We start from the raw sequence: 112,017 nt of genomic DNA on the forward strand, positions 1-112,017 counted from the left end.
CCGAGAACGGCAGCAGCGCCAGCCCGGCGACCACGATCGACGCGCCGAGTCCCGGGCCGCCCCGCGGCGCCTGCGCGAGGACCGGTACCGCCGCGAGGAGCAGGTAGTTCGACAGCCCGACGAGCAGGGCCGCCGAGTGGGCCGTGGCGGCGGTGCGTCCCCGGGCCAGCCGGAGGTCGACCAGCGGAGCCGGCGTCCGGAGCTCCCAGCGCACCCAGCAGGCCAGCAGGAGAGCTGACCCGGCGGCCAGCCCCCACGGCACCGGCGACGTCCAGCCCATGCCCTCCGCCTCGCCGAGGGCGAGCAGCGCACCGGCCAGCCCGGCGCCGAGGAGCACGGCGCCGAGGACGTCGAGCGGCCGGGAGGACGTGGTGCGCGAGGCGGGCAGGACCACGGCCGAGGCCACGAGGGCGGCGGCGCTCACGGCGGCCCCGGCCCAGAAGGCGGCGTGCACGCCGCCGAGCTGCGCGACGAGCCCCGCGAGCGGGTAGCCGAGTCCCACACCGGCGACGACGGTGATCGACAGCGCGGCGATCGTGGCGCGCGACCGCTCGCCCGCGAGCGCCTCACGGGCCGTCGCGATCGCCAGCGGGGTCAGGCCGAGCCCGACCCCCTGCAGCCCCCGGCCGGCGACGAGCCACCCCAGGCCCAGGGGGAGGGCGGCCAGCAGCCCGCCGAGGGTGACCGCGGCCAGGACGGCGAGCACGACCGCGCGCCGGTGCGGGCCGTCGCCCAGCCGGCCGATCACCGGGGTGGCGACCGCGCCGACCAGGAGGGTGACCGTCAGCGCCCACTGGGCGCCCGGCAGCGTCGTCGCCATCTCGGTGGCGATGGCCGGGACGAGCGGTGCGCCGAGGCTGCTGATGACGGCGACGACCGTGCCGACGAACAGCAGCACCGGCACCAGGGCCCGGGACGGAGGAGCGGTGTGCACGGTCCCAGGCTCCCAGGTCGTTGCAGTGACCAAGCGGTCGCGGCTGTGTCGCCCGACGCCGACGCGCCGGGGAGGCAATACCCGGCGGCCGGTCGGCGTTACTGTTCAGTCGGGCCGGACCACCTCCGCCCGACCGGCGGCTCTCCCCGGACGAGTCGAGCCGCCGACCGGCCCCCTCGGATCCGGGGGCACCGACCCCGGCTGACCCGCCGGTCCGGCCCGGGACGACCGCGTCCCCGCCCGGCCGTCGTCGTCCGGCCGCACCACCGGGTGCGGCCCTGCCCCGGCAATCGTTGCCGGGCACCGCAGAGGAGTGTTCGAGTGGCTCGACCAGGCCGGCGCCCGACCGGCGCCCGCCGTACCGCCCCGCGCCAGCAGCGGCGCGTGCGGGACCGCGACCTCGTGTCGCTGCTGGCCCGCACCGTCCGCGAGGTCGAGGCGGCCGTCCGGCGGCGTCGCGTGACGCCCGCCGTCCGCACCGACGTGCAGGTCGTGGCGCTGCTGCTGCGCGAGGAGCGCGCCCGCGTGCAGGCCGACGGCGCCCTGAGCCCCACCCGCCGCGCCGAGCAGCTCAAGCGCCTGGACGGGATCGCGACGATCCTCGCGACGACCGCGGTCCGCGACGCCGCGCTCCTGGCGCTGCTCGACGACGACGCCGTCGTCTCCGACGCCGCCCGGTCGCGCCGGCGGGAGCTGTTGCGCGCCGTCGGCATCGAGCCGGCCCCGGACGAGGTCCCGGCGCCGGAGCCCGTGGACACCCCCGCCCCGCCCGAGCGCCGGGTCGTGCCGCGGTCGGTCGTGTCCCGGCAGCTGGCCAACCCGTTCCTCGCTCCCGACTTCTCCGCTCCGCGCCCGGCAGCCGTCCGCCCGCGCCGCCTCGCCGGCTGGGAGCTGCTCGGCCCCCTGCTGACCTCCTTCGAGCGGGCCGGCGCCGGGGCGCCGGCCTCGATGGACCTGCCCGAGCCGACCCTCCGGACCCTCCCCGGTGGCGCCGAGCTGATGCCGCACCAGGCCCGGCTGGTCGCCGCCGCCGCGGCCGGTCACCGGACGTTCCTGCTCGCCGACGAGCCGGGCCTCGGCAAGACGGCGCAGTCGCTGCTGGCCGCGGAGGCGGCCGACGCCTACCCGCTGCTCGTGGTGGTCCCCAACGTCGTCAAGACCAACTGGGCGCGCGAGGCCAGCCGCTGGACGCCGCACCGGCCGGCCACCGTCGTGCAGGGCGACGGCGACACGATCGACGGGTTCGCCGACGTCGTCGTCGTCAACTACGACGTGCTCGACCGCCACGCGGGCTGGCTCGGCGACTTCGGCTTCCGCGGGATGGTCGTCGACGAGGCGCACTTCATCAAGAACCGCACCTCGCAGCGCTCCCAGCACGTGCTCGGGCTGTCCGCGCGCATCCGCGAGCGCACCCCGCGGGCGCTGCTGATGGCGCTCACCGGCACCCCGCTGATCAACGACATCGACGACTTCCGGGCGATCTGGCAGTTCCTCGGCTGGATCGACGAGACCGGGCCGGTCGGCGAGCTGCTCGACGCGCTCGAGGACACCGGCCTGACGCCCGCCGACCCCGGCTTCTACGCCGCCGCCCGCCAGTGCGTCATCGACCGGGGCATCGTCCGCCGCCGCAAGGTCGACGTCGCCGCCGACATCCCCGCCCGGCTCGTCGCCGACCTCCCCGTCGAGCTCGACGGCGAGGCCGGCCGCTCGATCCGCGCGGCCGAGCGCGACCTCGCCCGCCGGCTGGTCGCCCGGTACGAGACCGCGCTGGCCGCCCGCACCCCCGACACCTTCGACGGCGGCATCGACGGCGGCATCGACCTCGACCTGGTGCGCCGGGTGGCCCGCTGGGAGCTCAAGGAGGCCAACGCCTCCACCACCGGCGAGAACGTCTTCGGCGTGATGCGGCGCATCGGCCGCGCGAAGGCCGGCCTCGCGGCCGACTACGCGGCGCAGCTGGCCCGCAGCGCCGGCAAGGTCGTGTTCTTCGCCAAGCACGTCGACGTGATGGACGCCGCCGAGGAGACGTTCACCCGCCTCGGCATCCGGTTCTCCTCGATCCGCGGCGACCAGACGCCGACGGTGCGCCAGCGCAACGTGGACGCGTTCGTCACCGACCCCGACGTCGCCGTCGCCGTCTGCTCGCTCACCTCGGCCGGGGTGGGGCTGAACCTGCAGGTCGCCTCCAACGTGGTGCTGGCGGAGCTGTCCTGGACCGACGCCGAGCAGACCCAGGCCATCGACCGCAGCCACCGCATCGGGCAGACCGAGCCGGTCACGGCGTGGCGGATCATCGCCGCGCAGACGATCGACAGCCGGGTCGCCGAGCTGGTCGACAGCAAGGCCGGCCTGGCGGCCCGGGCGCTGGACGGCGCGGACGACGAGGCCTCGCCGGCCGGTGACGTGCAGCTCGAGGCGCTCGTCGGCCTGCTCACCGACGCGCTGGCCGCGCGGTCCGGCGCCGCGCGCTGACCCCGGCCGGCCGCCCCGGCCGGCTGTGGTTGGCTCGGCGACCGGCGGCGACGACGGGAGGCCCCATGCCGGCTGAGCGGATCCTGGACACGGCGACCCGCGTCGCCGACCTGCTCGTCGAGGTGCAGACGCAGGTCAACGGCCAGATCGACGCCGCGCTGGGCGCCCTGCTGCCCGGCGTCCGCGAGCGGCTCGGCGTCCCGCCGGACGGCGACGTCGACCTGTCCGGGCTGGTCAACACCCGCATCACCGGGCTGAGCGTCGTCGTCACCCCGGCGGCGGTGGCGACGGTCCTCCCACTGAGCGCCGCCTCCGCCGCGACGACGGCCGACGGGCGCCGTGCGGTCGCCGACGTCGTCGCCGGCCGCGACGACCGCCTCGCCGTCATCGCCGGCCCCTGCTCCATCCACGACCCCGAGGCCGCGCTCGAGTACGCCGCCTTCCTCGCCCGGATGCGCGAGCGGCACGGCAGCGACCTCGAGCTGCTCATGCGGACCTACACCGAGAAGCCGCGCACCGAGGTCGACTGGAAGGGCTTCGCCTACGACCCGTTCCTCGACGGGTCGAGCCGGATCAGCGTCGGGCTGGTGGCCACCCGCGTCCTCATGGGCCGCATCACCGACCTCGGCGTCCCGGTGGCCGCCGAGCCGCTCAACGCGCTCACCCCGCAGTACGTCAACGGCCTGGTCACCTACAACGGCGTCGGCGCGCGCAACGTCACCGACCAGACCGCCCGCGAGCGGGTGTCGGGCTTCTCCTCCGTCGTCGGCTTCAAGAACTCCCCCGAGGGCAGCATCGACGCCGCCGTCTCGGCGGTGCTGACCGCACGGGCCCCGCACGAGTTCCTCGGCGTCGACGCGCACGGGGTGTCCGCGCAGCTGTCGACCACCGGCAACGACACCGCGCACGTGATCCTGCGCGGCGACCGGCACGGCCCCAACCACTCCGCCGCGCACGTCGCCGACACCAAGCGGCGGCTGGCGGAGCGCGGGCTGCCGGAGGTGGTCGTCGTCGACGCCTCGCACGGCAACAGCCAGAAGGACCACCGGCGCCAGCCGCTGGTGGTGGCCGACCTCGCCGGCCAGATCGCGGCCGGGGAGCGGGGCATCCGCGGCGTGATGATCGAGAGCAACCTCGTCGAGGGCCGGCAGGACCTCGACCAGCGGCACCCCGAGCGCCTCGCCTACGGCGTGAGCGTCACCGACGCCTGCGTCGACCTCCCGACGACGGAGGCGCTGCTCGCCGAGCTGGCCGACGCCGTCCGGGCCCGCCGCGCCGCGGCCTGACCGTCCCGCCGGCCCTGGGTGGGGTCGTCCCGGCGCGCAACGTCCTCACCGGCGACCACGAGGGCTTCGACGAGGTCCCGGAGCTCTTCGGCCGCCTCGCGGCGCTGACCGGGGGCACCTTCCGGTGGGAGCTCCACGACGTCGTGGCCGGCGACGAGCACGTGGTCGGGCTGCACACCGAGCGGGGTCAGCGGGCCGGGCGCTCCCTGCAGGCCCGCCTGGCGCTCGTCGCGCACGTCCGGGACGGACGCCTCGCGGAGGTGTGGGGGGGGGCACCTCGACGCCGAGGCCTTCGACTCCTTCTGGGCGCCCTGAGCCGGGCGGGTCACACCGCGACGGCGGTGCCGCAGACGCCGCAGACCTCCAGCCGCTCGCGCCGCCAGCGGAGGACCGGCACGAAGAACACGCTGAACTGCCGGAACTGCCGGACCCGCGCCCACACCGTGGTGTTCGAGCAGCGCGGGCAGGTCCGCAGCGACCCGGGGCCGAGGTGCTTCTGCCGGGTGCCGAACCCGAAGAGGAGGAACACCCCGCCAGGGTAGGCAGCGGCCGGCCGCCCCGGCGGGCCCGGTGATCACTCCCGTGGCAGGCTCGTGGGGTGGTCCGCGTCGGTCTGGTGCTCGGTGGGGGCGGCGTCGTCGGTCAGGCCTACCACGCCGGTGTCCTGGCGGTGCTGCAGCACGACTTCGGCCTCGACGCCCGCGGCGCCGACGTCGTCGTCGGGACGTCGGCCGGGTCGATCACCGGCACCCTGCTGCGGGCGGGGGTGTCCGCGGAGGACCTCGCCGCGTGGACGGTCAAGGCGCCGCTGTCCGGCGAGGACGAGGTGCTCAGGACGATGGCCGCCACCAGCGTCCCCGAGCTGGCGCCGTTCCGGCCGCTGGAGGTGCTGCGCCGGCCGCTGCGGCTGCCCGGTCCGCAGCTGATCGGGCGGGCCATCGCGCGGCCGCTGCGCTTCAACCCGCTCGCGGCCGCCATGACGCTGCTGGCGCCCGGCCGGCACGACGTCGTCGAGCAGCTGGCCGCCCTGCGCGAGGTCGAGGGGCCTGGGTGGCCCGAGCGCGACCTCTGGATCACCGCGGTGCGCCGCCGCGACGGCCGCCGGGTGGTCTTCGGCCGGCCCGGGGCGCCCGAGGTGCCGCTGCACCTGGCCGTCGCCGCCTCCTGTGCGGTGCCCGGCTACTTCGCCCCCGTGCGCATCGGCCGGCACGCCTACGTCGACGGCGGCGTGCACTCGGCCACCAACGCCGCGGTGATGCGCACCGCCGGCGTCGGGCTGGTCCTCGTCGTCGCGCCGATGAGCGGGTCCCCGGGCTGGCGGCCCGACGTCACCGCCGCCGTGCGCCGGTACGCGCAGCGGCAGCTCGTCCGGGAGGTGCGGGCCCTGCACGCCGCCGGGATCCGCACCGCCGTGTTCTCCCCGGGCCCGGCCGAGCAGGAGGCCATGGGCGCGGACATGATGTCGCGCCACCGCCTCGACGAGGTCATCCAGCAGTCGTTCCTCCAGGGCGGCGCGCACGCCGCGCGGCCCGAGCTGGCCGACCTCGTGCGCGAGGCCGCGGAGCGGACGGCGCGGTGAGCGCACCGCGCGAGGTCGCCGAGGCCTCCAGCCGCCACCGCCTCCGCGCGGTGTACCCGGCCGCCACCTCCTACGACGTGGAGCTCGAGACGCCCGGCTGACCCCCGCGGCCGGGTGGGAGCGGAGCGGTCCAACTAGGTTGGACGCCGGACGAGGTCCTCGGACAGGGGGTGCACGTGGCCAGGTCGGTGCTCGTGACCGGCGGGAACCGGGGGATCGGGCTGGCCATCGCCCGTTCCTTCGCCGAGCAGGGCGACGCGGTGGCCGTCACCCACCGCGGCAGCGGCGCCCCCGAGGGGCTGTTCGGCGTGCAGTGCGACGTCACCGACGCCGGGGCCGTCGACCGCGCCTTCACCGAGGTCGAGGAGCACCAGGGGCCGGTGGAGGTGCTGGTGAGCAACGCCGGCATCACCCGCGACGGGCTGCTCATGCGGATGAAGGAGGACGACTTCACCGACGTCCTCGACGCCAACCTCACCGCCGCCTACCGGGTCGCGAAGCGGGCGACGCCGAAGATGGTCCGCGCGCGGAAGGGCCGCATGGTGTTCGTCAGCTCCGTCGTCGGGCTGCTCGGCTCGGCGGGGCAGACCAACTACGCCGCGAGCAAGGCCGGGCTGGTGGGCCTGGCCCGCTCCATCGCCCGCGAGCTCGGCAGCCGCAACGTCACCGCCAACGTCGTCGCGCCCGGGTTCGTGCGCACCGACATGACCGCGGAGCTGCCGGAGAAGCGGCAGCAGGAGATCCTCGGGCAGGTGCCGCTGAACCGGTACGCCGAGGCAGACGAGATCGCCGCCGTCGTCCGCTTCCTGGCGAGCGACGCGGCCGGATACGTCACCGGGGCGGTCGTCCCGGTCGACGGCGGACTGGGGATGGGGCACTGATGAGCGGCATTCTCGAGGGCAAGCAGGTCCTCGTCACCGGCGTGCTGACCGAGGCGTCGATCGCCTTCGCCACCGCGCGGATCGCCCAGGAGCAGGGCGCCACCGTGGTCCTGTCCAACTTCGGGCGGGCGCTGTCGCTGTGCCAGCGGATCGCCAAGCGGCTGCCGCAGGAGGCCGCCGTCGTCGAGCTCGACGTGACCGACACCGAGCACCTGGGCTCGCTGGCCGACCGGCTGCGCGAGGCCGGCCTCGACCGCCTCGACGGCGTCGTGCACTCCATCGGCTTCGCGCCGCAGGAGGCGATGGGGGAGGGCTTCCCCGAGGTCGCCTGGGAGCACGCCGCGACGGCGTTCCAGGTGTCGTCGTGGTCCTACGCCTCGCTGGCCCAGGCCTGCCGGCCGCTGCTGGCCGACCCGTCCGCCCTCGTCGGGCTCACCTTCGACGCCTCCGTCGCCTGGCCGGTCTACGGCTGGATGGGCGCGGCCAAGGCGGCGCTGGAGTCCGTCAGCCGCTACCTGGCCCGCGAGCTCGGCCCCGAGGGCGTGCGGTCCAACATCGTCGCCGCCGGCCCGCTGCGCAGCATGGCCATGAAGTCCATCCCCGGCAGCGCCCAGTTCGAGGAGGCCTGGGAGGGCCGGGCTCCGCTGGGCTGGTCGGTCACCGACACCGAGCCCGCCGGCAAGGCCGTCGTCGCGCTGCTGTCGGACTGGTTCCCCGCCACCACCGGAGAGATCGTGCACGTCGACGGCGGCTTCCACGCCGTGGGCGTCTGACCGCATCCGATCCACCCCGTAGCACCGAAGGACGTCCGTGCCCCGCGCCACCGTCGACCTGCACCCCGGCCAGCGTCCCGACGAGGACCCCTCCCTGGCCACCCGCAACAACGGCGGCGTCCCGCCCGCGGCCACGCCCGCCCCGCCCGGCCGCCGCGAGGCGCTGCTGGTGCTCTCCTTCGGCGGCCCCCGCGGGCACGACGACGTCATGCCGTTCCTGGAGAACGTCACCCGCGGCCGCGGCGTCCCGCGCGAGCGGCTGCTCGACGTCGCCGAGCACTACCACCACTTCGGCGGCGTGAGCCCGATCAACGAGCAGAACGAGGCGCTGGTCGAGGCCGTCCGCGCCGACCTCGCCGCGCACGGCGTCGAGCTGCCGGTGTACTGGGGCAACCGCAACTGGGACCCCTACGTCGAGGACGTCTGGCAGCAGATGACCGACGACGGCGTCGAGCACGTGTACGTCCTCGCGACGTCGGCCTACGCCTCCTACTCCGGCTGCCGGCAGTACCACGAGGACGTCGCCCGGGCCCGCACCGCCGTGTCGTCTCCCACCCGCCCAGGCGGCCCGACGGCGGAGAAGCTGCCGCACTACTTCGACACCCCCGGCTTCGTGCGGGCCAACGCCGACGCCCTCGCCGCCGCCCTGGCGCAGCTGCCCGAGGAGCACCGCGGCACCGCCCGCCTGGTGGCCACGGCGCACTCGATCCCCGACGCGATGGCCGCCGTCGCCGGGCCCGACGGGCACGCCTACGAGACCGAGCTGACCGCCGCCGCGCGCACGGTCGTCGACGCCGTCGAGCCCGGCCGGGAGTTCGACCTGGTCTGGCAGAGCCGCAGCGGCCCGCCGTCGGTGCCGTGGCTGGAGCCCGACGTCAACGACCACCTGCGCGCGCTGCACGAGAACGGCGAGCGCGCGGTCGTGCTGTTCCCGGTCGGGTTCGTCAGCGACCACCTCGAGGTGATCTGGGACCTCGACAACGAGGCGAGGGAGACCGCCGAGGAGCTCGGGCTGGCGTTCGTGCGGGCGGGCACCGCCGGCACCCACCCGGCGTTCGTGGCGATGGTGCGCGAGCTGCTGGAGGAGCGCCGGGCCGGCGGACAGCCGCGGCTGGGGACCAACTGCCCGGCCGCCTGCTGCCACGTCGCGCGGCCGGCGGCCCGCTAGCCCGGGACGACGGCGGCCCGCCACACCGGCGCGACCCCGCGGGTGTAGCGGCGGCCGAACACCCGCGCCAGCACGGCGGTGACCGGCGCCGGCACCGTGGCGCGCAGCACCGCCCGGTCGCCGGGGCTCATGCCGTCGGTGAGCCAGGCGAAGAAGGAGCCGGCCGCGCGGGGGTCGCGGTGCCGCAGCCGGCCGGTGACGGCCCGCCACTCGGCGCTGCCCTCGTGCGCCCGCAGCAGCGGCTCGAGCGTCTCCTCCTCGTGGTCGAGGTGGCCGACCACGACCGCGCGGGTGTGCTCCACGCTGGTGCGGGCGGCCGCGGCGTCGGACTCCGAGCCGGTCCGGGCCAGCGTGCGCAGCGCGCCGGCGGTGCCGGCCAGCGCGGCCGACATCGCCGCGTGCTCCTCCTCCATCTCGGTCAGCAGGTCCGCGGCGACCCCGGTGCCGGCGAGGAAGGGCCAGACGTAGGCGTCCTCGCCCTCGTGGTGGTGGGTCAGCTCGCGGTGCACGTTGGCGAAGGCCCGCTCGAGGCCGGCCGCCCGGGCGCGGTCGCCGTCCTGCCACGGGTCGAGGGCCGCCGACAGGCGGGCGAGGTCCCGGCGCACGGCGTTGTGGATCAGCCCGTTCATCGTCGGCGCTGTCATGGCGGCCGACCGTAGCGGCGCCGCTGCCCGCACGGGAGCCCCTCGGGGCGCCGCCCGCGCCCGTTGACGGGTCGGGGCGGGGAGTGGACCCTCGGACCACCGGGGACCGGACGAGGACGGTGTGCCGTGGTCGCTGCTGGCTCGCTCGACGTCGACCCGGGCAACGCCGCGCAGCACAGCTCCTGGGAGGGCTCGCAGGGGCAGTTCTGGGCCGCCGAGGCCGACCGCTTCGACCGGTCGGTGGCCCGCTACGACGCGCCCTTCCTGGCCGCCGCCGCCGTCCGGCCGGCCGACCGCGTGCTCGACGTCGGCTGCGGCACCGGCGCCACGACCCGCGCGGCGGCCCGCCGGGCCGTCGCGGGCTCCGCGGTCGGGGTGGACCTGTCCTCGGCGATGCTCGCCGTCGCCCGCCGCCGGGCCGAGGAAGAGGGGCTGGACAACGTCGTCTTCGTCCACGCCGATGCCCAGGTCGCCGACCTGCCCGGCGGCAGCGACGTCGCCGTCAGCCGGGCGGGGGCGATGTTCTTCGCCGACCCGGTGGCCGCGCTGGCCAACGTGGGCCGCGCGCTGCTGCCCGGGGGCCGGCTGGTCCTGCTGGTGTGGCAGGCCGCGGCCGCCAACGAGTGGATCACCGAAATCACGACGGCCCTCGCCGCCGGCCGCCCGGTGCCCGCACCGCCGCCCGGCGCGCCCGGTCCGTTCTCGATGGCCGACCCCGCCCGCGTGGAGGAGGTCCTCGACGGCGCCGGCTACCGCTCGGTGTCGGTGGACGCGCTCCGCGAGCCGCTGTGGCTCGGCGCCGACGCCGACGACGCGTTCGGGTTCGTCACCGGCCTCGCCGGCTGGATGCTCGACGGGCTCGACGACGCCGCCCGCGACGCGGCGCTGGGCGACCTGCGGCGCCGGGTGGAGGCCCACCAGGGCGGCGACGGCGTCGAGTTCGGCTCGGCCGCCTGGCTGGTGACCGCCCGCCGCCCGTGACCCCTGCGGCGGCTTTGCGGGTGTTCCTCGCGCTCTGCGGGCGCTGCAGCACCGGCAGAGCGCGAGGAACACCCGCAACGGCGCACGTGAGGAGGGGGAGCGGGCTCAGCGGGGGACGGCGTTGTACGCGGCGACGGTCGCCTCGCGGACGGCGGCGGCCAGCGGGCGCAGCGCGTCGTCGCGGGCGGCGGCCTGGCCGCCGGTGACCGCGCCGCCGGGGGCGTCGGCCGTGGCCAGGTCGAGCACCCGCGCCAGCCGCCGGGCGCGGGCGAGCACCGACACCGCCAGCGGGTCGGTGTCCGGCGGCAGCTCCGGCGCCTGCGCTCCCGCCAGGCCGGTCAGCAGCGCCGGGACCTCGGGGTGCCAGCGGGCGAGGTCGAGGCGGGCCAGCGTGCGGGCCGCGTCGCCCACGGCGAGGTCCAGCGACCTCGAGAGCGCGCGCAGCGACCCCTCCGCCGCCGGGGGTGCGGGCGGGACGCCGTCGAGGTCGACCGCCGTCCAGGTCACGACCTCCGGCCCGGCGGCCTCGGGCACCAGCGCGACCCGGTCGCCCACCGCGGCCTGACCTGCCTCCAGCGCCAGCGCGCCCAGCCCGGGCGCCGGCGGCAGCCCCCGGACGTCGCCGGGCACCGGCAGCACCAGCCGGAGCCGGCGCTCCCCGAGCCCGCGCAGCGCGGTCAGCGCCCAGCCCAGCGGCACGGCGCCGGGCGCACCGGGCACGCCGGTCACCCGGTGCGCCCGGTCGTCGGCGAGCGCGTCGAGCGCGGCGTCGGTGGAGACGCGGCCGGTGAGCCAGGCGGTGGCCCACACCGCGAACCGGCCGGCGAGGAGGTCGTGCACCCCGCGAGGCTACGTCGGGCGGCCGGCCGGGCGCGCAGCCGGCGCGGGAGCGGCACTCGGCGGTGCCGCGGTCTGGGAGGATGCAGGCATGGCTGCGTGGGTGCTCTGGCTGGTGGCCGCGGGGCTGTTCACCGCCGGCGAGGTGGTCAGCCTCGACCTGGTCCTGCTGATGTTCGCCGGCGGGGCGCTCGGCGGCATGGTGGTCGCCCTCGCCGGGGGTGGCGTGCCCGTCCAGCTGATCGCCTTCCTCGCCGTCTCGGCGTTCCTCATCGCCGCCGTCCGGCCGGTGGCCAAGGCGCACCTGGAGAACCGGACGCCGCGGCACGTCGACGGCGTCCAGGCGCTGGTCGGACGCACCGCCAGGGTCACCCGCGAGGTGGGTCGCTCCGGTGGCCGCATCCAGGTCGGCGCCGACGAGTGGACCGCGCGGTCGGGGTTCGACGAGACCTTCGAGGTCGGCACGACCGTGCGCATCCTGCAGGTCGACGGCGCCACCGCGGTGGTGGGCGAGTCGTTCGGGGAGCACTGACCGGGACCACCGCGCGGACCGGTGACCCGCGGCGGCGGGTGGGGGATGATCCCGGTCAGGACCGACCCCTGGAGGCCGCCCGTGACCCCCGCCCTGATCGCGCTGATCGTCGTCGCCGTGCTGTTCGTGCTGGTGGCGGCGAGGAGCGTGACGATCGTCCCGCAGGCCCAGGCGAAGGTGGTGGAGCGGCTGGGACGTTACAGCCGCACGCTCTCGCCGGGCCTGTCGTTCCTGCTGCCCTTCGTCGACCGGGTGCGGGCCACCATCGACCTGCGGGAACAGGTCGTCTCCTTCCCGCCGCAGCCGGTGATCACCTCCGACAACCTGCAGGTGGGCATCGACACCGTCGTCTACTTCCAGGTCACCGACCCGCGGCTGGCCACCTACGGGATCGCGAACTACATCACCGGCATGGAGCAGCTGACCACCACGACGCTGCGCAACGTGGTGGGCGGGCTCAACCTCGAGGGCACCCTCACCGGCCGCGACGGCATCAACAGCCAGCTGCGCGAGGTCCTCGACGGCACCACCGGGCCCTGGGGGCTGCGGGTGGCGCGCGTGGAGATCAAGGCGATCGACCCGCCGCCGACCATCCGCGACTCGATGGAGAAGCAGATGCGCGCCGACCGCGACAAGCGCGCGGTCATCCTGCAGGCCGAGGGGCAGCGGCAGTCGGCGATCACCAGCGCCGAGGGACAGAAGGCCGCGGCGATCCTCTCGGCGGAGGGCCGCAAGCAGGCGGCGATCCTCGACGCCGAGGCCGAGCGGCAGAGCCGGATCCTGCGGGCCGAGGGCGAGCGGGCGGCGCTGTTCCTGCAGGCGCAGGGCCAGGCGAAGTCCATCGAGACGGTGTTCCGCGCCATCCACGAGGGCCGGCCCGACCAGGGGCTGCTGGCCTACCAGTACCTGCAGACGCTGCCGCAGATCGCCCAGGGCGACGCGAACAAGATGTGGATCGTCCCCAGCGAGTTCAGCAGGGCGCTGGAGGGCCTGTCCCGGCTCGGCGGAGGCGACGGCGACAGCCGCTCGTTCCTCGACGTGCCGCCGCCGGCCGACGGGGCGGCGGCCGGCGCCCCGATCGACACCAGCGGCTGGTTCGAGTCGCAGCTGCCGCCGGCCGCGGCGCAGCCGGAGGCGCGGATCGAGATGTCGAGCATCGCCGACGCCGGCCCCGCGGTGCCCTCCCCGCAGCTGCCGCCGACGACGGACATGGCGCGGGCCGCCGAGAACGGCGTCGCCCGGCAGGACGGCACACCCCCGGGCGCCTGAGCAGCCGACCCGGAGCCCGGTGACCTGGAGCCCGGTGACCCGGAGCCCGTGCACTTCCGCGGAAGTGCACGGGCTTCAGTCCTTGAGCAGGCCCTCGCGGAGCTTGGCCAGCGTCTGGGACAGCAGCCGGGAGACGTGCATCTGCGAGATGCCGATGTCGGCGGCGATCTGCGACTGGGTCATGTTGCCGAAGAACCGCAGGATGAGGATGCGCCGCTCGCGGGCCGGGATGGTGGCCAGCAGCGGCTGCAGCGACTCGCGGTACTCCACGCCCTCGAGCGCGGCGTCCTCCTCGCCGAGGGTGGCGGCCAGCGTGGGGGAGTCGTCCTCGCCGGAGAGCCGCTCGTCGAGGGAGCTGCTGCGGTAGGCGTTGGCCACCGCGAGGCCCTCGAGGACCTCCTCGCGCGGGATGCCCAGGTGCTCGGCCAGCTCCGACGGCGTCGGCGCGCGGCCGTTCTTCTGCGCCAGCTCGCCGACGGCGGAGTTCAGCGACAGGTGCAGCTCCTGCAGCCGGCGCGGCACCCGCACCGACCAGCCCTGGTCGCGGAAGTGCCGCTTGATCTCGCCGGTGATCGTGGGGACGGCGAAGGAGAGGAACTCGACGCCGCGGTTGGGGTCGAACCGGTCGATCGCCGCGATGAGGCCGAGGGTGCCGACCTGCAGCAGGTCGTCGAAGGGCTCGCCGCGGTTGCTGAACCGGCGGGCGAAGTGCCGGACCAGGGGCAGGTGCTCCTCGACCAGGATCTCGCGCAGCCGCTCGCGCCGCGGGTCGTCCTTCTCCAACGTCGCCAGCTCGGCGAACAGCGGCGCGGTGCGCTCGGCCCGGCGGCGGTTGTCCGAGACCGGGGCGCTGTCGGGCTCGCGGCCGGCGTCCGCGGTCCGGTCGCCGTCCACGTCCTCGGCGTCGGCGTCCTCGGCGTCGGCGGTGTCCTCTGCGTCCTCGGTGTCGGTGTCCGAGGCGGTGACGTCGGCGGTGTTCTCGTCGTCGTCGCGGGGGAGGACGGGCTCCTCCGCGGGGTCGGGCGTGGTCTCCGGCACGTCCTCCAGGGTGTCCTCCTCGACGGCCCGGCTGCTGGCGGCCGCCGACGTCACGGGGCGACCGAGAGGTCGCTGCCCGTGCCGCCGCCCGTGCGGCCGACGAGCTCGCCCGGTCGCTGCCCGGGCAGGTACTTGTCCATGCTGATCACGGCCACCGCCGCGTCACTGCCGTCGCCGCCGGGCACCGTCGCCTGGGTGGCGCGGCGGCCGTCGACGTTGTCGGCCAGGGTCTGCAGCACCGCCCAGCCGAAGCCGTCGCGGGGAACGTCGGTGCCCTCGGCGGTGGGCACCCACGCGTCGATGTGCAGCCCGGCGCGGGTGGTCTCGAACACCACCGTCAGCGGCGCGTCGCCCAGGGCGATGGCCGACAGGGTCGCGCACGCCTCGTCGACCGCCAGGCGCAGGTCCTCCACCGAGTCGAGGTCGTAGTCCATGCGGATCGCCAGGTCACCGGCCATCGCGCGCACCGCGGGGAGCTGGTTCGGCGTGGTGGGCACCCGCAGTTCCAGTCGTTCGGCGCGCCGCCCGTCCTGGGCGAGGGCACTGCTCGAGTCCGCCATCCGTCGTCCGCTCCTCATCCGTTCTGCTCGGTCCCCGCGCGGCCCGCGTCGGCGGGCTGCGCGGGCAGCCGGCTCCATCCTGCCCGCCGGGTCGTGCTGCGCTCCGCGCGGGGCGGGGGCTCCCGCGCGGCCGCGCGCCAGCGAGACGGGTTACCCCGCGGTCGAGCAGGGCAAACGCGGACCGGACGGGCCCGTCCGCGCGGTTGCCGGGCCGCAGGCGCTGTTGTGTGCTTGTGCCGGATGAACGCCAGCCAGGGCAGCCTGCCGCCGGGGCCCCGTCCCGTCGTGGACGAGGGCCCGGCCGCGTTGGTCGCCGCGCTGGAGGAGGCGCCCTCGGCGCTGTGGTTCGTCACCGGCCCGGAGCAGCGCACCGTGTGGGCCAACGCCCGCGCCCGCGCGCTGGGGGCCGCGCCGTACGACCTGCCGGTGGTCGGGGGCCGGCCGGTGGCCGACCTGGTCGCCAGCGTGCTGCGCACCGGACGCCCGCAGACCCTCACCGGCGTCCTCGACGAGGAGGGGCCGCCGGTCACGGTGGCGGTCCGCCCGCTGGCCGCCGGGCCCGACCCGGGCGCGGTGCTCGTGCTCGAGGGCGGCCTGGTGCCCGACGACGCCGAGGACCGCGTCGGCGGCCCGCCGCCCGCGCCGCCCGCGGACCCCGTCGGGGAGGCCCAGCTCTCGCTGCTGCCGCCGTCCCTGCCGCTGCTGCCCGACGTGCGCCTGTCGGGCAGCTACCACCCCGCCACGTCCGCGCGCGCCGCGGGCGGCGACTGGTACGACGCGGTGCCGCTCGGGCACGGCCGCCTGGCACTGGTCATCGGCGACGCCGTCGGCCACGGGGTGCCGGCCGCGGCGGCGATGAGCCGGCTGCGCGGCGCGATGCGCTCCAGCGCGCTGCGCGACCCCGCACCGGCCGCGGTGCTCGGCGCGCTCGACGACTTCGCCGCCCAGATGGACGACGTCCAGGGCGCGTCGGTGTTCTACGCCGTCCTCGACGTCGCCACCGGGGCGCTGGCCTTCGCCGCGGCCGGCCACCCGCCGCCGCTGCTGGTGCACGCCGACGGCCGCACCACCTACCTGCCGGTGGCCGCCCGCCCGCCGCTGGGCACGCTCCCGGGCGCGGCCACCCCGGTGTCCCGCGCGCAGCTCGAGCCCGGCGCCACGCTGGTCCTCTACTCCGACGGCGCGGTGGCGGCCGCGGGCCCGCCACCCTCGGAGGGGCTGGGGCGGCTCAGCGGGGTCGCCCGCGCCGCGCTCGCCGACCCGGCCGCGCTCGACGCCGAGGCGGTGGCCGGGCTCGCCTCCCGCATCGCCGCCGGGCTGCTCACCGCCGACGGCCGCCCCGACGACGTCGCCGTCCTGGTCGCGCACCGCCGCTCCCGGTCGGTGGAGCCGCTGCAGCTGGACCTGCTGGCCGTGCCCTCCGCGCTGCCCGCCGTCCGCCGGCGCCTGTCCGCGTGGCTGACGGCGCTGGGCATGGGCGAGCAGGACCGCGTCGGCGTGATGGTGGCCGTGGGCGAGGCCTGCGCCAACGCCGCCGAGCACGCCTACCGCGACACCGAGCCCGGCCCGATGCGGGTCACCGCCGCGGTCGACGTCGACGGCGTGCTCACCGTGACCGTGCACGACGAGGGCACCTGGCGCCCGCCCGACCGCGACCCCGGCGACCGCGGCCGCGGCCTGCTGATCATGCGGCAGCTCGTCGACGGCATGGTCGTGCGCGGCGAGCACGGCACCACGGTCACGCTGCGCACCCGGCTGCGGCAGAGCCCCGACGAGGAGCCCGAGCACCCGGTGGGCGGCACCGGCGCCAGCGTCGTCGTCGACCGGACCGGCGGCAGCCCGGTGGTGCACGCCGCCGGCGACGTCGACCTGGTCGGTGCCGAGCAGCTGCGCATCCGGCTGCTGGAGGCCAGCCACGGCGGCACCGTCCGCGTCGAGCTGGACCTGACCGCGGTCACCCTGTTCAGCAGCGCCGCGGTGCGGGTGGTGCTGGCCGTGGCGGCCATCGCCGAGTCCGAGGGGTGGCGGCTGGTCGTGCACGCGCCGGACGGCGGCGTCACCCGGCACATCCTCGAGGTCAGCGGCATGCAGCGGCTGGTCGAGCTGCGCTGATCCGCGGGCCGGTTTACCGGACCGTCCGGTTGCCCATCCACGGGGCGTGAGACTGCGGCGCAGCAACGTGCACGGCCCCGGCTGGACCCGGCGCCGCGCCGGGCGCGGCTTCGCCTACCGCGACGAGACCGGCGCGCTCATCCGCGACCCCGACCGGCTGGACCGGATCAGGTCCATCGCCATCCCGCCGGCGTGGAAGGACGTCTGGATCTGCCCCTGGCCCAACGGGCACATCCAGGCCACCGGCCTCGACGCCGCCGGCCGGCGGCAGTACCGCTACCACGACGCCTGGCGGGCCCGGCGCGACGCCGAGAAGCACGAGCGGGTCCTGGCGATCGCCTCCGAGCTGCCCGACGTGCGCGACCGCGTCGCCGCGGCACTGCGGACCCGCGGGCCCAACCGCGAGCGGGTGCTGGCCTGCGCGCTGCGGCTGCTGGACCTCGGCACCTTCCGCATCGGCAGCGAGGAGTACGCCGAGGAGAACGGCACCTACGGCCTGGCCACGCTGCGCCGGGAGCACGTCACGGTCCGCGGCGAGCGGACCTACTTCCGGTACACCGCCAAGGGCAGCATCGAGCGCGAGGTGGAGATCACCGACCGGCCGACGGCGACCGTCGTCCGGCAGCTGCTCGAGCGCCCCGACGACGCGGGGGAGGAGCTGCTGGCCTACCAGCTCGAGGACGGCGGCTGGCGCGACGTGACCAGCGACGAGATCAACGCCTACCTCAAGGAGGTCAGCGGCGCGGAGATCACCGCGAAGGACTTCCGGACGTGGAACGCCACGGTGATGATGGCCGCCGCGCTGGCCGAGCAGCCGCAGCCGAAGAACAGGACTGCGCGCAACAAGACGATCCGGGACGCCTACGTGCGGGTGTCCGAGCACCTGGGCAACACCCCGGCGGTGTGCAAGGCCAGCTACGTCGACCCGCGGGTGGTCGACCGGTACGAGCACGGCGAGACGATCGCCGACGCGCTGTCCGAGCTGGCGCGGGCCGACGACGACCGCGAGACCCAGAAGGTGCTCGAGCAGGCCGTCTGTCGTCTGCTGTCCGCTTAGCCGGCCCGCCGGCAGGGGCCCGCCGCGAGCTCGCGAGCGGTGGGGGGCAGGGGGGTCCTCCTCCTGTTGTCGGCCTGACCCGGGCCCCGGAGAACGACGAGGCCCCGCCGGAGCGGGGCCTCGTCGGGGACGGTGCGGGGGTCGGTCAGCGGGCGCTGCTGTCCACGATGGTGAACAGGTCGATCAGGCCGGTGACCTCCAGCGGGCGGGTGACGGCCCGGGTGGTGGCGACCAGGCGCAGGCCGACGTCGCGGGCGCGGGCCGACTTCTGGGTCTCGACGAGGACGGCCAGGCCGGCCGAGCCCAGGAACTGGACGCCGGACAGGTCGATGACCAGTTCGCGGGGCTGCTGCTCGAGCTGGGTGTCCAACGAGGAGCGCAGCACCGGGGCGGTGAAGGTGTCGACCTCGCCGACGACCGTCACCGTGACCGCGCCGTCCTCACCGGTGGAGGTCGAGAGCGTGATCACGTCGTCGAAGGGAGCCTCCGTGCCCTCGGTGGACACGTCGGGCTGCCCCCCGGCGGGCAGGTCGGATGCGGTCACGGACGCAGCTCCTCTCAGTGGCCGCGCCGAACGGAGCGGCCACCGGTCAATCTACCGCCGCGGACGTCGGGGCGTGGGTACCCCGGGTGGGCGGTCGGTCGTGGGGAACACGCCGGGAACGGTCGGCCGGCGCGCGCGGCTGCCTGCTCAACCGCATTTACAACGTAGACAACCGGATGGCCGCACGCCAACCAGCCCGGCAGGACCCCCTCAGCGGGTGACCTGCCGGGCCGGCCGCGGAACCGGGGGAGCCCGGGGATCAGGTGTCGAGCACGTGGACGGCGGCCTCCTCCGGGCCCTCGCCGCCAGCGCGACGGTCGGCGGTGGCCTCGACGTCGTCGGCGGTCTTGTTGGTGCCCGAGTCGCTGTCGAACGTCGTCGAGGTGTCCTGCTCGAGCTGCATCGACGCCGCCTGCGGGTCCTCCGCCGGCCGCACACCGGGCTGCACGTCGGGCACCTCGCGCTCCAGGCGGCCGCTGAGCGACTCGCCCTCGGACTGCTCGGCGGCGGTGGTGCCGAAGTCGATCGAGGCGCCGGGGTCCTCGCGCGGCAGCGGCGCGAACTCGGGGTCCTCGGACTCGGCGATCGTGGGCGAGTCGTCCTGGGAGACCTCCGGGATGCCCTCGTCCTCGGGGAACACGTCGCGGGCGGTCTGCCCCTCGGGGCGGGTCGCGCCGGGATCGCTGCCGGCGTCCTCGGCCACCCCGGTCAGGCCCCGCTCGTCGTCGGGGAACTCGGCGTCGTTGAGCGCGGAGTGCGCGGCTCCGGGGTCGGGCTGGGTCATCGGCTTCCTCCCTCTCGGGCCGCCGGGACGGTGCACCCGGCGGCGGACTGCTCCTGCGCCTACCCGGCTCCCGGCGGCCCATGCGGCACCGCTCCCGGGCGGAACGGGTCGCGCACGACCGCATGGCGCACCCGCCCCACGGGTAGCGCAACCGCCATGGCGATCCAGGACGAGGTGGCGCGCATCGGGCAACCGGTCCGCCGCTGGGCGACCGAGCAGGCCCGCGGCTACGACGGCGGCGAGGGCCGGCCGCTGGGCGGCTTCCTGGGTGCGATGAGCGTCTACAGCGCCGCGGTGGCCGCCGGCGCCGCCGTCGTCCGGGCGACCGGGCGCGAGCTGCCCTCGCGGATCCCGCTCGGCGACGCGGTCCTGCTGACCGTCGGCACCTTCCGGCTCGCCCGCCGGATCGCCAAGGACCCGGTCACCAGCCCGCTCCGGGCGCCCTTCGCCCGCTTCCAGGGGGCCTCGGGCGAGGCCGAGCTCGCCGAGGACCTGCGCGTGGAGCACGGCTGGAAGCACGCGGTCGGCGAGCTGGTGACCTGCCCGTTCTGCCTCGCGCAGTGGGTGGGCACCGGGTTCGTGTTCAGCTACGTCGCCGCGCCGCGGGCCACCCGGCTGGCAGCGCTGACGATGACGATGGTGGCCGGCTCCGACGTCCTGCAGTTCGCCTACGACGCGCTGCAGAGCAGTGTCACCGGCGGCGGACCGGAGGATGATCAGGGCGGCGGCGAGAGCGGCCGCAGCGAGAACGGCGACGAGGACACGGCCGGCCGGCACGCCGAGCAGGCCTGACAGGAGGACGCCCGCTTCCCCCGGGCGGAGGAGACCAGCAGCGACGACGCTGCCGGGGCGCCGGCCCGCACCTATCCTGCGGGCCGCGCCGCCGATGGTCGCGGAGCCCGGGGAAGGGGAGTGGACATGCGCTCGATCTGGCGCGGCGCGGTCTCGTTCGGCCTGGTCAGCATCGGGGTGAAGCTGTACACGGCCACCGAGGACAGGGACGTCCGCTTCCACCAGGTGCACGCCGCCGACGGCGGGCGGGTCAAGTACAAGCGGGTCTGCTCGATCGACGGCGAGGAGATTGAGTACGGCGACATCGCCAAGGGCTACGAGCTCCCCGACGGGCAGCTGGTGGTCCTCACCGACGAGGACCTCGCCGAGATGCCGCTGGCCACCCGGCGGGAGATCGAGGTCCTGCAGTTCGTCGACCAGGCCGAGATCGACCCCATCCACTTCGAGAAGACCTACTACCTCGAGCCCGACGGCCCGGCGACCCGCCCGTACGTGCTGCTGCGCGACGCGCTGGAGAACACCGGCCAGGTCGCGATCACCAAGATCGCACTGCGGCAGCGGGAGTCGCTGGCCGCGATGCGCGTCCGCGACGGCGTGCTGGTGCTGCACACCATGCGCTGGCCCGACGAGATCCGCCGTCCCGACTTCGGCTTCCTCGACGAGGACGTCTCGGTCCGGCCGCAGGAGCTGCAGATGGCCGAGGCGCTGATCACCTCGATGGCCGGCGACTTCGACCCCGCCGGGTTCACCGACGACTACCGCGAGGCCATGACCGCGCTGTTGGAGGCCAAGCAGACCGGCGGCGAGGTGCAGCCGGTGCCCGAGACCGCCGACCCGGGCGCGGCCGTGGTCGACCTGATGAGCGCGCTGCGGCGCAGCGTCGAGCGCGCCCGCGGGGGAGGCGCCGACGACGAGGAGGCGCCCGCGGAGGCCGCGCCGGCGCGCACGCCCGCCAAGAAGGCGGCGGCGAAGAAGGCGCCCGCGAGGAAGGCGGCCGAGGAGGCGCCCGCGCGCCCGACCCGCGCGCGCAAGGTCACCGCGGCGAAGAAGGAGCCGGCCAAGCGCACGTCGCGGCGCAGCGCCTGACCCGTGCCCCCCGCCGTCCTCCCCGCGCCGCCGGTGCCGGCGCCGATGCTCGCCGTGGCCGGCGAGCTGCCCCCGCGCGGCCAGGACGCCGCGTGGGGCTACGAGTTCAAGTGGGACGGCGTCCGCGCGCTGGCCGCCGTCCGCGGGGGCCGGGTCGGGCTGTGGGCGCGCAGCGGCACGCCGCTCACCGACCGTTATCCCGAACTCAGCGAAGTACCCACGGTGCTCGGGCACACCGACGTCGTCGTCGACGGCGAGGTGGTGGCCCTCGACCGGCTGGGCCGCCCCGACTTCGGGCTGCTGCAGAACCGGATGCACCGCACCGGCGGCGCCGAGGTCGCCCGGCTGGCCGCCGCCGCGCCGGTGACCTACCTGGTCTTCGACGTGCTGTCCCTCGACGGGCGGAGCCTCCTCGACCTGCCCTACGACCAGCGGCGGGAGCGCCTCGACGGCCTCGGCGCCGAGGGGCGGCGCTGGGTGAGCACGCCGTGGTTCCGCGGCGGCGGCGCCGACGTGCACGCCGCCAGCCGCGACAACGGGCTGGAGGGCGTCGTCGCCAAGCGGCTGGACTCGCCCTACCGGCCCGGCGTGCGGGCGCCGGAGTGGCGCAAGGTCAAGCACCTGCGCACGCAGAGCGTCGTCGTCGGCGGGTGGCGGCCGGGCAGGGGGCGGCGGGCCGGGGGAGTGGGCTCCCTGCTGGTCGGCGTCCACGACGACGACGGCCGGCTGGTCTACGCCGGGCACGTGGGCACCGGCTTCCCCGACGCGGCGCTGCGCGAGCTGGGGGCGCTGCTCACTCCGCGCCGCACCCCGCCGTTCGCCGACGCGCTGCCCCGCGAGGTCGCCCGCGACGCGCGGTGGGCCGAGCCCGAACTGGTCGGCGAGGTCGCCTTCGCCGCGTGGACCGCCGACGGCCGGCTGCGCCACCCGGCGTGGCGCGGCCTGCGGGAGGACCTCGACGTCGACGACGTCGTCGTGGAGTGGTCGCCGTAGGCCCGGCGCGGTGGGATGGGCCGGTGAGCCGCCAGCGGGTGCGCGTCGAGGGCCGGCAGCTGTCGGTGTCCAACCTCGACAAGGTCCTCTTCCCCGAGGTCTCGTTCACCAAGGCGCAGGTCATCGACTACTACGTGCGCATCGCGCCGGTGCTGCTGCCGCACCTGTCCGGCCGGCCGGTGACCTTCACCCGCTGGCCCGACGGCGTCGAGGGGCAGGCGTTCTTCGAGAAGAACAGCGCCCGGCACGCGCCGGACTGGGTGCGGAAGGTCACCGTGCCGAGCCCCGGCAGCTCGAAGGACCGCGAGGTGCTGGAGATGGTGGTCCTGGAGACCGTCGCCGACCTCGCCTGGGCGGCCAACCTGGCCGCGCTGGAGCTGCACGTGCCGCAGTGGCAGGTGGGCAGCAAGCTGCAGCCGGCCCTGCCGGACCTGCTGGTGCTCGACCTCGACCCCGGTCCGCAGGCCGGCATCGCCGAGTGCTGCGAGGTGGCCGAGCGGCTGCGGGTGCGGCTGGTCGACGACGGGCTCGACCCGGTGGTCAAGACCTCGGGCTCCAAGGGCATGCAGGTGTACGCCCCGATCCGGGTCACCGACCGCGACCACCCGTCCCGCTACGCCAAGGCGCTGGCCCAGGAGCTGTCGGCGCAGACCCCCGACCGCGTGGTCTGGCGGATGGAGAAGGTGCTGCGCCCGGGGAAGGTGCTCGTCGACTGGAGCCAGAACAACCCGGCCAAGACGACGGTGGCGCCGTACTCGCTGCGCGCCCGGCCCGACGCCCCGGTGTCCGCGCCGGTCGGGTGGGACGAGGTGGACGCCGTGCGGGACGGCGCCGACCCCGGGGAGCTGCGGTTCCGCACCGAGGAGGTGCTGGCGCGGGTGGAGGAGTACGGCGACCTGTTCGACGTCGCCGCCCGCACCCGCGCCCGGCTGCCCTCCCTCTGAGGGAGGAGACCGCGGCGGCGCCGGGGCCGGCCTCTGCCACCATGGCTGACCGTGTCCGCCGCGCCCGTCGCCCATGCCGTGAACACCGCCGACACCGGCCGGCTGGTGGTGCGCTGCCCCGACCGCCCGGGCATCGTCGCGGTGCTCTCCCGGCTGCTCGCCGACGTCGGGGCGAACATCACCGAGTCCCAGCAGCACTCCTCGGACCCGACCGGCGGGGTGTTCACGCTGCGGCTGGAGTTCGTGCTGCCCGGCCTGTCGGCGCGGCGCACCCAGCTCGAGGGGGCGCTGGAGCTCCTGGCCCAGCAGTGGCAGCTCACCTGGCGGCTCACCGAGGCCTCGTACCGGCCGCGGGTGGCGGTGTTCGTGTCCCGGACCGACCACGTGCTGCAGGAGCTGCTCTACCGGGTGCGCGCCGGTGACCTGCGCGCCGACATCGTCGCCGTCGTCTCCAACCACCCCGACCTCGAGCCGGTGGCGGCCGCGGCCGGGGTGCCCTTCCACCACGTGCCGGTGACGCCGGAGACCAAGGCGCAGGCCGAGGCCCGGGCGCTGGAGATCGTCGGCGACGTCGACCTGGTGGTGCTCGCCCGGTACATGCAGATCGTGTCGGCCGACTTCTGCAGCCGGTTCCCGGAGCGGCTGATCAACATCCACCACAGCTTCCTGCCGGCGTTCGTCGGCGCGAACCCCTACCGGGCCGCCCACGACCGCGGGGTGAAGCTGATCGGGGCGACCGCGCACTACGTGACCCCGGACCTCGACGCCGGCCCGATCATCGAGCAGGAGGTGGCCCGGGTCGACCACCGCGCCACCGTCGAGGACATGCGCCGGGTGGGCCGCTACGTCGAGCGGCAGGTGCTCGCCCAGGCGGTGACCTGGCACGTGGAGGACCGCGTGATCGTCGAGGGCGACCGCACCATCGTCTTCGCCTAGCGCAGCACGGCGGGACGCCACCCGCGCAGCGAGCTGACGACGGCGAGCGCCTCGGCGCGGCGCAGGTCCTCCGGGGTGAGGTCGCGCTCGCGCAGCCGGCCCTCCTCGACCAGGCGACCGCGGGCCACACCGGGCAGGCAGCCCGCCGACAGCGGCGGGGTCCACCACACCCCGTCCAGCCGCACGGCGAGGCTGGCGATCGTGGTCTCGGTGACGGCGCCGGCGGAGGTGACGAGCACGACGTCGTCGGCGTCCGGGTGGCGGGCGGCGGCCGCGGTGTAGACGTCGCGGCGGGTCGTCTTGTGCCGCAGCCACCCCGACGCCGGGTCGACCGGCTCGTCGTCGACCGCCAGCCGCACCGGCCCGTCCGCCGGCGGTGGCAGCGGGTGCGCCCCGACGTCGAGCCGCCCGTCGCGGTGCAGCACCAGGCGCAGCCGCGCCGGCGCGCCCTCGGGGACGGCGGCCGCCAGCCGGCGCCGGGCCTCCGCCTCGGGGAAGGCGAAGCCGAGCTCGGCGGCGGAGGCGGCCAGCCGCGCGAGGTGCCGGTCGAGGTCGCGGATCCGGCCGTCGGCCCCGGCCGCCATCGTCTCCAGCAGCCCGAACGGGCCCGGCTCGAGGATCGCGGCCTTGGCCAGCAGCTCGGCGTGCTCGGCCGCCGGGTCGGAGGACCAGGTGATGCCGCCGCCGGTGCCGTACTCGGCGGTGCCGGTCGCGCGGTCCACGGTCACCGTCCGGATCGCCACGCTGAACACCGCCCGGTCGCCGGCCCCCGGCGGGGCGACCCAGCCGATCGCGCCGCAGTAGACCCCGCGCGGGCCGTCCTCGAGCGCGGCGATGAGCTCCATCGACCGCCGCTTGGGTGCGCCGGTGACCGAGCCGGAGGGGAACAGCGCCCGGACGACGTCGACCAGCCCGGTGCGCGGGCCGGTGCGCGCGGTGACGTCGGACGTCAGCTGCCACACCGTCCCGTACCGCTCGGCGGTGAACAGCGCCGGGACGGCGACGCTGCCGACCTCGGCCACCCGGCCCAGGTCGTTGCGCAGCAGGTCGACGATCATCAGGTTCTCGGCGCGCTCCTTGTCGCTGGCCAGCAGCCGCGCGCGGGCCGCGGCGTCGTCGCCGGGCGTGGCGCCGCGGCGCGCCGTCCCCTTCATCGGCCGGGTGAGCAGCTCGTCCCCGGTCCAGCGGAAGAACAGCTCCGGGCTGGCGGAGATGACGGCGTGCCGGCCGAGGTCGAGGAGGGCGGCGTGCGACCCGGCCTGGGCGCAGGCGAGGTCGGCGTAGAGCCGCTCGAGGTCGCCGGACACCGGCGCGCGCATCCGCACGGTCAGGTTGAGCTGGTAGGTGTCGCCGGCGGCGATGTGCTCGCGCACCGCCTCGACGGCGGCGCGGTGACCGGCCTCGGTCCAGCCGCGGGCCCACGGGCCGACCGTGTACCCGCGCCCGCCGGCGGGGGTGACGACGGGCACGTCCCGCGGCCGGTCGGCCAGTCCGAAGACGGCCAGCGGCAGCGGGTCCCCGTCGGCCCGGGCGGCGACGGTGAGGCCGGGGTCGAGCCCGGTCGCGGCCTCGTAGGCGAGGTAGCCGAAGGCCCAGCAGCCGGCGGCGGTGGCGCGGTCGACCTCGGCGAGCACCGGGACGACGTCGGCCGGGGTGGTGGCGACCAGCACCCGGGAGGTCCCGGGGAAGGACCGCGCCGTGCCGCCGGCGACGTCGTCGAAGCGCCCCTGCAGCCTCACTCGCCCCGGTGGCGGTCCTGCTCGGCGAGGAACCGCTCGAACTCCGCGCCGAGCTCCTCGCCGCTGGGCACCTCGCCGACGCTGCCGAGCAGGTCGCTGCTGGCGCGGGCGGCGGTGAACTGGTCGTACTGCTGCTCCAGCGCCGCGACGACGGCGGTGTTGTCGGCCGAGCGGGCGATCTGCTCGTCGACGTCGGTGCGGTGCTGCTGGGCCGCCTCGCGCAGCGTCTCGGTGGGCAGCAGCAGGCCGGTCAGCCGGCCCAGGTGCTCGAGCAGGGTCAGCGTCGCCGCCGGGTAGGTGGCCTGGGCCAGGTAGTGCGGCACGTGCGCGGCCACGCCGAGCGCGTCGACGCCGGCCTCGCCCAGCCGCAGCTCCAGCAGGGCCGGGACGCTGCCCGGGACCACCAGGTCGCCCCAGTACACGGGGTAGGACTCGATGAGCGCGCGGCGGGTGGCGTGCGCGGTGACCGTCACCGGCCGGGTGTGCGGCACCGGCATGGGGATGGCCTGCAGCGCCACCACCGAGGTGACGCCGAGCTCCTCGACCAGCCCGGCGACCGCCGCGACGAAGCCCTCCCACCGGTAGTCCGGCTCGGGCCCGTGCAGCAGCAGGAACGGCTCGCCGGAGTCGTCCTCCAGCGCGGAGAGCACGATCTCCGGGGCGGTGTAGGACTGGTAGCGGTCGCCGGCGAAGGACATCCGCGGCCGGCGGGCGCGGTAGTCGACCAGCAGGTCGGCGTCGAAGCGCGCCACCGGCCGGTGCGGCAGGGTGGCCAGCAGGTGCGCGGCGGCGGACTCGGCGGCGTCGGCGGCGTCGAAGTCGCCGGTGAGGGCGTGCACCAGCACCAACCCGCGCCGGTCCTCCGGCGCCGCCACCGCGGCCTCCGCGGTGAGGAACGGCTCGGCCTCGGGGAGGAGCTCGACGAGCTCCTCCGGTCGCTGCGCCACGGCGGCACCTCCTGCTGGTCGACGTCCGCAGGGGTCAGCGCCGGCGGGTGCGGCGGCATTCCCGCCCGGTCAGCGGGCGGCCGTCCCGGGGGCCGGGTCGCGGGTGAGGACGGCGCCGTCGTCGTCCCCGGCGACCTGGGTCTGCGTGCCGTCGCCGGCCACCTCCGGGTGTCGGCCGTCCATGACGTCGCGGACGTACCGGTACACGACGGCGATGAGGGCGGCCACCGGCACCCCGAGGAAGGCGCCGATGATCCCGGCCAGGCTGCCGCCGGCGGTGACGGCGAGGATGACCACCGCGGCGTGGAGGTTGAACCCGCGGCCCTGGATGATCGGCTGCAGCACGTTGCCCTCGATCTGCTGCACCAGCAGCACGATCCCGAAGACGATGATCGCCACGGTGAGGCCCTCGTCGACCAGGGCGATCAGCACCGCGAAGGCGCCGGCCACGAAGGCACCGATGATCGGGATGAAGGCGCCGAAGAAGGTCAGCACCGCCAGCGGGATCACCAGCGGGACGTCGAGGATCCACAGGCCGAGGCCGATGAAGAAGGCGTCGATGAACCCGACGAGCGCCTGCTGCTTGATGAACTCCGACAGCGTGCTCCAGGTCTTCTGCGACAGCGCGGCCACGTGCGGGGCGGCGCGCGGGCCGGTCTGCGCGGCCAGCCACGGCACGAAGCGCGGGCCGTCCTTGACGAAGAAGAACGCCAGCACGAGGGCGAGCACCAGGTTGATCAGGCCGTTGCCGACGGCGGAGGCGCCGGTGGCGGCGTAGCCGGCGATGTTCGACGCGTTGGACTGCACCGAGTTGATCGCCTGGTCGACGTACCGGCCGAGCTGGTCCTCGTCGATGTCGAGCGGGGGGCCCTGCAGCCACTGCTGGATCTGCTGCAGGCCGCTGGTGAACTGGTCGGCGAGGTCGGTGACCTGGTCGGCGACCTGCGGGGCGATGACGGCGATCAGTCCGGCGATCAGGCCGAGGAACACCAGCAGCACGACCGCCGCGGCCAGCGCGGGGGGCCAGCGGTGCCGGCGCAGGAAGCGGGTGGGTGGCCACAGCACGGTGGCGAACAGCAGGCCGAGGACGATCGGCAGCAGGATCACCCACAGCCGGCCCAGCACCCAGAAGAGGACGACCACCGCGCCGCTGATGAGCAGCAGCTGCGCCGCGGCGATGGCCAAGGTGCTCATCGCCGACACGGCGCGCTGGCCGCGCTGCCAGGTGGGCGCCGGGGCGGCGGTGGCCCGGTGGTCGCCGGCCCGGGGGTCGCCCTGCCCGCCCTCGCCGGACAGCGACGGCGCGGGCCCGGGACCCTGCTCCCGGCCGGCACCGGACCCCGACGCGGACCCCGACGTGGACGCCGAGGTGGACGCCGACGTGGACGTCGAGGTGGACGCGGCCGACGCCCCGCCCGGCGCGTCACCGGCCCCGGGGGCGGCGCCACCGGAGGGCGCGTCCGGGCGTCCGGGCAGGCGGAACCTCATGCCGTGATCGCACCACAGTTCCGCGGTCTCCACCGCCGGAACGGGGTCGGCCGGCCCGGGTCGGGAACCGCGCGCCGGGGTAGGGAGGCGATCCGGGGAACCGCCCCGGGGACGTTCGAAGGGGAAGCCATGCCCGAGGTCCCGCAGCCGGTCACCGACAACAGCATCAAGGTCCGGCAGCTGTCGCACTACCAGTTCAGCTGGGTCGCCGGGGAGCCCGGCGAGCCCGGGACGTACACGCTGCAGCTCGTCCTCGACCAGGGCGCCTGGGAGGAGGTCCTGACCCTCGACCCGGACGACGCCGACAACCTGCAGGACCTGCTCGTCGACAACGACACGGTGCACTACGACGTCGACCGCCGGGTGCTCATGTTCGGGGTCAAGAAGGCCGGGGGCTGACCGCCGCCCGACCGCCGGCCCGAGGGCACGGCTCCGGCGCGGCTAGCGTCGGGGCCGTGCCCAGGACCGCCACCGCCGACCGTGTCGACCGCGCCGCGCTGCTCGACTTCCTCCGCCCGCGCCACCGCGCGGTGCTGCTGACCCGCCGCCGCGAGGGCGGGGCGCAGCTGTCCCCGGTGACGTACGGCGTCGACGCCGAGGGCCGGGTCGTCGTCTCCACCTACCCGCAGCGGGCGAAGGTGCGCAACGCCCGCCGCGACCCCGCCGTCTCGCTGTGCGCGCTCTCCGACGACTTCGACGGACCCTGGGTGCAGGTGGACGGGCGCGCGGAGGTGCTCGACCTGCCCGCGGCGCTGGAGCCGCTGGTCGAGTACTTCCGCTCCATCAGCGGCGAGCACCCCGACTGGGAGGAGTACCGCGCGGCGATGCTCCGGCAGGGCAAGTGCCTGCTGCGGATCACCGTCGACGCGTGGGGTCCGGTGGCCACCGGCGGCTTCCCCCCGGAGCTCGCGCAGGACTGAGCGGCACGCCGGGGCAAGCCCAGGAGCTTGCCCGGGCCCGCGGGGACGACGACGCTCCGTCGCGTGTCCCTGGCCGTCGCCTGCGCCGCGCTGACCGCGGCCGCGCCCGGGCCGCCGGCGGTCCTCGGGCCGGACGCGCGCCCGCTGGGGGAGGGCTGGACCGCCCCGGCCGCCGACGCCCCCGCCGCCGTCGACGCCGTCGTCGGGCTGGTCCGGGCGGGCGGCTGGCGGATCGGCGTGGCCGCCACCCGCGGGGACGACGGCGGGACCGACGGCGGGCCCCTCGCCCTCGCCGCCCGGCGCGCGCTCGAGGCCGCCTCCCGCAGGCCGGCCCGGCTGGCGGTGCGCGGCAGCGACGCCGAGGCGGCGGCCGACGCGCAGGCGGTGTTCACCGCGCTCGCCGTGCTGCTCGGCCGGCGCAGCCCCGCGGCGTGGGCCGCGGCCGACCTGGTCGCCGCCGGCGCCACCCGGGCCGCGGCCGCCGCGGCGCTCGGCGTCTCCCGCCAGGCGGTGACCCAGCGGCTGGCCGCCGGCGGCTTCGACCTCGAGCACGAGCTGCGCCCGGCCGCCGCGCGGCTGCTCGCCCGCGCCGCGTCGTGAGCGCCCGGCCGGGGGACACCGCCGCGCACCCCGCACCGCGGGTCGGCGAGGATGGACCGTCCGGAAGTCCCCACGTGGAGGTCGCCGTGCCCGAGCAGCCCCAGCGCAACGCCGAGCTCCTCGGCGTCTACCTCAACGACCACCTGGCCGCGGCCACCGGCGGCATCGAGCTGGTCGGCCGCATGACCGGCGTGCACCGCGGCAGCCGCTGGCAGCAGCCGCTGGAGGAGCTGCGGGGCCAGCTGCTCGAGGAGCGCGCCGCGCTGCTCCGGGTCGCGGCGGCCCTCGGCGTCCCGGTGCGGCAGTACAAGCAGGTGGGCGTGTGGGTGGCCGAGAAGGTGTCCCGCGCCAAGCTCAACGGCCGGCTGCTGTCCCGCTCGCCGCTGTCGGACCTCGTCGAGTTCGAGTTCCTCGCCTCGGCGGTGCGCGCGAAGCGCAGCGGCTTCGAGACGCTGCGGATCGTCAGCGAGGTCGACCAGCGCCTCGACCGCGCCGAGCTCGACCGCCTCATCGACCAGGCCCACCGCCAGTACGAGTGGCTCACCGACGCCCGCCGCGAGGTGGCCGCGGAGGTGTTCGGCGGCCGGCCCGAGGCCGCCGTGCCCAGCGACGTCGACTGACCGGAGACCGACCCCGCGCGGCCGCCGGCCGCCCCTGGTAGCAACGACGGCATGTGCCACGACCCGGCCGCCCGCCCGCCCGCACCGCCGCGCAGCTCGGCGGTCGGCGACACCGGGCTGACCACGCTCACCGCCGCCGACGGCACCCGGTTCTCCGCCGCCTGGGCCCTGCCCGCCGACGTCGCCGCGGCCGGTGCCGGCGTCGTCGTCCTCCCGGACGTCCGGGGCCTGCACCCCTACTACGTCGCGCTCGCCGGGCGGTTCGCCGAGGCCGGGGTGCCCGCCGTCGCGACGGACTGGTTCGGGCGGACCGCCGGGGTCGCCGAGGGCGGCACCCGCGACGCCGGCTTCGACTGGCAGGCCCACGTGCCGCGGACGACGCCGGCGGGGGTCGACGCCGACCTCACCGCGGCCATCGACGAGCTGCGCCGCCGCACCCGCCCCGGCCTGCCGGTGGTCACCGTCGGGTTCTGCTTCGGCGGCAGCCACTCCTGGCGGCAGGCCGGCGGCGACCTCGACGTCGCCGCCTGCGTGGGCTTCTACGGGCGGCCGGCGCTGGTCGGGCAGGCCGCGTCGCGCGCCTCCCGCCCGACGCTGATGGTCATCGCCGGTGCCGACGCCGCCACCCCCGTCGAGGACCAGCTCGCCCTCGCCGGGCGGATGCGGGCGGCCGGTGCCGACGTCGAGACCGCCGTCTACGACGGGGCGCCGCACTCGTTCTTCGACCGGGCCGCCACCGAGTGGGCGGAGGCCTGCCAGGACGCCTGGCGCCGGGTCCTCGCGCTGACCGACCGGGTGGGTACCGCCGCGTCCGGCTGAGCGGCGCGGCGGCCGCGACACCCGGCGGCACCCGCCCCGGCGCCCGGTGTGTGCCGTGACACCCTGGGCACCCGCGAGGGCGCCGGACGGGGAGGGGGACCGCATGGCCACGCAGCAGCACGCACCCGGCCCGGGCGCGGAGCGGTCGCCGACCGGGAGCACGCGGCTGCCACCGGTCGACGAGGAGGACGTCGTCGCGGCCGCGCTCGACGGCGCCGACCGGCCCGCCGACCGGCCCGCCGACCCGGCCGCCGGTGAGGCGGTCCCCCTCCCCGCGCCCGCCGCGGCCCCGGCAGAGCCCGGTGGCCTGCCCCGCTGGCTGGTGCTGCTCGTCGGCGCCGCGGCCGCCACCATCGCCGTCGCCGGCGTCCGCGAGATCGCCTGGCTGGTCGCGCCGGTGCTCCTGGCGCTGGTCGTCGTCGTCGCGCTCATGCCGGTGCAGCGCTGGCTGCTGCGCCACCGGGTGCCGCGCTGGGCCGCCGCCTCGGTCCTGCTGCTGCTGGTGTGGGGCGTGCTGCTGGGGTTCGGGTCGCTGCTGGTGGTGGCGATCGCCCAGTTCGCCGTCCTGCTGCCCGACTACGCCCCGCAGTTCGCCGAGCTCCTCGACGACGCGGTGCGGCGGCTCGACGAGGCCGGCCTGTCCTCCACGCAGATCGAGGGCCTGGTCGACCGGATCGACTACGGGCAGCTCGTCGGCCTGGCCACCGGCCTGCTCGCCCGTGTCACCGACACCGCCAGCACGCTGGTGCTGCTGCTGTCGGCGATGGTCTTCCTCGCCATCGAGTCCGGCGGGTTCGGCCGGCGGCTCGCGCTGGTCGCTGACGAGCGGCCGCACCTGCCCATCGCGCTGGGCCTGTTCGCCCGCGGCACCCGCTCCTACCTGCTGGTCAGCACCGTCTTCGGGGCGATCGTCGCGGTCGGCGACGGGATCGCGCTGGCGATCCTCGACGTGCCGCTGCCGGTGCTGTGGGGCCTGCTGTCGTTCATCACCAACTACGTGCCCAACATCGGGTTCGTGCTCGGCGTCATCCCGCCGGCGCTGCTCGGGCTGCTCGACGGCGGCTGGACCGAGTTCTGGGTGGTCATCGGGGTCTACTCGCTGCTGAACTTCGTCGTCCAGACGCTGATCCAGCCCCGCTTCGTCGGCGACTCGGTCGGCCTGTCGATGACCGTCACCTTCCTCGCCCTGCTGTTCTGGGGCTGGGTGCTGGGGGCGCTCGGGGCACTGCTGGCCATCCCGCTCACCCTGCTGGTCAAGGCGCTGCTGGTCGACGTCGACCCGCGCGGGCACTGGCTCGACGCGCTGCTGCGCGAGGAACCGCGGGCCGCGCGCACCAGCCGCGCCCGGCAGCGCGCGCAGACCCGGCGGGCCGCGCTGGCCTCGGTCCGCACCCTGCACCCGCACTGGCCCGGACGGCGCGGACACCCGGACTGACCTGCGCGTTCGAGGAATGTCAGGGGTCCGCGGGACGTTGTCCACACGTCGGGTGCAGGACCCGGCGAGACCCCTGAGGAGGACCCTGTGAAGGGTGATCGTGTCGAGGTCGTCATCGACGCCGGTGGCGCTACCCGCACCTACGAGATCGAGGCCACCCGGGCCGGGCGCCGGGTCGACGTGACCCACGGCCGCGGCCTGGTGGAGGTCACCGAGACCACCCGCGGCGGCACGCCCGTGCGCACCGCGCGGTTCATGTCCGGACGGGTGCTCGCCCTCGTCGAGCACCCCGCGGCCCGGCCCGGCCTCGACGACGACGAGCCGGTGACGCCGCTGCGGCGATCGGCCTGACCGCCGGCCAGGAGCTCGTCGTGATGGTGGGCCTGCAGGGCGCGGGCAAGTCCACCCACGTGCGCGAGCACCTGGCGGCCACCCACGCGGTGGTCAGCAAGGACCACTGGCCGCGGGCGCGCCGCCGCGAGGCCCGGCAGCAGCGGGTGGTCGCCGAGCTGCTCGCCGCCGGGCGCAGCGTGGTCGTCGACAACACCAACGCCTCACCGGCCGAGCGGGCGGCGCTCGTGGCCGCGGCCCGCGCCGCCGGCGTCCCGGTGTGCGCCGTGTGGCTGGACACCCCGCCGGCCACCTGCCTGGCCCGCAACGACGCCCGCGAGGGGCGGGCGCGGGTCCCCCTCGTCGGGGTGCACGCCACGCTGGCCCGGCTGCTCCCGCCGTCGACGGCGGAGGGCTTCGACCGGGTCGACGTCGTCCGGCCCGGCGGGTCCCGCCCCGCCGGCTGAGGCACGCCGCGCGCCGGCGCACGGAGCGGTGCGGTAGACCTTGCAGGCCGTCCGCCCCGTCGTCCGTCCCCGGAGGTCCCGCCCGTGCTGGCCAGCATCGGTTACGCCGTCGCCTACACCGCCGTCGGCCTCGTGCTGCTGGCCCTGGGCTACCTCGCCCTCGACCTGCTGACCCCCGGTCACCTGGGCCGCCGCATCTACCACGAGCGGTCGGTGAGCGCGGCGATCGTGCTCTCGGCCGGCTTCCTCGCCCAGGGCGCGATCATCTTCACCACCATCTGGACCAACGCCACCGCCGGCTTCGGGCAGGCGCTGCTCTACACCGTCGTCTTCGGCGTGCTGGGCGTGCTGCTGCAGGCGGTGGCGTTCGTGGCCCTCGACCTGCTCACGCCCGGGAAGATGGGCCATCTCGTCACCGAGGTCGGCTTCCACCCCGCCAGCCTGGTGAGCGCCGCCGCGCAGCTGTCGGTCGCCGCGATCGTCGTCGCCTCGATCTGGCCCTGATCCCGGGCTCGATCCCGGCCCGGCGGGGCCTCCGGAGGATCGCCCCGGGCCCGACGTAACGTGTCCGGCGCAGCGTGGGCTACTCGCCGGTACTCCCCGTCGGGTGGCCCCCACACGGACGGCCGGCACCGACGCCGCGCCCACCAGCGAGAGGAACAGCGATGAGCGAGGCAACCCCCCGCGTGGCCATCGTGACCGGCGCCGCGCGCGGCATCGGCGCGGCCACCGCCAAGCGCCTGGCCGCCGACGGCTTCGCCGTGGCCGTGGTCGACCTCGACGAGGCCGCCACCAAGGACACCGTGCAGGAGATCGAGGGCGCCGGCGGTCGCGCGCTGGGCGTCGGGGCCGACGTCAGCGACGCCGAGCAGGTGCAGGCCGCCGTCGACCGGATCGCCGCCGAGCTCGGTGCGCCGGTCGTGCTGGTCAACAACGCCGGCGTCACCCGCGACAACATGCTGTTCAAGATGACCGAGGTCGACTGGGACGTCGTCATGAACGTGCACCTGCGGGGCTCGTTCCTCATGACCCGCGCCTGCCAGAAGCACATGGTCGAGGCCGGGTGGGGCCGCGTGGTCAACCTGTCGTCGACCTCGGCGCTGGGCAACCGCGGCCAGGCCAACTACTCGGCGGCGAAGGCCGGCCTGCAGGGCTTCACCAAGACCCTCGCCATCGAGCTGGGCAAGTTCGGCGTCACCGCCAACGCCATCGCCCCCGGCTTCATCCAGACCGAGATGACCAAGGCCACCGCCGAGCGCATGGGCATCCCCTTCGACGACTTCGTCAAGGGCGCGGCCTCGCAGATCCCGGTCGCGCGGGTGGGCCAGCCCGAGGACATCGCGCACCTGGTGTCGTTCTTCGTCAGCGAGGGCGCCGGCTTCGTCTCCGGCCAGGTCGTCTACGCCGCAGGCGGCCCCAGGGCCTGACGAAGGACCTCCCTGCCCCCGCCGCTCGCAGGCTCGCGGCGGGACCCTGCAGGGAGGCCGTTCCAGCACCTCGCCGGGGCCCGGCCGGGATCGCTCCCGGCCGGGCCCCGTCGCGTCCGGGTGCCCTCAGGCGGTCGCCGGGCGCTCCGGGCGGGCGAGGCGCGGCACGGGCAGCCGGGCGAGCAGGGGACCGGCCACGGCGAGCACGAGCACGTACGCGGTGGCCAGCGGGCCGAGCTCGGTCAGCCCGGCGGCCACGGCGAGACCGGCGATGACCACGGAGAACTCCCCCCGGGCGACCAGCGCGGTCCCGGCCCGCCAGCGTCCTGGCCTGCCCACGCCGTCCCGGCCGGCGGCGTACCAGCCCGTCGCGACCTTGGTCGCCGCGGTGACCGCGGCCAGCAGCAGCGCCGCCGGGAGCACGGGCACGATGTCGGCGGGATCGGTGGCCAGCCCGAAGGCGACGAAGAACGTCGCCGCGAACAGGTCGCGCAGCGGCGTGAGGATCCGCCGCACCCGCTCGGCGAACGGCGCCGGCAGCGCCAGCCCGACGAGGAACGCGCCGACCGCGGCCGACACGCCCAGCGCCTGCGCCGCGCCGGCCACCAGGAGCGTCAGCCCGACCAGGCGCAGCAGGACCTGCTCGTCGTCGGGCGAGGTGAGCAGCCGCCCCAGCTGGTGACCGTGCCGTCGGGCGGCGGCCAGGACCAGCACGACCGTGCCGGCCGCCAGCGCCAGCCCGCCGCCGGCCGCCACCGGACCGCCCCCGGCCAGCGCCACCGCGAGCAGCGGCAGCACCAGCGCCATCGCCAGGTCCTCGAGCACCAGCACCGACAGCACCGCCGGCGTCTCCCGGTTGGCCAGCCGGCCGAGGTCGGCCAGCAGCCGCGCCACGATGCCCGACGAGGAGATGTAGGTGATGCCCGCCAGCGCGAGCGCGCCCTGCCACGGCAGCCCCAGCAGCAGGCCGGCCACCAGGCCCGGCGGCGCGTTCAGCAGCAGGTCCACGACCCCGGAGCGGCCGTGGTGGCGCAGCGAGGTGAAGAGCTCGTCCGGGGAGAACTCCAGGCCCAGGGCCAGCAACAGCAGCACGACGCCGATCTCGGCCGCCGCCTCGAGGAACGGGGTGGCGGTGCCCAGCGGCACCACCCCACCCTCGCCCACCGCCAGCGCGGCCACGAGGACGAGGGGGATGGGGGAGAGGTCCAGGCGGCGGGCGAGCAGGCCGAGGGCGGCCAGGCCGAGGAAGAGCAGGCCCAGCTCGACCAGCAGCGCCTCCGTGCCGTGCACGCGGCCGGCCTACGACCTGCCGTCGAGCCGGGCGGCCAGCTGCCCCAGCCCGGCGGCCGACCCGATGGCGACCAGCACGTCCCCGGCGTGCAGCACGTCGGCCGGCCCGGGGGAGGGGACGACGTCGGCCGCCCGGACCAGGGCCACGATCGAGCAGCCGGTCAGCGTCCGGGCCCGGGTGTCGCCCAGCGGGCGCCCGTCGAAGGGGGAGCCGGGCCGCACGGTGAACCGGGCCGACTCCAGCCCCGGGACCTCGCGGGAGAGGTCCACGAACCGCTGCGTCAGCCGGGGCGCCCCGAGCAGCTCGGCCAGCACGCCGGTCTCGTCGGCGTCGAGCCGGATGACGCCGCGGGTGCGGTCGGGGTCGCGCCGGTCGTAGACCGCGACCTCCACGCCCCCCTCGCGCCGGACGACGACGGCCAGGCGGTCACCGTCGCGCGTCGTCAGTCCGTAGCGCACGCCGACGCCGGGCAGCAGGGTCTCCTCGAGGTCCACCACGCGGGCATCGTGGCAGCCCGCCGGAGCCCGCGCGGCCGGTGGCGGGGGTCACCGCCGGGAGGCGGGCCCGCCGGGCAGAGCGCCCCGCCGGCCGGCGTTGTCCCTGGTGTGACCGCTCCGCTCCGCCTCGTCGTCCTCGGTGACTCCATCGCCCACGGCACCGGTGCCGCCCGGGTCGAGGACGGCCTCGGCCCGCGACTGGCGCAGGCGCTGCGCGACGACGGCACCGCCACCGACCTCACCGTGCTCGCCGTCCCGGGCGCGGTCTCCCGGGACCTCGCCGCCCAGGTCCGCCGGGCCGCGCCGCTGGGCGCCGACCTCGCCGTCGTGGTGGTCGGCGCCAACGACCTCGCCCGCTTCCTGCCGGCCGAGGCGGCCGCCGCCGCGCTCGGCGCCGCCGTGGCCGACCTGCGCGCCGGCGGTACCGACGTCGTCGTGGTGCCGGCGCCGGACATGTCCAGCGTGCCGTTCGTGCCGCCGGCGCTCCGGCCGGCGGTGCAGGCCGCGTGCGCGGTGCTGCAGCAGCGCCAGGCCGCGGTCGCGCGGGCGCACGGCGCCGTCGTCGCGCCGGTGGCCGCCGAGGTCGGCCGCGCCTTCACCGCCGACCCGGCGCTGTTCTCCGCCGACCGGTTCCACCCGTCCTCAACCGGCTACGCCCGCATCGCCGCCGCGCTGGCGCCGACCGTCCTCGCCGCGGCCCGCGACCGGCTCACCCGCCGCGCCGCCTAGCCTCACCTCTCGCGGGAGGCCTCCGCGGTCGCGCGGCGCAGGCCCTCGAGGTCGAGGTCGGGGCCGTACCCGGGGGTGCCGGGCTCGATCCGCCAGCTCTCGGACAGCGGGCCGAGGTCGAGGACGTCGAACCCGAGCCCGTCGATGAGCGAGGTCGCCGTCTCCTTCGCCGCGGCGTCGTCCCCGGCGATCGCGACCGCCCGCCGGTGCGGGGTGCCGGGGGGCGTCCGCCGGGCGGTGACGTGCGCGGCGAGGACGTGGTTGAAGGCCTTGACCACCCGCGAGGTGGGCAGGTGCCGCTGCAGCAGCTCCGAGGAGGTCGTCGACCCGTCGTCCAGCTCGGCGACCTGCCCGTCGCGCTGCGGGTAGTAGTTGTTCGTGTCGAGCACGACCTTGCCGGCCAGCGGCTCGACGGGGATGTCCCCGATCGCCTTGAGCGGCACGGTCACCACCACCAGGTCGCCGGCGGCACCGGCCTCGGCGGCGGTCGCCGCGCGCACCGACCCCGTCCGCGTCGGGCGGGCGGTGATGGCCTCGACCAGGTCGGTGAGCGTCTCGGGACCGCGGGAGTTGGCCAGCACGACGTCGTGGCCGGCGTCGGTGGCCGCCTGGGCGAGCGCCGTGCCGATGTGGCCGGCGCCGATGATGCCGATGGTCGTCATGCCCGGCGCCAACACCGCGGCCGGCCGCCCATTCCCGTCCGTCGAGGTATAGGAAGCTCTCCGCACGTTCTCGCGTCCGAGACGTGCGGATGGCTTCCTATGCCTCGTCGAGGGCGTCGGCGAGCAGCTCGGCGAGGTGGCGGCCGCGCCGGCCGGCCAGCTGGTCGAGCTGGGTGCGGCAGGAGAACCCGTCGGCCAGGACGACGGCGTCGGGTCCGGCGGCGCGGACGGCGGGCAGCAGCTGCTGCTCGGCGATCGCCACCGACACGTCGTGGTGGCCGCGCTCGACGCCCCAGTTGCCGGCCAGCCCGCAGCACCCGCCCAGCCGGGTCACCGTCGCGCCGGCGCGGCGCAGCAGCCGCTCGTCGGCCGCCCACCCAATGACGGCGTGGTGGTGGCAGTGCGGCTGGGCGACCACCTCGACGCCGGCCAGCGACGGCGGCGCCCACCCCTCGGTGGCGGTGAGCAGCTCCGCCAGCGTCCGCGTGCCCGCGGCGACCCGCGCCGCGGCCGGGTCGTCGACCAGCTCGACGGCGTCGCTGCGCAGCGCCGCGGTGCAGGAGGGCTCCACGCCGACGATCGGGATGCCGGCGTCGGCCAGCGGGGCCAGCCGCCGCACCGTGTCGCCGAGCACCCGCTTCGCGGTGTCGAGCTGACCCGTGGTGGTCCAGGTCAGCCCGCAGCAGGTGTCGTCGCCGGGCACCTGGACCGAGTAGCCGGCCGACTCCAGCACCCGGACCGCGGCGTGCGCGGCCTCCGGCGCGAAGTGGTCGGTGAACGAGTCGACCCACAGCGCCACCGGTGCGCCGCCGCCCGGACGGGGCGTGAACCGCTGCCGGAACGTGCGCGCCGCGAAGGCCGGCAGGTCGCGCCGCTGGTCCACGCCGGCGCCCCACTTCGCCAGCCGGCCGCCGAGCCGGTTGCGCAGCACCGCGTTGACCGCCCGCGGCGCCCGGGCGGCGAGGTCGGACCACATCGGCAGCCGGCCGAGCGTGTAGTGCGACAGCGGCCGGACCCGCCGCCGGTAGCTCTGGTGCAGCACCTCGGACTTGTAGCTCGCCATGTCCACGCCGGTCGGGCAGTCGCGCGAACAGCCCTTGCACGACAGGCACAGGTCCAGCGCGGCGTGCACCTCCGGCGAACGCCAGTCCCGCACCGGGCCGCCGGGCGCGAGCATCTCCTGCAGCACCCGGGCGCGACCGCGGGTGCTGTCCTTCTCCTCCCGGGTCGCCGGCCACGACGGGCACATGACCCCGACCCCGGCCGGCTCGGCCCGGCACTTGCCGACGCCGGTGCACCGGTGGACGGCGTTGGAGAGGTCACCGCCGTCGTGCCGGTAGGCCAGCGCCAGACCCTCGCGCAGCCGGGGGGCGGCGGCCACCCGGACGTCGTCGTCGAGCCGTGCCGGGCGCACCAGCACGCCGGGGTTGAGCACGTCGTCGGGGTCGAACAGGCCCTTGACGCGGGCGAAGAGGTCGAGCGCGGCGGGGGAGTACATGGTGCCGAGCAGCTCGCTGCGGGCGCGGCCGTCGCCGTGCTCACCGGAGACCGACCCGCCGTAGCGGGCGACCAGCCGCGCGGCGTCCTCGACGAAGGCGCGGTAGGCCGCCCGGCCGCGGTCGGGCTCCCGGCCGAAGGGGAAGTCGATGCGCACGTGCACGCAGCCGTCGCCGAAGTGCCCGTAGGGCACCCCCTGCAGCCCGTGCCCGTCCAGCAGCGTCTCGAACTCGCGCAGGTACGCGCCCAGCGAGGTCACCGGGACCGCGGCGTCCTCCCAGCCGGCGTGCGCGGGCCGCCCGTCGGAGGTGCGCGCGGCCAGGCCGGCGCCGTCCTCCCGGATCCGCCAGATCGCCGCGGCGTGCGCGACGTCGGTGACCACCAGGGAGTCCACCGCGCCGGCGTCGGCGACGACGGCGGCACCCTTCGCCTGCACCTCCGCGACGGTGTCGCCGGTCAGCTCCACGATCAGCCAGCCCGCGCCGCGGGGCAGGTCGGGGACGACGGCGGCCGGCACGTCGCGCAGCCGCTGCACGATCCGCTCGTCGAGGCCCTCCACCGCCGTCGGGCCGTGCCGCAGCAGGCCGGGGGTTGCGTCGGCGGCGTCGGCCATCGCGGGGTAGCCGAGCACCACCAGGCCGCGGTGCGGGGCGTCGGCGACCAGCCGCACGGTGGCCCCGAGGACGACGGCGAGCGTGCCCTCGCTGCCCACCAGGGCACGGGCGGCGTCGAAGCCGTGCTCGGGCAGCAGGTGCTCCAGCGAGTAGCCCGACACCTGGCGGCCGAAGCGGCCGAGCTCGGTGCGGATGGTCGCGAGCTCGGCGGCGACCAGGGCGCGCAGCTCGTCCAGCCCGGCCGGCTCGGCGCCGGACACGAGCTGCAGCCGCCGGCCGGTCCCGGTGACGACGTCGAGGCCGACCACGTTGTCCGACGTGCGGCCGTAGCCCAGCGCGCGCGAGCCGCAGGCGTTGTTGCCGATCATCCCGCCGATCGTGCAGCGGTTGGCGGTGCTCGGGTCGGGCCCGAAGCGCAGCCCGTGCGGACGGGCGGCGACCTGCAGCGCGGCCTGCACCACGCCGGGGTCGACGACCGCCGTGCGCGCCTCGGCGTCGATCGCGTGCACCCGGGTCAGGTGCCGGCTGGTGTCGACGACGACGCCGGTGCCCACCGCGTTGCCGGCGATGGAGGTGCCCGCCCCGCGCATCGTCAGCGGGACGCCGAGCTCCCGGCACACCTGCAGCGCGGCGACCACCTCGTCGGCGTCGCGCGGGCGGACGACGGCGCGGGGCAGCACCCGGTACAGCGACCCGTCGGAGGAGTACAGCGCGCGGGCGAGGCCGGAGTCGTCGACGTCGCCGATGCCGGTCCGTCGCAGGGCCTCGGTGATCTCGGTGGTGGCGGCGTCGACGGCGGTCACCGGACCAGTGTCCCCGGTGCCTCCCGCGGGTGGGGGAGGCACCGGGGACGGGGCTCACTCCTGGGTCGGCGGCTCGTCCTGCCCCGACTCCTCGGCCTCGTCGGCCTCCTCCTTGGTGTGGTGCACCGCGCCGTCGGCGTGCTCCGGCGGGCCGTAGACCGTGTACAGGATCAGCGGGTTCTCGCCGGTGTTGACGAAGTTGTGCTTGGTCCCGGCCGGGACGACGACGAGGTCGCCCTGCGCCACCTTCTTGGTCGCGCCCCCGACCTTCGCCTCACCGACGCCGCTGACGAAGGTCAGGATCTGGTCGATGTCCTCGTGGACCTCCTCGCCGATCTCCCCACCCGGCGGGATGGTCATGACGACGAGCTGGGTGTTCTTCCCCGTCCACAGCACCCGGCGGAAGTCCGGGCTCTCCTCGGCGACGGTCGCGATCGTGAAGTGGATGACGGACGCCATCGGCGCGCTCCTCCCTGCTCCTGCGGCACCCGGGCGGTGCCCTCCGGCGGTGCTCCTGCCCGCGCCCCGCGCAGACCATGCGCGACCGGTGCGCCCGGCGGCGGTCACCTGCTACCGTGGCTCCTCGTCGGTTCGGAAATCCAACTGACGACGTCGATCCCCTGGGGGCACGCGTGTCCAGCTCGGTCCGGTCCCGCCCACCCGCCGCCGACGCCGCGGCCCCGCTGCAGTCGCGGACGCTGGCCGTCGTCGCGACCAGCACGCTGGTGGTCCTCGCCGCCTTCGTCACCCCGCTGGCCACCTCGGTCGCCACGGCCCGCGAGCTCGGCACCGGCCCGGGCGGGCAGGCCTGGCTGCTCTCGGCGATGAGCGTCGGCCTGGCCGCGGCGCTGCTGGTCACCGGCGCGGCCGCGGACTCCCTCGGCCGGAGGCGGGTGTTCACCGCCGGGCTGGTCCTGCTGGCCGTCGGCGCGGCGGTGTCCGGAGCGGCCCCGGGCACCGGTGTCTTCGTCGCCGGGCGGCTGGTCGAGGGGGTGGGCGGCGCGGCGGTGCTGGCCTGCTCTCTGGGTCTGGTCGCGCAGGTCTTCCCGCTGGGCCCGGCGCGGGCGCGGGCCGCCGCGGTGTGGGGCGCGGCGATCGGGGCGGGGACCGGCGTGGGCGGGCTGGCCGCCGTCGTCCTCGACGGTGACACCGGCTGGCGCGCCACCCACGTCGCCACCGCCGTCGTGGCGGTGCTGCTCGCCGTCGCGGCGCGGCTGCTGCTGCCGCGGTCCGCGCCCGGGCGCCGGCCGCGGGTCGACGTCGCCGGGCCGGTGCTGCTGGTCGCCGCGGTCACCTGCCTGCTGGTCGGCCTGGTCGCCCCCCGCTCCGGCGCGGGCGCGGCGACGACGGCGGCGCTGCTGGTCGGCGGCGTGCTGCTGGGCGCCGCGTTCGTCCTCGCCGAGTCGCGGGTCGCCGCGCCGATGGTCGACCTCGCGCTCTTCCGCGTCCGCGGCTTCGACGCCGCCCTGGTCGGCGCGCTGGTCACCGGTGCGGCCACCGTCGGGCTGCTGTCCTTCCTCGCCACCGTGCTGCAGCGCGCGCTGGGGGAGAGCCTGCTGGCCACCACGGTCCTGGTCCTGGTCTGGTCGGGGGTGGCCACGGTGACCTCGGTCGGGCTGCGCTGGGTCCCCGGCGTCGACGGGCGGCTGCTGCTGGCCACCGGCCTCGGGGTGTCGGCGGCCGGGCTGGCCGCGCTGGCGGTCCTCGACGCCGGCGGGTCGGGCCTGCGGCTGCTGCCCGGGCTGGTCGTCCTGGGCGTCGGCTACGGGGCGGTCAACGCCGCGCTCGGGCAGGAGGCGGTGGCGCACGTGCCGCCGGAGCGGGCCGGGATGGGCAGCGGCGCCAACAACACCGCGCGCTACCTCGGCGCCGCGGTCGGGGTCACCCTCGTCGTGCTGCTGGTCACCGCCGGGACCCCGGCGGGCACCGCGGCCGGCCTGGTCGCCGGCTGGGACACCGCCGCCCTGGCCGCGGCGGGTCTCAGCGCCGCCGGGGCGCTGGCGGTGCTGGCACTGCGACCGGCGCGCCGCTGACCGTCGCGGCCGCCACCTCCGCCTCGGCCAGGGGGTCGGCGACCGCGACGGGCGCGGCGGACAGCCGCGCCAGGCCGACGGCGACCAGCAGCGCACCCGTGCCGGCCGCGGTGGCCGCCACCGCCAGCACCGACAGCAGACCGGTGGCGGCGAGCGCACCGACGACGGCGGTCTCCAGCGCCACCGTGCCCCACACGGCCACCGCGGCGACCCGGTCGGCGGCGGCGATGCCGTTGTAGAGCAGCAGCTGGGCCAGCGCCAGGGCGGTGCCCGACGCGGCGAAGACCCAGGTCCACCCGCCCAGGTGGGCGCCGTAGGCGGCCCCGCCGACCAGCGGCAGCGACGCGGCGCCCAGCGCGGCGGTGGCCAGGGTCAGCACCCCGCCGACCGCGGCGACCACCACCAGCGCCGAGGACAGCGCCCGCCGCCGGCCCGCCGCGTCGGCCAGCCGGGGCAGCACCACCACCCCGACGCCCTGCGGCAGCCAGTAGGCGACCTTGGCGAAGACCGCCCCGACCGCGTACTCCCCGGCCAGTGCGGCCGGCAGGTGGTGGCGGGCCAGCAGCAGGTCGAGGTTGACCAGCAGCACCAGCCCGAGCAGCGCGCCCGAGGCCCGCAGCGCCGAGCGGGCCGGGCCGCGGAGGCCGCGGGACACCCCCGGCCGGCCGCAGCCGGCCCACGACACCAGCGCGCCCAGTGTGCAGCCGGCCGCCATGCCGGCCAGCGCCGCGGCCGGGGTGCCGCCGGCGAGCAGGCCGGTGACCGCGCCCCCGGCCTTGAGCAGCCCGAACGCGCCGACGACGACCGCGAGCCGGCCGTAGCGGCCGGTGCCCTGCAGGATCCCGTCGTAGGCGCCGACGAGCGTGTGCGGCACCAGCACCGCGACCATCCACAGCGCCGGCGCCGGGTCGGGCAGCCGCAGCAGCGCGGCCACCGGCACGACCGCGGCCAGCCCGGCCAGCCCGGCCGCGCCCGCGGCGAGCAGCGCGGTGGCGTGCAGCCGGCGGGCGGCCCGGCCGGGCGGGCCGGCCCGGCGCTCGCCCAGGTGCAGGGCGGCGGCGGTCTGCAGCCCGGTGGCCGGCACGACGCCGACCAGCAGCACGCCGAGCAGCGCGGCGAGCTCGCCGTAGGAGGCCGGGGTGAGCAGCCGCGCGGCCAGCACCGTGACGACGTAGGACAGCGCGCTAACACCCAGCAGCGCGCCGGACAGCACGGCGGCCGGTACCGCCCGCACGGCGCGCGCGGCTCCCCCCTCCGGGTGCGGCGTGCGGGGGACGGTCACGCCGCCGCCCTACCCTGCGGGAGCCCCGGTGCGGGGACCGGCGGAAGGGAAGGGGACGCGTGACGGGTTCGCCCGACGGCTCGCTGGAGTCCTCCGTCGCGCCCGACCGCTCCCCGTGGCCGGCCCGCGGACTCGCGCTCGGCGTCGCCGTGCTGGTCACCGCGCCGGCGCTGGCGCCCGGGCACGTGAACCTCGTCGACATGGTCTCGGTGCCGCGGCAGGACCTCGACCTCGACGCCCTGGCGCTGGGTGGCTCGCTGCCGCGGGCGGTGCCGGTCGACGGCGCGCTGGCGCTGGTCACCGCCGTCGTCCCGGGCGACCTGGTGCAGAAGGCGGTGCTGCTGCTCGTCGTCGCCGCCGCGGTGCTCGGCGCGGCGCGGCTGGTGCCCCCGGACGCCGACGGGCGCCGCGGCGTGGCCGGCGCGGTCGCCGGGCTGGTCTACGGCTGGAGCCCCTACCTGGCCGAGCGGCTGCTCATCGGCCACTGGGCGCTGCTGGCCGGCTGGGCCGCGCTGCCCTGGATCGTGCGCGCGGGCCTGCGGCTGCGCGCCGGGGAGCCCCGGGCGTGGCCGCGGCTGGTGCTCGCCGTCGCGCCGGCGGCGCTCACCCCCACCGGGAGCCTGCTCGCCGCCGGGGCGGTGCTGGCCGGCACCGGCCTGCGGCGCGCCCCCGCCGGCCTGGCCGCGGTCGCGCTGCTGTCGGCGCCGTGGGTGGTCGCCGGGCTGCTCAGCCCCGCCGCCGCCACCTCCGACCCCGCGGGTGTGGCCGCCTTCGCCGCGCGCGGGGAGAACTGGTCGGGCGCGGTCGGGGCGGTGCTCGGCACCGGTGGGGTCTGGAACGCCGCCGCCGTCCCGAGCAGCCGGGCCTCGGCGCTGGTCCCGCTGGTCACCGCGCTGCTGCTCGCCCTCGCCGTCGCCGGCTGGGCCGGGCGCGGCGTGCGGTCCGGCGCCGGCACGCGACTGCTCCTCCTCGGCGCCGCGGGCCTGCTGCTCGCCGTCGCCGGGGCGCTGCCGGGCACCGCGGCGCTGCTGGAGGCGGCCGTCTCCGGCGTCCCCGGCGCGGGCCTGCTGCGCGACGGGCAGAAGTGGGCCGCCTGGTGGGCGCTGCCGCTCGCCGTCGGTGCCGGCCTCGGCGCCCGCCGCGCGGTCGTGGCCGCCGGCGCCGTGCTGCCCCGCGCGGCCGCCGGCGCGGTGGCCGGGCTGGCGCTGCTGCTGCCGCTGGTCGCCGTCCCCGACCTCGCCTGGGGCGTCGGGGGCCGGCTGCAGCCGGCCGCCTGGCCGGGGGAGTGGCAGACCGTCCGCGACGTGCTGGCCGACGGCGACGCGCCCGGCGACGTGCTGGTCCTGCCCGCGGGCACATACCGGGCCTTCGCCTGGAACGGCGGCCGCACGCAGCTGGACCCGGCCGCCCGCTGGCTGACCCGGCCGGTCGTCGGCGACGACACGCTGGTCGTCGACGGCGTGGCCGTCCGCGGCGAGGACCGCCGCGCGGCGGAGGTGCTCGCCGCCGCCGGCGACCCCGCGCGGCTGGCCCGGCTCGGCGTGGGCTGGGTGCTGGTCGAGCGCGGCACCCCCGGCCCGCCGGTGCCCGCGGCGGTGACCGCCCTGCCGCCATTCGTCGACGGCGCGCAGCTGCGGCTGTACCGGGTGCCCGGCGCGGAGCCGGGGCCCCGGCCGGGTGCGCTGCGCACCGCGGCGGTGCTCGTGGCTCACGGGACCGCGCTGGGGACCGTGGGGGGCGCCGCGTTGTGGATCACGGTCGCGGCGTCTATGGTCCCGCTCCGTCGCCGTCCCCCGGAGAATCGAGTCGCCGCGTGAAGACCCTCCTGGCCGTCCTGCTGTCCCTCGGCGCCGGTGCCGGCGTCGGTGCCGCCGCCGTCGCGGGCGTCACCGCCGTGGTCGACCCCGACACCTCCGCGGTCGAGCAGAGCGACCAGCAGCCGATCGACGTCCTCGACTACGGCACCCGCGGCTGACCCGGTGCCGGCGTCCGCCCGCGCGGACGCCAGCACCGCGCCCCACCCCCGCACGCTCGAGTCCCAGTCCAGCCCGGCGGCGTGCCGCGCCGCGGCCGCGCCCATCGCCGTCCGCTCGGCCGCGTCGCCCAGCAGCCGCTCCACCGCCGCGGTCAGGCCGTCGAGGTCGTCGGCCAGCAGCCCCGTGCGGCCGTCGCGCACCGACTCGTTGAGCCCGCCGGCCGATCGGTAGCCCACCGTCGGCGTCCGGTGCGCGCCGGCCTCGGTGACCACCAGCCCCCAGCCCTCCTTGACCGAGGGGCACAGGTGCACCCACGCCCGCGCCAGCTGCGCGTGCTTGGCCACCTCGTCGAGGAAGCCGTGGAACTCCACCCGGTCGGCGACGCCGAGGCGCGCGGCCTCGGCGCGCAGCCGCTCCTCCCACCAGCCCTCGCCCACGACCGCCAGCCGCAGGTCCGGCCGGCGCCCGCCCAGCCGGGCGAGCACCTCCAGCGCGTGCTCGACCCGCTTGTGCGGCACCAGCCGGCCCAGCACCACCAGCCGCGGGGTGGCCGAGCGGGACACCGTCACCGGCGGGGCCGGCTCGACGCCGTTGGGGACCACGCTCACCCGGGCGGGGGACACCCCGAGACCGGCGAGCTCGGTGCGGGTGGCCTCGGACACCGTCACGTACCGGGAGCGCCGGTAGACCCACGGGGCCAGCCGCGACTCCAGCCACCACCCGAGCGCGCCGCCGAGCCGGCCGAACACGATCGGCCACTGCTCGCGGTGCACGTGGTGGACCAGCACCACCACCGGCGCGCGGCGGACCAGCGGGCTGCAGAACGGCAGCCCGTTCTGCACGTCGACCACCAGCCGCGGACGGCGGCGCGCCACGTGCAGCAGCGCCCGCGGGTACACGCCCAGCCGCCCGCCGCGCCGGACCACCCGCACCCCGCGCAGCACCTCCTCGCGCGGCGCCCGCTCGTGCGCGGCGCAGAACAGCTCCACGTCCAGCCCGGCGGCCGCCAGGCCCTCCGCCACGCGGTGCACGTACCGTTCGGACCCGCCGCCCTCCGGGTGGCGCTCGTCGCGCCAGTTGACGAAGAGGACGTCGGCCGGCGGTCGTCGGCGGCGGGAGACGCGGATCACCCGCGGCACGATACAGACGCGTACCAGCCATTCCACCCGCCCGAACGGACGACAGAGGGAGCCCGCACGGAATGGACCGGACCGCCACTCTCGAACGGTCGGTGCGCCTCTTCCGCGCATTCCTCGTCGAGCAGACCGACCCCGACAGCTTCTACGGCGCGCTCGCCGAGGACTCGGTCGCGCAGCTGTCGCGGTGGGCCGACCTCGACGGCGCCACGGTCCTCGACGTCGGTGGCGGCCCCGGCTACTTCGCCCGCGCCTTCCGCGCGGCGGGGGCGGCCTACGTGGGGCTCGAGCCCGACGCCGGTGAGATGGCCGCGCGGGGAGAGCCGGAGCCGGGCACCCTGCGGGGCAGCGGGGAGGCGCTGCCGGTCCGCAGCGGCGCCGTCGACGTCTGCTACTCCTCCAACGTGCTCGAGCACGTCGCCCGGCCGTGGGTGATGGCCGACGAGATGGTGCGGGTGACCCGCCCCGGCGGCACGGTGCTGCTGTCGTTCACGCCGTGGTTGTCCCCCTGGGGTGGCCACGAGACCGCGCCCTGGCACTACCTCGGCGGCGCACGGGCCCGCCGCCGCTACCGCCGGCGCACCGGCCACGAGCCGAAGAACCGCTACGGGGAGTCGCTGTTCGCCGTCTCGGCCGGGGCGGCGGTGCGGTGGGCGCGGCGCTGCCCCGACGCCGAGCTGCTCGCCGTCCTCCCGCGCTACCACCCGTGGTGGGCCGCGTGGGTGGCCCGCGTCCCGGGGCTGCGCGAGGTCGCGTCGTGGAACGTCGTCCTCGTGCTGCGCCGCCGTTCCCCCTGAGGGGTGGTAACGGCGCTTACCGGCGCGACCGACGGGGCGGTAACGACCCGTACCACCCCCGAACGGGGGACCGGTACCGGCCGGAACCGGCCCGGGTTGGCCTGTGGCCTACCCGACAGTAATGTGACGCCGCCGCGACGCCGCAGGAGCCGTCGCAACGCCTCGGGAGGTCCCTCCACATGCGCCGACGTGTCCTCGGGCTCGTACTGCTGGGCCTGGGAGGCCTCTGCCTCGGTGCCGCCCTCGCCGTCCGGCTGTTCCTCGCGCCGTCGCTGGTGAGCCTGCCGCTGGACCAGGAGGCGTCGCGGACCGTCGTCGACCCGGAGGCCACCTACCTCGACGGGGAGACGCTGTCGGAGGTCACCGGCGAGGTCACCGCGCGGCTGACCGTGCAGGGCGACCCGGCCGCCGAGGAGGCCTCCGACGACGTCGCGGTGTGGAACTCCGGCACCACGATCACGAACGAGGACGGCGACCTGCTCACCGAGCCCGCCGAGGTCGTCAACTGCCTCGACCGCAAGACCGCCGAGGCGGTCGACTGCGACTCGGCCAGCGCCGACATCGACGGCCTGACCCTCACCTTCCCGTTCGGCACCGAGCAGCGCGACTACGACGTGTGGAACGGCAACGTCGGCGAGGCGGTCCCCGCCCGCTACGACGGCGAGGACGAGGTCGACGGCGTCGAGGTGTACCGCTTCGTGCAGTCGGTGCCCGAGACGGTGATCCGCATCGCCGAGGTGCCCGGCACCTTCGCCGGCGAGTCCAGCGCCGACACGGTCACCGCCGACGTCGTCTACAGCAGCGAGCGGACCATCCTGGTCGAACCCGTGAGCGGCAAGATCGTCAGCTCCGTCGAGCACCCGGTCACCGTGCTGCGCGGCCCGAGCGGGGACACCGGCCTGACCGTCCTCGAGGCCGAGCTCGGCCCCACCGGTGACGGGCTGGCCGAGGCCGCGGCCGACGCCGCGGAGACCCGGGACCAGATCACCACCGTGCAGCGGACCGTGCCGCTGGCCCTCCTCGGGCTCGGCCTGGTGCTGCTGGTCGTCGGCACCCTGCTGTACCTGCGCTCGCGGCCGGGCGCGCACCGCGCCGACGGCGCCCCCGCCGCCACGGCCACCGAGCCGGTGACCGTCGCCCGGTGACGCCCGCCGCCCCGCGCGGCCGGCTCCTGGAGCCGTGACCGCGACGCTCGTCCCCGAGCCCGCCGGGACCCTCCCGGCGGGCTCGGTCGCGTCCCGGGCGGCGACGGGGACGCCCCCGGACCCCCGCGCCGGCGTGCTGCTGCACCGGGTGCGGCTGGCGGTGGTGTGCCTGGGCCTGCTCGGGCTGGCGTTCTCGCAGTCGCCCGGGCGGGTCGTCCCGGACACCAAGCTCGACCTGACCGTCGACCCGGCCGGCTTCCTCGCCCGCGCCCTGCAGCTGTGGGAACCCGAGGGCTTCGCCGGCCAGGTGCAGAACCAGGCCTACGGCTACCTGTTCCCGATGGGTCCCTTCTTCGCCCTGGGCGACGCCGTCGGCCTGGACGCCTGGGTGGTGCAGCGGCTGTGGCTGGCGCTGCTGATGAGCACCGCCTTCCTCGGCGTCGTCGTCCTGGCCCGCCGGCTCGGGATCGGCTCGCCGGCCGCCGGCATCGTCGGCGGGCTGGCCTACGCGCTGGCCCCGCGCATGGTCACCGCGCTGGGCGCCACCTCCGTCGAGGTGGTGCCGATGGCGGTCGCGCCGTGGGTGCTGGTGCCGCTGGTCGGCGCCGCGGCGGCCCGCTCCCCGCGCCGGGCCGCGGCGCTGTCGGGCCTGGCGGTGCTCTGCGCCGGCGGGGTCAACGCGGTCGCGGCGTCGGCGGTGCTGCCGCTGCCGGTGCTGTGGCTGCTCACCCGGCCGGGCGGCCCGCTGCGCCGCCGGCTGGCCGCGTGGTGGGCCGGCGCCGTCGTGCTGGCCACCGCATGGTGGGCCGGGCCGCTGCTGCTGCTCGGGCGCTACAGCCCCCCGTTCCTCGACTACATCGAGAACGCCGACGTCACCACCGCCCCCACCGACGTGCTCTCCGTGCTGCGCGGGGTCGACCACTGGCTGGCCTACCTGGGCACCGCGACCGGGCCGACCTGGCCGGCCGGGTGGGTGCTGGTGGCCGAGACCCTCCCCGCGGCCGGCACCCTCGTCCTGGCCGGCGCCGGCCTGCTGTCCCTGGCCCGCCGTGACCTGCCCGAGCGCACCTGGCTGGTGCTGGGCCTGCTCGCCGGCGTCGCGCTGGTCACCCTCGGGCACCTCGCCACCGTCGACGGGCTGCTCGCCGGCCCGCTCAACGCGGCGCTCGACGGCGCCCTCGCCCCGCTGCGCAACGTGCACAAGTTCGACCCGGTGCTGCGGCTGCCGCTCGCCCTGGCGCTGGCCCACCTGGTCGGCGTCCTCGCCCGCCGGCTGCGGGAGGACGGGCCCGGGCCGCGGCCGGCGTCCTGGCCCGCCCGCTGGCCGGCACCCCGTGGGCTGGCGGTGCGCGGCGCGCTCGCCGCCGTCGTCCTCGCGCTGGTCGCCACCGCCTCCCCGGCGCTGGCCGGGCGGCTCGCGCCGCCGACCGGCTTCGAGGAGGTGCCCGGCTACTGGGCCGAGGCGGCCGGCTTCCTCGCCGCCGAGCAGCCCAGCGGCCGCGCGCTGCTGGTGCCCGCGTCGTCGTTCGGCACCTACGCGTGGGGGAGCCCGCAGGACGAGCCGCTGCAGCCCCTGGCCGACTCGCCGTGGGACGTCCGCAACGCCATCCCGCTCACCCCCGAGGGCCACATCCGGGTCCTCGACGCCGTCGAGCGGCGGCTCGAGCGCGGCGAGGGCTCCGCCGGGCTGACCCGGTTCCTCGCCCGCGCCGGCGTCTCCCACCTGGTGCTGCGCAACGACCTCGACACCGGGGCGGCCGCCTCGACCCGCTCGGTCCTGGTGCGCCAGGCGCTGCGCGACTCGCCGGGCATCACCCCGGTCGCCGCCTTCGGCCCGACCGTGCCGGCGCTGCCCTGGACCGAGGGGATCGTCCTCGACGCCGGCCTGGTCGAGCCGGCGCCGGCGATCGAGGTCTACGCCGTCGCGGGCACCGCCCCCCGGGCGTGGACCGCGCCGCTGGCCGAGACCGTGCCCGTGGCCGGCGGCCCCGACGCGGTGCTCGCGCTGGAGGACCGCGGGCTGCTCGGCGACCGGCCGACCGTCCTCGCCGGCGCCGCACCCGACGGCGTCGGCCCGGGGATGGTGGGCGACGCGCTGGTGCGCCGGGAGCGCGCCTTCGGCCGCATCACCGGGGCGACGTCGGCCGCGCTCGCGCCGGACGACCCGCGGCGCCTGACCGGCCCGGCCCGCGACTACCTCGACGCCGACCTCGCGCGCGGCGAGACCGCCGTCCGCTGGTCCGGCGGCACCGCAGCCGCCTCCAGCTCGGCCTCCGACGCCGGCAGCGCCGGGGGCGCCCGTCCCGACGCCTCCCCGTGGGCCGCCCTCGACGGGGACCCCGCGACGGCGTGGCGGCCGGCCGCCGGCTACGGCGACACCGGCCCGGCGGAGTGGCGGCTGACCGCCGACCGGCCGTTCCTGGCCGCCGGCGTGACGATCACCCTCGACGCAGCGACCGCCGCCGACGCGCCCGCCGAGGTCCGCCTCACCACCGACCGCGGGACCATCACCCGCCCGCTGCGCCCGGTCGCCGGGCCGCAGGACCTGCCGCTGCCCGCCGGGACCACCGCCACGCTGGCCATCGGTGCCGACGACGGCGCCGCCCTGGCGCTGGCCGAGGTCGCGGTGCCCGGCGTGCGGGTCACCCGCTCGCTGGTTCCCCCCGCGCCGGACGGCGAGGTCGCGGCCTGGGCCTTCGACGCCCTGGGCCCCGGCGGGTCGGCGTCGGGCTGCGTGGTCGACGCCGCCGGCACCCCGCGGTGCGCCGCCGCGCTGGTGGCCGGCGCGGAGGAGCCCGCGGGTCTCGACCGGGTGTTCACCGCCGCCGACCCGGCCCGCGCCGAGCTCACCGCCACCGCGGTGCCGCGCCCCGGGCCGGCGCTCGACGCGCTGCTCGCCGGGGCCGGCGGGCTCGACGTCACCGTCGCGGCCAGCAGCACCGCGGTGGCCGACCCGCGCGGCAGCGCCCTCGCGGCGGTCGACGGCGACCCCGCGACCGCGTGGCACGCCGACCCGGGCGACGCCGCGCCGACCCTCACCCTCACCTGGCCGCGGCCGCGCACCGTCGACTCGCTGCGGGTGGTCACCACCCCCGGCCTGGCCGCCGCGTTCCCCACCGCGGTCACCCTCACCGCCGGCGGCCTGCCGCGCACCCTCGGGCTCGACGACGACGGCGCCGTCCGCTTCGCACCGGTCACCACCGACCGCCTGCAGGTGACCCTCGCGGCGCCGCTGGAGCTGGACACCTTCGACCCGGTCACCCGCTTCGTCACCCCGCTGGGCACCGGGGTGAGCGAGCTGCAGGTCGGGAGCGCCGCGCCGCTGGACCCCGCCGCCGAGGTCACCGTCCCGTGCGGGGACGGTCCCGCGGTCACCGTCGACGGCGAGACCCGCGCGACGACGGCGACCGCGACCGTCGGCGCGCTGCGCGACCTCGAGCCCCTGGAGCTGCAGGTCTGCGGCGACCCCGCGGTGCGGCTGGCCGCCGGCGAGCACCGGCTGGTCGCCGCGGGCACCGACGTCCTCGCCGTCCGCTCGGCCACCCTCGTCGCGACCGACCTCGGGCCCGGGCCCGGCCGCGAGGCGGCCGCGCTGACCCGCTGGGACGCCGAGCACCGCGCCGTCGAGGTCGCCGCCCGCGACGAGGCCACCCTGCTCGTCGTCCCGGAGAACACCAACCCCGGCTGGACGGCGACGCTGGACGGCGCGGTCCTCGAGTCCGTCGCCGTCGACGGCTGGCAGCAGGGCTGGGTGCTGCCGCCCGGGGCCGCGGGCACGGTGTCGCTGGAGTTCACCCCGGGCGCGGTCTACCGGGGTGCGCTGGCCGCCGGCGCCGGCGCGGTGCTGCTGCTGGTGCTGCTGGCGTCGGTGCCGGTGCGGCGCACCCGGACCACCGCCGAACGCCGCCGGGGTCGCGGGGCGACGGTGCTGGTCGTGGTGGCCGCCGTCGCCGGCACCGCGCTGGTCGGGGGCGTGGTCGGGCTGGGCCTGCTCGCGGCCGCCGTCGCCGTCGCCGGTGCGCTGCGGGCGCGGCGGGCCGCCGTCCTCGGGGGCATCGCCGCGGCCGCCGTCGGGGTCGCCGGCGGACTGCTGCTCACCGTGCCGGCCGCCACCGGCACCGCCCGGCAGGTGCTCGCGCTGGCCGCCGTGGCGGCGGTGGTGGCCACGGTGCTGCCCGCGCCCGGCCTCCGCGGGCCGGCGGCCCGGCTGGCGGCGCGGCTGCCCCGGCGGGGCTGAGGACCGGAGACCGGTCAGGGGGCCAGCGCCTGCGCCTCGTCCTCGTCGCGGGCCACGGCCCGGTCGGCGGGCCGCACCGGCGGCCGGTCGGGCACCACCGAGCGCAGCCGCTCCACCAGTGGCCGCTCCAGGACCCGGTAGGACAGCGCGGCCACCGCGACCGCGGCGGCCAGCGTGCCGCCCAGCACCACCGGCAGCGGGCTCTCGAACAGGTCCCAGAACGCCACGAGCAGCAGCAGGTGGAACAGGAAGACGCCGTAGGAGATCTCCCCGGCCCAGTGCACCGGGCGGCTGGCGAGCACGCGGCGGGCGCGGCCGCGGGTCTGGTCGCCGAACACCAGCGGCAGCACCGCGAGCGCGGCCACGCCGGTGTAGAGCACGTGCTTGACCACCACCTGCGGGCCGGTCAGCCCCTGGTCCAGCTGCACCGGGCCGGTGAGCGGGCCGGCGGCCACCCAGAACAGGGCGGCGGCGCCGGCCCAGCAGGTCCACGGGCTCGACGCCAGCACCTCGACCGCCCGGACCGGCGCGCGGTCGGGTGCCGACACGGTGAGGACCGCGACGGCCATCCCGGCGGCGAACCAGGACAGGTAGGCCGGCAGCCACAGGGTCAGCGAGCCGAGGACGAGCGGGTCGCTCGCCGCCCAGAGGCTCCAGCCCCACCCGAGCAGCGACAGCACCCCCAGCCCGGCGAGCAGCCGCCGCGGCCGCCACCCGCCGGCGACCGCCAGCAGGACGCGGACCAGCAGCGGCAGCAGCAGGTAGAAGGCGACCTCGGTGCACAGGCTCCAGGCGTGGTCGAGGCCCTCGGCGTGCCAGTCGCGCGAGTAGATCTGCGTCAGCGTCAGGAAGCGCAGCCAGTCACCGGCCGTGGCGCCCTCGTTGCCCGGGAGGAACAGCATCGCCAGCGCCACGCACAGCCAGTAGGCCGGCAGGATCCGCAGCGCCCGCCGCCACAGGTAGGCGGTGGTGCGCGGGGCGGGCCGGTCCTCGGCGGCGGCGCGCAGGAACGGCTGGGAGAGCAGGAACCCCGACAGCGTGAAGAACACCGCGACGCCGACGTCGAGGCGGGCGAGGGCGAACCCGCCGGGGTCGGGGGTGTAGGCGCCGGCCCAGAACGCGGCGTGGGTGGTGACGACGGCCAGCGCGGCCAGCGCGCGCAGGCCGTTGAGGCAGGGGTAGCGCACCGCGGTCAGCCCCCGCCCGGCGTCAGGGGACGGGGCGTCCCGACGGTCGCCACGCCCACGCACACCGGCACCCCCGGGTCGTCGACGGCGACCACCAGCTCGTCGACCGCGCCGTCGACCTGCAGGTACAGGTCGCGCAGCCCGGCGCCGACCAGCCTGCCGCCGAGGGTGTCCCCGGCCTGCACGGTGACGGCGTTGGCGCCGCCGGCGATGTAGGCGACCTGCACGATCCACCGGCCCGGCGGCACCGCCTGGCGCAGCGGGACGGTCACCGGCGCGCCGGCCACCTGCCAGCCGCAGTCCGGCTGCGGCCCCGGGCCCGACGTCGTCACCGGATCGACGGCGGCGAGCTGCCCGCGGCCCCGGTCGTCGAGCGCGGCGAGCTGGTGGGTCACCTCGCCGACCTGCAGGAAGTGCGGCTGCGCCGGCAGCCCGGAGAGCACCACCGAGGCCCGGTTCGCCGGCGCGAGCGCCCCCGGCACGACCTCCTCGGGCACGGTGGTGTCGGCGACGACGAGGTCCTGCCGCCCGATCACCGACGCCCGCGCCTCCGCCACGTAGTCGCGGGTGGCGTTGACCGACCAGAAGGAGGCGAACCCGGCGGTCGACAGCACGCAGCCGACGGCGAGCGCGCCGCCCACCGCCACGCCCAGCGCCGGGCGGGCGAGGCGGGCGGGGAGACCCGCCGCCCGGCGCCGCCGGAGCACCGGGGGAGCGCCGACGACGGGCAGCACGGCCAGCGTCAGGCCCAGCGCCGCCAGCAGCGCCAGGGTCGCCGGCGCGACGGTGCCGGCGGGCAGCCCGCCGGTCACGTCGGCCCGGTCGGGCGCGGCACCCTCGGCCAGCAGGACGACCGCGCCGGCCGCGGCCGCGAGCAGCCACGCCCGCAGCGCGCCGCGGGCGAGCACCACGCTGCCCACCACGACGGCGGCGACGACGGCGCCCGCGCCCCACACCAGCGCCGGCGGGGGCTCGGGGACGGCGAACGGCAGCGCCACCGGCCGCCACCCCCACGGGCCGCCGACCAGGCCGGGCAGCACCGTGCGGGCCAGCTCGCCGGGGGCCGCCCCGGCCGCCGCGTGGAGGCGGGTGGGGTCGAGCAGCGGGCCGGCGTCGGTGAGCGCCCGGGCGAGCAGCCCGGCGAACACGCCGGCGGCCTGCGCGGCCCACGCGGTGCGCCACCGCGCGAGCGCCCGCACGCGCTCCCGCAGCGGTCCGGCGGTGGCCCACGCCAGCGTGCCGGCGAGGAGCAGCAGCGGGACGAGCGCCACCCAGCCGGCGAACAGCAGCCCCCCCGCCACCGCGAGCCCGGCGACCACCGCCGGTCCGGGGGCGCGGGTCCGCAGGTGCCGCACGTGCGCGCCGACCGCCGTCAGCAGGACCAGCTGCAGGGGCAGCTGGACGAGCGCGGCGCTCCACCACAGCCCGCCGACGAGCGGCAGCGAGCTGGTGAGGTAGACGGTGAACGGCAGCAGCACCGCCGGGCGGCGGCCGGCGAGGTCGACCAGCAGCCGGTAGAGCAGCAGGTCGACGAGGAGCTGGCCGGCCACCTCCAGGGCCACCAGCCCGGGCCAGGAGTAGGGCGCCACCGAGGCCACGCCGCGGGCGAGGGCGGCGGCCGCGGGCGGGCCGGGCACCTCGCCGGTCAGCCCGATGAGGGAGGCCGGCGCGAGCAGGTCCTGCCGGGTCAGCCAGCCCCCGGCCGCCGTCCAGGCGCGCAGCAGCAGGTGCACGGCCACCAGGGCCGCGGCGACGGCGGGGACGAGGGCCTCGCGGTCGACCCGCAGCTGCACGACGGTGCGCGGGGAGCCCGCCCGCGGCGCCGTCCCGGTCGCCGGCTCTGCGGCGGGGACGCCGACGTCCGCAGGTGAGGCCATGGAACTCCGATCGCTGTGAGCGAGGTCTCGACGGAGGGTAACCAGCGACGTTACCGGCCGGTAGCCCGCCGCCGGGTGAGCCGGCTCAGGCGGTGCGGGCGACGAGCTGGACGAGCACCTCGGTGGCGACGTCGGTGTCCTCGGCGAGCGCCGCGGCCTCGCCGCGCTCGACCCGGGCCAGCATCAGCTCGTTGAGCCCGCCGACGGCAGCGAGCACCAGCGCGCGGTCCACCGGGCGCACCTCGCCGGGGTGCTGGCGTGCCAGGTCGGCGGCGACGCCGCTGATCAGCTCGACGTAGCGGTCGATGACCTGCCGGCGCAGCGCGAGCGCCGGGCGGCCGGCGGCCTGCACCTCGACCAGCGACGCCCACGCCACCTCGGGGTTGGCGGCGAGCACCTCCAGGTAGGCGCGCACCGCCGTCCGCAGCCGGTCGCGCCAGGGGAGCCCGGCCGCGGCAGCCTGGGCGGCCCGCACCGTGGCGAGCATCTTGTCGCTGGCCCGGGTGTAGAGCTCGAGCAGGCAGTGCTCCTTGTCGCGGAAGTGCGCGTAGACGACGGTCTTGGACACCCGGCCCTCGCGGGCGATGTCGGAGATGGTCGTGGCGCGGTAGCCCTTGGCCGCCATGCAGGTGGCCAGCGCCAGCATGATGCGCACCCGGCGGGCGGCGTCGTCCTCGGTGAGGTCGGCCGGCGAGACCAGGGCTTCCACGGCCGGGATGCTACGGCCGCCGGGCCCCCGGACCGGCCCACGACGCCGCGGCCGGCGGCGGGCGGTGAGGCGGTTCACCGCCCGCCCCGGGAACACATCGCCGCCGGGGGCTGTCGTCCCCTGGGTGACGCCCCCGACGCCTGCCCGTGCGCCGCTGCGCGCCTACGCCGTCTGGCTGACCGCGCTGGCCGCCTACGTCGTCGCGGTCTTCCACCGCGCCTCCCTCGGCGTGGCGGGCGTGGAGGCGCAGGAGCGGTTCTCCGCCGGCGCCTCGGCGGTGTCGCTGTTCCTCGTGCTGCAGCTGGCCGTCTACGCGGGGCTGCAGGTGCCGGTCGGGGTGGCGCTGGACCGGTTCGGCTCGCGGCGGCTGATCCTCGCCGGCGGGCTGACGATGGCCGCCGGCCAGCTGGTGCTGGCGATCGCCACCGACGTCCCCACCGCGGTCGCCGCCCGGGTGCTCGTCGGCGCCGGGGACGCCATGACCTTCATCAGCGTGCTGCGGGTGATCGGGTTCTGGTTCCCCGGCCCCACCGTCCCGGTCGTCACGCAGCTCACCGGCATCCTCGGGCAGGTCGGGCAGATCGTGGCCGCCTACCCGCTGGTCGCGCTGCTGCACGCCGCCGGCTGGCGCAGCACCTTCCTCGGCGCCGCGGCGGTCGGCGTGCTCGTCGTGGTCCTGGCGTCGGCCACGCTGCGCGACGCCCCGCCCGGCACACCCGCGAGCAGCGCCGCCGGGCTGGCCGAGGTGCGCCGCAGCCTGACCCTCACCTGGCGCGAGCCCGGCACCCGCATCGGCCTCTACACCCACCTGGTCACGCAGTTCTCCGGCACCGTCTTCGCGCTGCTGTGGGGCTATCCGTTCCTCGTCCTCGGCCAGGGGCTGGCCCCGGCGACGGCGGCCGGGCTGCTGAGCCTGCTGGTGGTCGTCGGCATGGCCGTCGGCCCGCTGCTGGGCCGGCTGTGCGGGCGGTGGCCGCTGCGCCGCTCGGTCCTCGTGCTCGGCATCCTCGGCCTCACCGCGACCACCTGGACGGCGGTGCTGCTGTGGCCCGGCCGGGCGCCGCTGTGGCTGCTGGTGGTGCTGGTCGTGGTCCTCGGCACCAACGGCCCGGGCTCGATGATCGGCTTCGACTACGCCCGCACCTGGAACCCCGCCGAGCGCCAGGGCAGCGCCAGCGGCGTGGTCAACGTCGGCGGGTTCGTCGCCTCGCTGCTGACGATCCTCGCCATCGGCGCGGTCCTCGACGCGCTCACCCCGGGCGGCTCCACCGCCTACGACCTCGGCGCCTTCCGCGCCGCGTTCGCCGTCCAGTACGTGTTCTGGGCGGTCGGGCTGGTCGGCGTGCTGCGCCACCGCCGCGTGCTGCGCGCCCGGCTGGCCCGCGACGGCGTCGTCCTCGCCCCGCTGCACGCCGCCGTCACCGCCCGGCTGCGCGGGGGCTCGGCCTACCGCTGAGCGTGCGGCAGGATCGGCCGGCGTGGAGGCCGGCGGCACCGACGCCTACCGCCCCGACGCCTGGCACGACCTGGCGGTGGCGGCGGTCGGTGCCACCGCGGCCCTGACCGGGCTGCTGTTCGTCGCGGTCTCGATCAACCTCGACCGGATCCTGTCCTACGCCTGGCTGCCCCGTCGCGCCGGGGCGACGCTGGTGCTGCTGGTGGCACTGCTGGCGGCCGGCCTGTTCGTCCTCGTCCCCGGCCAGCCGCTGTCGGTGCTCGCCGCCGAGCTCGCCGCCACCGGGCTGGTGCTCGCCGTCACCGGGGCCGCCGAGCTGGTCCCGGTGCAGGGGGAGGCCGGCCGTCCCCGGGGCAGGCGGGTGAGCCGGGCGGTCATCGTGCTGCTGCCGGCCGGTGCCCTGCTGGCGGCGGCGGGGTCGCTCGCCCTCGGCGACGGCGGCGGGCTGTACTGGCTGGCCGGGGCCCTCGTCGGCGGGATCGCGGCGGCCTGCGCGAACGCCTGGGTGCTGCTCGTCGAGATCATGCGCTGACCTCGCGTCCGCACCGCCGCCGCGGGCAGGATCGCGCGCATGGACGTGGTGGTCGGGCTGGACAGCGGGACGACGGCCACCAAGGCGGTGACCGCGGGAGTCGACGGGCGGGTCCGCGACCTGGTCAGCGTCGGCTACTCGCTGTCGATGCCCGCGCCCGGCCGCGCCGAGCTCGACGCACGGCGCCTCGCCGACGCCGCCGTCCAGGCGCTCGCCGCCGTCAGCGCCGCCGTCCACGGGAGCGGCGACCGGGTCGTGGGGATCTCCCTGTCCGCGGCGATGCACGGTCTGGTGCCCATGGACGACGACGGCCGGCCGCTGGGCCCGGTGGTCACCTGGGCCGACGACCGCGCCGCCGGTTTCGCCGGGGCGCTGCGCGCCGACGGCCGCGCCGGCGGGCTGCACACCCGCACCGGGACGCCGGTGCACCCGATGTCCCCGCTGCTCAAGCTCGCCTGGCTGCGCGCCGAGGACCCCGACCGGCTGGCCGGCGTGCCGCGCTGGGGCGGGGTGAAGGAGCTCGTCGTCGCGGCGCTGCACGGCGGCCCGCAGGTGCTCGACCGCTCGTGCGCCTCCTCGACCGGCCTCTACGGCCTGCGCACCGGGTCCTGGGATCCCGAGGCGCTGCAGATCGCCGGGGTGCGCGCCGACCAGCTCGGGGTGGTGCTGCCGACGACGGCGGTGCTGCCTGGGTTGCGCCCGGAGGTGGCCGCGGCGACCGGGCTGCCCCGGGACACCCCGGTGGTCATCGGCGCCTCCGACGGCGTGCTGGCCAACCTCGGCCTCGGCGCCGTCCGCCCGCAGGTCGCCGCGGTGTCGCTGGGCACCAGCGGCGCGATGCGGGTCGTCGTCCCCGAGCCCACGACCGACCCCGCGCACCGGCTGTTCTGCTACGCGCTCACCGACGACCAGTGGGTGGTCGGCGGCGCGGTGAACAACGGCGGCTCGGTGGTGCGCTGGGCGGGGCAGGCCCTGGCCGGCGGGGAGGCGCTCACGGGGGAGGACGCCGACGCCCTCGACGCCCGGTTGCTGGCCGAGGCGCAGGAGGTGCCGGCCGGCAGCGCGGGGCTGCTGTGCCTGCCCTACCTGCTCGGCGAGCGGGCGCCGTGGTGGCGCTCCGGGCTGCGCGGCGCCTACGTCGGCCTGCGCCGCGAGCACCGCCGGCCGCACCTGGTGCGGGCCGCCGTCGAGGGGGTGTGCCAGCAGCTCGCGCTGGTCCGCGACGCGTTCTCGGCCACCGGCGTGCCGGTCACCGAGGTCCGCGCCACCGGCGGCGCGGTGGCCTCCCCGCTGTGGGTGCGCACGCTGGCGGCCGCGCTCGACCTCCCGGTGCGGGTGGCCGACTCGCCGGAGGGCACCGGCCTGGGCGCGGCGCTGCTCGGCCTGCACGCCCTCGGCGCGCTGCCCGACCTCGACGCGGCGACCGCGCTCGTCGGCGTCTCCGACCCCGTCGAGCCCGACCCGGCCGCCGCGGACCTCTACCGCCGGGTGCGCCCGCTGGTCGAGCGGTCCGCCGACGCGCTGGCCGACGTCCTGGCCACGCTGGACGCCCTCGACGACACCCCGTCGGGCCACCCGGTCTGACCGCGCGCCACCGAGGCGCGGACGCCGTCGTCCCGCGCCAGGATGGCGCCCTGACCGCAAGCGGAGGTGCGACATGAGGGGTGCGGCGCGGGCCGCGGTGGCCGGGCTGGGCGCGGTGGCGGCGGTGGCCGCCCGGGACCTGCTGCAGCGGGAGCACACCCTGCTGCGCAACTTCCCGGTGATCGGGCACGCCCGCTACCTGCTGGAGTCGATGGGGCCGGAGCTGCGGCAGTACCTGGTGGCGGGCAACAACGAGGAGCGGCCCTTCACCCGCGACCAGCGCCGGTGGGTCTACGCCTCGGCCAAGGGGCAGAACAACTACTTCGGGTTCGGCACCGACAACGACCTCGAGTACACGGCGGGCTACCCGGTGATCAACCACCGCACCTTCGGCCGCGCCGTCCCGCCGTCGCACCCGCACTCCGCCTCCGACGTCGCGCTGCCCTCGGCGAAGGTGCTCGGCGGCCCGCGCGGGCGGCGCCTGGCGTTCCGGCCGGCGTCGGTGGTCAACGTGTCGGCGATGAGCTTCGGGTCGCTGTCGGGCGCGGCGGTCGAGGCGCTCAATCGGGGCGCGGCGCTGGCCGGGTGCCTGCACAACACCGGCGAGGGCGGGTTGTCGGTGCACCACCGGCACGGCGGGGAGCTGGTGTTCCAGATCGGCACCGCCTACTTCGGTTGCCGCGACGAGCGAGGCCGCTTCGACCTCCAGCGACTCAAGGACCTGGTGGCGTCCGCGCCGGTACGGGCGCTGGAGGTCAAGCTCAGCCAGGGCGCCAAGCCCGGCCTGGGCGGGGTGCTGCCGGGGGCGAAGGTGACCGCCGAGATCGCCGCCGCCCGCGGAGTGCCGGAGGGCGTCGACTGCGTCAGCCCGTCCCGGCACGCGGAGTTCGGCGACGTCGACGGCCTGCTCGACTGGGTGGAGCTGCTGGCCGCCGAGACCGGGCTGCCGGTGGGCATCAAGTCCGCCGTCGGCGACATGGCCTTCTGGGACGAGCTGACCGAGCTCATGGCCGGCACCGGCCGCGGGGTGGACTTCGTGACGGTCGACGGCGGCGAGGGCGGCACCGGCGCCGCGCCGCTGATCTTCACCGACTCGGTGTCCCTGCCGTTCCAGCTCGGCTTCGCCCGGGTGTACTCGACCTTCGCCCGGCGCGGGCTGGCCGAGCAGGTCACCTTCGTCGGCGCCGGCAAGCTCGGGCTGCCCGACAACGCGATCGTGGCGTTCGCCCTCGGCTGCGACATGGTCAACATCGCCCGCGAGGCGATGCTGGCGATCGGCTGCATCCAGGCGCAGAAGTGCCACACCGACACCTGCCCGACCGGCGTCGCCACGCAGAACGCCTGGCTCAGCCACGGCCTGGACCCGGCGCTGAAGTCGGTGCGGCTGGCCAACTACGTCGCCACGCTGCGCCGCGACCTGCTCAAGGTGGCCGAGGCCTGCGGCGTCGAGCACCCGGGGCTGATCGACACCGGCTCGGTCGAGGTGCTCACCGGGCGGACGGCGTCGACCCCGCTGGGCGAGGTCTACGGCTACGAGCCCGGGTGGGGGCTGCCCTCGGCCGCCGACCGCGAGCAGATCGTCGCGGTCATGACGGCCGAGGCCCCCCAGGGCGGCTCGGCACCCCCCTCGGAGGACGCCCAGGCATAGGAAGCTCCCCCCACGTCGTGGGCGCCAGGACGTGGGGATCGCTTCCTATGCCGCGCCGCCGCGCAGCAGGTCCTCGAAGGAGGGGACGTCGGCGAACGGGTCGGCCGGGCGAGCCGACGCCGGCCGTCCGGTGACGACGTCGGCCAGCTCGCCGGCCGCGCGGTCGACCCGCGCCGCCAGCTCGCCGCCGGCACCGTCGCCGCCGGCCCAGTCCTCGCTCGCCGCGAACACCGCGGTCGGCACGGTCACCGCGCGCAGGTAGGCGAACAGCGGCCGCATGGCGTGCTCGAGCACCAGCGAGTGCCGGGCGGTGCCGGCGGTGGCGGCCAGCAGGACGGGCGTGCCGGTGAGCGCGTCCTTCTCCAGCACGTCGACGAAGGACTTGAACAGCCCGCTGTAGGAGGCGGTGAACACCGGCGTCACCGCGATGACGGCGTCGGCGCCGGTCACCGTCTCGATCGCCGCGCGCAGCGCCGCGTTCGGGAAGCCGGTGACGAAGGCGTCGGCCAGGTCGCGCGCGTGCTCGCGCAGCTCGACGACCTCGACGACGGCGTCCTCGCCCCGCTCGCGCAGGGCGGCCACCGTCGCGGCGGTCAGCCGGTCGGCCAGCAGCCGGGTCGACGACGGCGTCGACAGCCCGGCGCTGACCACGGCCAGGGTGCGGGTGGTCACGCGGAGACCTCCTCGGCGGTGCGCCCGGTGACGTCGTCACCGGCGGCGTGGACGGTGGGGTCGACCGCGCCGCCGCGGGCGGCGACCCGCGAGGCGTGGGTGGGCGCGTCGGGCACGTGCGCGGGCTTGAGCGCCGCGAACTCCCGGCGCAGCACCGGCACGACCTCCTCGCCCAGGACGTCCAGCTGCTCGAGCACGGTCTTCAGCGGCAGGCCGGCGTGGTCGACGAGGAACAGCTGGCGCTGGTAGTCACCGACGTACTCGCGGAACCCGAGGGTGCGCTCGATGACCTGCTGCGGGGAGCCGACGGTCAGCGGCGTCTCGCGGGAGAAGTCCTCCAGCGACGGGCCGTGGCCGTAGACCGGCGCGTTGTCGAAGTAGGGCCGGAACTCGTCCACGGCGTCCTGCGAGTTCTTGCGCACGAACACCTGACCGCCGAGGCCGACGATCGCCTGCTCGGCGCTGCCGTGACCGTGGTGCTCGAAGCGGCGGCGGTAGAACTCCACCATCCGCTGCGTGTGCTCCTTCGGCCAGAAGATGTGGTTGGAGAAGAACCCGTCGCCGTAGTAGGCGGCCTGCTCGGCGATCTGCGGCGAGCGGATCGACCCGTGCCACACGAACGGCGCGACGCCGTCGAGCGGGCGCGGGGTCGAGGTGAAGCCCTGCAGCGGCGTGCGGAAGCGGCCCGACCAGTCGACGACCTCCTCGTCCCACAGCCGGCGCAGCAGCGCGTAGTTCTCGACCGCCAGCGGCAGCCCGTCGCGGATGTCCTGGCCGAACCAGGGGTAGACCGGACCGGTGTTGCCACGGCCCAGCATGAGGTCGACGCGGCCGCCGGCGAGGTGCTGCAGCATCGCGTAGTCCTCGGCGATCTTCACCGGGTCGTTGGTGGTGATCAGCGTGGTCGCCGTCGACAGCTGCAGCCGCTGCGTGCGCGCCGCGACGTAGGCCAGGGTCGTGGTGGGCGAGGACGAGAAGAACGGCGGGTTGTGGTGCTCGCCGAGCGCGAAGACGTCCAGGCCGACCTCCTCGGCCTTCTCCGCGATCCGGACGACGGCCTGGATCCGCTCCGCCTCGCTGGGCGTGCGGCCGGTGGTGGGGTCGGTCGTGACGTCGCTGACCGAGAAGACGCCGAACTGCATCTCGTGCTCCATGTGGTTGAGCGTGCAACTACTGCACTCCGCCGAACTCCCGGCCACCCGGATCCATTCCCAGGCTCTCGTGACCGTGCCGAGACACATCCACTGCGCTGCGTGATCACCCCGGCACGTCGCGACGACCCCACTCCGACGGCCCGGTCCGCTGCCCGTCGGGCCGGTCCGGCCGGTCCTCCGGGGTGGGAGATTGTGATCACTCCGACCGGCCAGCGGGGAACCGGATCGGACGGCGTACCGAGGGGGACCGGGATGTCGCAGGTGGGTGAGGGGCGCGCACGGCACGCAGCGGCCGGGGACGACGACCCGAGACGGGCACCGAGCGGGCTCGACGGCCTGCTGGGCACGGGGCCGGTGTTCAAGACGGCGGTGCGCGGCTACGACCGCGCGCAGGTGGACACCTACGTGGACTGGGCCGAGACCGAGGTCATGGTCCTGCGGCGGGAGAACGACCACCTCCTCAGCCGCTACGCCGCCTGCTCGACCGAGCTGCAGAACGCCCGGCGCCGGCTCGCGGCGCTGGTCCGCGAGCGGCAGTCGCTGCCCGGGCCGGAGGAGGCCAGGGCCCTGGTGGCCCGGGCCGAGCAGGAGGCCGCCGCGGTCACCTCGACCGCCGAGGAGGAGGCCCGGCGGCTGCTCGCCGAGGCCCGCACCGAGGCCGAGGCGCGGCTCCGCGGGGTCGCCGAGATGCGCGAGGCGGTCATCGCGCTGCGCGAGCAGACCCGCAGCGAGGCCGCGGCCGTGCTCGAGGCGGCCCGCCGCCAGGCGGCGGAGGTGGGCCGGGCAGCGGCCGAGGAGCGCGCCCGGCTCGACCGCGCGGCCGCCGAGGCGCGCGAGCAGCGGGACCGGGAGGCCGCCGAGGTGCGCGCCCGGGCCGACGCCGAGGCGCTCGAGCGCCGGCTGGCCGCCGAGGCCGAGCTCGCGCCGCTGCGCGACGAGCGCGACCAGGCCCGCGAGTGGCTGCTCGGGCTGACCGGCCAGATCGACCGGGCCCTCGCGGTCGTCGCCGGGGCGCTGCCCGAGGACGTCCCCGTCCTCGCCGAGCGCCGGGGGACCGCCGGAGTGCCGGACGGTCGCGACCCGGTCGCCGTCGGTGATGCGTCGCAGCTCACGATGCTGCACGGGGCCGGCCGGCCCGAGGTCGCCGCGGCCTCCTGACCGGCTCGCTGAGCAGGGCGGACGCCGGCCGCGGGGTCGGCGTCCGTCCCGCCTGCACCCCACCTGTCCCGCCCGTCCCTCCGGTCCCCGTGTTGTCACGGACCGGTAACGGCCTCTACCGTGGCGGGCGTCCGGTTGGTCGTCCCTCCCCGTCCGGGGAACCTGGCCGGACGCCGCCGAGTCGTGTCCGTCCCCGCGGACGCGAGCCGGGGACCCACCGCAGTGCCGGGGTGAATCGCACCCGGCGAGCTCCGCTCGCCGGCGCGTAGGGCTGCTTCCCGCCCGAACCCGTCAGCTAACTCGGTAGGCGGCTCACGGAAGGAACGGAGTCTCCGCATGCCCCGCCTCCGGGCCCCCGTGGCCCGCAGGTGCAGCCGCCGGCGCGCGCAGCGTGCCCTCGCGTCCTCCTGACGCCGGCTCGACCCTGCCCTGCCGCGCCCGGCACCGCCGGAGCCGCCGGAGACCCGCACTCCGCCAGACCCCGTAGACCGCGACCGCGTGTGCGCGCCCACGCCCCGGGCCGCCGCGTGCTCTCTCCCCCCGGAGTTCCCACCCTCATGCCCCGTAACCGCCACACCGCCTCCGACACGCCGGAGACCCTCGAGGCCGCCGCCGTCGAGGTCACCGACGTCGACGAGGCCCCCGCCCGCCGCCGCGGCCTGCTCGGCTCCCGCCGTCCGGCGCTGCTGCTCGGCACCGCCACCGCCGGCGCCCTGCTCGTCGGCGTCCTGACCGCCACCGGTACCGGCGGCAGCGCCGACACCGGGACCGACACCGCGAGCGCCTCCGTGGGCGTCGCCGAGGCGCTGGGCATCCCGCCGCAGTCCGAGGACGAGGACGCGGCCACCACCAGCGCCATCGGGGACGACACCCTCGCCTCCCTCGAGGACCTCGCCGCCTCGCGCAACCAGCGCACCGCGGTCGACGCCGCCGCCGTCGAGGCCCAGGCCGCCGCCGAGCAGGCTGCCGCAGAGCAGGCCGCCGCCGAGGAGGCCGCCCGCGTCGCCGCCGAGGAGGAGGCCGCCCGCGCCGCCGCCGAGGCCCAGGCCGCCGCCGAGGCCCAGGCCGCTGCCGAGGCTGCCGCGGCCGAGCAGGCCGCCGCCGAGCAGGCTGCTGCCGAGCAGGCCGCTGCCGCCGCGCCGGCCGCCGCGGCCACCGAGGCGCCGGCCGCCAGCAGCAGCGGCTCGAGCACCGCCAAGAGCGGGTCGTTCAAGGACTACGCGCTCAGCCTCGTCGGCGCCGAGCAGTTCTCCTGCCTGGAGAAGCTGTGGGGCAAGGAGAGCGGCTGGAACCCCACCGCGCAGAACCCCACCAGCACCGCCTACGGCATCGCGCAGTTCCTCGACTCCACCTGGGCCAGCACCGGCATCGCCAAGACCTCCGACGGTTACCTGCAGATCGACGCCGGCCTGATCTACATCAACGACCGCTACGGCTCGCCGTGCGAGGCCTGGGCCCACTCGCAGGCCACCGGCTGGTACTAGAAGGACCCGCTGCCCCCCACACCTCGCTCCGCTCGGCGCGGGCCCCTGCACGGGGGCCGTTCCAGCACGTCACCCAGGGGGGCCGTTCCGGTACGTCACTGAGGGAGGGCCGGTGACCAGGGTGGTGCCCGCGGCGTTCGTCCGCGCGCACACCCAGGTCCGCCGGCCCTCCCTCGTCCCGGAGGTGCGGCTGCACGTCGCCGACGACGTCGTCGCGCTGTGGGAGGCGATGGAGGACGCCGGCGGGGCCGGTGAGGACCCGCCGTTCTGGGCCGCGGCCTGGCCCGGCGGGCAGGCGCTGGCCCGGGCCGTGCTCGACGGCGCCGTCCCGGTGGCCGGCCGCCGCGTCCTCGACCTCGGGTCGGGCAGCGGGCTGGTCGCCGTCGCCGCCGTCCTCGCCGGTGCCCGGCACGTGCTGGCCAGCGACGTCGACCCGTTCTCCCGGACGGCGGTCGCGGTCAACGCGGTCCTCAACGGCGTCACCGGGATCAGCGTCATCGGCGACGTCCTGCACCGCGAGCCCCCGGACGTCGACGTCGTCCTGGCCGGGGACGTCTGCTACGACCGCGTGATGACCGAGCGGGTGCTGCCCTTCCTCGACCGGGCCCGCGCCCGCGGCAGCGCCGTCCTCGTCGGCGACCCGGGCCGGCCCTACCTGCCGCACGAGCGGCTCGAGCCGGTCACCGTCCTCGACGTGCCCGAGACCGAGGGCCCGGGCCTGCGCCGCACCACGGTGTGGCGGCTGCCCTGAGCGCCCCCGGGCACCGAGCCACGCTCGGTAGGGTCGCCGCCGTGGCCGCACCGCTCCCCGTCCCGCCCGGCGGCAGCCGCGGACGCCGCGCCCGCCGCCCCTCCGGCGACGACCGCGAGCGGGCCATCCTCACCACCGCCGAGGAGCTGCTCGGGCAGCGTCCGCTGGCCGACATCTCCGTCGACGACCTCGCGCGGGGAGCGGGCATCTCCCGGCCGACCTTCTACTTCTACTTCCCGTCCAAGGACGCCGTCGTGCTCGCGCTGCTCGACCGGGTGGTCGAGGAGGCGCGCGCCTCCCGGGCCGCGGCGCTGCGGCGGGCCGGCGACGACGTCCGCGCCGGCTGGCGGGGCGCGCTCGAGGCGGTCCGCGACACCTTCCTCGCCCACCGCGCGCTCACCACCGCGGCGGCGTCCCTGCTGGCCACCAGCGCCGAGGTGCGCGCGCTGTGGTCGCAGGTGATGGAGCAGTTCGTCGCCGAGACCGCCGCCGCCATCGAGGCCGAGCGGGCCCGGGGCGCCGCCCCGCCCGGGCCGCCCGCCCGCGACCTCGCCGTCGCACTGAACTGGATGGACGAGCGGGTCATCCACGCGACCGCCACCGGGACGACGCCCGCGCTGGCCGAGGACGACCTGCTCGACGTGCTGCTCACCGTGTGGCTGCGCACCGTCTACGGCGGCGACGGCCCGGCCGCCGCCCCCGGTTGATCGACGCGCCGTCGACCGGCTCGACAGTGTGTCGAGTACTGTCGTGCAGGTCACCCCGGCCGTCCCGAGGAGCGCCATGACCGAGCCCAGCACCGCCCGCCACGTCGACGTGCTGATCGTCGGCGCCGGACTCTCCGGCATCGGCGCAGCCTGCCACCTGCAGCGCGAGGCCTCGGGCCGGACCTACGCCGTCCTCGAGGCCCGTGAGGCCATCGGCGGCACCTGGGACCTGTTCCGCTACCCGGGCGTGCGCTCGGACTCGGACATGTTCACGCTCGGCTACTCCTTCCGGCCGTGGACCGACCCGAAGGCGATCGCCGACGGCGCCTCCATCCGCGAGTACGTGCAGGACACCGCCCGCGAGTACGGCGTCGACCGGCACGTCCGCTACGGCACCCGCGTCGTCGCCGCCTCCTGGTCCACCGAGGACTCGCGGTGGACGGTCACCGCCGAGCGCGCGGGCACCGGCGAGACCGAGACGTGGACCTGCTCGTGGCTGTCGGTCTGCTCCGGCTACTACCGCTACGACGAGGGCCACCGCCCGCGGTTCCCCGGCGAGGAGCGCTTCGGCGGGCAGGTGGTGCACCCGCAGCACTGGCCCGACGACCTCGACTGGGCCGGCAAGCGGGTCGTCGTCATCGGCAGCGGCGCCACCGCCGTCACCCTCGTGCCCAGCCTGGCCGAGCGGGCCGCGCACGTGACCATGCTGCAGCGCACCCCCACCTACGTCGTGAGCCTGCCCGGCCGCGACGCGCTCGCCGAGAAGCTGCGCCGCCGGCTGCCCGACCGCGTCGTCTACCCGGTGGTCCGGTGGAAGAACGTGCTGGTCTCGATGGCGTCCTTCCAGCTCAGCCGGCGCCGGCCCGAGCTGATGAAGCGGGTCCTGGCCAAGGCGGCGGCCAAGGAGCTGCCCGGCAGCGTCGACGTCGGCACGCACTTCAACCCGCCCTACGACCCGTGGGACCAGCGGCTGTGCGTGGTGCCCGACGGCGACCTGTTCCGCGTGCTGCGCGAGGGCCGGGCGTCGATCGTGACCGACCGGATCGCCGGCTTCGACGAGACCGGCATCGCGCTGGAGTCGGGGGAGCACCTCGACGCCGACGTCGTCGTGACCGCCACCGGGCTGAACCTGCTGCCCGTCGGCGGCATGGCGCTGCGCGTGGACGGCGAGGACGTCGACCTGTCGCGCACCGTCTCCTACAAGGGCTTCATGATCTCCGGCGTGCCGAACTTCGCGATGACGATCGGCTACACCAACGCCTCGTGGACGCTGAAGGCCGACCTGGTCGCCCGCTACGTCTGCCGGCTGCTGGAGCACCTCGACCGCAACGGCTACGCCGCGGCCACCCCGCTCGCCCCGCCCGAGGGCGGCACCGCGCCCTTCATCGGCCTGTCGTCCGGCTACGTGCAGCGCAGCCTCGCGGCGCTGCCGAAGCAGGGGTCCCGGGCGCCGTGGAAGCTGTACCAGAACTACGTCCGCGACGTGCTGCTCATGCGCCGCGGGCCGCTGGAGGACGAGGGCATCCGGTTCACCCGCCCGGTCCGCGAGCCCGCCACGGCCGGCGTCGGCGAGGTGGCGGCGTGATGCGGCCCTACGACTTCACCGGCACCGCCGTCGTCACCGGCGCGGCCAGCGGCATCGGCGCCGCGCTGGCACCGGCGCTGGCGGCCCGCGGCAACGACCTGGTCCTGCTCGACCGGGACGCCGAGCGGCTCGCCGGGGTCGCGGCCGCGGTGCGGGCGGCCTTCCCCGCCCGGTCGGTCGACACCGTGGTCGCCGACCTCGCCGACGCCGGGCAGGTGCGCGAGGCCGGCGAGGCGATCGTCGCCGGACACCCCGGGACGACGCTGCTGGTCAACAACGCCGGCGTCGCGCTGGGCGGGCGGTTCGACCAGGTGACCCTCGAGGAGTTCGACTGGGTCCTCGACATCAACTTCCGCGCCGCCGTCCGGCTCAGCCACGCCCTGCTGCCCACGCTCAAGGCGCACCCCGGCTCCCACCTGGTCAACGTGTCGAGCATCTTCGGGATCATGGCCCCGGCCGGGCAGGCCGCGTACTCGTCGAGCAAGTTCGCCGTCCGCGGCTTCACCGAGGCGCTGCGCCACGAGCTGGCCGACGACGGCGTCGGCGTCACCAGCGTGCACCCCGGCGGCATCGCCACCCGCATCGCCGAGACCGCCCGGGTGGCCAGCGGCGTGGACCCGGCGGAGGCCGAGCAGGGCAAGCGCGAGTTCTCGAAGATGCTGCGCTACCCGGCCGACCGGGCCGCCGCGCGGATCGTCACGGCGGTCGAGCGGCGCCGTCCGCGGCTGCTCATCGGCGCGAGCGCCGCCGTCCCCGACGTCCTGGTGCGGCTGGCACCCGGCTCCTACGGCCGCCTCCTCGCCGGGGCGACCCGGCTGGCGGGGCTGCGCCGGGCCTGAGGGCCCGCACCGGGCGATGGCCGTCCACGTCGGCACCTCCGGCTGGAGCTACGACCACTGGGACGGCGTCCTCTACCCGCCCGGGACGCCGCCCCGGGACCGGCTGGCGCACTACGTGCGCCGGTTCGGCACCGTCGAGCTCAACGCCAGCTTCTACCGCTGGCCGCGGACGGCGACGTTCGCCTCGTGGCGGCGCCGGCTGCCCGAGGGCTTCCAGCTGTCGGTCAAGGCGCCGCGCGGCCTGACCCACGCCAAGCGGCTCTACGCCCCCGAGGTGTGGGTGGAGCGGATGACCGCGGCCTGGCACGAGCTGGGACCGCGGCGGGCCGTGCTGCTGGTGCAGCTGCACCCGGCCGCCGCCCGCGACGACGCCCGGCTGGACTTCTTCCTGTCCCTGCTGCCGGAGTGGGTGCGGGTGGCCGTCGAGTTCCGCCACCCCAGCTGGCACGACGACGCGGTGTTCGCGCTGCTGGAGCGCCACGGCGCCGCCTACTGCGTCATGAGCGGCGCCGGCCTGCCGTGCGTGCTGCGGGCCACGGCGCCGTTCGTCTACGTCCGGCTGCACGGCCCCGACCCCGGACACCTCTACGCCGGCTCCTACGCCGACGCCGACCTGCGCTGGTGGGCCGACCGGGTGGGGGAGTGGAGGGCGCAGGGCCGCGACGTCTACGCCTACTTCAACAACGACGGCCACGGCCACGCCGTGCGCAACGCGGAGACACTGCGCGCGCTGACCGGCGGCTGAGGTCCCCAGCCGCGAGACTGGGGCCGGTTCCCGCCCACCGGGGCGGGCGGGCCGGGGGAGGTGCGCGTGAGCGAGTCCGAGGACAGGCCCCGCGACAGCGGGCTGGTGGCCCGCTCGGTCGAGGAGTTCGTCGCGCAGCTGCGCGGCTTCACCGACCGGGCCACCCGGCTGGCCGCCGGCGCCGTGCCGTCGGGGCTGTCGCTGCCGCGGCTGCCCTCGCCGCCCGGGGCGATGTCGGCTGCCCAGGTGCGCTCGGTCGCCGCGTCGGTGAAGGCCCAGCGGCAGCTCATCGAGGGCCTGATCGGGCAGCTGCAGGCGTTCGACGAGCAGCTCGCCGTCTTCGAGCGGATCCTCGACCCGCTGGTGGAGTGGAGCTCCACCTGGGCGCGGCTGGAGGAGTCCTTCGCCGACGTCGTCCGCCGGTCGCCGACGGACCGGGACGCACCGCCGTCCTGACCCCTGTCTGCATGGTCATGCGCGATCGTGCATAATCTTCCCCGTGTCCAAGGTGCTCACGTCCCTGCCCGTCGGCGAACGCGTCGGGATCGCCTTCTCCGGCGGTCTCGACACCTCCGTGGCGGTGGCCTGGATGCGCGACCGCGGCGCGGTCCCGTGCACCTACACCGCCGACCTCGGCCAGTACGACGAGCCCGACATCGACTCGGTGCCCGGCCGCGCCACCGCCTACGGCGCGGAGGTCGCCCGGCTGGTCGACTGCCGGCAGGCGCTGGTCGAGGAGGGGCTCGCGGCACTGACCTGCGGTGCCTTCCACATCCGCTCCGGCGGGCGCAGCTACTTCAACACCACCCCGCTGGGGCGCGCGGTCACCGGCACGCTGCTGGTGCGCGCCATGCTCGAGGACGACGTCCAGATCTGGGGCGACGGCTCGACGTTCAAGGGCAACGACATCGAGCGCTTCTACCGCTACGGGCTGCTGGCCAACCCGTCGCTGCGGATCTACAAGCCGTGGCTGGACGCCGCGTTCGTCGAGCAGCTCGGCGGGCGCCGGGAGATGTCGGAGTGGCTGACCGCCCACGGGCTGCCCTACCGCGACAGCGCCGAGCGGGCCTACTCCACCGACGCCAACATCTGGGGCGCCACCCACGAGGCCAAGCGCCTGGAGCACCTGGACGCCAGCATCGAGATCGTCGAGCCGATCATGGGCGTCCGCTTCTGGGACCCCGCCGTGGAGATCCCCACCGAGGACGTCACCGTCGGCTTCGCCCAGGGCCGGCCGGTGAGCATCAACGGCAAGGAGTTCGACTCCGCCGTCGACCTGGTGCTCGAGGCCAACGCCATCGGCGGCCGGCACGGGCTGGGCATGTCCGACCAGATCGAGAACCGGGTCATCGAGGCCAAGAGCCGCGGCATCTACGAGGCGCCGGGCATGGCGCTGCTGCACGCGGCCTACGAGCGGCTGGTCAACGCCGTCCACAACGAGGACACCCTCGCCGCCTACCACACCGAGGGCCGCAAGCTCGGCCGGCTGATGTACGAGGGCCGGTGGCTGGACCCCCAGGCGCTCATGCTGCGGGAGTCGCTGCAGCGGTGGGTCGGCATGGCGGTCACCGGCGAGGTCACGCTGCGGCTGCGGCGGGGCGAGGACTGGTCGGTGCTGGAGACGTCCGGGCCGGCGTTCAGCTACCACCCCGACCGGCTGTCGATGGAGCGCACCGAGGACCCGGCGTTCGGGCCGACCGACCGCATCGGCCAGCTGACCATGCGCAACCTCGACATCGCCGACTCGCGGGCCAAGCTCGAGCAGTACGCCGCGCTCGGCATGGTGGGCAGCGGCCCCGAGCGGGTCGCCATCGGCGCCGCGCAGGCCGCCGCCACCGGGCTCATCGGCGCCATGACCCAGGGCGGCGCCGAGGCGATCGCCGCCCGCGGCGGCCCGGCCGGCGACGACGAGCTGCTCGACCGCGCCGCCATGGAGGCCGGCAACGACTGACGCCCGCCCTGCGGGTCTCGTCTCCTCCGCCGCTGTCCCAGAAGGCGGCTTCTGAGACACCCAGGCGCGGACTGGTCGGCAATCCGCGCCACGGGCCGGGCCTGCGATTCACGACTGGCTCGCGCAGGAGTCGAGCAGTTGATCGGCGTACTAGTGGTACGCGATGACCGACCACAGGTGGCGGCGGAGAAGCCGCCACCGCCCGGCACCCGCTGGTCAGTCCTCGACTGCCCCGTACACGACCGACCGGAAGTCGGCCTCGGGCAGGTCGAAGCCGACCATGTGCTGCGTCATGAGCACGCCGACGATCTCCTCGACCGGGTCGACCCAGAAATAGGTCTTCGCCGCACCAGCCCAGCCGAACTCGCCGGGGGAGCCGGCCAGCGCGGTCTGGCCGATGTCCATGGCGACGCGAGAGCCTAGGCCGAACCCGTAGCCGGGCGCCGGTATGCCCCCTAGCACGTACGGGAGCAGTGCCGGGGTGAGATGGTTCGTGTGCATCAGCTTGAGTGTCTTGCGCCCGATGATGCGGCTGCCGTCCTCCGCCTTCCCCGTGAGCAGCATGTTCGCGAAGAGCAGGTAGTCCGAGGCGGTGCCGAACAGGCCGTGGCCGCCGCGCTGAAAGACCTCCGGCGTGTCGCTCGGGTAGGTCGATTCCACCTCCCGGCGGCCGAGATCGCCCGTGGCGAACGCCATCGCGAGCTGGCTGAAGGTCATGTCCTTGCCGACGATGTCTGGCAGGCCGTACATGGCGGCGAGGCGGTCGCGGGCTGACTCGGGAACGCCGAAGGCGGTGTCGGTCATGCCGAGTGGCCCGAACAGGCGCTCCTGGAGGAAGTCCCCGAGCTTTCGGCCTGAGATGACCTCGATGAGACGGGCCGCGACGTCGATGCCCACGCTGTAGTGCCACTGCGTCCCGGGCGCGAAGGCGAGCGGGAGCGTCGCGAGCTCGTCGACGAACTGCTCCAGCGTGCGCGTCGGGTCGTTGCAGATCCGGTGCTCGCGGCACTGCTCCGCCACCGGGAAGTCCTCGAGAAAGTCATAGGTGAGCCCGCTCGTGTGGGTGAGCACGTCGCGGATCTGCATCGGGCGCAGCGGCGACTGGTCCTCGAGCGTCCCGCCGGGCCCGGCGATCTTCGTTGCCCCGAACGCCGGAATCCACTTGGCGACAGGGTCGACGAGCTGGAACCTCCCCTCCTCGAAGAGCGTCATCAGCGCCGTGCAGATGATCGGCTTGGTCATCGAGTACAACCGGTAGATCGTGTTCTCCGCCAGGGGCACCTCTGCTTCACGGTCCTGCCAACCGACCAGTCCGGCATGGATGAGCCGGCCGCGGCGTGACACCAGCGTCGCGAAGCCTGGATAGCCGCGCTCGTCGACGTACTTCTGGAGCGCAGGCGCGATGCGCTCCAGCCGGTTGGCGCTCATCCCCACCGATTCCGGAGACGACAGCCGGGATTCAACCTGTGTCATGGGTGACTCCTTTGAACGGGACGGGCGCCGACCATATGTCGCTGGCTCCACCTCGAACAGGCTGGCTGACTAAGGAGTCGTTGCGGAAGTGCGCCAGTGCGTGGTCGGCGCGCGGCGCCACGGGCGGTTGACCTGCGTGGCCTGCCGACGAGCTCGGTCGGCATGGACTTCCGCAACGTCCTCTAAGGGCTGTCGCCGAGCTCGCACCCGTCCGGCCTGCGGGGCAGGCGTCACCGAAGCCTGTCCCGGAGGGGTCGCTCAGGGACACACCGGTTGGTGACGCCGCTGGCCGCCGGTACTCGGTCACAATCGAAACGTCGACGGGGTCGGTGGCCCGTCGGCCTTGGCCGCGGCCTCGGCGCATGGGTTGCCCCGCCTGGCTCATGCGTCCGTTGTGGAGGGGAACTGCCCGTTCGAGTCGGGCCCGTGCAGGCAACCGGGGTGGGCGCCAAACCGCCCACCCCGGCCAATATCGGTGTGTCCCTGAGTGGGCCGCTAGAGGACGCCGGCCTGACTGGCCTCGAAGGCGGCTTCACGGACAGTCCGCTGTGCACGTTCCAGTAGACGCCCGAAGCGACTGTTCTTCCTTTCTCGGTCCAAGGCGCGGCGGCGCCGGAGAATGTCGGACAGCAGAGGTGCTCGCTTGCTCACTTGGACGCGGCGAGGCGGGTCGATCTTCTGCTCCTCGCCTAGCCTTGCCCTTTCGGCGACGCTACCCGTGGCCACCACGGGACCTTGGCCGTCGACACACGCCGAGGAACAGCGCGTGCCGACGGCTAGGATCGCGGGAGAAACCGGTAGAGGCTCCTCAGCCGATGCCCAGAGCCTCCGGGATCAGTTGGCAGAAGAGCTCGAATTCGCTCTCTGCCTGAGGGTGCGGGCCGTGGACCACCACGATGTGCTGCTCGACAAATTCCCCGTCGGCGTCGAGCGTCCCCTCGAACACGATCAGGCCCGCGTCAAGCGTGATCACCCCGCCGTTGGGGGTGCGGAACTGCTCGGGCAGGCCGGTGACCGTGTCCGTGAATGACACGGTTCCGTCTGGGTTCTCCACGCCGTGGCTGACGAACCGGTTAGCGAAGTGCAAGATGACGCTCTGTCCGGTCGACTCCGCGGTCAACGTCTGGGTGCCGTGAGCGGTCACGAAGATGTCCAGGCCGTCATCCGCATGGACGGTTCCCCGGACGTCGAAGGTGACGGTGACCACCTCGCCGGTGCCGCAGAAGTTGTCGTCGGTGTCCGTGCCGGTGTCGTGGAATCGCTCGACGGGAGGCGCTGCCTGCGCGAGTGGGACCACCCCGAAGGCAAGGACGCAGGCGATCACTCCGACAATGAGGGCTGAACGACGCACTGTTTCTTCCTCTCCTCCGCCAGTCGGGGCCAGCTGTGGTGAGCAGGAAGCGAGAGCCCCGCCGTTGAGCGGACGGCAAGGACCGCCGCGATCAGCCGGAGAATGTCTCCGCCGGGCGGCGTGCAGTAGGGAGGTGAGCAGCCCTCGTCTCCAGCTGGAACTTCGACTCTGACGCTCCTGGTTGCCTGGCGTCGACCGCACACTTGACCCGGCTTCTGACCGGAGTCAATAGGGACCACGGCGGCTCACATCATGCTGGGGTCAGGTCTTCCTGTCGTGCTTCTGCTGGCCGTCCGGTAGGCACTCCCTGATGGCGGCGCGCAACTCGCCCAACCGCTCGACGTCGCCGCGCGGTTTCGCGCCCAGGCGCGATAGCGGCGTCGACGCGCAGCTCTCGACGCTGCCAGGCGACCCCTGGTTGGCCGGATGGCGAGGGTGTCCCTCAGTGGGCCGCTTGAGGACGCCGGCCTGACTGGCCTCAGAGGCGGCTCCAGAGACGGGCACGCGACCGATCATCCGCGGAAGGCACCCTCAGCTCGGCCCTCCGATGGAGAAGTTGGCGTCACCGTAATCGCCTTGTCGCTTCCCGCACTGTCGGCATACGCGCCCCAAGGCTCCATGGAGACGCTCGTCGGAGGGATGCTCCGTGACGTACGCGTGCAGCCCGAGTCGGCATCTCAGTGGCTTCTTCGTCACGGCGCTGAACCTAGGGAGCAGCCCTTGCCGATCGCAGTGCCCTTGGTCCCCGTCCGCTGGGCGGGTTCCGACAACCTGGACGCTGGGGATCCGCGTCGGGTGCCTGCCTCATGGTGGGCCGCGTTGGCACCTGGGCCGGACTCGCGGGAGGGCGGTCGATCGGACAGCCGGAGAAAGGGATCACGGTGCGGCCTCCCATGGCTTACCACGGGGTCATCTCGTACAGATGTCGCCGGGCGGTTGCCGGCGGACGGTGCGTACAGGCTCAGAACGCACGCGCCACGATGACGGTGAGAACCACCGCTGTCAGGGCGGCCAAGGCGAGAGCAGCGGCGAGCGCGACCGGGTGCCGGATCCCGGCGCGGGACTCTCCGGGGGCGTAGTCGCGGACGTGGTTGTGCCGGTCCAGGACGAGGGCCACCACTCCCACGGGCACAGCCGTGGCCAGCAAGCCGATGCCGATCCACGCAGTCGTCGACTGCCGCTCGACGTCCCAGTACATGCCGCTGTCCGGCGCTGCTGCGGCGATGAGGTAGAGAAGGCCGAAGAGCAGCAGGACCCAGCTAGGCCCGCAACAGCGCGCGGGATGTCCTCGTGTCCCCTCACGGCATGTCTCATGGCCGCCGTCCTCACCAGTCAGCGCACCTGGTTCCGGAAGACTCAGGCTATGCCCTCTTGCGCGCCTTGTGAGGCTCGGCCTCACCTGGACAGGCCTGCAGCGCTCTGCCCCCAACCTGGCAGCCATCGGGGACCGTCGTCCGCCGTAGGTACGAGCACCCGGAACGTCATGCGACGTCACCGGCCAACGCGTCCGCTCCGCGACTCCTGAGCCACGGCTGTCCCTGAGTGGGCCGCTCAGGGACACCGGGGCGCCCGCCGTGAAGGCGGCTTGGGGGACGCCTGATCCAGGGAGGAATCCTCCCTGGGAGGACGACTCCGACGCGTGACGGTCAGACAGTGGCCGGCGCAGGGGCTTGGGGCATCAGGCCGATCTGGGTGAGGTAATCGGCCATGTTGTAGTACAGGCGTTCCTCGGCCACCTTCCCGTCGCGCAGCCGCCCGATCGACAGCCCCTGGATGCGGAACTGGCGGCCGGTGTTCGGCAGACCTCGTGCCTTGTCCTCTCGGTCGTTGGTGCCCGACATCGTCCACTCGGCGGCGTACATCGCATCAGTCGCGAGTATGAGTTCACCAAGATCGATGCGGTAGTCGCTGGAGAAGTTCTCCGCCGTGTCCACAATCGACTGGCGGACGGCATCGGCCCCTTCCAGGCGTTCGCCCAGTCCCTTGTCGTCCCGGAGGACGTCCTCGGTCATGCAGGCAAGGACCTTGGCCGGGTCGTGGCTGTTCCATGCCTCGACGTAGATGCGCATCCAGGTCGGGATCCCCGCGGTCTCGGTGCCAGCTGCCATGGTGGCCACCTTCTTGTGAGCGGTGCACCGGGCCCCGCGGGGTCCCGCGGGACCTGGGCCTGCGGACGCAACCCTGGCACCGTTCTGCGGCCAAGAACACGGGTCACAGCGGCACCCCGGTTCACGAGGCGCGTCTCTCACCCTTCGCATCCGAGGGTCGGCGAAGCGGGGATGGGAGACGCATCGGATCTTGAACCGTGCAGAGGAACGCCAAGACCCACCTGCGCCTCGACGCAGCCGTCCGCATCGCGTCACTCCTGCGTCCCGACAATCCTTTGCCCCTCAGAGGTGTCTCATAGTGGGCCGCTCAGAGACACTCCCGCCGGCGCATGACCGAGGCCGGCTCCAGACACACCTGCCTTCGAAGCGAGCCTGCCCGTCAGCGCACTCGGACGAGCACCCTGCCGGCGGCGCGGCGTTCGTCCAGTTCGCGGATCGCTGCGGCGGCGTCTCGCAGCGCGAAGAGCGGCCCGAGCGGCGGGTCGATCGCGCCGGACTCGATCAGCGGTACCAGCTCGCGCCACTGCCGGCCGGGACAGTCGGGTTCGTCGGCCCAGAACTCGGCCGAGGCCACGCCCAGCACGGACGTGTTGGTCAACAGCAGCCGGTTGACCTTCACGGTGGGGATCTCGCCGCCGGTGAAGCCGAGGACGAGCAGCCGGCCCTCCCGCGCCAGCGACCGCAGGGAGTCGGTGAACCGGTCACCGCCGACCGGGTCCACGACCACGTCCACCCCGCGGCCCCCCGTCAGCCGGTGGACCGCGTCGCGGAAGCCGTCGACGGGCACGACGTCGTGCGCTCCAGCCGCCCTGGCGACCTCCCCCTTCTCCGGCGTGGACACGACCGCGATCACCCGCGCGCCGTAGGCCGCGGCCAGCTGGCAGGCGGCGGTGCCGAGGCCCCCGGCGGCCCCGTGCACCAGAACGCTCTCGCCCTCCTCCAGTCGAGCGCGGCGGGTCAGCGCGAAGTGCGCCGTCAGGTAGTTCAGCGGCAGGGCAGCAGCCTCGTCGAAGGGCAGGCCGTCGGGCAGCGGGAACACCTGGTGCCCGTCGACCGCGACGCTCTCGGCGAGGCCCCCGGTCATCGGCATGGCCGCGACGCGATCACCGGCGCGGAAGCCGCCGGCGTCCGCCCGCACCACCCCGGACACCTCCCACCCGGGGGTGAACGGCACGTCCGGACGCCGCTGGTACAGGCCGCGGGTCTGCAGAACGTCCGGGAAGGTGACACCGGCGTACTCGACGTCGATCAGCACCTGGTGCGACCCGGGCACGGGTTCCGGCCGCTCCTGGACCTCCACAGCGTCCGGCCCGGTGAGCGCGGTGATCACCGCAGCGCGCATGGCTCACGCTAGAGCGAGCACGAGCCGGCTCACCAGGGCGGAGCCCCGACGCCACGAGCCCGTGCCGGGCGTTCCCGCGGGAACGTCGTCGAGGACGCAGCCCCGCGTCACGTCTCCGTGGGAACGCCGGGCCGGCGTCGCACCCCGACGGCCGGCCGTGCCGCGGTGTTCCGGCTGCTCGGCCCGGGGTAGGGGCTGCGCCCCGACCGTCCGGACCCGGACGGCGACCCCCGACCGGGAGGCCGGCATGGCGGCGAAGAGCGGCAAGGGCAGCGACACGGCGAAGAAGGCCAACGCCAAGGCGGAGAGGGAGGGCGAGAAGAACCCCCGCAAGAGCTCGGCCGCCCAGAGCGAGCTCGGCAAGAAGGGCGGGAAGAGGTCCTGAGCCCGGGGGTCAGCCGGGCGGGCGCACGTCCGCCCGCAGCGGGTGGTCGGCGGGGACCTCGACCAGCACGATCGCCACGCCGTCGGGGTCGCTGACCGTGGCCTCCAGCAGTCCCCACGGCTTGCGCTCCGGCCCGTCGACGACGGGGACGCCCGCCCGGGCCAGCCGGTCCACCTCGGCGGCGAGGTCGCGCACCTGCACCCACAGCGCCAGGCCGCGCGGGCGCTCGTCGGCCCGGCCGGACACCTCCAGCAGGCCGTTGCCGAGGAAGAACACCAGCCCACGGTGCCCGGGCGGGCCGAACTCGCGGTAGACGGCCAGCCCGAGCACGTCGCGGTAGAACGCCTGCGAGCGGTCGGGGTCGGTGGGCCGCAGGAGCACGCGGCTGCTGAGCACGTCCACGCCGCCCATCCTGGCCGCCACCGCGCGATCTCGACGGGGGAGGGGCCTGGACCGCCCGCGCGCCTACCCTCGAGCGGTGACCCCTCCCGCCTCCCCGGCGGCGGCCCCCGTCGACCGGCGGCGGGAGCTGCGCGCCGACTGCTCCGCCTGCGCGGGCCTCTGCTGCGTGCTGCCCGCCTTCGCCGCCTCGGCCGACTTCGCGATCGACAAGCCGGCCGGGCGGGCCTGCGTGCACCTCACCCGCGACGCCCGCTGCGGCATCCACGCCGACCTGCGGCAGCGCGGGTTCCCGGGCTGCACGGTCTTCGACTGTTTCGGCGCCGGCCAGCGGCTGGTGCAGGTCGCCGCCGTCGAGCGCCCGGCCGCCGACCCGGGCGTGGCCGCGGCCTTCCCCGTGCTGCGGCAGCTGCACGAGCTGCTCTGGTACCTCGCCGAGTCCGCCGCGCTGCGCCTGCCGGCGCCGCTGCGCACCGACGTCGCCCTCCTCACCGAGCGCACCGAGCGGCTCGCCGCCGGCGACCCGGCGGAGCTGGCCGCCGTCGACGCGGCTGCGCTGCGGGCCGAGGCCGGCGAGCTGCTCGGCCGGGTCAGTGCCGCCGTCCGTCCCGGGGGGCGGGACCGGCGCGGCGCCGACCTCATCGGCGCCGACCTGCGCCGCGCCGACCTGCGCGGCAGCAGCCTGCGCGGCGCCTACCTGATCGGCGCGGACCTGCGCGGCGCCGACCTCACCGCCGTCGACCTGCTCGGCGCGGACCTGCGGGCGGCCGACCTGCGCGGCGCGGACCTCTCCGGCGCGCTGTTCCTCACCCGCCCGCAGGTGGCCGCGGCCCGCGGCGACGGCGCCACCCGCCTGCCGGCCGCGCTCGAGCGCCCCGCGCACTGGACCGCCGCGACCGCCACGACCGCCGCGACCGCCGCACCGGTCACGGCACGGCGTCCCCGTCGTCGTCGGGACGGCCGCGGCGGCGCAGCAGGCCGGTGACGCCGGCGACCCGGTTCTGCGCCTGACGGATCGTCGCGATCATCGGCATGAGGTCCTCGTCGATGGTGCGGATGATGTCCGGCACCGCGTCGACCGCGGGGTCGTCGAGGACCCGGCCCACCCGCTCCAGCCCCGGCTTGAGCGAGCGCACCGGCTCCTCGAGCTCCCCGACGAGGTCCTCCAGCCGCTCGGCGGTGCGCTGCGCCGAGGCGATCGCCGACGTCGCCGTCGTCGTCGCGGCGATGAGCTCGCGGACGGCGCCGTTGAGGTCGGTGAGGGTGCGCGGCAGCTGGGCCAGCGCCTCCGTCTGCGCCTGCAACGCGGTCAGCAGCTCGGTGAGGCCGGGGATCTTCGGCATGCCGAGGCGGAAGGGGTCCACACCGGCAACCGTCGCGCCCCCGGCGACCGGCCCGCAACTCAGCCCGGCAGCACCTCGCGCCACCGCCGGCCCGCCTCGCGCCCGCTGCGGACGTCGGCGAGGCCGCGCATCGCGTCGATGTCGTGCCAGGTGCCGGTGAGCAGCCCGAACACCCCGACCCCGGTGTCGAGCATCGACGGGTGCGGCGGCGGCATCCCGTTGGGCCGGACGAAGGTGATCTTCCACCGCTGCCCGGCCGCGGTCAGCTTCAGCCCGCCGCCGAACCACCACCACGGCCACGACACGTCGCTGACGGCGGCCAGCGGCACGTCGAAGACCGGGGTGTCGCTGACGAAGGTCAGCCCGCCCTGGGCGGTGGCCAGGTAGCCGGGGACGTTGCGCAGGCCCCCGATCAGCCAGGCCGGGCTGACCAGCGCGGCGGCGGTGGGGTGAGTGGTCACGGTGCTCCTCTCGCGAGGGGCCCTACAGGGCCCGCAGGATGTCCTCGACGCGCTCGCGCGCGTCGCCGAACAGCATCCGGGTGTTCTCGCGGAAGAACAGGGGGTTCTGCACGCCGGCGTACCCGGTGCTCATCGACCGCTTGAACACCACCACGTGCTCGGCGTCCCACACGTGCAGCACCGGCATGCCGGCGATCGGGCTGGCCGGGTCCTCGGCGGCGGCCGGGTTGACCGTGTCGTTGGCGCCGATCACCAGCACCACCGACGTCTTCGCCAGGTCGTCGTTGATCTCGTCCATCTCGAGGACGACGTCGTAGGGCACCTTCGCCTCGGCCAGCAGCACGTTCATGTGCCCGGGCAGGCGCCCGGCGACCGGGTGGATGCCGAAGCGGACCAGCACGCCCTTGTCGGTGAGCGTGCGGGTCAGCTCGGCGACGGCGTTCTGCGCGTGCGCCACGGCCATGCCGTAGCCGGGCGTGATGACGACGCTGTCGGCGTCGCGCAGCAGCTGCGCGACCTCCTCGGCGGTGGTCTCGGTGTGCTCGCCCTCGACGTCGCCGGCGGCGGCGGTGGCGCCCTCGTTGCCGAACCCGCCGGCGATGACCGACAGGAAGGAGCGGTTCATCGCCTGGCACATGATGTAGGAGAGGTAGGCGCCGGAGGAGCCGACCAGCGCGCCGGTGACGATGAGCAGGTCGTTGTCGAGCAGGAAGCCCGAGGCCGCGGCCGCCCAGCCCGAGTAGCTGTTGAGCATCGAGACGACGACGGGCATGTCGCCGCCGCCGATCGAGGCGACCAGGTGCCAGCCCAGCGCCAGCGCCAGCACGGTCAGGCCCGCCAGCACGCCCAGCCCCGGCGAGACGACGAACACGACGGTCAGGACGGCGAAGGCGCCCAGCGCGCCGAGGTTGAGCGCGTTCTTGCCCGGCAGCACCAGCGGGTTGCTGCGGATCCGCCCCGACAGCTTGAGGTAGGCCACGACCGAGCCGGTGAAGGTGACCGCGCCGATGAAGACCCCGATCGCCACCTCGGCGGAGTGGATGCCGACGGGCAGGTCGAGCACCTCCGCCTCGCCGGCGGGCGCGCCCTCCACCGACAGGTAGCCGTTCCAGCCGACCAGCACCGCGGCCAGGCCGACGAAGCTGTGCAGCAGCGCGATGAGCTCGGGCATGCCGGTCATCTCGACGATCCGGGCCCGCCACAGGCCGATCGCGGCGCCGATCACCATGGCGACGGCGATGAGGCCGATCGTCAGGGCGTCGCCGTCGCGGGCGGCCAGCCCGATGGTGGCGACCAGCGCGACCGCCATCCCGGCGATGCCGTAGGCGTTGCCCGCCTTGGCGGTCTCGTGCCGCGACAGGCCGGCCAGGCTGAGCACGAACAGCAGGGCGGCGACGATGTAGGCCGCGGACGCGGCGGTGGTGGCGCTCACGGTCAGGCCCTCCGGAACATGCCGAGCATGCGGCGGGTCACCGCGAAGCCGCCGAAGACGTTGATGCTGGCCAGCAGCACCGCGACGAAGGCCAGCACGGTCACCACCGTGCTGGTGTGCCCGAGCTGCAGCAGCGCCCCGACCAGGATGATCCCGGAGATCGCGTTGGTGACGCTCATCAGCGGCGTGTGCAGCGCGTGGTGCACGTGTCCGATGACGTAGAAGCCGACCACGACGGCCAGGGCGAACACCGTCAGGTTGCCGATGAGCTGGTCGGGGGAGAAGGCGGCGAGCAGGAAGAGCAGCGCCGCGCCGAGGCCGACCAGCGCGGCCCGCCGGCCGGGCGCGGGCGGCGGAGCCGCAGCCGGCAGCGGCGCCGATGGTGGTGCGGCGGCGGGTGCCGGGGCGGCCGCGACCTGCACCGGTGGTGGGGGCCACAGCTTCTCCCCGGCCCGCGCCACGGTCATGCCGCGCACCACGACGTCGTCGAGGTCGAGCACGAGCCGCCCGTCCTTGCCGGGGGTGAGCAGCGTGAGCAGGTTGACCAGGTTGGTGGCGAACAGCTGCGAGGCCTGCGCCGGCAGCCGGGCGGGCAGGTCGGTGTAGCCGATGATCGTCACGCCGTTCGGGGTGACCACCACCTCGTCGGGCACCGAGCCGGCCACGTTGCCGCCCTGCGCGGCGGCCATGTCCACGACCACCGAGCCCGGCTTCATGCTCGCCACCATCTCCTCGGTGAGCAGCCGCGGCGCCGGCCGCCCGGGGATCAGCGCGGTGGTGACGACGACGTCGACGTCGCGGGCCTGCTCGGCGTACATCACGGCGGCGCGGGCGTCGAAGCTCTCGGACGTGACCGACGCGTACCCGGTGCCCGGCCCGGCGGCCTGCTCGGTCTCGTCGGCGGGCACGCCCACGTACTCCCCGCCCAGCGAGCGCACCTGCTCGGCGACCTCGGGGCGGACGTCGGTGGCGCGCACGATCGCGCCCAGGCTGCTGGCGGTGCCGATGGCGGCCAGCCCCGCGACGCCGGCGCCGGCGACGAACACCTTGGCCGGGGGCACCTTGCCCGCGGCGGTGACCTGCCCGGTGAAGAACCGGCCGAAGGCGTGCGCGGCCTCGACGACGGCGCGGTAGCCGGCGATGTTGGCCATCGACGACAGCACGTCCAGCGACTGCGCCCGCGAGATCCGCGGCACGGCGTCCATGGCCAGCGCGGTGACCCCGCGGGCGACCAGCGCGTCGAGCAGGCCGGGGGAGAGGGCGGGGGCGAGCAGGCTGACCAGCACCGCGTCCGGGCGCAGCAGCGCGACCTCGTCGAGGGTGGGGGCGTTGACGTGCAGGACGACGTCGGCGCCCCAGGCCTCGGCCGCCGTACCGATCCGCGCGCCCGCGGCGACGTAGGCCTCGTCGGGGGAGCTGGCCGCCGTCCCGGCCCCGGCCTCGACCAGGACCTCGTACCCGAGCGCGCACAGCCGGCCGACGCTCACCGGCGTCGCGGCCACCCGCGTCTCGTTCCGTCGGGTCTCGGCCGGCACACCGATCAGCACGCGCACTCCATCGACAGCTCGGGCCGGCGACCCCGCCGGCGGACCGGGTGGTGCTGCGCGGGGCGGGCGGGCGGCCGACCCCGGTGCTGCATGGTGACAGGAGCCGGTGCCGAACCGGGCGACCCCGTCCGGATTCGTGACGTGGATCGCACGCCCACCCTCCCGGGTGAGGGCCGCGCCCGGCGGGTGGAGTCCGGCCCGCCGCGTGCCGAGGGTCCCGGGGAGTCCCGCACCGGGGCCCGACGAGCAGCCCGACCGACAGCAGGGAGGACCCCGTGCCCGCCAGCCCGGAGGTGGTGGCCGCCGTGTTCGCCGCGGCGGCCGGCGGCGACGGGCCCGCGCTGGTCGTCGTCGGGGCCGCCGACGGCCCGCCGCGGGTCACCTGGGCGAACGCGAGCGCCACCGCGCTGCTGGGCCCCGTGCCGGGCGGCACGCCGGTCCCCGCGCTGCTGCCGACCCTGCCGGTCGGGGAGCTGCCGGTGCTGCTCCGCCGCGGCCGCACCGCGCGGCTGGCGCTGCCGGTGCGCACCGCCGACGGGCGGCTCGTCGACGCCGTCGTCCGGGCCACCCCGGCTCCCTCCGGGCGGTCGTGGACGCTGGCGGTGACCACCGGGGCCGCCGACGCCGAGCGCGCCTCGCGGGCGACCGCGGTGGCCGCCGAGCGCCGGTTCGCCACCCTGACCGCGCGCTCGCCGGTGCCGACCGTCCTCTCCGAGCAGGGCATGCGCCTGGCGCACGTCAACGACGCCTTCTGCCGGCTCGTCGGCCGGCCCGCGGGGGACCTGCTCGGCACCGGCTGGACCGGCTGCGTGCACCCCGACGACCTCGGTGCCGTCGTCGAGGCGGTGGCCGCCGTCCTCGCGAGCGGGGAGGGCCCGGGCGCGGAGGGCGAGGTGCGGGCCCGGCTGGTGCGCGTCGACGGCGCCGAGCGGTCCGCCCTGCTGCGGCTGGGTCACGTGTTCACCCCGGGCTCCGGCGCCGGCTTCCTGGGCACCGTCGAGGACGTCACCGAGCGGCTGGCCTTCGAGGCGCGGCTGGCCCACCAGGCCTCCCACGACCCGCTGACCGGCCTGCCCAACCGCACCCTGCTCGACCAGCACCTCGCCGCCCGCTTCACCGCCGGGGGCCGCGGGCTGGCCTGCCTGTTCCTCGACCTCGACGACTTCAAGGTGGTCAACGACTCCCTCGGCCACGACGCCGGCGACGAGCTGCTGGTGGTGGTCGCCGCCCGGCTGCGCGCCACCGTCCGCCCCGGCGACCTCGTGGCCCGCTTCGGCGGCGACGAGTTCGTGGTCGTCTGCGACGGCGTCGACGAGGCGGCCGCCACGGCGCTGGCCGGGCGGATCGGCACCGCGCTCGCCGCGCCGGTGTCGCTGGCCGGGGTGCTGCTGCGGCCGCACGCCAGCATCGGCGTCACCGTGCAGGCGCCCGAGCACGCCGACGCCGCCGACCTGGTCCGCGACTGCGACATCGCCATGTACCAGGCCAAGGCCGGGGGCAAGGGCCGGGTGCGGGTGCTCGACCGCGCCGGCCGCGCCGAGGCCCGCGCCAAGCTGCGGCTGGTCGCCGACCTGCGCGACGCGATCGAGCGGCGCGAGGTGGGCCTGCACTACCAGCCGATCCTCGCCGCCGGCGACGGGTCGCTGGACGCCGTCGAGGCGCTCGCCCGCTGGGTGCACCCCGAGCACGGGCCGATCAGCCCGGCGACGTTCGTGGCCCTGGCCGAGGAGAGCGGCCTGATCGGCGCGCTCGGCCTGCTGGTGCTCGACGAGGCCTGCCGGCAGGTGGCGGTGTGGGACCGCGAGCTCGGCCCGGCCGCCCCGCCCCGGGTCAACGTCAACGTCTCGGCGCTGCAGCTCGACGGCGGCCTGCGCGACGCGGTCGTCGCCGCGCTCGACCGGCACGGCCTCGCGCCCGCCCGGCTGTCGGTGGAGATCACCGAGTCGGCGCTGATGACCGACCCCGCCGCCGCCCGCGCGGTGCTGCAGGGCCTGCGCGACCTCGGTGTGGCGGTCGCCATCGACGACTTCGGCACCGGCTACTCGTCGCTGGCCTCGCTGCGGCACCTGCCGGTGACCTGCCTGAAGGTCGACCGCTCCTTCGTCGCCGAGCTCGCCGACGGCCACGCCGAGATCGCCACCGCCGTCATCGCGATGGCCCGCAGCCTGGGGCTGTCCACCGTCGCCGAGGGCGTCGCCACCCCCGCGCAGGTCGCGGCGCTGACCGAGCTCGGGGCCACCTACCTGCAGGGCTTCTCCCTGGCCCGGCCGATGGACGGCGCCGCCACGGCCGCCTGGGTCGGTGCCCGGTGACCGCGGTGTCGCCGATGGTGCCGGCCGCGGGCGGGCTGTCGCTGGGCGCGCCCCCGGCGGTCGACCTCGACCGGCTGCTGGCCGGGATGGACACGATGGCCGGGCAGCGGCCGGTGGCCGCCCAGGTGGTCGCCGTCGCCAGCACCGAGGACGCCAGCGCGGCCCGCCTGGCCGAGGTGCTCGCCGGCGACGTCGCCCTGGCCGGCCGGGTGATGAAGCTGGCCAACTCCGCCTACTTCGGCATGACCGGCCGGGCCACCACGCTGCAGTTCGCCGTCACCGTCGTCGGCTTCACCGCGGTGCGGACCATGGCGACGGTCGCGCTCACCTGCCTCGACGCCGAGGAGCACCTGCCCGAGGGGTTCTGGGCGCGCAGCACCGGAGTGGCGCTGGCCGCCTCGGTGCTCGCGCCGCGGTCGGGCACCCGGCCGCAGGACGCCCTGTGCCTCGGGCTGCTCGCCCAGGTCGGGGCCGCGCTGCTGCACGGCGAGGACCCGGCGGGCTACCGCGCGCTGGCCGCCGCGCACCGCTCCTCGGCCGCGCGCCGTACCGCCGAGGTGTGCCGCTACGGCATCTCGGCGCTGCGGCTGTCGGCCGTCGCCCTGGAGCAGTGGGGGTTCCCGCCGGTGATGGTCGGCCCGCTGGCCGCCGCCGACGACCCCACCGCGCCCGACGGCGCGCTGCTGCGCGTCGCCTCCGAGCTCGGTGCCCGCCACGCCGACCCCGCGCACGAGCCGGTGCCGGTGGAGCGGCTCGGCGGCGGGCTGCTGCGCGAGGACGGCGTCGCGGCGGTGCTGGAGCAGGTCGCCATCGCGGCCGAGGACCTGCGCCGCGCCGTCGTCGGATGAAGGACCTCCCTGCCCCCCACCGCTCGCACGCTCGCGGCGGGCCCCTGCAGGGAGGCCGTCTGACCGGACTCCGGCCGGAGACGATCAGCTCGCGGCGAGCACCCGGTCGGTGACGTCGCGCAGCACCGCCGGCCAGTCCTCGAGCACGGCCTCCCGCCCCGTCCGGACGACGACGACGTCGGCGGCCGGGTCGACGTAGACGAACTGGCCCTTGTTGCCGCGGGCGGAGAAGCGGCCCTCCCGCTCGGTGTCGACCCACCACCAGTACTGGTAGTGCTCGGCCGGGTCGGTGGTGGTGTCGCGGCGGGTGGCCTCGGCGACCCACTCCGCGGGCACCACCTGCACGTCCCCGGCGCGGCCCTCGCGGGCGAACAGCAACCCGAAGCGGGCGAAGTCGACTGCGCGGGCGTTGACCCCGCTCTCCATCTTCGGGAAGCGGGTGGCCTCGCTGTCGGCGCTCCAGCTCGCGTCGGCCTCGGCGCCCATCGGGCCCCACAGCACCTCGGCGGCGTACTCCTCGACCGGCCGGCCGACGGCCCGCTCCAGCGCCAGCCCGACCAGGAGCGGGTTGTAGTTGTTGTAGAGCCACGTGCGCCCGGGCGGCTCGGCGACCTCGACGGTGAGGGCGAGCGCGCGCAGGTCGGGGTCGTAGTAGGTGCGCGCGTCGTCGCTCCACGGCAGGCCATGCTCCTCGTAGGCGAGGCCCGAGGACATGGTGACCAGGTGCCGCAGGGTGATGCGGGCGGTGTCGGGGTCGCGCTCGGCCAGCTCGGGGACGTAGGCGGTGACCGGGTCGTCGAGGCTCCCGATCTCCCCGCGGGCGATCGCGGTGCCCACCAGCGTCGACAGCACCGACTTGGCCACGGAGAACGACGTCTGCAGCGACTCCCGGGACTGGCCCTCGCCGTACTCCTCGACCAGCAGTTCGTCGCCGCGGAGCACGACGAACGCCGTCGTCTGCGTGCGGTCGAGCAGCGCGTCGAGGTCCTCCTCGCCCGACCCGGGCACGGTCACCTCCTCGAGGACGCCGGGCGGCAGCGCGCCGGGGCGCAGCGGCAGCGGGGTGTCCCCGGCGGGGATCGGGAGGGCGGGGAAGCGGAGGCGGTCGTCGACGTCGGCGTCCATCCACACCAGCGCCCGCGCCACCCCGGAGGTGTCCAGGGACGCCCGCGCCCACAGCTGCAGCCCGCCGGCGGCGACCGCGGTCCACACCAGGACGGCGACCAGCCCGGCCGCGACCCGGCCGCGGCGGCGGCGCACCGGACGCGCCGCCGCCCAGGCCAGCAGGACGCCGAGGACGAGCGGGACCGACAGCCAGGCGACGTGCACGGCAGGCGACCCTAGGTCCTGCGCGCCCCGGGGCGACCGCGGCCGGCGCCCCCGGTACGGGGACGCCGGCCGCTAGCCGGACACGTGGCCTCCCTGCAGGGTCCCGCCGCGAGCGCGCGAGTGGCGGGGGGCAGGGAGGTCCTCACGCGGTGTAGGGCGCGCCCAGCGGGTCGACCGTCGGGTAGGAGTCCACGGACGCGGCGAGGCGGTCGGCGGCCCAGTCGCCGTCGCCGAGCAGGTGGTCGATCGCGGTGAGCCGGCTGGTGTAGTGCCCGACCGAGTACTCCGCGGTGACCCCGATGCCGCCGTGCAGCTGGATGGCCTCCTTGCCGACGTGGCGGCCGGCGCGGCTGGTCTGCAGCCGCGCCCGGTTCGCCGCGGCCACGACGTCGCCGCCGGCGTCGGCCACCATGCTCGCCCACAGCGCGGTGCTGCGGGCCAGCTCCAGCGACACGTACATGTCCGCCGCCCGGAAGGTCAGCGCCTGGAACCGGTTGAGCGTGACGCCGAACTGCTTGCGCGTCTTGAGGTACTCCGCGGTGGTCTTCAGCGCGGTGTCCATCGCCCCGACCGCCTCGTTGGCGTAGGCGATCCGGGCGAGGGCCTGGGCGCGCTCGACGTCGGCGCCGCGGTCGGCGGTCCCCTCCCCGAGCAGCTCGGCGGGCGTGCCGTCGAAGGCGAGGTGGGCCGCGCGGCTGCCGTCGTGGCTGCGGTAGCCGGTGCGGGTCAGCCCCGCGGCGTCGCCCTGCACGAGGAACAGCGCGGTGCCGCCGTCGACGACGGCGGAGACCACCAGGACGTCGGCGCGGGCGCCGCCCGGCACCGGCTCCTTGACACCGGTCAGCCGCCACCCCTCGCCGTCGGGGGCGGCGGTGACGGCCGACGCCGAGGCGCTCCAGCGGGTGGCCGGCTCGGCGTGCGCGAACGCGAGCACGCTCGAGCCCTCCGACAGCGGCCCGAGGACGGCGCTGCGCTGCGCGGCGGTGCCGACGGCGGCGACCAGGCCGCCGGCCAGCACCACGGACTCGACGAAGGGCTCGGGCGCGAGGACGCGGCCCAGCTCCTCGGCGACGATGCCGACCTCGATCGGGCCGGCGCCCATGCCGCCGTCGGCCTCGGCGAAGGGCAGGCCGAGCACCCCCATCTCGGCCAGCTGAGCCCAGGTCTTCTCGTCGAAGCCCGGGTCGGTGGCGACGACCTGGCGGCGTCGCTCGCTGTCGGCGTAGGCCCGCTGCAGCAGGCCGCGCACGGCCTCCCGCAGGTCGCTCTGCTCGCTGTCGTAGGTGAAGTCCACGACTACCTCACAACCCCAGGATCGTGCCGGCGATGATGGTCCGCTGGACCTCGTTGCTGCCTCCGTAGATGGAGACCTTGCGGTAGTTCAGGTACTGCGGCGTGGCCACCCGGGCCCAGTCGGGGACCTCCGAGCCGCCGTCGGCGAAGGAGGCCAGCGACAGCGGGCCGGCGATGTCGACGATCAGCTCGGTGGCCGCCTGCTGCAGCTCCGAGCCGCGGAGCTTGAGCACCGAGGAGGCCGGGTGCGGCTTGCCGTCGGCGGAGTTGGCCACGACGCGCAGCGCGGTGAGCTCCAGGGCCAGCAGCTCGTTCTCCAGCTCGGCGATGCGCGCGGCGGTGCGGGGGTCCTCCGACAGCGGGCGGCCGCCGGAGGTGATCTCGCGGGCGTGCTGCTTGGCCTGCGCGATGAGCTTCTTGGTCGCGCCGACGCGGGCGATGCCCACCCGCTCGTTGCCGAGCAGGAACTTGGCGTAGTCCCAGCCGCGGTTCTCCTCGCCGATCAGGTTCTCGGCGGGCACCCGGACGTCCTCGAAGAAGACCTCGTTGACCTCGTGGCCGCCGTCGATGAGCTGGATGGGCCGCAGCGTGACGCCGGGGGAGTCCATCGGGAAGACCAGCATCGAGATGCCGCGCTGCTTCTTCTCCGCCGTCGGGTCGGTGCGGACCAGGCAGAAGATCCAGTCGGCGTACTGGCCGAGGGTGGTCCAGGTCTTCTGGCCGTTGACCACCCAGTCGTCGCCGTCGCGGACGGCGGTGGTGCGCAGCGAGGCCAGGTCGGAGCCGGCGTCGGGCTCGGAGAAGCCCTGGCACCACCAGATGTCGAGGTTGGCGGTGGCCGGCAGGAAGCGCTCCTTCTGCTCCTGGTTGCCGAAGGTCGCCACGACCGGGCCGATCATGCTGGTGTTGAACGCGAGCGGCTCGGGGACGCTGGCCAGCTGCATCTCCTCGCGCCAGATGTGGCGCTGCAGCGGCGTCCAGTCCCGGCCGCCCCACTCCACCGGCCAGTGCGGCACGGCGAGCCCGGCGGCGTTGAGGACCCGCTGGGCCTCGACGTACTGGTCGCGGGTCAGGTGGCGGTGGGCCGCGATCGTGTCGCGGATCTCCTGCGGCACCCGGGTGGTGAAGAAGGTGCGCATCTCATCCCGGAAGGCCTCCATCTCCGGGGAAAGCTGCAACCGCATGGGACCTCTCTCCTGACGGCGTCCTGGCACGCCGTCTCGACGTGTCCCCCGACGATCCCACACCGGTTACTCGGGAGTACGTCTGAGCCCCCGGGCGCCGTGGGCGTGTCCGGGCCCCAGGATGGGCCGGTGCTCGGGGGAGACCGCCTGCTGCTGGCCGCGGTCCTCCTCACCGCCGTCAACCTGCGCGCCGCGATCGCCGCGGTGGGCCCGGTCCTCGACGACGTGCGGGCCGACCTGGGGCTGTCGGCGGCGGCCGCCGGGCTGCTGACCGCGCTGCCGGTGCTGTGCTTCGCGCTGCTCGCGCCGGCGGCGGCCGCGGCCGGGCGGCGGCTGGGCGCGGGGCCGGCCGTCCTCGGGTCGCTGCTGCTGCTCGCCGCCGCCCAGGGGCTGCGGGTGCTCGGCGGGCCGCCGGTGCTGCTGGCCGGCACGCTGCTGGTGGGCGCGGCGATGACGGTGGGCAACGTGCTCCTGCCGGCGGTGGTCAAGGCCGGTTTCGGCCGGTCGGCGGGCACGGTGACCGGTCTCTACACCGCGGCGCTGGTGGCCGGTGCCGCCGCCGGCGCCGCGCTCACCGCGCCGCTGGCGGCCGTGCTGGGCTGGCGCGGTGCGCTGGCCGCCCAGGGGCTGCCGGCGGTGGTCGCCGCCGTCGTGTGGGCGCGGGCCGCCCGGCACGCCGTCGTCGCCGGCCCGGCCCCCGCGGCACCGGCCGGCGCCGTGCGGCTGTGGCGCTCACCGCTGGCCTGGGCGGTGACCGCGGTGCAGGCCCTGCACTCGACGCTGTACTTCTCCCTCACCGCCTGGCTGCCGACGCTGCTGGCCGACCGCGCCGGGGCCGACGCGGCCACCGGCTCGCTGGCCGCGTCGGTGTTCCAGGTGCTCGGCATCGCCGGCAGCCTGCTGGTGCCCGCGGTGCTCGCCCGCCGGCCGGGCCAGACCGGGCTCGCGCTCGCCGTCGCGACGCTGTGGACCGTGCCGGTCGCCGGGCTGCTGGTGGCCCCCGGCGGCTGGCCGCTGTGGGCGGGACTCGGCGGGCTCGCGCAGGGCGCCGGCATCGCGCTGGCGGTGACCCTCGTCGTGCTGCGCTCGGCCGACGCCGGCACCGCCGCCCGGCTGTCGGGCATGAGCCAGCTGGTCGGCTACTCCGTCGGCGCGGCGGGCCCCGTCGTCGTGGGTGCGCTGTCGCAGGCGAGCGGCGGGTGGACCGCGCCGCTGGTGCTCCTGCTCGCGCTCGGCGCCGGGCTGGCGGCGGCCGGCGTGGCCGCCGCCCGCCCGGTGCGGATCGGCTGAGCGCTCAGGGCAGCGGGACGACGTCGGCGAGCACGCCGCCGTCGTCGGTGAGCCGCTCGGGTGCGGGGCTGTCGTAGACGACGAGCAGCCGGCCGTCCGCGGGGTCGCCGAGCAGGCCGATCCCCTCGGCGTGGTCGTCGCCGTCGCCGAAGGGCAGCACCAGCTCGCGGGTGAGCAGGTCACCGCGGACGACGGTCGGCTCCTCGCACACCAGCGCGCCGTGCCAGCGGTAGACGTGGACCGGGCCGTCGAGGTCCATGGTCGGCCCGGCGAGCACCAGCAGGTCCTCCCCGTGGGGGCACAGGTCGCGCACGCCGAGGCCGGCCAGTCGCAGCACGTGCTTGCGGTAGCGGCGGCCGTCGGGGAACCTGCGCAGGCGCAGCCGGGCGGGGTCGCGCTCGTCGACCTCGGGCCGCAGCTCCAGCACGACCGCCCAGCCGCGCAGCACCGGCCCGCGCAGCCCGAGGTACACCCGGTCGCCGGCGACGGCGATGCCCTCGACGTCGAGGCCGTTGTCCTTGCTCGGGATCGACAGGAACGGGCCGAGGTGCTCGTCGTCGGCGAGCAGGTCGCGCAGGTCCTTGCCGCGGGCGCCGAAGACGGCGGCGCTGCGGGTGCCGTCGTCCTTGACCAGGGTGGGCAGCCCGTCGACGTCGACCACCGGGATCCGCACGATGACCTGCCGCCGCGGCTGGCCGGTCACGGTCGCCAGCCGGCGCAGCGCCCTGGCGCCGTCGTGCTCGTCGCGGATCCGGCGGCGGCGCAGGCTGTGCGAGCCCACCGCCCACACCGCGCCGTCGTGGCGGGCGATGCCCTCGATGTCGGCCTCCTCCTCGACGTCGGGGCCGGTGCCGCCGGGGAGGGGCACCAGGTCGGCGAGGGAGAAGGTGGTCTGGTCGCCGTAGCAGGTGGGGGAGGCGGGGTCGTCGGCGACGAGCCGCTCGATGGTGGCGGTCTCGTCGCCGGCGACCCAGAGCACCGGGCCGTCGCTGCGGACGGCGGAGAGGTTGGTGTGCGTCAGGCTCGCCCGGGAGGCCGAGCCGAACCGGAGGGTCACCGTGCGGGTCGTCGTCACGGGCGCGCACTGTGGCACGGGTCGGCGCTGTCCGGGGCCCTTCCGAGCGTCGTACCGTTCGGCATGGATCTCGTCTGTCCCAAGTGCCAGGGCGCGATGCGCACCTACGAGCGCAACGGCGTGCACGTCGACCAGTGCACCGAGTGCCGCGGCATCTTCCTCGACCGCGGTGAGCTCGAGCGGCTGATCGACGCGGAGAACTCCTGGCACGGCGCGGCGGCCGGTGCCCGGCCCGGGCAGCAGCCCCAGCACCAGCAGCCCCAGCACCAGCAGCACGGCGCTCCCCAGCAGCAGTACGGCGCTCCCCAGCAGCACGGCGCGCAGTACCCGGCCGCGGGCGGCGCGGGCCTGGGCGCGGTGGTGAACGAGGTGCTCGGCGCGGTGAGCCGCTCGTCGTCGCACGGGTCGGGGCACGGCGGCCACGGCTCGCACGGCAAGAAGCGCAAGGAGTCCTTCCTGTCCGACCTCTTCGGATGAAGGACCCCGCTGCCCCCCACCGCTCGCAGGCTCGCGGCGGGCCCCTGCAGCGGGGCCGTTCCAGCACGTCACCTGCCGGGCGGCGGTAGGTTCCCGGCCGTGGCGGGGCGGGAGCTGGTCGTGCTCGGCACCGCCAGCCAGGCGCCCACCCGCACCCGCAACCACAACGGGTACCTGCTGCGCTGGGACGGCCGCGGCTTCCTGTTCGACCCCGGCGAGGGCACCCAGCGGCAGATGCTGCTGGCCGGGGTGCCGAGCAGCGCCGTCCACCGGGTGCTGGTCAGCCACTTCCACGGCGACCACTGCCTGGGCCTGCCCGGCGTCGTCCAGCGGATGTCCCTCGACGGCGTCGCGCACCCGGTGGTGGCGCACTACCCGGCGTCGGGGCAGGTCTTCTTCGACCGGCTGCGGCACGCCTCGCTCTTCGCCGATCTCGTCGACGTCCGGGAGGAGCCGGTGCACGGCGACGGCGTCCTGGCGCAGGACCCCGCCGGGACGATCGAGGCGCGGCGGCTGGAGCACCCGGTGCCGTCGTTCGGCTACCGCCTCGTCGAGCCCGACGGCCGGCGGATGCTGCCCGACCGGCTCGCCGCGGCCGGGGTGGCCGGGCCCGACGTCGGCCGGCTGCAGCGCGAGGGTGCGGTGCGGGTGGGGGAGGCGACGGTGCGCCTGGCGGACGTCAGCGCCCCGCGCCCGGGGCAGCGCTTCGCCTTCGTCATGGACACCCGGCTGTGCGACGGCGTCGCCGCGCTCGCCGAGCGCGCCGACCTGCTGGTCGTCGAGTCGACCTTCCTCGCCGAGGACGCGGCGCTGGCCCACCGCTACGGCCACCTGACCGCGCGGCAGGCGGCGCGGGTGGCGGCGCAGGCGGGGGTGCGGCGGCTGGTGCTCACCCACTTCTCGCAGCGCTACGACGACCCCCGCCGGTTCGAGGACGAGGCCCGCACCGAGTACGACGGCGACCTCGTCGTCGCGGCCGACCTGCAGCGCGTGCCGGTGCCCCCGCGCGCGGTGGGTGAGGACGGCCGGGGCGGGTAGCCCGGGGGACCGCCCCCGAGGAGGACGCCCGATGACCCGGCTCGACGCCACCACGCTCTCCCGGCTGAGCCCCTCGGTGTGGACCCCGCGCTACGACCGGGCGGCGGTGACGACCGGGATCGTGCACCTCGGCGTCGGTGGCTTCCACCGCTCGCACCAGGCGGTCTACGTCGACCGGCTGCTGGAGGCGGGGCAGGGGCGGGACTGGGGGATCTGCGGGGTCGGCGTGCTGCCCGCCGACCGGCGCATGCAGCAGGTCATGGCGGCGCAGGACTGCCTGTACACGGTGGTGGTCAAGCACCCCGACGGGTTCCTGGACGCGCGGGTGGTCGGCTCGATCGTGGCGTACCTGCTCGCGCCCGACGACCCGGAGGCCGTCGTGGAGAGGATGGCCGCGCCCGGCACCCGGATCGTGACGCTGACGGTCACCGAGGGCGGCTACAACACCTCACCGGACACCGGCGCCTTCGACACCACCGACCCCGGCGTCCTCGCCGACCTGCGACCGGGCGCGGCGCCGCGGACGACGTTCGGTCTGGTCACCGAGGCGCTGGTGCGCCGCCGAGAGCGCGGGCTGGCCCCGTTCGCGGTCGCCTCGTGCGACAACATCCCCGGCAACGGGCACCTGGCCCGCGACGCGTTCGCCGCCTTCGCCGCGCTGCGCGACGCCGCGCTCGGGGAGTGGGTGGCCGCCGAGGTGCCGTTCCCCGGCTCGATGGTCGACCGGATCACCCCGGTGACCACCGACGCCGACCGGGCCGCGCTCGCCGCGACGGGCGTCGAGGACGCCTGGCCGGTGGTCTGCGAGCCGTGGACGCAGTGGGTGCTGGAGGACCGCTTCCCCGCGGGCCGGCCGCCGCTGGAGGACGTCGGCGTGCAGCTCGTCGACGACGTCGCCCCCTACGAGCTGGTGAAGCTGCGGCTGCTCAACGCCGGCCACCAGGTGCTCGGCCACCTCGGCCGGCTGGCCGGCCACGAGTACGTGCACGAGGCCTGCCAGGACCCGCTGCTGCGGGAGTTCCTGCTCGGCTACCTCGACGACGAGGCCACCCCCACCCTCGCTCCGGTGCCCGGCCTCGACCTGCGGCGGTACAAGGCCGACCTGGTGGGCCGCTTCGCCAACCCCGCCGTCCGCGACACCCTGGCCCGGATCTGCGAGAACGCCTCCGACCGCATCCCCCAGTTCCTGTTGCCGGTGCTGCGCGCCGACCTCGCGGCGGGCCGGGAGATCCGCCGGTCGGTCGCCGTCCTCGCCGCCTGGGCGCGCACCGCGGACGGCACCGACGACGCCGGCCGGCCCCTGGAGCTCCGCGACCCGCGGCGCGACGCGCTGCTCGCCCGGGTCCGCGACGCCGACCCGCTGGCCTTCCTCCGCGAGACCGACGTCTTCGGTGACCTGGCCGAGGACCCACGGGTGGCCGCCGCCTTCACCGCCACGCTGACCTCGCTGCGGAGGCGGGGGACCCGCGCCACCCTGGCCGACCTCGTCCGCGGGCCGCGCGCGCGGACGGCCGGGTAGAAACGGTGGGGTGTTCCCCGGCACGACGTACGAACCCGACTGGTTCGGCCTGCTCGGCCGCGAGGTGCTCCGCGAGCGCCGGGCAGCGCTGATCGCCGAGGCGTGCGCGTGGAGCGTGGGCCTGTCCGACCGGCCGCACCACCTGCGGCTGCGCGGCCGGCTGGTGGCCACCGGCTCGACGATCGGCGACCGCGCCGCGCACGGCCAGCCGCTGTCGGGGGAGGAGGACGGCCGCATCGAGCTCGGCGACGCCCGCCCCGGCAGCTTCCAGGACGCGCTCAACGCCGTCGACGCCGACGGTGTGGTGTTCGCCGACCGGTTCGACCGGGAGGTGATCGAGCCGTTCGTGCACGAGACGTGCGTGCTCGCCGCCGACCGCGCCCGCCGCACCCGGCCGGTCCAGTGGGCCGAGCTGCTCGACGAGCTGGGGGAGGACCCCGGCGACGCCGACCCGGCCGACGTCCTGCGGGCCGGCGAGTGGGAGGAGCCGCTGCGCACCGAGGCCGAGCACCTCGTGCTGGCCGCGCTGGGCCGCGCGCCGCTGCTGGAGGTGGAGTCCGAGGGGCTGCCGCTGTCGCTGGTGCGCGCGGCCGAGGCCACCGCGCGGGCGGCGGCGGAGCCCTCGCCGCCGCGGGAGCCCGACGAGGACCTGTCGGGCGCGCTGTTCCTCGCGCTGGCCGCCGTCCGGGAGTCCGGGCTGCCCACGCCGGTGCCGCCGGACGGTGCCGGCCGGCTGGTGGCGGTCCTGCTCGAGCAGGGGCTCGAGCCCGGGGAGGTCACCGGGGTGCTGCCGCACCTGCCGCTGGCGCCGGGCACCGCCGACGCCGTCGCCGGGCTGCTGCCCGACGACTGAGCGGGTGCGGTCGCCCCAGGACTACAGCGGCAGGCCGGTGTAGTTCTCGGCCAGCTCGCGGGCGGCGGCCTCCGACGAGCACACCCGGCGCAGCTGGGACAGCTGCAGCTCGGCGTCGAACGGGTCGCCGGTGGTGTGCAGCATCGAGGTCATCCACCAGGAGAAGTGGGTGGCCCGCCAGACCCGCCGCAGCGCCGTGTCGGAGTAGGCGTCGGCGAGGTCGGTCTCCTTCTCCTGCAGCAGCCGCACCAGCGCGCGGGAGAGCAGGACGACGTCGGCGACGGCGAGGTTGAGGCCCTTGGCGCCGGTGGGCGGCACGATGTGCGCGGCGTCGCCGGCGAGGAACAGCCGGCCGCGGCGCATCGGCGTGCTGACGAACGAGCGCATGGGCAGGATCGACTTCTCCAGCACCGGGCCGGTGCTGATCTCCCAGCCCTCGTGCGCGAACCGGGTGGCCAGGCCCGACCAGATGCGGTCATCGGACCAGTCCTCGATCCGCTCCGACGGGTCCACCTGCAGGTACAGCCGCGACACCGACGGCGAGCGCATCGAGTACAGCGCGAACCCCTCGGGGTGCCAGGCGTAGATCAGCTCGTCGGTGGCCGGGGCGGCGTCGGCCAGGATCCCGAGCCAGGCGTAGGGGTAGGTGCGCTCCCACAGCCGCTGCGCAGTGCCCGCCGCGACGACGGCGCGCGACGGGCCGTGGAAGCCGTCGGTGCCGGCCACGACGTCGCACTCGAGCACCTGCGCGACCCCGTCGGCGTCGGTGAACCGGATCCGCGGGCTGTCGGTGTCGACGTCCTCGATCGCCACGTCGGAGACCTCGAAGTGCAGCGGCGGGCCGCCGGCGAGCTGGGCGGCGACCAGGTCCTTGACCACCTCGGTCTGCCCGTAGACCCAGACCCGGCGGCCGCACAGCGCGAGGAAGTCCAGCGTGGCGCGGGTGCCCGGGTACTGCAGGTGGATGCCGCGGTGCTCGAGGCCCTCGCGGTGCAGCCGGTCGCCGAGCCCCGCCTCGGTGAGCACGTCGACGGTGTTCTGCTCGAGGATGCCGGCGCGGATGCGGGCCTCGACGTAGGCCCGCGAGCGGTTCTCCAGCACCACCGAGTCGACGCCCTGCAGCGCCAGCAGCCGCGACAGCAGCAGGCCGGCCGGGCCGGCGCCGATGATCCCCACCTGGGTGCGCATGCCGGCGAGTGTGACCCGGGCGACGCCCCCGGCGACACCGCGTCCTACCGGTCAGCGGAAGGGCGCGGTGCGGGCCAACGCCCGCCCGATGCCCCGCGCGGCCACCTCCAGCACCGGCACCAGCCGCGGCAGGTCGCGCCGGTGGCTGGGGACGACGATGCCCAGCGCCGCGGCGACGACGGTGCTCCCGGCCCGCTCCACCCGCACCGGCACGGCCACCGACAGCGTGCCCAGCGACATCTCCTCGGCGGTGCGCGCCCAGCCGCGCCGGCGGACCTCGCCGAGCTCGCGACGCAGCCGCCCGGGGTCGACGACGGTGTGCCGAGTGGCTCGCACGGGCGCGGCCAGGGCCTCGGCGACGACGTCGTCGGGGGCGGCGGCGAGCAGCACCTTGCCCACGCCGGTGGCGTGCAGCGGCAGCCGGCTGCCGACCTGGCTGACCACCGGCACCGACTCGCGGCCGGAGATGCGCTCGACGTAGAGCGCGCTCGTCCCGTCGCGGACGGCGAGGTGCACGGTGTCGCGGGTGGCGGTGTGCACGTCGAGCAGGAAGGGCGCGGCCACCTGCCGCAGCTCGAGGGAGACGGGGGCCAGCAGGCCGAGGTCCCACAGCTTGCGGCCGATCTCGTAGCGGCCGTCGGCGCGGCGGGACAGCGCGCCCCAGCCGGTGAGCTCGGCGAGCAGCCGGTGCGTCGTCGTCAGCGGGGTGCCCGACCGCTCGGCGATCTCGCTGAGCGACAGCCGGGGGGCCGAGGCGTCGAAGGCGTCGAGGATCGCGAGCGCGCGGGAGGTCACCGACCGGCCGCGCTCCGCCGAACCCCCTGCCACGCGCGCAGTCTCCCACCCAGCGGAAGCCCCGGGACCGGGGCCTTGCCGCTCCCACCGGCGGACCGGTGTGCTGGGCGCGACGCCCGGGAGGTGGGCATGACCGAGTCCGTCCGGCTGCCACTGACCTACCACGACACCGCGGTGGCCAGCTCCTACCACCTCGCCTCGGCGGAGGCGGTCGCCGCGCTGCTGCCGCGGCGGGGCGGCCGGCCGCTGCTGCGGCCGATCCCGCTGCCCGGCGGCCGCACGCCGGTGGCGGTGCACGCCTACCGCTACCGCACGGTCACCTGGACCGGCGCCGACGGCGCGACCCACACGGTGGCGCCCTACGGCGAGGTCGGGGTGACCGCCGGCGTCCTCGCCGGGCCGGCCGCACGGGGCGGGGCCCGGCCGGCGACCGGGGGCTTCGTGCTGCAACTGCCGGTCACCTCCCGGGAGGCGCGCGACCTCGGCCGCGGGGCGTGGGGGCTGCCCAAGTGGCTCGGCGACATGGCCTTCCTCGACGCCCCCGCGCTGCAGCGCGTCCGGCTGTCGGAGGCCGGCGCCGAGGTGCTCACCCACACCGTGCGGACCCGCGGCCCGGCGCTGCGCGGCAGCCCGTCGCGGACGCTGTGGTCGGTGCGGGACGGGCGGCTGCTGGAGACCACCATCCCGGTGGCCGCCCGGTGGCAGGCACACCCGGGACCCGGCGGGGCCGAGCTCGTGCTGGGCGAGCACCCGCTGGCCGAGTGGCTGCGCCGGCTGGAGCTGTCCTCCTCGGCGCTGACGGCCTTCCGCGCCGTCGGGTACCGCAGCACGCTGCCGGCGGGCCGGCCGCTCGGGGCCGTCGACGGCGTGCCGGCCGCCCCGTTCCCCGGCAGCGACGCCGCGTTCGGCCGGTTCACCGTGGCCTACCCCGGCACCGGGCCGCTACCCCAGTACCGCGAGGCAGCCGTCCTCTGACGTGCTGGAACGGCCCCGCTGCAGGGGCCCGCCGCGAGCCTGCGAGCGGTGGAGGGCAGTGGGGTCCTTCGACTGGATCAGGCGGACGCGAGCTCCGCGTCCAGCGCCGCCCACGGGCCGAGCGCCGCGCCGGCGGCACGCTCGCGCGCCTCCTCGTCGGGACCCAGCACGCCGCGCAGCGCCTCGCGGAGCCGGTCGGCCAGCGCCTGGTGCGGGGTCCACCGCGCCACCCCGAGCCCGGCGCGCGCGGCCTCGGCCGCGCCGACCAGCCGGGCGGCGGCCGCGGTCCGGCCCTGCGCGAGGGCCAGCCCGGCGAGCACCTCCAGGCAGGAGGCCAGCCCCTCCAGGTCCCGGGTGCGGCGGTGCAGGGCCGCGGCCTCGTCCAGCCGGGCCCGCGCCCGCGCCAGGTCCCCGCCCATCAGCGCGGCCAGCGCGAGGGTGTCGGTCAGCAGCGCGGCGAGCTGGTCGTCGGCGGCGGCGCGGGCCAGGCCGAGCGCCTCCGTGGCGACGCGCTCGGCCGCGGGCAGGTCACCGCCGGCCAGCGCCACCGCGCCGCGCAACATCGCGCTGAAGGCCACCGACCAGCCGTCGCCGCTGCGGCGCAGGTGGTCGAGGCCCTCGTCGAGCAGCGGGACGACGCGGGGGTCGCCGGGCGGCAGCGTCATCGCCCGCGCGCCGAGCGCGTGGCCGAGCAGCCAGGCGTCGTCGCGGGCCCGGGCGTCCTCGACCACGCCGTCGACCAGCGGCGCCGCGGTGTCCGGGGAGCCCAGGGCGATCCGCATCGCGGCCCGCGACCAGGTCAGCCGCCCGGCGAGGTCGGGGGGCAGGGCCGCGGCCGAGGGCAGCGCCGCGGTCTGCTCGGCCAGGCCGGCCATGTCCGGCAGCATCCCGCGCGCCCACCACCAGCGGGTCAGCGGCGCGGTCAGCCGCACGGCGAGCTCGGCCCGGTCGGTGGCCACCGCCCAGCGCACCGCGGCCCGCAGGTCCGCGGTCTCGGCGTCGAGCCGGGCGCGCCACAGCTGCGCCGCCGGGCCGGCCAGCCCGGCGGCGGCGTCGGCGCCCATCGCGGCCAGGTGCTGCGCCCACCGGACGCGGGTGGCCTCCTCCTCGCCCCGCTCGCGCAGCCGCTCGGCGGCGTAGGCGCGCACCAGCTCGAGCATGCGGAACCGCGGCTCGCCGTCGCCGGTGTCGGTGGGGGTCACCAGGCTGTGCCCGACCAGGTCCGACAGCGTCTCGACGACGTCGAGGTCGCCGCCCACCGCCTCGGCGGTGTCGAGCGTGCAGCCGTCCGCGCACACCGACAGCCGCGCCAGCAGCGCCCGGCCGCGCTCGTCGAGCAGGTCGTGGCTCCAGGCGATCGTGGCCCGCAGGGTGCGCTGCCGGTCGGGGACGTCGACGTCGAGGTCGCCGAGGTCCAGGGCGCGGTCGAGGCGGGCCAGCAGCAGCCGCGGGGGGAGCGTGCGCACCCGCGCGGCGGCCAGCTCCACCGCCAGCGGCAGCCCGTCGAGGCGGCGGACGAGCTCGGCGACCGGCCCGGCCGTGGCGTCGGTGAGGGTGAAGGAGGGGTCGGCCTGCCGGGCGCGGGCCACGAACAGCTCGACGGCGGGGACGTCGCGCACCGCGGCGGCGTCCCCGGCGCCCCGGGCCGGTGTCCCGAGCGGCTCGATCGGCACGTCGTGCTCACCGCGCAGCCGCAGCACGGTGCGGCTGGTGACCAGCAGCTGCGTGGCCGGGCAGCGGGCGAGCAGCGTGGCCAGGTGCGGGGCGGCCGCGGTCACCTGCTCGAGGTTGTCGACGACGAGCAGCGCGGAGCGGCCGGCCAGCCGGTCGGCCACCAGCTCGAGCAGCGGGCGGCTGCCCTCGGCCGACACCCCGACCGCCTCGGCCACGGCCCCGGGGACGTCGGCGGGGTCCCGGACGGCGGAGAGGTCGACGAACCAGACGCCCTCCCGCTCGTCCTCGACCGCGGCGGCCGCGGCCAGCGCCAGCCGGGTCTTGCCGATGCCGCCCGGGCCGGTGAGCGCCACCAGCCGCACCTCGTCGTCGCGCAGCAGGCCGGTGACGGTGGCCAGCTCGGCGGCGCGGTCGACCATCGGCGTGGGCGGTGTGGGCAGCCAGCCGGCCGCCAGCCCGGACGGGGCGCCCACCGGCCGGCCGAAGCGCTCGCTGAGCAGCACCGCGAGGTCGTCGGCCACCCGGTCGGCGAGCTCGGCGGGGTCGCGGTAGGGGGTGGTGGAGACGCCGCCCTCGGACTGCACCCGCTCGAGCAGCGCGCGCAGCCGCGGGTCGCGGTCGGGCGCCGGCGTGCGGACGTAGAGCAGCCGCGGCATGCCCGCGGACAGGTCGAGCTCGTCCTCCAGCCCCGAGACGGTCATGCCCGGGCCCACCCAGCCGTACCTGTCGCCGTAGACGCCGACGAACACCTCGCTCTGCTCGAGGTAGGCGCGGTACAGGTCGCGGGGCGGGTGCGGCCGCGCGCCGAGCTCGAACATCACCGGGGTCAGCCGCAGGCGGGCGATGGCGTCGCGGACGGCGCGCCGCTCGGGGGCGAGCTCCTCGAGCGTGGAGGACACGAAGACCCGCAGCCGCCGGTCGGGGGTCGCGATGGCGGGCGGAGCGGCGCCGGGGACGTCCGCCGCTGCGGTCACGGGCACCTCCCGCCCGGTCGCCCGGCGCCCGGACGGTCCGGGTCGCCGACGCGGCGAGTCTATGGCCTGGGGCGCGGGGCCCGGGCACGGCCGAGACGTCCCGTATCCCGGTGACAGCGCCCCTGCCACGGTGGTTGCATGACGGCGCCCGACGACCGCACGGGGGACGCGCGCACTCGGAGACCCTCGTGCACCGTGCCCTGAGACAACCCCTTCCCCCCGGTCCCCGCGGGGCGACGTCGTGACCGGCCACGAGCCCGGCGCCGCGCTGGTCGTCGTCGCCCGCGACGGCGGCGTCCGCACGGCCACCACCCGGGAGCTGGAGCGCCGCTACGGCAGCGACTACCGGGTCCTCGCCGGCGACGACCCGGCCGAGGTGGAGGCGGCGCTGACCGCCGCCGGCGACCCGCCCGTGGCGGTGCTGCTCGGCGGGCTGGGCGAGGCCGACCCCGACGGCCTGGAGGTGCTGCGGGCCTGCCACGGCCGGTACCCCGGCGCGGTGGCGGTGGCGCTGGTGCGCTGGGGGGCCTTCGAGACCGCCCGGCCCATCTTCGAGGCGATCACCGTGGGCCAGCTCGACCGCTGGGTGTACGCCCCGCAGGGCCGCGCCGACGAGGAGTTCCACCGCTCGGTCACCGAGATCCTCGACGAGTGGTCCTCGCGGCGGGGCGGCGGGTTCGAGGCGGTGCGGATCATCGGGGACCGGTGGGACCCGCACGCGCAGCACCTGCGCGACCAGATGACCCGCAACCGCATCCCGATCGGCGTCTACGAGGCCGGCTCGCCCGAGGGTCGCGCGATGCTCGCCGACCTGGAGCTCCAGCAGCCCCGGCTGCCGGTGGTCGTCGTCCGCTTCCGGCCGGAGCACACCGTCCTCGAGGCCCCGACCGACCTGGAGGTGGCCGAGGCGTTCGGCCTGTTCGACCCGCTGGACACCACCGCCGTCCACGACGTCGCCATCGTCGGTGCCGGGCCGGCCGGGCTGGGCGCCAGCGTCTACGCCGCGTCCGAGGGTCTCGACACCCTGCACCTGGAGTGCGAGGCGGTCGGCGGGCAGGCCGGCACCAGCTCGCTGATCCGCAACTACCTCGGGTTCCCCACCGGCGTCAGCGGCAGCCGGCTGGCGTTCTCCGCCTACCTGCAGGCGTGGGCGTTCGGCACCACGTTCTCCTTCATGCGCACCGCCACGGCGCTGACCACCGAGAACGGCCTGCACCGGATCACCCTCAACGACGGCTCGGTCGTGCAGGCGCGGACGGTCGTGGTGGCCACCGGCGCCGCCTGGCGGCGGCTCGGCGTGCCGGAGCTGGAGGCCTTCACCGGCCGCGGCGTCTTCTACGGCGCGGCGGTCAGCGAGGCACCGGCGATGGCCGGCCGGCACGTGTTCGTCGTCGGCGGCGGGAACTCGGCCGGGCAGGCCGCGGTCTACCTCTCGCGCTACGCGGAGAAGGTGACCCTGCTGGTCCGCCGCGCGTCGCTGACCGAGACGATGTCGGACTACCTCATCCGGGAGCTGGTCGCGCTGCCGCGGGTCGAGATCCGGTACCGCGCCCAGGTGGTCGGCGGGAGCGGCACCGACGTCCTGGAGACCGTCGTGCTGCGCGACCTCGACACCGGCGCGGAGACCGAGGAGGCGGGGATGCTGTTCGTGATGATCGGCAGCGAGCCGCGCACCGACTGGCTGGCCGGGACGCTGGCCCGCAACCGCTGGGGCTTCCTGCTCACCGGTTCCTCCCTCGCCGACGACGACGCCGCCCCGGCGTGGCCGCTGGACCGTCCGCCCGCGCTGCTGGAGACCAGCACGCCGGGGGTGTTCGCGGCCGGCGACGTGCGCCAGGGATCGGTCAAGCGGGTGGCCTCGGCGGTGGGGGAGGGCGCGCTGGCCGTGACGCTGGTGCACGCGCACCTCGCGGAGCTCTCCGGCGCCGCGGCCGGGACCTGAGCCCGCCGCCTTCCGCCCAGCGGAGAGGAGCGCTTGGGAGCCGTCCGGCCCGGCCGTACGTTGCCGGTATGACCCGCACCACCCCCGCGACGGCTCCGGCGGGGCTGCACCTGCCCCGCTACCTGCGCGAGGACCCCGCCGCGCGCACCCCCGTCGGCTTCGCCGGCTACCGCAGCACCGCGGTGCGCGCGCCGCTGCGGACCCCGGTCGACCTGCCGCACCGGCTCACCGAGGTGACCGGCCCGCTGCTCGGCGAGGACCGCGTGCGCCGCGAGGACGCCGACCTCACCCGGCGGGCCGGCGGGGAGGCCGTGGGGCAGCGCATCGTCGTCCACGGGCGCGTGCTCGACAGCGACGGCCGGCCGGTGCCGCACACGCTGGTGGAGGTCTGGCAGGCCAACGCGGCGGGCCGCTACCGGCACGTCGTCGACACCTGGCCGGCGCCGCTGGACCCGCACTTCGACGGCCTGGGCCGGGTGCTGACCGACGCCGGGGGCCGCTACGAGTTCCTCACCGTCAAACCCGGCGCCTACCCGTGGCGCAACCACGACAACGCCTGGCGGCCGGCGCACATCCACTTCTCGCTGTTCGGCCGGGCCTTTCCCCAGCGCCTGGTCACGCAGATGTACTTCCCCGACGACCCGCTGTTCTTCCAGGACCCGATCTACAACGCGATCCCCGAGGCCGCGCGGTCGGCGGCGGTCAGCCGGTACGACCACACCCGCACCGTCGAGTCCTGGGCGCTGGCGTTCGAGTGGGACATCGTGCTGCGCGGCGCCGAGCAGACGCCGTTCGAGACCGAGGACGACGGGGACGTCGCGTGAGCGCCCGGCTGCCGCTGACCCCGAGCGCCACCGTCGGGCCGTACCTGGCGATCGGGCTGACCTGGGAGGGCGGGGAGTACGTCGTCCCGGCCGGCACCCCCGGCGCGATCTGGATCCGCGGCACGGTGTTCGACGGCGAGGGCGCGGTCGTCCCCGACGCGCTGGTCGAGACGTGGCAGGCCGACCCCGACGGCCGCTTCGACCACCCCGACGACCCGCGCGGCGCCGTCGCGTTCCCGGGCTTCCGCGGGTTCGGGCGGGCGCAGACGGTGCCCGACGGCGAGTTCGCCGTCTGCACCCTCAAGCCCGGCCGCGTGCCCGACGGCGAGGGCGGACTGCAGGCGCCGCACGTCGACGTCTCGCTGTTCGCCCGCGGCCTGCTCGACCGCGTCGTCACCCGCGTCTACTTCGCCGACGAGGCGGAGGCCAACGCCGCCGACCCCGTCCTGCGGGCGCTGCCCGAGGACCGCCGCGCCACGCTGCTGGCGACGCCCACCGGCGACGGCTACCGCTTCGACGTGCACCTGCAGGGGGACCGCGAGACGGTCTTCTTCGCCGTCTGAGCGCGGCGCGCCGGCGGTGGGGAGGACGACGTGACGGGTCTGTTCGCCGGCACCTTCGCCCGCGGCGGTGCGGCGGCGGCCGTCTCCGACGACGCCTGGATCCGCGCCCTGCTGCGGGTGGAGGCGGCGCTGGCCCGGGCCGCGGCGTCGGTGGGCCTGGTGCCGGCGACCGCGGCCGACACGGTGGCGGCGGTGTGCGCCGACCCGTCGCGGCTGGACCTCGCCGGTGTCGTCGCCCGCGCGGCCGACGCGGGGAACCCGGTGCCGCCGCTGGTGCGCGCGCTGCAGGACGCGGTGGGGGAGCGCGACGCCGTCGCGGTGCACGTGGGGGCCACCAGCCAGGACGTCGTCGACACCGCGCTGGTGCTGCTGGCCCGCGCGGCGGTCGCCGCGCTCGACGCCGACCTGGCCGCCGCCGCGGACCGGTGCGCGACCCTGGCGCGGGAGCACCGCGACGACCTGGTCGTGGGCCGGACGCTGATGCAGCAGGCGCTGCCGACGACGTTCGGGCTGAAGGCGGCGACGTGGCTGGCCGGGCTCGACGGCGCGCGGCTGCGGCTGGCCGAGGTGGTGGCCACGCTGCCGGTGCAGTACGGCGGGGCGGTGGGCACGCTGGCGGCGTCGTCGGGGGCCGGGGTCGCGGTGCGGGCGGCGCTCGCCGCGGAGCTCGGGCTGGTGGCGACCGCCGTGCCCTGGGCCACGGTGCGGCTGCCGGTGGCCGACCTCGCCGGGGCGCTGGGCGCGACCGCCGGGGTGGTCGCGACCGTCGCCGTCGACGTGGTGCTGCTGGCGCAGTCGGAGGTGGCGGAGGTCGCCGAGGCGGGGGAGGGGCGCGGCGGGTCGTCGGCGATGCCGCACAAGCGCAACCCGGTGGCGGCGATCTCGGCGCGGGCGTGCGCGCGGCGGGCGCCGGGGCTGGTGGCCACGCTGCTCGGCGCGATGGAGCAGGAGCACGAGCGCGCGGCCGGCGCCTGGCACGCCGAGTGGCCCACACTCACCGACCTGCTGGTCGCGGTGGGGTCGGCGGCGTCCTGGCTGGCCGAGAGCCTGCAGGGACTGCGCCCCGACGTCGCGCGGATGGCGGCGACCGTGGCCGCGGCCGGCGAGGGGGCGCTGGCCGGTGCGCTGGCCGAGGCGCTGGCGCCGTCGCTGGGCCGGGGCGCCGCGCACGACGCGGCCGCCGCGGTGGCCCGGGAGGCGCGGGAGCGGGGACGGCCGCCGGCCGAGCTGGTCGCCGCGCGCGAGGACGTCGACGCCGCCGCGGTGCTCGCCGCGGCCGCACCGGACGTGGGGGAGGCCGGCGCGCAGGTGGACGCGGCGCTGGCCGAGCACGAGAGGCTGGTGGAAGGGGCGCCGTGAGCGCGGTCGAGGTCAGCTACACCGTGGACGGGCCGGCCGACGCGCCGGTCGTCGTCCTGTCCAACTCCCTGGGCGCCACCCGCGGGATGTGGGACCCGCAGGTGCCGGCGCTGGCCGAGCGCTACCGGGTGGTCACCTACGACGCCCGCGGGCACGGGGAGTCCCCGGCGCCGCCCGGGCCCTGCACCGTCGACGACCTGGTCGACGACGTGCTGGCGTTGCTGGACCGGCTCGGGGTGCGGCGGGCGCACGTGGCCGGGCTGTCGCTGGGCGGGATGACGGCGCTGCGGCTGGCCGCGCGCGAGCCGGCGCGGGTGGACCGGCTGGCGCTGCTGTGCACCTCGGCCGCGCCCGATCCGCAGGGGTTCCTCGACCGGGCGGTGCAGGCCCGCGCGGGGGGCACCGCGCCGCTGGCGCCGGCGATCGTCGGCCGGTGGCTCACCCCGGCGTACGCCGCGCAGCACCCCGACCTGGTGGCGCGGCTGGAGGCGATGATCGCCGGGGCCGACGACGAGGGGTACGCCGCGTGCTGCGAGGCGGTCGGCACCTTCGACGGCCGCGGCGACCTCGCCCGGGTCACTGCGCCGACGCTGGTGGTGTCCGGTGCGCAGGACCCGGCGCTGCCGCCGCCGCACCAGCAGGCGATCGCCGACGGGATCGCCGGCTCGACGCTGCTCACCGTCGATCCCGGCGCACACCTGCCCAACCTGGAGCAGCCGCTGGAGGTCACCGGGGCGCTGCTGGCCCACCTGGACGCGGCGGGGCGGCACGCGTGAGCGAGGCGCCCCTCGACTCCGACGACACCCGCCGCGAGGCGGGCATGCGGACCCGGCGCGAGGTGCTCGGCGACGCGTGGGTGGACCGGGCGGTGGCCGGCACGACGCCGTTCACCGCGGACTTCCAGGACTTCATCACGCGGACGGCGTGGGGCGACGTGTGGCAGCGGCCCGGCCTGGCGCGGCGGGAGCGCAGCATCGCGACGCTGTCGATCTGCGTCGCGCTGCGGCACTGGGACGAGTTCGCGCTGCACGTGCGCGCCGCGGTGCGCAACGGGCTCAGCGAGGCCGAGATCGCGGAGGTGCTGCAGCACGCCGCCGTCTACGCCGGAGTGCCGGCCGCCAACCACGCGTTCACGGTCGCCGCGACCGTGCTGGCGGAGCTGCGCGCCGGCTGAGTGCCGGCACCGAGATCGGCGGTCTCGTGGCGATCACCGGCTGATGGCCACGAGACCGCCGATCTCGCGGTCCGGGGCGCCGCCAGAGGGCTTGCGGAGCGGCGCCACGACACCTCGGTGAGGATCGGGACGGCAACGACCCGAGCGAGAGGACCGACGTGGCACTCCTGGACGACGGCGCGTGGCAGGGCAGGGTCTGGACCGGCGCGTGGACCGACGGCTCCGGCGGCACCTACGACGCGGTGGAGCCGGCCACCGGCGACGTCATCGCGCCGGTCGGGCGGGCGATCCCCGAGGACGTCGCCGCCGCGGCGGAGCGGGGGGCCCGGGCGCAGCGGGCGTGGGCCGCCGCGCCGTTCGAGGAGCGGGCCCGCGTCCTGCGCCGCGCCGGTCAGGTGCTCGAGGAGCACGCCGACGAGATCACGGGCTGGCTGGCCCGGGAGTCCGGCGCGATCCAGCCGTTCGGCGACTTCCAGGTCCACACCAGCGCGCAGGAGTGCTACGAGGCCTCCGCGCTGCCGGGCCTGCCCTACGGCGAGGTGCTGCGCACCGGCGCCCCGCGGCTGTCGTTCGCCCGCCGCCTGCCGGCCGGCGTCGTCGGCGTCATCGCGCCGTTCAACGTGCCCACCATCCTCGCCATCCGCGCCGTCGCCCCGGCGCTCGCGCTCGGCAACGCCGTCGTCCTGAAGCCCGACCCGCGCACCGCGATCTCCGGCGGCGCGCTGTTCGCCCGGGTCTTCGAGGAGGCGGGTCTGCCGGCCGGGGTGCTGCAGGTGCTGCCCGGCGGCGCCGACGTCGGCGAGGCGCTGGTCACCGTCCCGCAGACCCGGGTCATCGCCTTCACCGGCTCCACGAGGGCCGGCCGCGCGGTCGGGGCGCTGGCCGGGCAGCACCTCAAGCGGGCGCACCTGGAGCTCGGCGGCAACTCCGCGCTGATCGTGCTGCCCGACGTCGACGTCACCGCCGCGGCGAGCGTCGGCGCGTGGGGCACCTTCGCCCACCAGGGGCAGATCTGCATGGCCACCAGCCGGCACCTCGTGCACGAGTCGATCGCCGAGGAGTACACCGCCGTGCTCACCGAGAAGGTCGAGGAGCTGCCGGTCGGCGACCCGTTCCGCGAGGAGGTGGCGCTCGGCCCGCTCATCGACGCCGGCCAGCGCGACCGCGTGCACGGGCTGGTCACCGCCAGCGTCGAGCGGGGCGCCACGGTGCGCACCGGCGGCACGTACGAGGGGCTCTTCTACCGGCCGACGGTGCTCGGCGGCGTCGCCGTCGACCACCCCGCCTACGCCGAGGAGATCTTCGGCCCGGTCGCCCCGGTCACGCCCTTCTCGGGCCTCGACGAGGTCGTGGACCTGGCGAGTGGCACCGAGTACGGGCTGTCCCTGGGGATCCTCACCCGCGACGTCGCCGCCGGTCTCCAGCTCGCCGAGCGCATCCCGAGCGGCCTGGTGCACGTCAACGACCAGACGGTCAACGACGAGGCGGTCGCCCCGTTCGGCGGCGTCGGCGCCTCCGGCACCGGCTCGCGCCACGGCGGCCCGCAGGCCAACGTCGAGGCGTTCACCGAGACCCAGTGGGTCACCGTGCGCGGCGACCTGCCCGCCTACCCCTTCTGACCGCCCACCCCCCGGGGGGGGGGGGGGGGGGGGGGGGGGGGGGGGGGGGGGGGGGGGGGGGGGGGGGGGGGGGGGGGGGGGGGGGGGGGGGGGGGGGGGGGGGGGGGGGGGGGGGGGGGGGGGGGGGGGGGGGGGGGGG

General features: G+C 76.4%; 102 protein-coding genes and 1 riboswitch (1 of these 103 running past the window's edge). Of the genes, 62 read left to right on the top strand and 40 right to left on the bottom strand.

Going from position 1 to position 112,017, the window contains the following annotated elements; translation table 11 throughout:
- A protein-coding gene (locus ACI780_RS03355; protein ID WP_457000750.1) for an MFS transporter crosses the window boundary here: on the bottom strand, positions 1–934 show its 5' portion. 497 nt of this gene lie to the left of the window's left edge; the window shows 934 of its 1,431 coding nt (coding positions 1–934); the start codon lies at positions 932–934; its stop codon lies beyond the left edge, outside the window.
- Positions 935–1,318: 384 nt separating this feature from the next.
- Here ACI780_RS03355 and ACI780_RS03360 point away from each other — a divergent pair, with 384 nt between their 5' ends.
- Entirely contained in the window at positions 1,319–3,406 is a 2,088-nt protein-coding gene (locus tag ACI780_RS03360; RefSeq protein ID WP_457000752.1) for a DEAD/DEAH box helicase, read from the top strand.
- Positions 3,407–3,471: 65 nt separating this feature from the next.
- Positions 3,472–4,692, top strand: a complete 1,221-nt coding sequence (locus tag ACI780_RS03365; RefSeq protein ID WP_457000754.1) for a 3-deoxy-7-phosphoheptulonate synthase — start codon at positions 3,472–3,474, stop codon at positions 4,690–4,692.
- A 325-nt stretch (positions 4,693–5,017) separates the two neighbouring features.
- Here the strand turns inward: ACI780_RS03365 and ACI780_RS03370 are convergent, their stop codons facing one another.
- Entirely contained in the window at positions 5,018–5,221 is a 204-nt protein-coding gene (locus tag ACI780_RS03370; protein WP_457000756.1) for a zinc-ribbon domain-containing protein, read from the bottom strand.
- A gap of 69 nt (positions 5,222–5,290) precedes the next feature.
- On the opposite strand from ACI780_RS03370, the gene ACI780_RS03375 reads away from it, so the two are divergent.
- The 4 genes from ACI780_RS03375 to ACI780_RS03390 all read left to right on the top strand — a co-directional run bounded on the left by ACI780_RS03375 (position 5,291) and on the right by ACI780_RS03390 (position 9,093).
- Positions 5,291–6,271: a patatin-like phospholipase family protein gene (locus ACI780_RS03375; protein ID WP_457000758.1), complete on the top strand. Its 981-nt coding sequence runs from the start codon at positions 5,291–5,293 to the stop codon at positions 6,269–6,271.
- A 176-nt stretch (positions 6,272–6,447) separates the two neighbouring features.
- Positions 6,448–7,152, top strand: coding sequence for a 3-oxoacyl-ACP reductase FabG (fabG, locus tag ACI780_RS03380; RefSeq protein ID WP_457000760.1), 705 nt, complete (start codon positions 6,448–6,450; stop codon positions 7,150–7,152).
- Positions 7,152–7,925 carry an enoyl-ACP reductase FabI gene (gene fabI, locus ACI780_RS03385; RefSeq protein ID WP_456870820.1) on the top strand — a complete coding sequence of 258 codons (774 nt, stop codon included), beginning with the start codon at positions 7,152–7,154 and terminating at the stop codon, positions 7,923–7,925. The genes fabG (ACI780_RS03380) and fabI overlap by 1 nt, the downstream gene beginning before the upstream one ends.
- A gap of 37 nt (positions 7,926–7,962) precedes the next feature.
- Positions 7,963–9,093: a ferrochelatase gene (locus tag ACI780_RS03390; RefSeq protein WP_457000762.1), complete on the top strand. Its 1,131-nt coding sequence runs from the start codon at positions 7,963–7,965 to the stop codon at positions 9,091–9,093.
- Here ACI780_RS03390 and ACI780_RS03395 read toward each other — a convergent pair.
- Entirely contained in the window at positions 9,090–9,737 is a 648-nt protein-coding gene (locus ACI780_RS03395; protein WP_457000764.1) for a hemerythrin domain-containing protein, read from the bottom strand. The two genes, ACI780_RS03390 and ACI780_RS03395, sit on opposite strands and share 4 nt — an antisense overlap.
- Before the next feature lie 126 nt (positions 9,738–9,863).
- On the opposite strand from ACI780_RS03395, the gene ACI780_RS03400 reads away from it, so the two are divergent.
- A complete protein-coding gene (locus tag ACI780_RS03400; protein ID WP_457000766.1) occupies positions 9,864–10,718 on the top strand; it encodes a class I SAM-dependent methyltransferase in 855 nt (284 codons plus the stop codon).
- Positions 10,719–10,823: 105 nt separating this feature from the next.
- On the opposite strand, the gene ACI780_RS03405 is transcribed toward ACI780_RS03400, so the two are convergent.
- Positions 10,824–11,558: a hypothetical protein gene (locus ACI780_RS03405; RefSeq protein WP_457000768.1), complete on the bottom strand. Its 735-nt coding sequence runs from the start codon at positions 11,556–11,558 to the stop codon at positions 10,824–10,826.
- 88 nt (positions 11,559–11,646) lie between these two features.
- Here ACI780_RS03405 and ACI780_RS03410 point away from each other — a divergent pair, with 88 nt between their 5' ends.
- Complete coding sequence (locus tag ACI780_RS03410; RefSeq protein WP_456870815.1) at positions 11,647–12,087, top strand: NfeD family protein; 441 nt, start codon at positions 11,647–11,649, stop codon at positions 12,085–12,087.
- Between the two features lie 81 nt (positions 12,088–12,168).
- On the top strand, positions 12,169–13,356 hold the full coding sequence (locus ACI780_RS03415) for an SPFH domain-containing protein (protein ID WP_457000771.1): 1,188 nt from the start codon (positions 12,169–12,171) through the stop codon (positions 13,354–13,356).
- Positions 13,357–13,431: 75 nt separating this feature from the next.
- Here the strand turns inward: ACI780_RS03415 and ACI780_RS03420 are convergent, their stop codons facing one another.
- Together ACI780_RS03420 and ACI780_RS03425 are read right to left on the bottom strand one after the other, a co-directional pair.
- On the bottom strand, positions 13,432–14,448 hold the full coding sequence (locus tag ACI780_RS03420) for an RNA polymerase sigma factor SigF (RefSeq protein ID WP_457000773.1): 1,017 nt from the start codon (positions 14,446–14,448) through the stop codon (positions 13,432–13,434).
- Positions 14,445–14,954, bottom strand: a complete 510-nt coding sequence (locus ACI780_RS03425; protein ID WP_457000775.1) for an ATP-binding protein — start codon at positions 14,952–14,954, stop codon at positions 14,445–14,447. Before ACI780_RS03425 ends, ACI780_RS03420 begins: the two co-directional genes overlap by 4 nt.
- Positions 14,955–15,194: 240 nt before the next feature.
- Between ACI780_RS03425 and ACI780_RS03430 the strand changes: the two genes are divergently transcribed.
- Both ACI780_RS03430 and ACI780_RS03435 read left to right on the top strand, forming a co-directional pair.
- Positions 15,195–17,066: a SpoIIE family protein phosphatase gene (locus ACI780_RS03430; RefSeq protein ID WP_457000777.1), complete on the top strand. Its 1,872-nt coding sequence runs from the start codon at positions 15,195–15,197 to the stop codon at positions 17,064–17,066.
- A 46-nt stretch (positions 17,067–17,112) separates the two neighbouring features.
- Entirely contained in the window at positions 17,113–18,123 is a 1,011-nt protein-coding gene (locus ACI780_RS03435; RefSeq protein ID WP_457000779.1) for a DNA topoisomerase IB, read from the top strand.
- A 145-nt stretch (positions 18,124–18,268) separates the two neighbouring features.
- Here ACI780_RS03435 and ACI780_RS03440 read toward each other — a convergent pair whose 3' ends face one another.
- Positions 18,269–18,667: an STAS domain-containing protein gene (locus tag ACI780_RS03440; protein ID WP_089405599.1), complete on the bottom strand. Its 399-nt coding sequence runs from the start codon at positions 18,665–18,667 to the stop codon at positions 18,269–18,271.
- A gap of 259 nt (positions 18,668–18,926) precedes the next feature.
- Entirely contained in the window at positions 18,927–19,451 is a 525-nt protein-coding gene (locus ACI780_RS03445; protein WP_457000782.1) for a hypothetical protein, read from the bottom strand.
- Positions 19,452–19,607: 156 nt separating this feature from the next.
- Here ACI780_RS03445 and ACI780_RS03450 point away from each other — a divergent pair, with 156 nt between their 5' ends.
- The 5 genes from ACI780_RS03450 to purU all read left to right on the top strand — a co-directional run bounded on the left by ACI780_RS03450 (position 19,608) and on the right by purU (position 24,202).
- Positions 19,608–20,243 carry a DUF1360 domain-containing protein gene (locus ACI780_RS03450; RefSeq protein ID WP_456870808.1) on the top strand — a complete coding sequence of 212 codons (636 nt, stop codon included), beginning with the start codon at positions 19,608–19,610 and terminating at the stop codon, positions 20,241–20,243.
- Positions 20,244–20,369: 126 nt separating this feature from the next.
- A complete protein-coding gene (gene ku, locus ACI780_RS03455; protein ID WP_456870807.1) occupies positions 20,370–21,329 on the top strand; it encodes a non-homologous end joining protein Ku in 960 nt (319 codons plus the stop codon).
- A 3-nt stretch (positions 21,330–21,332) separates the two neighbouring features.
- Positions 21,333–22,322: a non-homologous end-joining DNA ligase gene (gene ligD / locus ACI780_RS03460; RefSeq protein WP_457000784.1), complete on the top strand. Its 990-nt coding sequence runs from the start codon at positions 21,333–21,335 to the stop codon at positions 22,320–22,322.
- Positions 22,323–22,345: 23 nt separating this feature from the next.
- Positions 22,346–23,266 (top strand): non-homologous end-joining DNA ligase, encoded by a 921-nt coding sequence (ligD, locus tag ACI780_RS03465; RefSeq protein ID WP_456870805.1) that lies wholly within the window; start codon positions 22,346–22,348, stop codon positions 23,264–23,266.
- A 51-nt stretch (positions 23,267–23,317) separates the two neighbouring features.
- Complete coding sequence (gene purU, locus ACI780_RS03470; protein ID WP_457000787.1) at positions 23,318–24,202, top strand: formyltetrahydrofolate deformylase; 885 nt, start codon at positions 23,318–23,320, stop codon at positions 24,200–24,202.
- Here purU and pabB read toward each other — a convergent pair.
- The 3 genes from pabB to ACI780_RS03485 form a co-directional block, all read right to left on the bottom strand.
- The gene (gene pabB, locus ACI780_RS03475) at positions 24,199–25,941 is read right to left on the bottom strand and encodes an aminodeoxychorismate synthase component I (RefSeq protein WP_457000789.1); all 1,743 of its coding nucleotides are present in this window, start codon (positions 25,939–25,941) and stop codon (positions 24,199–24,201) included. The two genes, purU and pabB, sit on opposite strands and share 4 nt — an antisense overlap.
- A complete protein-coding gene (locus ACI780_RS03480; RefSeq protein WP_457000792.1) occupies positions 25,938–26,888 on the bottom strand; it encodes a proteasome assembly chaperone family protein in 951 nt (316 codons plus the stop codon). Before ACI780_RS03480 ends, pabB begins: the two co-directional genes overlap by 4 nt.
- A 69-nt stretch (positions 26,889–26,957) precedes the next feature.
- On the bottom strand, positions 26,958–28,376 hold the full coding sequence (locus ACI780_RS03485) for an AI-2E family transporter (RefSeq protein WP_457000794.1): 1,419 nt from the start codon (positions 28,374–28,376) through the stop codon (positions 26,958–26,960).
- 129 nt (positions 28,377–28,505) lie between these two features.
- Between ACI780_RS03485 and ACI780_RS03490 the strand changes: the two genes are divergently transcribed.
- The 10 genes from ACI780_RS03490 (at position 28,506) to fabG (ACI780_RS03535) (ending at position 34,994) form a co-directional block, all read left to right on the top strand.
- A complete protein-coding gene (locus ACI780_RS03490; protein WP_457000796.1) occupies positions 28,506–28,775 on the top strand; it encodes a hypothetical protein in 270 nt (89 codons plus the stop codon).
- A 56-nt stretch (positions 28,776–28,831) separates the two neighbouring features.
- Positions 28,832–29,296, top strand: coding sequence for a PPOX class F420-dependent oxidoreductase (locus ACI780_RS03495; protein ID WP_456870800.1), 465 nt, complete (start codon positions 28,832–28,834; stop codon positions 29,294–29,296).
- A gap of 63 nt (positions 29,297–29,359) precedes the next feature.
- Positions 29,360–29,896, top strand: coding sequence for a hypothetical protein (locus ACI780_RS03500; protein WP_457000798.1), 537 nt, complete (start codon positions 29,360–29,362; stop codon positions 29,894–29,896).
- Positions 29,897–29,982: 86 nt separating this feature from the next.
- A complete protein-coding gene (locus tag ACI780_RS03505) occupies positions 29,983–30,516 on the top strand; it encodes a hypothetical protein (protein ID WP_457000800.1) in 534 nt (177 codons plus the stop codon).
- Positions 30,517–30,567: 51 nt separating this feature from the next.
- A complete protein-coding gene (locus ACI780_RS03510) occupies positions 30,568–31,335 on the top strand; it encodes a dienelactone hydrolase family protein (RefSeq protein ID WP_457000802.1) in 768 nt (255 codons plus the stop codon).
- Positions 31,336–31,438: 103 nt separating this feature from the next.
- On the top strand, positions 31,439–32,770 hold the full coding sequence (locus tag ACI780_RS03515; protein ID WP_457000804.1) for an AI-2E family transporter: 1,332 nt from the start codon (positions 31,439–31,441) through the stop codon (positions 32,768–32,770).
- An 87-nt stretch (positions 32,771–32,857) separates the two neighbouring features.
- The gene (locus tag ACI780_RS03520; RefSeq protein ID WP_089405586.1) at positions 32,858–33,121 is read left to right on the top strand and encodes a hypothetical protein; all 264 of its coding nucleotides are present in this window, start codon (positions 32,858–32,860) and stop codon (positions 33,119–33,121) included.
- 23 nt (positions 33,122–33,144) lie between these two features.
- On the top strand, positions 33,145–33,567 hold the full coding sequence (locus ACI780_RS03525) for an AAA family ATPase (RefSeq protein ID WP_457000908.1): 423 nt from the start codon (positions 33,145–33,147) through the stop codon (positions 33,565–33,567).
- An 84-nt stretch (positions 33,568–33,651) separates the two neighbouring features.
- Positions 33,652–34,071 carry a DUF350 domain-containing protein gene (locus ACI780_RS03530; protein WP_089405585.1) on the top strand — a complete coding sequence of 140 codons (420 nt, stop codon included), beginning with the start codon at positions 33,652–33,654 and terminating at the stop codon, positions 34,069–34,071.
- Positions 34,072–34,232: 161 nt separating this feature from the next.
- Complete coding sequence (fabG, locus tag ACI780_RS03535; protein WP_457000807.1) at positions 34,233–34,994, top strand: 3-oxoacyl-ACP reductase FabG; 762 nt, start codon at positions 34,233–34,235, stop codon at positions 34,992–34,994.
- Between the two features lie 126 nt (positions 34,995–35,120).
- Here fabG (ACI780_RS03535) and ACI780_RS03540 read toward each other — a convergent pair whose 3' ends face one another.
- The gene (locus ACI780_RS03540; RefSeq protein WP_457000809.1) at positions 35,121–36,284 is read right to left on the bottom strand and encodes a cation:proton antiporter; all 1,164 of its coding nucleotides are present in this window, start codon (positions 36,282–36,284) and stop codon (positions 35,121–35,123) included.
- Between the two features lie 9 nt (positions 36,285–36,293).
- A complete protein-coding gene (locus ACI780_RS03545; protein WP_457000811.1) occupies positions 36,294–36,782 on the bottom strand; it encodes a cation:proton antiporter regulatory subunit in 489 nt (162 codons plus the stop codon).
- Positions 36,783–36,890: 108 nt separating this feature from the next.
- On the opposite strand from ACI780_RS03545, the gene ACI780_RS03550 reads away from it, so the two are divergent.
- Positions 36,891–37,511: a GDSL-type esterase/lipase family protein gene (locus ACI780_RS03550; RefSeq protein ID WP_457000813.1), complete on the top strand. Its 621-nt coding sequence runs from the start codon at positions 36,891–36,893 to the stop codon at positions 37,509–37,511.
- 2 nt (positions 37,512–37,513) lie between these two features.
- Here the strand turns inward: ACI780_RS03550 and ACI780_RS03555 are convergent, their stop codons facing one another.
- From ACI780_RS03555 to ACI780_RS03565, 3 genes are all read right to left on the bottom strand, one after another.
- Positions 37,514–38,173 carry an NADPH-dependent F420 reductase gene (locus ACI780_RS03555; RefSeq protein WP_457000815.1) on the bottom strand — a complete coding sequence of 220 codons (660 nt, stop codon included), beginning with the start codon at positions 38,171–38,173 and terminating at the stop codon, positions 37,514–37,516.
- Positions 38,174–38,270: 97 nt separating this feature from the next.
- Complete coding sequence (locus ACI780_RS03560; protein WP_457000817.1) at positions 38,271–41,087, bottom strand: FAD-binding and (Fe-S)-binding domain-containing protein; 2,817 nt, start codon at positions 41,085–41,087, stop codon at positions 38,271–38,273.
- A gap of 54 nt (positions 41,088–41,141) precedes the next feature.
- Entirely contained in the window at positions 41,142–41,546 is a 405-nt protein-coding gene (locus tag ACI780_RS03565; RefSeq protein ID WP_456870791.1) for a cupin domain-containing protein, read from the bottom strand.
- Between the two features lie 173 nt (positions 41,547–41,719).
- Between ACI780_RS03565 and ACI780_RS03570 the strand changes: the two genes are divergently transcribed.
- On the top strand, positions 41,720–43,120 hold the full coding sequence (locus ACI780_RS03570) for an MFS transporter (RefSeq protein WP_457000819.1): 1,401 nt from the start codon (positions 41,720–41,722) through the stop codon (positions 43,118–43,120).
- Here the strand turns inward: ACI780_RS03570 and ACI780_RS03575 are convergent.
- Entirely contained in the window at positions 43,068–44,402 is a 1,335-nt protein-coding gene (locus tag ACI780_RS03575; RefSeq protein WP_457000821.1) for a hypothetical protein, read from the bottom strand. The two genes, ACI780_RS03570 and ACI780_RS03575, sit on opposite strands and share 53 nt — an antisense overlap.
- A gap of 59 nt (positions 44,403–44,461) precedes the next feature.
- Between ACI780_RS03575 and ACI780_RS03580 the strand changes: the two genes are divergently transcribed.
- Positions 44,462–46,219 carry a hypothetical protein gene (locus ACI780_RS03580; protein WP_456870788.1) on the top strand — a complete coding sequence of 586 codons (1,758 nt, stop codon included), beginning with the start codon at positions 44,462–44,464 and terminating at the stop codon, positions 46,217–46,219.
- Here the strand turns inward: ACI780_RS03580 and ACI780_RS03585 are convergent.
- Positions 46,111–47,508, bottom strand: a complete 1,398-nt coding sequence (locus tag ACI780_RS03585; protein ID WP_456870787.1) for a glycosyltransferase family 4 protein — start codon at positions 47,506–47,508, stop codon at positions 46,111–46,113. The two genes, ACI780_RS03580 and ACI780_RS03585, sit on opposite strands and share 109 nt — an antisense overlap.
- 101 nt (positions 47,509–47,609) lie before the next feature.
- On the opposite strand from ACI780_RS03585, the gene ACI780_RS03590 reads away from it, so the two are divergent.
- From ACI780_RS03590 to ACI780_RS03600, 3 genes are all read left to right on the top strand, one after another.
- Complete coding sequence (locus tag ACI780_RS03590) at positions 47,610–48,311, top strand: class I SAM-dependent methyltransferase (protein ID WP_456870786.1); 702 nt, start codon at positions 47,610–47,612, stop codon at positions 48,309–48,311.
- Positions 48,312–48,490: 179 nt separating this feature from the next.
- Positions 48,491–49,456, top strand: coding sequence for a DUF3068 domain-containing protein (locus ACI780_RS03595; protein WP_457000824.1), 966 nt, complete (start codon positions 48,491–48,493; stop codon positions 49,454–49,456).
- Positions 49,457–49,490: 34 nt separating this feature from the next.
- Positions 49,491–53,693: an alpha-(1->3)-arabinofuranosyltransferase domain-containing protein gene (locus ACI780_RS03600; protein WP_457000826.1), complete on the top strand. Its 4,203-nt coding sequence runs from the start codon at positions 49,491–49,493 to the stop codon at positions 53,691–53,693.
- A 14-nt stretch (positions 53,694–53,707) separates the two neighbouring features.
- On the opposite strand, the gene ACI780_RS03605 is transcribed toward ACI780_RS03600, so the two are convergent.
- From ACI780_RS03605 to ACI780_RS03615, 3 genes are all read right to left on the bottom strand, one after another.
- Positions 53,708–54,880, bottom strand: a complete 1,173-nt coding sequence (locus tag ACI780_RS03605) for an acyltransferase family protein (protein WP_457000828.1) — start codon at positions 54,878–54,880, stop codon at positions 53,708–53,710.
- A gap of 5 nt (positions 54,881–54,885) precedes the next feature.
- Entirely contained in the window at positions 54,886–56,757 is a 1,872-nt protein-coding gene (locus ACI780_RS03610; protein ID WP_457000830.1) for a hypothetical protein, read from the bottom strand.
- Positions 56,758–56,842: 85 nt separating this feature from the next.
- The gene (locus tag ACI780_RS03615) at positions 56,843–57,466 is read right to left on the bottom strand and encodes a TetR/AcrR family transcriptional regulator (RefSeq protein WP_457000832.1); all 624 of its coding nucleotides are present in this window, start codon (positions 57,464–57,466) and stop codon (positions 56,843–56,845) included.
- A gap of 124 nt (positions 57,467–57,590) precedes the next feature.
- Here ACI780_RS03615 and ACI780_RS03620 point away from each other — a divergent pair, with 124 nt between their 5' ends.
- The 4 genes from ACI780_RS03620 (at position 57,591) to ACI780_RS03635 (ending at position 62,686) form a co-directional block, all read left to right on the top strand.
- Positions 57,591–58,922 carry an MFS transporter gene (locus ACI780_RS03620; RefSeq protein WP_456870779.1) on the top strand — a complete coding sequence of 444 codons (1,332 nt, stop codon included), beginning with the start codon at positions 57,591–57,593 and terminating at the stop codon, positions 58,920–58,922.
- Positions 58,923–58,944: 22 nt separating this feature from the next.
- Positions 58,945–59,454, top strand: a complete 510-nt coding sequence (locus ACI780_RS03625; protein ID WP_456870778.1) for a hypothetical protein — start codon at positions 58,945–58,947, stop codon at positions 59,452–59,454.
- 39 nt (positions 59,455–59,493) lie between these two features.
- Positions 59,494–61,038 (top strand): gluconokinase, encoded by a 1,545-nt coding sequence (locus tag ACI780_RS03630; RefSeq protein WP_457000835.1) that lies wholly within the window; start codon positions 59,494–59,496, stop codon positions 61,036–61,038.
- A 73-nt stretch (positions 61,039–61,111) separates the two neighbouring features.
- On the top strand, positions 61,112–62,686 hold the full coding sequence (locus tag ACI780_RS03635; RefSeq protein ID WP_457000837.1) for an FMN-binding glutamate synthase family protein: 1,575 nt from the start codon (positions 61,112–61,114) through the stop codon (positions 62,684–62,686).
- A 45-nt stretch (positions 62,687–62,731) separates the two neighbouring features.
- Here the strand turns inward: ACI780_RS03635 and ACI780_RS03640 are convergent, their stop codons facing one another.
- Together ACI780_RS03640 and ACI780_RS03645 are read right to left on the bottom strand one after the other, a co-directional pair.
- Complete coding sequence (locus tag ACI780_RS03640; protein WP_456870775.1) at positions 62,732–63,358, bottom strand: FMN reductase; 627 nt, start codon at positions 63,356–63,358, stop codon at positions 62,732–62,734.
- The gene (locus tag ACI780_RS03645; RefSeq protein ID WP_457000839.1) at positions 63,355–64,512 is read right to left on the bottom strand and encodes an LLM class flavin-dependent oxidoreductase; all 1,158 of its coding nucleotides are present in this window, start codon (positions 64,510–64,512) and stop codon (positions 63,355–63,357) included. Before ACI780_RS03645 ends, ACI780_RS03640 begins: the two co-directional genes overlap by 4 nt.
- 252 nt (positions 64,513–64,764) lie before the next feature.
- Here ACI780_RS03645 and ACI780_RS03650 point away from each other — a divergent pair, with 252 nt between their 5' ends.
- The 9 genes from ACI780_RS03650 (at position 64,765) to argG (ending at position 73,732) form a co-directional block, all read left to right on the top strand.
- The gene (locus ACI780_RS03650) at positions 64,765–65,670 is read left to right on the top strand and encodes a DivIVA domain-containing protein (RefSeq protein WP_457000841.1); all 906 of its coding nucleotides are present in this window, start codon (positions 64,765–64,767) and stop codon (positions 65,668–65,670) included.
- Positions 65,671–65,834: 164 nt separating this feature from the next.
- A riboswitch (cyclic di-AMP (ydaO/yuaA leader) is annotated at positions 65,835–65,996 on the top strand.
- A gap of 231 nt (positions 65,997–66,227) precedes the next feature.
- Entirely contained in the window at positions 66,228–67,154 is a 927-nt protein-coding gene (locus tag ACI780_RS03655) for an aggregation-promoting factor C-terminal-like domain-containing protein (protein ID WP_456870772.1), read from the top strand.
- A 112-nt stretch (positions 67,155–67,266) separates the two neighbouring features.
- Positions 67,267–67,905, top strand: a complete 639-nt coding sequence (locus ACI780_RS03660) for a class I SAM-dependent methyltransferase (RefSeq protein WP_457000844.1) — start codon at positions 67,267–67,269, stop codon at positions 67,903–67,905.
- Positions 67,906–67,946: 41 nt separating this feature from the next.
- A complete protein-coding gene (locus ACI780_RS03665) occupies positions 67,947–68,612 on the top strand; it encodes a TetR/AcrR family transcriptional regulator (RefSeq protein ID WP_456870770.1) in 666 nt (221 codons plus the stop codon).
- Positions 68,613–68,688: 76 nt separating this feature from the next.
- Positions 68,689–70,197: a flavin-containing monooxygenase gene (locus ACI780_RS03670; protein ID WP_457000846.1), complete on the top strand. Its 1,509-nt coding sequence runs from the start codon at positions 68,689–68,691 to the stop codon at positions 70,195–70,197.
- Positions 70,197–71,036 (top strand): SDR family NAD(P)-dependent oxidoreductase, encoded by an 840-nt coding sequence (locus ACI780_RS03675; RefSeq protein ID WP_457000910.1) that lies wholly within the window; start codon positions 70,197–70,199, stop codon positions 71,034–71,036. Before ACI780_RS03670 ends, ACI780_RS03675 begins: the two co-directional genes overlap by 1 nt.
- A gap of 16 nt (positions 71,037–71,052) precedes the next feature.
- Positions 71,053–71,781, top strand: a complete 729-nt coding sequence (locus ACI780_RS03680) for a DUF72 domain-containing protein (RefSeq protein WP_457000848.1) — start codon at positions 71,053–71,055, stop codon at positions 71,779–71,781.
- 66 nt (positions 71,782–71,847) lie between these two features.
- Positions 71,848–72,237: a hypothetical protein gene (locus ACI780_RS03685; protein WP_457000850.1), complete on the top strand. Its 390-nt coding sequence runs from the start codon at positions 71,848–71,850 to the stop codon at positions 72,235–72,237.
- 43 nt (positions 72,238–72,280) lie between these two features.
- Complete coding sequence (argG, locus tag ACI780_RS03690) at positions 72,281–73,732, top strand: argininosuccinate synthase (protein ID WP_457000852.1); 1,452 nt, start codon at positions 72,281–72,283, stop codon at positions 73,730–73,732.
- Between the two features lie 216 nt (positions 73,733–73,948).
- Here the strand turns inward: argG and ACI780_RS03695 are convergent, their stop codons facing one another.
- From ACI780_RS03695 to ACI780_RS03715, 5 genes are all read right to left on the bottom strand, one after another.
- A complete protein-coding gene (locus tag ACI780_RS03695) occupies positions 73,949–75,205 on the bottom strand; it encodes a serine hydrolase domain-containing protein (protein ID WP_457000854.1) in 1,257 nt (418 codons plus the stop codon).
- 808 nt (positions 75,206–76,013) lie between these two features.
- On the bottom strand, positions 76,014–76,556 hold the full coding sequence (locus ACI780_RS03700; RefSeq protein WP_457000856.1) for a hypothetical protein: 543 nt from the start codon (positions 76,554–76,556) through the stop codon (positions 76,014–76,016).
- A 961-nt stretch (positions 76,557–77,517) separates the two neighbouring features.
- On the bottom strand, positions 77,518–77,754 hold the full coding sequence (locus ACI780_RS03705; protein WP_457000858.1) for a hypothetical protein: 237 nt from the start codon (positions 77,752–77,754) through the stop codon (positions 77,518–77,520).
- Between the two features lie 448 nt (positions 77,755–78,202).
- A complete protein-coding gene (locus ACI780_RS03710; protein ID WP_456870762.1) occupies positions 78,203–78,664 on the bottom strand; it encodes an ester cyclase in 462 nt (153 codons plus the stop codon).
- 379 nt (positions 78,665–79,043) lie between these two features.
- Entirely contained in the window at positions 79,044–80,006 is a 963-nt protein-coding gene (locus ACI780_RS03715; RefSeq protein ID WP_457000860.1) for an NADPH:quinone oxidoreductase family protein, read from the bottom strand.
- A 247-nt stretch (positions 80,007–80,253) separates the two neighbouring features.
- Here ACI780_RS03715 and ACI780_RS03720 point away from each other — a divergent pair, with 247 nt between their 5' ends.
- A complete protein-coding gene (locus tag ACI780_RS03720; protein WP_457000862.1) occupies positions 80,254–80,391 on the top strand; it encodes a hypothetical protein in 138 nt (45 codons plus the stop codon).
- Positions 80,392–80,400: 9 nt separating this feature from the next.
- Here ACI780_RS03720 and ACI780_RS03725 read toward each other — a convergent pair whose 3' ends face one another.
- Positions 80,401–80,793, bottom strand: coding sequence for a VOC family protein (locus ACI780_RS03725; RefSeq protein WP_457000864.1), 393 nt, complete (start codon positions 80,791–80,793; stop codon positions 80,401–80,403).
- Between the two features lie 76 nt (positions 80,794–80,869).
- Here ACI780_RS03725 and ACI780_RS03730 point away from each other — a divergent pair, with 76 nt between their 5' ends.
- Positions 80,870–81,775 carry a pentapeptide repeat-containing protein gene (locus tag ACI780_RS03730; protein ID WP_457000866.1) on the top strand — a complete coding sequence of 302 codons (906 nt, stop codon included), beginning with the start codon at positions 80,870–80,872 and terminating at the stop codon, positions 81,773–81,775.
- Here the strand turns inward: ACI780_RS03730 and ACI780_RS03735 are convergent.
- Genes ACI780_RS03735 through ACI780_RS03750 form a run of 4 tightly spaced genes read right to left on the bottom strand, consistent with a single transcriptional unit; the run spans position 81,717 to position 85,579 of the window.
- Positions 81,717–82,154, bottom strand: a complete 438-nt coding sequence (locus tag ACI780_RS03735; RefSeq protein ID WP_456870757.1) for a hypothetical protein — start codon at positions 82,152–82,154, stop codon at positions 81,717–81,719. The genes ACI780_RS03730 and ACI780_RS03735 overlap by 59 nt on opposite strands.
- Before the next feature lie 38 nt (positions 82,155–82,192).
- A complete protein-coding gene (locus ACI780_RS03740) occupies positions 82,193–82,594 on the bottom strand; it encodes a hypothetical protein (protein WP_456870756.1) in 402 nt (133 codons plus the stop codon).
- 22 nt (positions 82,595–82,616) lie between these two features.
- Positions 82,617–84,026, bottom strand: coding sequence for a Re/Si-specific NAD(P)(+) transhydrogenase subunit beta (pntB, locus tag ACI780_RS03745; RefSeq protein WP_456870755.1), 1,410 nt, complete (start codon positions 84,024–84,026; stop codon positions 82,617–82,619).
- Positions 84,027–84,028: 2 nt separating this feature from the next.
- Complete coding sequence (locus ACI780_RS03750; RefSeq protein WP_457000870.1) at positions 84,029–85,579, bottom strand: Re/Si-specific NAD(P)(+) transhydrogenase subunit alpha; 1,551 nt, start codon at positions 85,577–85,579, stop codon at positions 84,029–84,031.
- Positions 85,580–85,848: 269 nt separating this feature from the next.
- Between ACI780_RS03750 and ACI780_RS03755 the strand changes: the two genes are divergently transcribed.
- Positions 85,849–87,885: a putative bifunctional diguanylate cyclase/phosphodiesterase gene (locus ACI780_RS03755; protein WP_457000872.1), complete on the top strand. Its 2,037-nt coding sequence runs from the start codon at positions 85,849–85,851 to the stop codon at positions 87,883–87,885.
- Positions 87,882–88,733 (top strand): HDOD domain-containing protein, encoded by an 852-nt coding sequence (locus tag ACI780_RS03760; RefSeq protein WP_457000876.1) that lies wholly within the window; start codon positions 87,882–87,884, stop codon positions 88,731–88,733. Before ACI780_RS03755 ends, ACI780_RS03760 begins: the two co-directional genes overlap by 4 nt.
- 84 nt (positions 88,734–88,817) lie before the next feature.
- On the opposite strand, the gene ACI780_RS03765 is transcribed toward ACI780_RS03760, so the two are convergent.
- The 3 genes from ACI780_RS03765 to ACI780_RS03775 form a co-directional block, all read right to left on the bottom strand.
- Positions 88,818–90,062, bottom strand: a complete 1,245-nt coding sequence (locus ACI780_RS03765) for a serine hydrolase domain-containing protein (protein ID WP_457000878.1) — start codon at positions 90,060–90,062, stop codon at positions 88,818–88,820.
- Positions 90,063–90,204: 142 nt separating this feature from the next.
- Entirely contained in the window at positions 90,205–91,356 is a 1,152-nt protein-coding gene (locus ACI780_RS03770; RefSeq protein WP_457000880.1) for an acyl-CoA dehydrogenase family protein, read from the bottom strand.
- Between the two features lie 7 nt (positions 91,357–91,363).
- A complete protein-coding gene (locus tag ACI780_RS03775) occupies positions 91,364–92,539 on the bottom strand; it encodes an acyl-CoA dehydrogenase family protein (RefSeq protein WP_456870750.1) in 1,176 nt (391 codons plus the stop codon).
- A gap of 129 nt (positions 92,540–92,668) precedes the next feature.
- On the opposite strand from ACI780_RS03775, the gene ACI780_RS03780 reads away from it, so the two are divergent.
- Complete coding sequence (locus ACI780_RS03780) at positions 92,669–93,829, top strand: MFS transporter (RefSeq protein ID WP_457000883.1); 1,161 nt, start codon at positions 92,669–92,671, stop codon at positions 93,827–93,829.
- Between the two features lie 4 nt (positions 93,830–93,833).
- Here ACI780_RS03780 and ACI780_RS03785 read toward each other — a convergent pair whose 3' ends face one another.
- Complete coding sequence (locus ACI780_RS03785) at positions 93,834–94,904, bottom strand: DUF3616 domain-containing protein (RefSeq protein WP_456870748.1); 1,071 nt, start codon at positions 94,902–94,904, stop codon at positions 93,834–93,836.
- Between the two features lie 63 nt (positions 94,905–94,967).
- Between ACI780_RS03785 and ACI780_RS03790 the strand changes: the two genes are divergently transcribed.
- From ACI780_RS03790 to ACI780_RS03805, 4 genes are all read left to right on the top strand, one after another.
- Complete coding sequence (locus ACI780_RS03790; RefSeq protein ID WP_457000885.1) at positions 94,968–95,381, top strand: TFIIB-type zinc ribbon-containing protein; 414 nt, start codon at positions 94,968–94,970, stop codon at positions 95,379–95,381.
- 99 nt (positions 95,382–95,480) lie between these two features.
- Entirely contained in the window at positions 95,481–96,419 is a 939-nt protein-coding gene (locus ACI780_RS03795) for a ribonuclease Z (RefSeq protein ID WP_456870746.1), read from the top strand.
- A 31-nt stretch (positions 96,420–96,450) separates the two neighbouring features.
- Complete coding sequence (locus tag ACI780_RS03800) at positions 96,451–97,938, top strand: mannitol dehydrogenase family protein (protein WP_457000888.1); 1,488 nt, start codon at positions 96,451–96,453, stop codon at positions 97,936–97,938.
- Positions 97,939–97,948: 10 nt separating this feature from the next.
- Positions 97,949–98,791 carry a hypothetical protein gene (locus ACI780_RS03805; RefSeq protein WP_456870744.1) on the top strand — a complete coding sequence of 281 codons (843 nt, stop codon included), beginning with the start codon at positions 97,949–97,951 and terminating at the stop codon, positions 98,789–98,791.
- Positions 98,792–98,812: 21 nt separating this feature from the next.
- Here ACI780_RS03805 and ACI780_RS03810 read toward each other — a convergent pair whose 3' ends face one another.
- Both ACI780_RS03810 and ACI780_RS03815 read right to left on the bottom strand, forming a co-directional pair.
- Entirely contained in the window at positions 98,813–99,979 is a 1,167-nt protein-coding gene (locus ACI780_RS03810) for a 4-hydroxybenzoate 3-monooxygenase (protein WP_457000890.1), read from the bottom strand.
- Positions 99,980–100,030: 51 nt separating this feature from the next.
- Complete coding sequence (locus ACI780_RS03815) at positions 100,031–100,807, bottom strand: IclR family transcriptional regulator (protein ID WP_456870742.1); 777 nt, start codon at positions 100,805–100,807, stop codon at positions 100,031–100,033.
- Positions 100,808–100,903: 96 nt separating this feature from the next.
- Between ACI780_RS03815 and ACI780_RS03820 the strand changes: the two genes are divergently transcribed.
- The gene (locus ACI780_RS03820) at positions 100,904–101,749 is read left to right on the top strand and encodes an acetoacetate decarboxylase family protein (protein ID WP_457000892.1); all 846 of its coding nucleotides are present in this window, start codon (positions 100,904–100,906) and stop codon (positions 101,747–101,749) included.
- A gap of 77 nt (positions 101,750–101,826) precedes the next feature.
- Here ACI780_RS03820 and ACI780_RS03825 read toward each other — a convergent pair whose 3' ends face one another.
- Positions 101,827–104,397 carry an ATP-binding protein gene (locus ACI780_RS03825; protein ID WP_457000894.1) on the bottom strand — a complete coding sequence of 857 codons (2,571 nt, stop codon included), beginning with the start codon at positions 104,395–104,397 and terminating at the stop codon, positions 101,827–101,829.
- Between the two features lie 241 nt (positions 104,398–104,638).
- Here ACI780_RS03825 and ACI780_RS03830 point away from each other — a divergent pair, with 241 nt between their 5' ends.
- From ACI780_RS03830 to ACI780_RS03860, 7 genes are all read left to right on the top strand, one after another.
- A complete protein-coding gene (locus ACI780_RS03830; protein ID WP_457000896.1) occupies positions 104,639–106,339 on the top strand; it encodes an FAD-dependent oxidoreductase in 1,701 nt (566 codons plus the stop codon).
- 68 nt (positions 106,340–106,407) lie between these two features.
- The gene (gene pcaH, locus ACI780_RS03835; RefSeq protein WP_457000898.1) at positions 106,408–107,163 is read left to right on the top strand and encodes a protocatechuate 3,4-dioxygenase subunit beta; all 756 of its coding nucleotides are present in this window, start codon (positions 106,408–106,410) and stop codon (positions 107,161–107,163) included.
- Entirely contained in the window at positions 107,160–107,726 is a 567-nt protein-coding gene (pcaG, locus tag ACI780_RS03840) for a protocatechuate 3,4-dioxygenase subunit alpha (RefSeq protein ID WP_457000900.1), read from the top strand. Before pcaH ends, pcaG begins: the two co-directional genes overlap by 4 nt.
- Before the next feature lie 30 nt (positions 107,727–107,756).
- Positions 107,757–109,085, top strand: coding sequence for a 3-carboxy-cis,cis-muconate cycloisomerase (gene pcaB / locus ACI780_RS03845; RefSeq protein ID WP_457000902.1), 1,329 nt, complete (start codon positions 107,757–107,759; stop codon positions 109,083–109,085).
- A complete protein-coding gene (pcaD, locus tag ACI780_RS03850) occupies positions 109,082–109,861 on the top strand; it encodes a 3-oxoadipate enol-lactonase (protein WP_457000904.1) in 780 nt (259 codons plus the stop codon). Before pcaB ends, pcaD begins: the two co-directional genes overlap by 4 nt.
- Positions 109,858–110,259 (top strand): 4-carboxymuconolactone decarboxylase, encoded by a 402-nt coding sequence (gene pcaC / locus ACI780_RS03855; RefSeq protein WP_456870734.1) that lies wholly within the window; start codon positions 109,858–109,860, stop codon positions 110,257–110,259. The genes pcaD and pcaC overlap by 4 nt, the downstream gene beginning before the upstream one ends.
- 158 nt (positions 110,260–110,417) lie before the next feature.
- Positions 110,418–111,878, top strand: coding sequence for a benzaldehyde dehydrogenase (locus tag ACI780_RS03860; protein WP_457000906.1), 1,461 nt, complete (start codon positions 110,418–110,420; stop codon positions 111,876–111,878).
- Positions 111,879–112,017: the final 139 nt, after the last annotated feature.

It is taken from the genome of Geodermatophilus sp. SYSU D00814, from assembly GCF_054050055.1.

What these genes read in the sequence shown, in the direction of transcription:
- ACI780_RS03365 (WP_457000754.1), top strand. Translation starts at nt 3,472, where the DNA reads ATGCCGGCTGAGCGGATCCTGGACACGGCGACCCGCGTCGCCGACCTG.
- fabI (WP_456870820.1), top strand. Translation starts at nt 7,152, where the DNA reads ATGAGCGGCATTCTCGAGGGCAAGCAGGTCCTCGTCACCGGCGTGCTG.
- ACI780_RS03395 (WP_457000764.1), bottom strand. Translation starts at nt 9,737, where the DNA reads ATGACAGCGCCGACGATGAACGGGCTGATCCACAACGCCGTGCGCCGG.
- ACI780_RS03410 (WP_456870815.1), top strand. Translation starts at nt 11,647, where the DNA reads ATGGCTGCGTGGGTGCTCTGGCTGGTGGCCGCGGGGCTGTTCACCGCC.
- ACI780_RS03425 (WP_457000775.1), bottom strand. Translation starts at nt 14,954, where the DNA reads ATGGCGGACTCGAGCAGTGCCCTCGCCCAGGACGGGCGGCGCGCCGAA.
- ACI780_RS03430 (WP_457000777.1), top strand. Translation starts at nt 15,195, where the DNA reads ATGAACGCCAGCCAGGGCAGCCTGCCGCCGGGGCCCCGTCCCGTCGTG.
- ACI780_RS03445 (WP_457000782.1), bottom strand. Translation starts at nt 19,451, where the DNA reads ATGACCCAGCCCGACCCCGGAGCCGCGCACTCCGCGCTCAACGACGCC.
- ACI780_RS03450 (WP_456870808.1), top strand. Translation starts at nt 19,608, where the DNA reads ATGGCGATCCAGGACGAGGTGGCGCGCATCGGGCAACCGGTCCGCCGC.
- ku (WP_456870807.1), top strand. Translation starts at nt 20,370, where the DNA reads ATGCGCTCGATCTGGCGCGGCGCGGTCTCGTTCGGCCTGGTCAGCATC.
- ACI780_RS03485 (WP_457000794.1), bottom strand. Translation starts at nt 28,376, where the DNA reads ATGAGGTTCCGCCTGCCCGGACGCCCGGACGCGCCCTCCGGTGGCGCC.
- ACI780_RS03490 (WP_457000796.1), top strand. Translation starts at nt 28,506, where the DNA reads ATGCCCGAGGTCCCGCAGCCGGTCACCGACAACAGCATCAAGGTCCGG.
- ACI780_RS03510 (WP_457000802.1), top strand. Translation starts at nt 30,568, where the DNA reads ATGTGCCACGACCCGGCCGCCCGCCCGCCCGCACCGCCGCGCAGCTCG.
- ACI780_RS03515 (WP_457000804.1), top strand. Translation starts at nt 31,439, where the DNA reads ATGGCCACGCAGCAGCACGCACCCGGCCCGGGCGCGGAGCGGTCGCCG.
- ACI780_RS03525 (WP_457000908.1), top strand. Translation starts at nt 33,145, where the DNA reads ATGGTGGGCCTGCAGGGCGCGGGCAAGTCCACCCACGTGCGCGAGCAC.
- fabG (WP_457000807.1), top strand. Translation starts at nt 34,233, where the DNA reads ATGAGCGAGGCAACCCCCCGCGTGGCCATCGTGACCGGCGCCGCGCGC.
- ACI780_RS03555 (WP_457000815.1), bottom strand. Translation starts at nt 38,173, where the DNA reads ATGACGACCATCGGCATCATCGGCGCCGGCCACATCGGCACGGCGCTC.
- ACI780_RS03565 (WP_456870791.1), bottom strand. Translation starts at nt 41,546, where the DNA reads ATGGCGTCCGTCATCCACTTCACGATCGCGACCGTCGCCGAGGAGAGC.
- ACI780_RS03595 (WP_457000824.1), top strand. Translation starts at nt 48,491, where the DNA reads ATGCGCCGACGTGTCCTCGGGCTCGTACTGCTGGGCCTGGGAGGCCTC.
- ACI780_RS03610 (WP_457000830.1), bottom strand. Translation starts at nt 56,757, where the DNA reads ATGGCCTCACCTGCGGACGTCGGCGTCCCCGCCGCAGAGCCGGCGACC.
- ACI780_RS03630 (WP_457000835.1), top strand. Translation starts at nt 59,494, where the DNA reads ATGGACGTGGTGGTCGGGCTGGACAGCGGGACGACGGCCACCAAGGCG.
- ACI780_RS03635 (WP_457000837.1), top strand. Translation starts at nt 61,112, where the DNA reads ATGAGGGGTGCGGCGCGGGCCGCGGTGGCCGGGCTGGGCGCGGTGGCG.
- ACI780_RS03645 (WP_457000839.1), bottom strand. Translation starts at nt 64,512, where the DNA reads ATGGAGCACGAGATGCAGTTCGGCGTCTTCTCGGTCAGCGACGTCACG.
- ACI780_RS03650 (WP_457000841.1), top strand. Translation starts at nt 64,765, where the DNA reads ATGTCGCAGGTGGGTGAGGGGCGCGCACGGCACGCAGCGGCCGGGGAC.
- ACI780_RS03655 (WP_456870772.1), top strand. Translation starts at nt 66,228, where the DNA reads ATGCCCCGTAACCGCCACACCGCCTCCGACACGCCGGAGACCCTCGAG.
- ACI780_RS03670 (WP_457000846.1), top strand. Translation starts at nt 68,689, where the DNA reads ATGACCGAGCCCAGCACCGCCCGCCACGTCGACGTGCTGATCGTCGGC.
- ACI780_RS03675 (WP_457000910.1), top strand. Translation starts at nt 70,197, where the DNA reads ATGCGGCCCTACGACTTCACCGGCACCGCCGTCGTCACCGGCGCGGCC.
- ACI780_RS03680 (WP_457000848.1), top strand. Translation starts at nt 71,053, where the DNA reads ATGGCCGTCCACGTCGGCACCTCCGGCTGGAGCTACGACCACTGGGAC.
- ACI780_RS03695 (WP_457000854.1), bottom strand. Translation starts at nt 75,205, where the DNA reads ATGACACAGGTTGAATCCCGGCTGTCGTCTCCGGAATCGGTGGGGATG.
- ACI780_RS03705 (WP_457000858.1), bottom strand. Translation starts at nt 77,754, where the DNA reads ATGTACTGGGACGTCGAGCGGCAGTCGACGACTGCGTGGATCGGCATC.
- ACI780_RS03710 (WP_456870762.1), bottom strand. Translation starts at nt 78,664, where the DNA reads ATGGCAGCTGGCACCGAGACCGCGGGGATCCCGACCTGGATGCGCATC.
- ACI780_RS03715 (WP_457000860.1), bottom strand. Translation starts at nt 80,006, where the DNA reads ATGCGCGCTGCGGTGATCACCGCGCTCACCGGGCCGGACGCTGTGGAG.
- ACI780_RS03720 (WP_457000862.1), top strand. Translation starts at nt 80,254, where the DNA reads ATGGCGGCGAAGAGCGGCAAGGGCAGCGACACGGCGAAGAAGGCCAAC.
- ACI780_RS03775 (WP_456870750.1), bottom strand. Translation starts at nt 92,539, where the DNA reads ATGCGGTTGCAGCTTTCCCCGGAGATGGAGGCCTTCCGGGATGAGATG.
- ACI780_RS03790 (WP_457000885.1), top strand. Translation starts at nt 94,968, where the DNA reads ATGGATCTCGTCTGTCCCAAGTGCCAGGGCGCGATGCGCACCTACGAG.
- ACI780_RS03800 (WP_457000888.1), top strand. Translation starts at nt 96,451, where the DNA reads ATGACCCGGCTCGACGCCACCACGCTCTCCCGGCTGAGCCCCTCGGTG.
- ACI780_RS03810 (WP_457000890.1), bottom strand. Translation starts at nt 99,979, where the DNA reads ATGCGCACCCAGGTGGGGATCATCGGCGCCGGCCCGGCCGGCCTGCTG.
- ACI780_RS03820 (WP_457000892.1), top strand. Translation starts at nt 100,904, where the DNA reads ATGACCGAGTCCGTCCGGCTGCCACTGACCTACCACGACACCGCGGTG.
- pcaH (WP_457000898.1), top strand. Translation starts at nt 106,408, where the DNA reads ATGACCCGCACCACCCCCGCGACGGCTCCGGCGGGGCTGCACCTGCCC.